The following is a 114899-nucleotide window of genomic DNA, read 5'->3' as shown; positions in this document are numbered from 1 at the left end:
AACCTGCGCGGTGAGTCCGTCGAGCACTTCGGCGCCGGCCCGCCCAGGGAGGGGTACGACGCGGAGTTCGACGAGTGGGAGACGGTACAGACCGTCGCCGGCGTCCTCGAAGGGCTCGGCTACCGGTGCGTGCTGATCGGTGCGCTGCCGGCGTTGATGGAGCGCCTGCTGCGCGGCGAACGCTGGGACGTCGTCTTCAACCTCGCCGAGGGGCACCACGGCTACGGGCGCGAAGCCCAGGTTCCCGCGCTGTTGGAGGAGTGGCGGATCCCCTTCACGTTCTCGGACTCCCTGTGCCTGTCGTTGTGCCTGCACAAGCCCACCACCCAGCTGCTGCTGCGGCAGGCGGGGGTGACGACGGCCCCGTTCGCCGTCGTCCGGGAGCCCCACGACATCGACGGGATCGACCTGCCGTACCCGTTGTTCGCCAAGCCGGTCGCCGAGGGCACCAGCAAGGGCATCGGCGCGGACTCCCGCGTGGACGACGCGCGGGAGTTGCGGTCGACCTGCACGCGGCTGCTGCAACGGCACGGCCAGCCGGTGATGGTCGAGCCGTACCTCCCCGGCCCGGAGTACACCGTCGGCATCCTCGGCGCCGGTGCGGACGCCCGGGCCATCGGCGTGTCGCAAACGCTCCACGACCGGCGGACGACGCCCTTCCTCACCGATCTGCGCAAGCGGGACGCGTCGGGTCAGCCGGTCCCCGTGCGGGCCCTCCAGGAAACCGGAGCCGTGCAGCGCCTCGCCGGTCTCGCCGTCCGGGCCTGGCGCACGCTCGGTTGCCGGGACGCCGGCCGGGTCGACCTGCGGTGTGACGCAGCGGGTGAGCCCCACGTCCTGGACGTCAACCCGCTTCCCGGCCTCAGCCCCACCTACTCCCCGTTGCCCCTCCAGTGGGCCGGCACCGGCCGGCCGTACCGCCAGCTCATCGCGCGCATCATGACCGCCGCGGAGCACCGCCTGCCGAGCGCTTCGGCCGCCGTGCCGGCGTCAACGGCCGCACGCCGGGTGGGGTGTTGAGGGTTCGCCGGCGCGGGCGGTCGGGCTAGCCGCCCTCGCCGGCTCGTCCCGGGGCCGGGCGCAGGATCAGCGGGAGGTAGACGTCGTCGACGATGTCGGTGATGGCGTCGTCCGAGACCGGGGCCCCGAACAGCAGGAACTCGTTGCGCAGCAGGTCGGTGGCGACCGTGGCGCGCCGGGAATCCAGGATCCGGGGTTCGATCTCACCGCGTTCGACGGCGCGTTCCAGGATGGCGCGGAGGCTGACCGGGCCGACGGTGTGCACGCTCTCCCGGACCAGCTTGGCGAAGTCGGGGTCCCGGGTCATTTCGGCCAGCAGACCGCGCAGGATGCCGCCGAGCGGGCTTGCGACCTTGGCGGCGATCTGCTGCATCAGATCGATCACGTCCGTGCGGAGCGCGCCGGTGTCGGGCGGGTCGATCTTGGCGACGCCGGCCAACCGGCAAGCTTCCACGACCAGTTCGGCGCGGTTGGACCAGCGGCGGTAGAGGGCGGCCTTGCCGGTGCGGGCCCGGGTGGCCACCCGCTCCATCGACAGTGCGGCGTAGCCGGTCTCGCTGAGCTCCTCCAGAGTCGCCATCAGGATGGCGTTCTCCAGCTCCGCACCGCGGCGGCGGGGGCCTTTGCGGTGGTCAGTGGCGGGGGCGGCGGTGGGATCGGCGTTGGCGGACAGGGTGACTCCTGAAGATGTCTGATAGAGGCCGTTGCGTTCTCTACGGGGGCAAGTCTATGCTCCAAAATAGAGAACATGGCGTTCTTTAAAGGTGAGAGTTCTTGAATCGGAGTGGACCGATGACCGATACCGCCACGACGCCCCAGACCGCGGACGCACCCGCCTTCCCGAGCAACCGGAGCTGCCCCTACCAGTTACCGGACGGCTACGCCCAGCTCCGGGACACCCCCGGCGCCCTGCACCGGGTCACGCTCTACGACGGTCGCCAGGTGTGGGTGGTGACCAAGCACGAGGCCGCGCGCAAACTGCTCGGCGACCCCCGGCTGTCCTCCAACCGGACGGACGACAACTTCCCCGCCACGTCACCGCGCTTCGAGGCCGTCCGGGAGAGCCGCCAGGCGTTCATCGGCCTGGACCCGCCCGAGCACGGCACCCGGCGGCGGATGACGATCAGCGAGTTCACCGTCAAGCGGATCAAGGGCATGCGCCCCGAGGTCGAGGAGATCGTGCACGGCTTCCTCGACGAGATGCTGGCCGCGGGCCCGACCGCCGACCTGGTCAGCCAGTTCGCGCTACCGGTGCCCTCCATGGTGATCTGCCGACTCCTCGGCGTGCCCTACGCCGACCATGAGTTCTTCCAGGACGCGAGCAAGCGACTGGTGCAGTCCACGGACGCGCAGAGCGCGATCACCGCGCGGACCGACCTCGCGGGCTACCTGGACGGCCTCATCACCCAGTTCCAGACCGAACCGGGCGAGGGCCTGGTGGGCGGCCTGGTCGCCGATCAGCTGGCCAACGGCGAGATCGACCGCGAGGAACTGATCTCCACCGCGATGCTGCTGCTCATCGCCGGCCACGAGACCACGGCCTCGATGACCTCCCTCAGCGTGATCACCCTGCTGGACCACCCCGAGCAGTACGCCGCCCTGCGCGCCGACCGCAGCCTCGTGCCCGGTGCCGTGGAGGAACTGCTCCGCTACCTCGCCATCGCCGACATCGCGGGCGGCCGCGTCGCCACCGCGGACATCGAGGTCGAGGGGCAGCTCATCCGGGCCGGCGAGGGCGTGATCGTCGTCAACTCGATAGCCAACCGGGACGGCACGGTGTACGAGGACCCGGACGCCCTCGACATCCACCGCTCCGCGCGCCACCACCTCGCCTTCGGCTTCGGCGTGCACCAGTGCCTGGGCCAGAACCTCGCCCGGCTGGAGCTGGAGGTCATCCTCAACGCCCTCATGGACCGCGTCCCGACGCTGCGACTGGCCGTCCCCGTCGAGCAGTTGGTGCTGCGACCGGGTACGACGATCCAGGGCGTCAACGAACTCCCGGTCACCTGGTGACGGGGGAGAGGGAGAAGGACATGACCATGCGGGTGAGTGCGGATCGGACGGTCTGCGTCGGTGCCGGGCTGTGTGCGCTGACGGCGCCGGGCGTCTTCGACCAGGACGACGACGGGATCGTCACGGTGCTGACGGCCGAACCCGCCACCGACGACCGGCGCACCGCGCGCGAGGCCGGCCATCTCTGTCCGTCCGGTGCGGTCCGCGTCGTCGAGGACGCCGAGGACGCCGAGGACGCCGAGGACACGGAATAGGCGAGCGGGGATTCCGGCTGTCGGCCGGGGCGGTCTCCGGCCGAACGGGCTGGGGCCGCCCGTGGCGGCCGTCAGATCCACCCCTTCCGCGCCGCGTACAGGGCGAGTTGGAAGCGGGTGGCGGCGTCGGCGGCGCGGTTGAGCTGCTCCAACTGGCGGGAGAGGGTGCGTCGACTGATGCCGAGCAGTTCGGCGATGGTCTCGTCCGTGACGCCGCTCCCGAGCAGCTCCAGGATCCTGCGCTGCACCGGGCGCAGTGCGGCCGGCACCCGTCCGCCGAAGTGCAGCGGATAGGCGGACCGCCAGGAGGTCTCGAACAGGCCGGTGAGTGCGCGCAGCAGGCTGGACGGGCGGACCAGCAGCATCGAGTCGTTCACCTCGGTGTCCCCGAACGCCAGCGACACGATGGCCAGCCGCTGGTCGAAGACGCCCAACTTCACCGGTAGGGACTGCAGCACCCTGGCCTGCTCGCCCGCCGCGATGCAGGGCCGGATGTTGCAGGCGTAGTAGTCGCCGTTCTCCACCGCGGACTTGGAGTACACGATGCGGTAGGAGACGCCGCGTTCCAGGTTGCGGATCTCGGTCGGGTTGGGCGTGCCGCCGGTGTGCCACGGGGGCGCGTCGAAGCGCAGCACCTCGGTGGCCACGGCGTCCTCCACCTGGAGGATGCGCTCCACGATCTGCGGTCCGGTGACGACTTCGACGAGGTCGTCGGTGGCGTGTGGGTGCACCTGACGCCGGTAGGTGCGATAGGCGTCCATGGCCACCAGATGTGCCTGTTGCAGTTCCGCGGTGCGGGCGTTGGCGAGCCGGCCCAGGCCGATGGACGGCTCGATCGGGGCGATGCCGGCACCGTCGGGACCGTGACTGGTGGCCAGCCCCAGGTGGATGAGGCGGGGGAGGGTGCGCTCCGTCTCCGCCGGCGCCCGGCCCAGGCGGCGGGAGAGCGCGGCGATGGTGGTGGGGCCGGTGTCGAGCATGGCCAGATAGGCGGTGGCCTCGGTCGGGGACAGGCCGAGTCGAACGAGGTGGGCCGACCGGTCGTCTTCGCTCATGAGGGGCTCCGGACGGTGAGCGGGGGGTGGGGGGCGGGCGCGCGGTCGCGGACGTGGGGGTGCGACGGGTGCGTGGTGCGGGGCGCGGTGTGACGTTCTCGTGCCGTGCCGTGTTCGGCGTCGATGTCTACCACAGGCCGATGGACGCGCAGGTCACGGCGCCGGGACCCGTGCCGGCCGAACCGCCCTCCGCAGGCGCCCGGTTCCGGGAATGCGTGGGGCCCGCCGACACCGGCGGGCCCCACGTCTGCCCGGAACCCGAGGTCCCGGGAATGCCGGAATCAGCTCAACTGGCCGTCATAATCGGGCAGTTTGAACCCCTTCTCGTAATGCCCGCCCTCGAAGTCGGTGCTGCGATTGCCGACGTTGGCGATGAGGGTGTAGCCCTGCGCCTCGTACTTCTTCCGGCAGCCGAGCTTGACCTGGGCCTTGCCGGGGCTGTCGCCGTGCGGCTTGAGGCAGAGGCCGTCGACGGTGTACCCGGCCGAGGTGAGTTCCCGGGTCGTGGAGTCCTCCTTGTCGGCGCCGCGGTAGGACGCGAACAGCACGGCGGCGCCGTGCTCGTGTGCGTAGTTCGTGGCCTTGAGGATCGCCTCGATCGGTTTGCCCCGGTCGTAGTGCGTGGCCAGCGAGGTGTTGTCGATGTCCAGGACCACCGCGGGCTTCTCGCCGCTCTTGCCGTCGGCCAGACGGTGTTCCAGGTAGTCCTGGAGGGATGCGGCGACCGGCGCGACGTCGCCCAGCCACTCGCTTTCACTCGGCAGGGACTCCGGCCGGGAAGCCGCCTGCGCCGCCGCAGGCGACAGCGCCGCGAACATGCTCACTCCCAGCACCGGTCCCAGCACAAGGGCGATCTTCTTCCCCTTGACCATGCTCTTCACCACTCCTTCGGGGGGCGTTCCGTTCGGTGGCAGGCACGGGATTCCCGCCGCGGAATCCACGTGGCCAGCCATGACATTGCTACCTGAACCCGCGGTCCCGCAGTGTCCACGTCGCGCCAGTGGCAACGTTGGGCAGCGTCGGTCCCAACTCCCGCACTGTGGCGGCCAATTGCACTTTTATGGGTGGGGTGGGTGTTTTGCGGGCCAGGAAAGTGCGGGTTTCGGGCGCGGTGACGGGGGTGCTCTCCGATGGTGTGAGGACCGCGGTCGGGCAAGGAATTGGCCGCACCGGAAGCGGGGATTTCCCGGGCGGTCGCTACGAGTTCACCGGGCCTCCCCGGATTCACCCGCCCCGGTGGCGAAATGTCCGGCCACCTCCCGTGACAGTGCCGGAACGTCGACCGGGATGCCGTCGGCGCGCAGCGAGGCGGTGGCGGCGCACCCCGCGGCGACCGCTTGGCGCGCCGCCACCGGCGAGGTGAGTGTGGGAATCCCGGCGCGCACGAAGTCCACGAATTCGGTGACGAGCCGCGGATCGGCCCCGCCGTGCCCGCCGTCCTGGGCGGGCACCTCCACCACCAGGTCGGCGTCCGCCCGGTACCCGCTGCGGCGGCCGTTCCACACCTTCACCACCGCACCTTCGGTGTCACCGAAGTTCTCCAGCCGGCCGTGGGTGCCGATCACGGTGTAGTTGCGCCAGTAGTCGGGAGTGAAGTGGCACTGCTGGTAGGTGGCGAAGACGCCGTTGTCCAGCCGCATGGTCATCATCGAGAGGTCCTCGACGTCGACCACGTCGTTGAGGCCGGTCAGGGTGGTGGGCGGCCAGTTGGCGTCCGGATCGAACCAGTCGGTCAGGGTCCGCCCGCCCTGGCCGCCCCGTGCGGTGATGTCGCCGTAGACGGTCAGTCCGCCCATCGCCTGTGCGCGCACGGTGTAGCCGCCGGCCAGCCAGTGGATCACGTCGAGGTCGTGCGCGCCCTTCTGGAGCAGCAGGCCGGTGGTGCGGCGCCGGTCCGCGTGCCAGTCCTTGAAGTAGAAGTCACCGCCGTGGCCCACGAAGTGGCGGCACCAGACCGCCTTGACCTCGCCGATGACGCCCTTGACGACCAGCTCGCGCAGGGTCCGGACCACCGGCATGTGCCGCATGTTGTGCCCGACGTAGAGCCGGGTGCCGGTCCGCCGCGCCGTTTCCAGGACGCGGTCGCAGCCCGCGGTGGTGATGGCCAACGGTTTGTCGACGAAGACCGCGACGCCGGCTTCCAGGAAGTCGACGGCCAACTGCTCGTGGGTGTCGTCCGGCGTCGTCAGGATCACGCCGTCCAATCCCTCGTCGAGCAGGGCGCGGTGATCGGCGTGGGGGGCGGCTCCCGGATACCGTTCCCGGCCGCGTTCGCGACGGGCCGCGACCGGATCGCACACCGCCACCACCCGCGCCGGGAGTTGCTGCTCGGCGACGTGCCGGCCGAGGGTTCCCCGCATGCCGAGGCCCACGACCGCGAGCCGCAGCTCTCGCCGGCCGTCGGCCGTCGGCCGGGCCGCGGGCGCGTGTGGGGTGTCGGACTCTTCCCTGGTGTGGGACAACGTCATCAGCCTGCCTTCGGGGACGACTCGTGGGCGTTTCGTTGCGAGGCGCAGGAGCACAGCACCACCAGGGCAACACACCGCGGCCCCGGCCCGCCACCGGGCCACGACGCCCCAAGGAGGACCATGCAGCCCACGCGCCGGAACGTCCCGGCACTGCCGCCCGAGGACCGCACGCTCTCCCCCTACACCGGATACGGTCGCGCTCACTGGCTGGCCCTCGCCGACCGGCTGCTGACGGACGTGCACCGGTTCGCCTCGCCGTCCGGCGCCCGCATCGCGCTGCCCGGACGCCCCTCCGTCTCGGGCACCGACTCCGACCAACTCGAAGGATTCGCACGGACGTTCCTGCTGTTGGCGTTCCGCACCGCGGGCTGTGGCGGTGCCGCGCCCGCCGGTCTGCTCCGGTCCTACGCCGAGGGCCTCGACGCCGGCACCGACCCCGGGCACCCCGAAGCCTGGCCGGCCCTCGCCCAGGAGTGCCGGCAGACGCTCGTCGAGGCGTGCTCCCTCGCGGTCGGTCTCCACCTCACCCGGCCGTGGCTGTGGGACCAGCTGCCCGACGCGGTCCGGGAACGGATCGTCGACTGGTTGCAGGGTGTCTGGGGACTGCGGATACCCGACAACAACTGGCATATGTTCCGGGTCATCGTGGGGGAGTTCCTGGCTGGCGTCGGGGCTCCCCACGACCGGGCCGTGATGGCAGGCGACCTCGCGCGCATCGAGGAGTTCTACGTCGGCGACGGCTGGTACCGCGACGGCGGGGACGCCCGCACCGCGGACAACTTCGACCACTACAACAGCTGGGCGCTGCACACCTACCCCCTCCTGTGGGCCCTGATGGCCGGGGAGGGCACCGGGCGGCGGGCCGGCCGGCTGGCGGTGTTCGCCGCGCGGCTGCGGCGGTTCCTCGCGGACTACGCGCTGTTCTTCGGCGCCGACGGGGCCCCCGTGCACCAAGGGCGGTCCCTGATCTACCGGTTCGCGGCGGCGACCGCTCCGTGGATGGGGGCACTGGTCGACGCCACTCCCCTCAGTCCGGGCCAGACCCGACGACTCGCCAGCGGTGCGCTACGGCACTTCGTCGACCGGGGCTTCCGCGACCGGAACGGGGTCGCCACCCTTGGTTGGTTCGGACCGTTCCCGCCCCTGGTGCAGGACTACTCCGGGCCGGCGTCCCCGTACTGGCTCGGCAAGGCATTCCTCGGCCTCCTCCTGCCCGCCGACCACCCCTGCTGGACCCGACCGGAGGAACCGCTGCCGGTGGAGCGGGCCGATCAGGTGCGGGCGCTGCCCGCCCCGGGCTTCGTGCTCTCGGCGACCCGCGCGGACGGCCTCGTCCGCCTCGTCAACCACGGCAGCGACAACCACGCGACGGTCGACCAGGCGAGCGGCGGTCGCGCACCGGGCGGGGCCGTGCGCGGCGGCTACGCTCCGGCGCGCGCGGACGGGGATCCCCACTACGCACGCTTCGCCTACTCCACCGCGACCGGCCCGCACCACGCCCAGGACGCCAGCCACCGCCTCCAGTCCGACAACCACGCCGCCCTCGTCCACCCCCAACTCGGCCTGTCCCGCCGCACCCGCATCCACCGCCTGCACGTCCAGGACCGCTACGCCGCGTCCTGGCACCGACCGGTCTGGCCGGGCCAGGCGGACACCGCTGCCCGGATCGAGACCGCGAGCGTGGTCTGGGGCGCGTACGAACTGCGCGTGCACCTGGTCGAGGCGACCCGCCGCCTGCCCTTGCACGACAGCGGCTGGCAGGTCGCGGGGGAGCGGCCACCCCGGTGCCGGACCGCCGGCCACCTGGCGGAAGCCACCACCGACGACGGTCTGACCAGCACGTTCGTCTCCCTGGCCGGTCATGACGAGCTGGCCGTGGCGACCGCGCAGGGGACCAGCGCGTTCGGCCGGCACGCGGCCGTCCCCTACGCGACCGGCCGGCGCGCGGCGGAGCGGACCGTGCACGTGGCCCTGATCGGCCTCACCGGCCGGGGCGGGGAGGCGGCACCACCGCGGATGCGGTGCGCGGTCGAAGGGGCCGCCGTCACCGCGGTCTTCCCCGACGGCACCCGGGTCTTCGTCGCCCTCGGCGGGCCCGTCCCGCAGTCACCGGTCGTCGACGGGGTGCCGTTGACCGGACCGGTGCGCTACGCCCGGCTCTCGCCGGGGGAGGAGCCCGTGCTCGTGCCTGGCCCGGGTCGGTGACAGGGCCGAGCCGAGCCGCCCATCAGGCACAGAATCTCCCAATAAATGACAAGTATCTGACAAGCTGGTTGAAAATGGGGTCCAGGTGGGTGAAGGTTCAGGACGAGGATGTTCCGGGATCGGAAACGGATGGGCCTGAGTGTCGGGTGCGTCTCGGAGTGCGGGCGGCGGGTTGCGCGGCCGGCCGACGCCCGTACGATGCCGGGACTCCGTCCCGTCCCCACCTCATCCGGAAGGCCACCGCGGAATGCCCGTCTTCAGACGCCGCAAAGGCAGCCGTCCCCGTTTGCTCCCCGAACTCGACGATGCCGCCCTGGGGCGGGTCCGGCGGCGCGTCCTGACGTGTTGGGACCGGGGCTCGCTCGACACGCCCGTCATGGCCCTGATGGCCGAGGTGCTCGACGAGGCCGGAGAGGACTGGGACCGCAAGTCACACCGCCTGCGCGTGCTCGCCGCGGCCGCGGGACGGGCCCTGCCCGGAATCTGGCGGCAGCACAACCCGCACAACCAGGCCGCCCTGCTGCTGGAAGCCTGGTCCAACGTGCTGCAAGCCAGCCAGCAGGGCGCCAGCATCGATCTCGACGCCACCCGGGAGACCTGCCGACGCGCGGCCGAGCTCCTGCCCGCCGACCCCACGCCCTGGACCGTCCACCTGGCCACGCTCCGCCTGGAACGGAGCCCGTCCGCCGAACTGGCGGCGATCTGGCGCGAGATCAAGGCCCGCGACCCCTGGAACCGGGAGGCCCACCTCCAGGCGCTGGGCTACCTCTCGCCGGACGAATGCGGTTCCAGCAGCCAGGTGTTGGACCTGCTCGACACCGTGCGCTCCGCGATGCCCCCGAACGCCCCCGCGGCCGGCCTGGAACTCACCGCCCTCGTCCGCAACCACCAGCGGAACATGGGCCCCGGAGGGGTGGCCGCCCTCGGCGCGGGCGAGTTCTGGCGCCGCCACGACGCGGTGGCCGCCCTCGACCACGCGGCGCACCACTGGCCCGACCCCGGGTACCTCGGCCACGCCCAGGCACTCGCCGACCTGAACCTGCTCGCCTACGCGCTCATCAAGGCCGCCCGCCCGAGCGAGGCCGCGCACACCCTGCGCGTCACCGGTGGCCAGGCCACCCCCTGGCCGTGGAACGCCGAGGGGGACCCGTTGGAACGGTTCTCCCACCACTACGCCCGCGCCCGCGAGGACGACTGAACGAGCGGCCCGGCCCACGCGGTGCACGGCAGCCTTGCGGAGAGCTCCCACAGGTGTGCGGCGGTCGCCGGGTAGGACGGGAGCGGACCCGTTCGCCGGCGGGCTAGGCTCCCGAGCCCCGGCCCGCCAGCAGCTCCGCGACGTGGGCGTCGACCTGCTGCCGGTCGTAGCCCCGGCGCGCCACGTCGAACGCGGGAGGTCCGACGGGCACCGCTGCCTGGGACAGGCCCTCGACGTACGCGTCGACCTGCGCACAGTCGTAGCCACGCCGCACCAGATCGAACCCGAGCCCGCGCTCCGAACTCCCCGCCTTGCGCGAGAACAGCATGCGCACCTCCGTTCCTTCCCCTCTCGTCTCCCGCCGGGCAGCAGGAGCAGGGGAAAGGTACCGCCGTGCTCCGCCGCTTCGCCACGACCGTCAGGCAGAGGGCTTTACCTCAAGCGCGATTGAGGTTCTAGGTTGTGGTCAACCGCCGCCGAACGGGCGGGCGTTGGCCAACCGAACGCGCCACCATGGCGAAGTTCGAGCGGACGCAGCACCTCGGCTCCAACTACCTCATCGGCCTCGACGGCGACCGGGCCGCCGTTCGGGTCCGCAACGCACCCGCGTACGCGCCCCGTCAGGCGACCACCGCTTCCACCACGGAGAGCACCGTGGGCGTCGGCACCACGCGGGACAGGCGCAGGCCCGTCGCTTCGAAGAGCGCGGCGAAGTCCGCCTCGCTGCGTTCGCGGCCGACGAGCGAGGCCATCATCATCAGGTCCAGTGCCTTGGCCTGGTGCGGCGCGTTGCCCGGCGGCACCACCGCGTCGACGATCAGGACCCGGCCCCCCGGCCGCAGCGCCCGCCGGCAGTTGGCGAGGATGGCCGCACTGCGCTCGTCGTCCCAGTCATGCAGGATCCGCTTGATCAGGTAGACGTCACCGGGCGGCACGTCGGTGAAGAAGTCGCCGTCCGCCAGCGCCCACCGCCCCGCCACCGCTTCCTCGGCGGCCAGCCGGTGTCCCGCCAGGACGTGCGACTGGTCGTAGAGGACGCCGTCCAACCCCCGGTGATGGCGCAGCACCTCCAGCAGCAGACCGCCGTGACCGCCGCCCACGTCGACGACCGTGCCGGAGGCCGGGAAGTCGTAGGAGGCGGCGATGGGCGCGTTCTCCGCGTCGGACATCGCGGCCATGCCGACGTGGAAGACGGCGGCGGTGCGCTCGTCCTGGGCGAAGTAGTCGAAGAACGGCATGCCGAAGATGCCGTCGAACGCGGAGGTGTCCTCGGTCAGGCAGCGGCTCATCTCGTTGCCCGGCAGCCACATGGTCCGGTCGGTCAGCATCAGGATGGCGGTGCGGGCGGAGTACGGGGCGTCGCTGCGGAGTGCCTGGCCGGCCTCCGTCAGCGCGAACCGGCCCTGGTCGTCCTCCGCCACCACGCCCCGGGTGGCCAGGAGTCGGAGGACCCGGTACAGGTTGGCGGCGTGGGTGCCGGTCGCGGCGGCGAGGTCGGCGGGCGAGCGGGGGCCGTCGACGAGGTGATCGGCGACCTTCACGTCGGCTGCCGCGCGGAGGGCGGCGGGGTAGAGGAAACCGAGGGCCTCGTCGATCAGGAAACCGGCGGAACGACGGGAACGGGCCTCGGCATCGGGGACCGCGGAGCCCGTCCCGCCGCTGCCCGCCCCGTCTCCGGTCCGGTCGGCCGCCGCCTCGCCTAACGCCCCGGCCGCGCCGTCCTCGCCGTGGTGGTTGCTCTCGTCCTGCCGCACGAAGTCCTCCTGCATGAACGGGGTCCGGTCGTAGCGCTGCTGCTGGGCGGTCCCGGTTGACTGCCCGCCCGACGGTGAGGATGCCCCTCGACGATCTCGCTGAAGCACCACGTCACCCGGGACCTTCCGAACACGGCGGACGACCGTCACCACCCCGCTGACCCGGCCGCCGGAGGCGGCAGGCGACGCAGCGCCGCGACTGGCCCGCCCCCGCGCCCTAGGCGGCGCAGAACTCGTTGCCCTCCGGGTCCCGCATGATCCACCAGTGCCCGGCCGGCCCCCGGTCCACCTCGCGGACCCGCGTCGCCCCCAGACCCTCCAGCCGTGCCACCAGCGCTTCGAGGCCGCCCGCTGCGCCATGGACGTCGAGGTGCAGACGGTTCTTGCCGACCTTGTCCTCGGGCACGTCCTGGAAGAGCAGCCGTCGCCCGCGGCCGATGCCGCTCGTCTCGTCGAACGGGTCGTCGGGGTGACGGACCGCGGCATAACCGCGGAAGGTCACGCGGCCGTGGTGCTCCGCGACCGCTTCCCTACCGATGCGGTCGGCGGCGAGCAGTTGCTCGATGAGCGCGCTGGGATCCTCCACTTCGTACTCCAGCGCGGCGGCCCAGAAGTCCGCGAGGGCGGCTGCGTTCCTGCTGTCGATGACCAGTTTCCAGCTCAATGCCATGGGAGTAGTTATATGACAGCCATGTCCGGTGCTCGCCCCGCGGGAGGGTGGCGGAGCCGGCACGGATCGCCCGCCGTTCGTCGACGCCGGGCACCCCGCCCACCCCCTTCATCGATCTTTCATCGGCATTTCAACGCCGTCCGCGACAGTGGTGCAGCGACCTGCGGGACACGCGGTCGCACAGCCGTGTCCGCGGCTCCTGTCCGGAGACGCGCGCGTAATGAAGGAACGAACGGGGCCCCGATGGACGATCTGTTGCACAAGCTGGTTTCCGGTGCCCTCGCCGGTGGACTCATCTTCCTGGCCGGTGCCCTCGGCACCGCCGCCCGCAGGCGCCGCGCGGCCCGGGAGGAAGCGGCCGCGCAGGCTCGCCGTGACGCGCGCCCGGACGCCGGCGGATCGGACCCGACCGGCCTTCGGCAGCAGTGACGGACGGTTGACGACGGCGGCGCGGACGACGGGAGTCGGCGCGCCGGTCGTCGCCGTACCCGTCCGTCGAGGGACAGCTTGTCGGCGGCCCGGGGCGGGGTGGGTCCGTAACAGTCTCGACCGCCCCGACCGCTGTCCTGCAACAGGCTGTTGAGTTCCGGTGGCGGCTTCAACGTCGCATCGACGAGGCGGGTTCTTCGTCGTCCGTGGGGTGGGCCCGTTGCGGGCCCCAAGGAAAGGTGTGTCCATGGCCAAGCTGATGGTTCTGCTCGTCGGCATCGCCGTGCTCTTCTCGGTGATCGCCTTCAAGGGCGGAAATCCCCTGGTGGGCCTGTTGTTCGTCGTGGTGGCGGCCGCCCCGGTGCTGTACGTCGGGTACGCCGTGGCGACCAGGCGCCGGGCCGGCGGCACGTCCGCCCGGGGCGCGGGGGCGCAGCAGCGCGGGCAGCGGACCCTGCTCCTGCGGGCGACCGCGGTGGTCACGGTGTTGGCCGTCGGCTACGGCGTCTACTGGGTGATGTGCGAACCGAAGGCCAACGACAAGGCGCTCAGCCGCGTCTCCGACCTGGACACGGGCTGCGGCAGCGGCATCGCCCGCAAGTACTTCCCCCAGACCGCCGAGCACACCGGTGCGGGTCCGCACCCCGTCGCGATGTTCACGATCAGTGAGTCCGGCTCTTCGCACCCGGCCTCCCCGACCTCCGGCACGGCGGACTACTGGAGTGGGAACGGCCTCGACCCGCACCGGGTGCAGCTCATCGCCTGTCTGGACGCTCCCGACGAGGGCGAGTTCCTGACCGACTGCAAGTTCACCACGGACACCATCAAGCTGTACCGCGGCGTGTACGACGTCACGGTGTACGAAGCCAGGACCGGCAAGAAGATCGGCAGCGAGAAGCTGCTGGGCAGCCGGCAACCCAACTGCCCGGGAATGGTCTATCTCAAGCGGGGCACCGACCAGCTCCACACCGAGCCCGAATTCGCCGACTACCAGTCCGTGTTGCGTAAGTACGTCGACAACTGAGTTCCGTCCGTCCGCCCGTCCTTCCTTCCAGTAGGACGTGCCCGAGCGTTCCTTGCGCAGTGGCTGTGCAACGGGTTCGGTGTCACGGCTGAGAAATCCGGCAGGTTCCACCGGAACCTGCCGATCAATTGTCCCCACTCATTTCGGCGGCGCATCGCGACGACGACATCAGATGCTTTCTCGGTCTGGGAATGCAATAAGGGGACGGTTGCAGCGATTCCGGTGTGAGGATTGTGTCCACGTCGTTGGATGGGCGTGGTCATCTACGATGGGGAAATCGCGCCCGGTTCGCTGTCGGACTGCTCGGAGTTGAAATTCTCGCAACGTTTCCGAGCCGACCGTCGGACCCTTCTTCCGCATGCTTTCTTCGCTGCGTGACGGCTGTGTCGATACCGGCGCCGCGTCTCGGAGTTCAGGGACGGGCAGCCGCGGTGCCGCACCTTCGCCTGCACGCCGCGCCGGGCTGCGCGGACTCGGCGACGCATACGACGACGTCGGCCTTCAAGACCCCATCGAGGTCTTGAAGGCCGACGCCGCATTGGGTCCCGAATTACCCCACATCACCTCGGGGTGGTCTCCGGGCCCGTCGGCTGAGTACCCAGCGAGAGTCGCATCTCAGCCGCAGGTGGTGAGTCAGCCGCCGATCGGGCCCAGGGGGATGTCCGAGACGGTGAGGCTGACCGACTTGATGGAGCCGCCGGTCAGGATCGGAATGCCGTTCGGGCCCGGGGCGAAGTTGGCGGTCAGGCCATTCAGGGAGCCGCTGACGGAGAGACCACCCGCGACGTTGTCGAGGTCGTCGTCGGCTATCTCGCGGGTCTCAATGCCGGAGGTGTTGCTCATGATGATGAGCGTCCTTCTTCCTTCATGGTGGCGTGCAATGCGTGCCGCACTGCGGCGGAACCCTTGAGCGACTCCCGCCACGCACTAGATTGCACGCTCGATCGTGGTATCGAGAACGAAATTCCAGAGCCTTCACGTATTGCACACGCCAGTTTTTTAAGCGGAAGGTCAAATTCAAGCAAGCTCTGGGATTGATCAACGATCGCCGCGCGTGCGGTAATTGCTCATATGCGGAGCTCACGCCACGACCGCGTCCTTTCGTAGAAATGCGGCGAGACGCGGCCCGGTCGTGCGACGGCTGGGGACCCCGGCACCGTGGTGCGGTTGCCGCCGCGTTCGAATGCCGGGGGCGGGCCGTTCCGGGAACGGGTGCCGGAAGGCGCCCGCGCAACTAGGGTCGGTCACATGACACTCGCACGGCAGGAACGGGAGCGGTTTCTGGCAGAACCCCACGTCGGGGCGCTCTCCGTGGTCGAACGGCCGGACCGCGCACCGCTGACGGTGCCGATCTGGTACCACTACACGCCGGGCGGCGAGCTGTGGGTGCGTACCGGGCCCGATTCGCGCAAGGCGCGGGCGATCCGGACCGCGGGACGCTTCAGCCTGATGGTGCAGCGGACCGAACCGACGGTGCGCTACGTGTCCGTGGAGGGCCCGCTGACCAGGACGGCCCCGGACAGCCCCCAGCGCTCGTGGGACATGGCGGCGCGATACCTCCCGCCGGACGAGGTCGGCGCGTTCGTCGAATACGACCGGACCCATCTCGGCGAGCACATCGCCCTCTACATGCAGCCGGAGCACTGGGTGTCGGCCGACCTGGGAGCCTTCTGAGCCGCCGGCAGCGTCACCCCGGCCGTGGCGCACCGACCGCGGCCTCCACCCCGCGCCGCCCCGCCTGAGCTGTCTGGGACTCCGCCGCGCCGTGACGGTGCACGTACCACAGGCCGCGGCGGAGGCCCGGACGGCGCGGTGCCGGCGCCGTCGCGAGCCGCGACGGTCGCTCCTCCCTCCCATGGTGCATCCGGCCGTGCGTCGCGGCGTCCAGGCGGGCTGCGCTGCCGTCTTGCGTGCCTGCGCCGGTGTCCGGAAACCACCCGATCCGATCGCGCCGTTCGGCGCGCGGGCGCCGTGCCGGCACCGGACGTCGCGGCAGTGCGGACGGCGCACCGCCCCGACCCGGTTCCGGTGCGGTCCCCTCGCCGTCGCCGACGTCGTTCGCACTGGTCCGGCGCGGGGCTGGCGTTCGCGGAGACACCGCCGTGGGCGCGGCGGACCGTCGAATCGTGCGATCCGGGCCCCAACCCGCCTCATTCCGCGGTAAATTCGGTGGCGATCACTTTCGGCCTGTGTGTTACTTCGCCGCATGACGATCTCGCTGACCACCGGACGTGTTTCGGACGATGGCGACGAGAGCGACTGCACGACGTGGGAGGTGGGGGTCGTCCCGGCCCGCGTCGTCAGCGAGTTCCCCCACCAGGCATGGCTCACGCCGGTGCCGGTGTTCGCCCGGTCATCTCTTCTGTCACCTCCCCCGTCATCCCCGCGGGCGGTCCGCGGTGTTGCCTGCGCATCGGCCTCCCCTCGACGGTTAGGCAGGCCGTCGACGCCTGCCTGGGGCACGTTGGCGTGGGGCCGGGTGACCGACCGGGAGTCCGCCGGGAGTTGGGTGACCTGGCGGCGGACGGCGCGACCGCCGCCGTCGGGGAGTGACGTGCTGCCTGCTCGTTACTCCCCGATCCCCAACCTCTCCGAGAGGATCCGCACATGTTGGACGCAAGCCCTCCCCAACGCAGTAGAGCGCTCCCTTCACTGACCGGTATGCGGTTCGTCGCAGCGCTGTTGGTCTTCATCGCCCATGTGTCAGCGGCCTGGATGTTCACCGACCAGAGCCTGAACAAGGGGCTCAGCACCTACCTCGGCATGTTCGGCAGCCTCGGGGTGTCCTTCTTCTTCCTCCTCAGCGGGTTCGTGCTCACCTGGTCCGCCCGGGACGGCGACCGCCCGGGCCGGTTCTGGCGCCGCCGGTTGACGAAGATCTACCCGATGCACTTCGTCACCTGGGTCGCCGCGCTGCTGCTGGGCCTGGCTGCCGGACAGGCCCTGACGGCCGGTCAGTTCCTGCCCGGGTTGTTCCTCGTCCAGACCTGGGTGCCGGATCCCCTCGTCCTCAACGGCGTCAACAGCCCGGCCTGGTCGCTCTCCGTCGAGCTCGTCTTCTACCTCTGCTTCCCCGTGCTGATAGGCCTGGTCAAGAGGATCCGCCCGGAGCGCCTGTGGTGGTGGGCCGGCGCCATGGTGCTCGGCGCACTGCTGGTCGCCACGGCCGCCGAGACGCTGCTTCCCCATATGGCCGTGCCGTCGCTGAAGTACGGCTGGCTCCAGTTCTGGATCGTCTACTTCGTCCCGGTCAGTCGCCTCTTCGAGTTCGGCCTGGGCATCCTGCTGGCGCGGATCGTCATGACGGGCCGCTGGATTCCCGTGAACCGGTGGGTCGCCGCTCTCACCCTGATCCCCGGCTACCTGCTGTCCCTGTGGATTCCCACCACCCACGGTGTGGTGCTGCCGGTGCTCGTCCCGCTCGGCCTGACCGTCGCGAGCTGGGCGTACGCCGACGCGGAGGGCAGAACCAGTCCGCTGGGCGGCCGCACAATGGTGTGGCTGGGAGAGATCTCGTTCGCCTTCTACATGCTGCAACTCGTCGTCGGGCCCGTCGGCCCCGCCAAGTACGGCAGCCGACAGCAGTGGGACACCGGTGAGGCGCTCCTGCGCGCCACCGGCTGGTTGGCCCTCACCCTCGTCCTCGCCTGGATCCTGTACCGGACCGTGGAGCTGCCGATGGTGAAGCGATGGTCCCGCCCGCGCCGCCGTCCGCAGCCCCAGGCAGTGCCGCTAGTCCCCGCTCCCGGCCCCGTGAGCGAGCGGAGCGACGTGGTCGACCGGCCGCCCACGCCGGCCAGTTGACGATCGCCGGTCAGCTGACCCGAGCCCGCTGACCGGCACCTGCGGGCACCGGCCGGCTGAGGGCAGGCACGCCGGCCACGGCGAAAAGGGGGGCGTGGTCACCCTGACCGCGCCCCCTCCGGTCCGGTTCCGACTGCCTCCGACCGCTTCCGACTCCCGAGAAGGGGAGGAGCCTGACGCCAACGGGGTCGGCGGCGGGATCCGCAAGACCGAGCAGCTGCTGCCGCTCTTCGAACAGATCGTGAACCTGATCCGCCGCCATGCACCCCAGGCCGCCATCGCGTTCAACACCGGAGGCGGGGACAGCTTCGAGGCGGCACAGCGGTGGCTGTGAGTGCCGTCCGCCCGGTCACGCCCTGATCCGCCCCGCACCTGGGCGAACGGGGTCAGCCCGGGGCGGGCGAGTTGCTCCTCCACAGAGGCTTCCGTCTCGGCCGCGCGGGGCACCAGCGTCAAGCCGTCGGACGAACGGTGCCCTTCGGCTTCCCGCGCCGATGGCTTCGGAGTTCATGCCGTTGGTTGCACGCGGGTGAGGTGGAGGCCGATGCCGTAGCCCTTGATGACGGTCAGGGTGTAGGCGTTGACGGGGACGTGGTCGGCGTCGTAGGCGATGCCGGTGATGGCCAGTGCGGGGTCGCCGGGGGATGCTCCGCATCGTTGGGCGTCCTCGGCGTCCAGCAGGGTGGGTTCGACGCGTTGCAGGCTCTCGGCGACCTGTCGTCGTGCCAGTGTCAGTGCGTCGACGAGGGTGGGGCTCGCCGCGAGTACGTCGGTGGTGATGCGGTCGGCGACGGCCTGGGGGACGATGTCCGTCGCGATGCCGTAGGGGATGTCGTCGCGGAGCCTGGTGGCGCGGTAGCGCACGACGGGTGCCCCCACCGGGATCTTCAAGCGTGCGGCCAGGGCGTGGTCGGCGTGGAGGGTGTCCTGGACGCGGGTGCGTTCGCGGACGTGGTGGGCTTCGTTGTCCAAGTCATCGAGGAAGCCGGTGTAGACCGGCCCCGACTGTGGGGACAGCGGTTCGATGGGCAGCGGGTCGGCGACGTAGCTGCCCGAGCCGCGACGGCTGACGACGTACCCCGCGTCGCGCAGTTCGGCCAGTGCCTGGCGAACGGTGCCGCGGCTGGCCGCCATGGCGCCGGCGAGATCGTCCTCGCTGGGCAGCCGCTTGCCGGGAGGGTAGTGCCCGGCCAGGATGCGGGCCTTGAGCGACATCGCGATGCGCACGTACAACGGGCGTTCTGGTCCTGGGGGGCGTGCCACGGTGGGTTCCTCTTTCTAGCCGGTGCTGACCGCGGTCGCGGCGAAGTCGCTCATGGGTGGGTCTGCTGGAGTTCGCGGGCCACGGCGGTTTTGATCCCGGCCGGTGCGTAGGAGGCGCGCAGTGCGGTGGTCTGGGCGTCCAGCAATGCCTGGCGGGAGAATGCGTGCACGTCGTGAGCGGTCCGCAGCTCGTCGTTGAGCGTGGTCTGGAAGTAGGCGGGGTCGTCGGTGTTGAGCGTCACCGCCAGTCCCGCGCGGGCCAGTTCGCCCAGGACGTGGCTCTCCGCGTCCTTCACCAGGCACAGGGCCACATTGGAGGTGGGTGCCACCTCCAGGGGGATCCGTTCCTCGGCGAGGTGGGCGACCAGGGCCGGGTCGTCCAGGCAGCGGATGCCGTGTCCGATGCGATCGGCCTTGAGCACCCGCAAGGCTCCCCAGATGCTGGAAGGGCCGGCGGTCTCTCCGGCGTGCGGGAGCGAAGCCAGTCCGCTGGCCTTGGCCTTGGCGAACGAGGAGGCGAACAGCTCGGGCGGGAAGCCGTGTTCGACGCCGCCCAGTCCCAGTCCGACGACTGCTGCGGGAGCGTCCGGGCCCAACAGGAAGTCGACGGTGTGGTGGGAGTCGGGGTCTTCCATGTTGCGGACGATGTCGCAGATCCAGCCGATCTCCACGCCATGGTCCGCACGGGCGCGTCGACGTCCTTCGTCGAGCCCCGCGGCGTACTCCGCCAGTGCGATGCCGCGGTGGTGGTGGCCCATCGGGGAGGTGGTGACCTCCGCGTAGCGGACGTTCTGCGCGGCGAGTTCCGCGGCGAGCGCGACCGTGGCGTCCGCGAAGTCCTCCGCACTGCGCAACACCTTCAGCCCCGTCATGAAGAGCCGGCCGAAGTCCTCGAAGCTGCCGAACTGGTACAGCTCGGTGAGCTCTTGCGCGCTGCGCGCCCGCAAGGGGACGCCGTTGCGCGCCGCCAACGCGAACAGCGTCGCGGGCCGCAGCGAACCCTCAAGATGCACGTGCAGCTCCACCTTCGGCAGCCGCTGGATCCATTCGTCGATTTCCATGATCCCCCAATCTGTATGGTTCACAGTACAGATGCTTTGTACTGTGAACCATACAGATTGACGAACGGAAGCCTTCACGCCCGTAACCATGTGGGCCCGAGGCCCATGGGATCGCTGCGGAGTCCGCCGGTCAGGAGGAGAGCGGCCGGGGCCGGGACGCTCGGAGCGTCATCGTGAGGGAGAGCATGAGCAGGGCGACTTCGGCGACGATGCTTTCGACTCCCGGGGGATCGGTCCAGTAGCTGTCGTCGGTGCCGTAATCGGGGATGTTGGGGATCCGCGCGAGGACGTTTCCCAGCAGCGGGCCGTTCGCGACCCATGAGGCGAGCAGCCACACGTCCGCGTACCGTCCGGTGCGCAATCCGGCAAGTAGCAGCCCGGCGCAGACGACGCTGCCACCTTCGAGAAGGTAGTAGGCGACGGCGATGTAGTGCGGCGTCTCGTCACCGGGGATTCCGCCCTGGTCCTCTACGTGTACCCAGGCGATGGCCAGGCACAGCGCCGCCGCCACCACCCGAGCGGCGCGGTCGATCGACGTACAACGGCGGCTCATACGGCATCACTCCCGGCGTGGTGGCCGACGACGAGGACTGTGGTTCGCAGCGCTGTCTGTCGCTGCGTCAGGTGCAGCGGCGGCGCACGCCACCGACCGGCAAGGTGCCGTGCTGTCCATGCGTCCGCGCTCACTGGTCGCCTACGGGTGGCTGGCGTCGCGAGAGCCGGTGATCGGCCCGTGGCGTGCGGGCTCACGTCCCGCTCTTCATCGTGTCGTCTCCTTGGTCGGGTCTCCGGCGTCCTCTCCACGACGGTGACGTGAGGTACCGCTGGTGGTCGTCAGGGACGTCGAGAGCAGGGCGAGTCCTCGGGCCGCACGAGCCAGTCCGTGACGGGGCCGGCGGCGATGCGCGAGGTGGGGTCAGGCCGTCAGGTCCGTGGCGAGTTCGTCGGGGTTGAGCACGTCCTCGCCGTACAGGTCGTGCAGCCAGTTGGTTTGGTAGATGGTGTCGAGGTAGCGCTCGCCGAGGTCCGGTGCGATGGCTACGGCGGTGAGGTCCTGGTCTTCGTGCCGGCTCAGCCACTGGGTGGCTCCGCTGACCACCGTGCCGGTGGAGCCGCCGAAGAGGAACCCGCGTCTGGCCAGGCGGTGGCAGGCTCTGATGGTGTCCGGTTCTTCGACGTGGACCACCTCGTGCACGTACGACTCGTCCAAGAGCGCGGGGCGGACGCTGGTGCCCAGACCGGGGATCATGCGTCGGCCCGGTCTGCCGCCGAACGTCACGGAGCCGGCGCTGTCGACCGCGACGATCCGCACCTGTCGGTGCAGTGTGCGGAAGTAGCGGGCGCAGCCCATGAGGGTTCCGGTGGTGCCGGCTCCGACGAACAGGACGTCCAGTTGGGGGAAGCGGCGCGCGATGGCCGGTGCGGTGGTGCGGTAGTGGGCCTTCCAGTTGTCGGTGTTGGTGTACTGGTTGAGCCACACGTATCGGTCGTCGGATGCGCAGAGTGCCTGGACGTGGGCGATGCGGGCGCCGAGCAGGCCGCCTTCGGCTGCCGGTTCGGAGATGATGTGCACGCGGCTGCCCATGGCCTCCATGAACCGTCGGGCGGACAGGTTGCATCGGGAGTCGGTCACGCACAGGAAGCCGTAGCCCTTGCTGGCGGCTATGAGGCTCAGGGCCGCGCCGAGGTTTCCGGAGGAGGACTCGACCAGGATGGATCCGGGTTTGAGGACTCCGATCCATTCTGCGGCCTCCACCATTTCGGTGGCCGCCTTGAGCTTGATCGACCCGGCGAAGTTGAACCCCTCGCACTTCAGGAAGAGGGAGTGCTGGACGATCGGTCGGAGATCGACGTACAGGTCCTCTTCGTTGAAGTCCGTGGGAACGGAGATGATGGTCATGATGCCCCTCTGATCGGTGGCAGTGCTGCTGTCCGTTCAGCCGTAGCGGCGTAGCTCGTGGAAGAAGTCGTCGACGACGTGCAACTGGCCCGAGCGGGCCGCCTCGTCGTAGACGTGCTTGCCCACCGCGAGGTCCAGCACCCCGAGTCCGAACGGTGAGAACACCACCGTCCGGTCGGCCGGTACCGTCACCCGTCCGGTCAGTACGTCGTCGAGTGTGCCGGTGAGGAAGTCCCGGCCGCCGGACTGCTGTTCGGCCAGGTGGGGCGAGGTGTCGGCCTTCAGGCAGTGTTCGACGTCGTCGACGATGTTGGTCGAGGTGAGGATGATCTCGGGGTCGAGGTCGCGCAGTGAGACGTGCAGGACCAGCGGGTGGTGGTCGAACCAGGAGGCGTCACTGACGTGGGGGCGTCCGGCGATGGTGGCGAAGACCACCAGCTCGCTGCGGCGGATGAGCTCCTCGGCGCTGTCGACCACGGTGATCGACGGCGTGTTGTCGGCGGACTGGTCGAGATAGGTGCGGAATCCGGCGGTGCTGTCGGGGGACAGGTCGTGCAGGGCGACCTGGTCGAACTCCCAGCCGGTGCCGGTCAGGAAGGTGTGGATGTAGCGGGCGATCAGGCCGGTGCCGAAGAAGCCGATGCTGCGGGGACGCGGTCGGCCGCGGCTGAGTCGGTCGGCGGCGAGCGCCGCGGACGCCGCGGTCCTGGTGGCGCTGATGATGGAGCTTTCCAGGCAGGCGAAGGGGTAGCCGGTCTCGTGGTCGTTGAGGATGAGGACCGCCGAAGCGCGGGGGATGCCGGCTGCCACGTTGGTGGGGAAGCTGGAGATCCATTTCAGGCCGTCGACCGGTGACTGGCCGCCGAGGGAGGCGGGCAGCGCGATGATGCGGGAGGTGGGCCGGTCGGGGAAGCGCAGGAAGTACGAGGGCGGGTTGACCGACTGGCCGGCGCCGTGCAGCCGGTAGGTGGCCTCGACCAGGTCGACGATCTCGCGCTGGCGGCCTGCCAGAGCGCGCTGGACCTGGGCTCCGGAGATCACCGCGAACGGGGGGACGGTAGGCGGCGCCGTCCTGTCGGTGGACGCCTGCTGCTGGGGAGTGGCGGGACGAGTGGTGGTCACTTGACGGTCACCTCGATGGTCGGCGAGCAGTCGGACAGGTGCACCGGGTCGGTCATCGCGACGACGATCTCGCGTGAGCCCTCGAAGGGCTCCCTGCTGTGCGCGGTGCGGATGTTGTCCACGAGCATCAGATCCCCGGCCTGCCACGGCTCGCGCACGGTGTGGTTCTCGTAGACGGTGTTGAGGAGTTGGACGACGTCGGCGTCGATCGGGTCGCCGTTGCCGAAGAAGGTGTTGAACGGCAGCCCCTCGGGGCCGTAGACGTCCACCAGGTATTCGTGGATCTCCGGCGCGATCGTCCACTCGTTGAGGAAGGCGATCTGGTTGAACCAGCAGCGCCGACCGGTGACGGGGTGGCGTACGACGGCACTGCGCCGTTGGCGCGTCCGCAGTCCGCCGTCGGGCTGCCACTCGAACGCGATGGCGTTGGCCCGGCAGTACCGTTCGACGGTGGCACGGTCGTCGGTGCCGAACGCCTCGGCGACGGAAGCACCGATCTCGTCGTTGTAGGTGCGGGTCAGCAGCCATCCCTGCCGCTCGAACCGCTTGACCAACCTGCGGGGGAGCGCGTCCAAGACGGCCGCGGCGTCCGCCAACCCGGTCACCCCGCCGCGGTCCGGCGCACTCAGGCAGGCGAAGAGCATCAGGCCCGGCAGTTCCAGGGCGTAGCTGAGTTCGTGGTGCATGCACATCGGCTGGTTCTGCGGCCACTTCGACGAGGAGTAGACCCCCACCGCGTACGTCTGGCGCGGAGCGAAACTCTCCTTGTCGGCCATCAGGTGCGGGGACAGCACCCGGAAGGCCGCGGCGGCCCCGGCCGCGTCGCGCAGGCCCAGGCCCCGCACCAGGACGGAGCCGTGCTCGGTGACGGTGGCACGCAGCGCCGCACGGTGCTGGACCACCCAGACCACCGGGTCGGTGGCGGACTCCGCCAGCAGCATCGGCGGCCTGCCGGGCCGGGCGGGCACCTCGTACGCGGCGGCTTGCGGCGGTGACGAAGACATCAGTGGTTCCTCTTCTCTCCCGGTGTTGCTTCCGGCTCGGTACGCGCCTTCACGCCGGCATGGGCGGGCGGACCGTACGCAGTACGGCCTGTGCCGTCTCGGCGGGGCGGGTGCGGGGGAAGTAGTGGCCCCCGTCGGAAAGTTGGTGCAGCTCGACGTGGTCGGCAAGGAGCCGCCACGCGTCGTGGCGGTGCGCGGCGTCCGCGGTGGTCGGGTCGTCGTCGGCGACGATCACGGTGAGGGGGGCGGTCAGCCGCTCCCTCGGGGGGTGGTCGAGGAGGTCGGCGAAGTAGTGGTGGGCGCAGAGCGCGTCGTGCCGGTAGGCGGCAGCGGCGCGGGCGGCGCGCTGCGGGTCCAAGTCGCCCAGTGCGCCGTGGCCGCCGTCCGCGCTCAGCTCCTTGGCGATCTCCGCGTCGGTCCGGGCGGTGAGCGCGTCGGCGGCGGCGCGTCGGCCGGCGGCGTCACCGGGCAACTGGGCGCTGAGGTAGACCTGTTGGACGGGTACCTGTCGGGCCTGGAGCAGTTGCGCGGCCGCCAGCGCGTACGCGGTGCCTGAGGAGTGGCCCCACAGCAGGATCTTGGTCAGCCCGCGCCGGGTGATCTCCGTGACGACCCGCTCGACCACGTCTTCCCGTGCTGCGAAGGGTTCGGGGTCGGTGGTCAGGTCGTGGCCGGGCAGTTCGACGGCGTGGACCGCCAGTCCGCTGGTCTGGAGCGCCCTGGCCACGGGTTGGAAGTTGACCGCGTTGCCGCCGGCGTAGGGGAAGCACACCAGGTGCCCGGTGGGGTCGCCTGCCGGTTCGGCGAGGGTGTGGAGCAGCCCGCGGTGGGGCTCACGGTAGCCGTCGAGCAGTTCGGCCAGGTCGGCGAGGACCGGATGGTGGGTGAGGTCTTTGAGGGAGACCGCACGGTCGAGGGCGATCGCCAGTTTGACGGCCGACAGGGAGGTTCCGCCGAGTTCGAAGAAGTGGTCGCGCCGCCCGATGCGGCCCGCTGGCACGCCGAGGACCCTCGCCCATGCCTGGGCCAGTCGCCGTTCCGTGGAGGTGCGCGGTGCGCGGTAGTTGTCGGCGGTCTCGGGGTGGGCGGCGAGCGCGGTGAGCGCCTTCTTGTCGATCTTGCCGTTGGCGGTCAACGGCAGGTGCTCACGCCAGTGGAAGGCATCGGGCACCATGTACGGGGGCAGTGACTGCGCCAGCTGCTGCCGTAGGGCCTCGGTCTCCAGGGGGCGTGGGCCGCTGTAGAAGGCCACCAGGCGCTTGCGTTGTTCGTCGCCGGCGACCGTGACGGCACCGTCACGGATGCCGGGCGCCCGCAGCAGGGCGTTCTCGATGTCGCCGATCTCGATCCGGAAGCCTCGGATCTTGACCTGGGCGTCGCGGCGTCCGAGGAATTCCAGCCGGGCACCGGGCAGCCAACGGCCGTAGTCGCCCCCCTTGTAGAGCCGTTGCCCCGGGTAGTGCGGATCGTCCAGGAAGGCCGATCGGGTGCGTTCGGGGTCGTTGACGTAGCCGCGGCCGACGCAGACACCGGAGAAGACGATCTGGCCCGGGGCGCCCAGTGGCACCGGTTCCAGGGTGTCGTCGACGACGTAGACGCGCACGTTGTTCACGCACGGCCCGAGCGGGACCCGACCGCCGTCCGGTGCCCGGTCCATGACCTCGTGGTTGGTGTCGTCGGAGGTCTCCGTCAGGCCGTAGGCGTTGACCAGCCTGATGTCCGGCAGCGCGGTGAACCAGCGCTGGGCGAGCTCCGTCTTGAGTTCCTCGCCGGTGACCGAGACGCACCGCAGGTCCGGAAGGCGGCGGGGGTGGAGTTCGAGGTGGGTCAGGAGGGCTTCGAGGTAGGAGGGGACGACTTGGAGGACGGTGATGCGTCCCGCGGCGAGGGTGTCGACGAAGCGGGGGACGTCGAGGATCACCTGCTGCTCGACCAGGTGGGTTCGTCCGCCGACCAGGAGCGCGCAGACCAGTTGCCACAGGGAGATGTCGAAGCACTGGGGTGCGGTTTGGGCGACGACGCCGCCTTCGGCGATCCCCACGTCACCGATCTTGGCGTAGAGGTGGTTGAGGAAGCCCGCGTGCTCGCACATCGCGCCCTTGGGCTCGCCGGTGGAGCCGCTGGTGAAGTAGATGTAGGCGAGTTGGTCCGCGGCGACCTCGACGCCCAGGTCGTCGACGTCGTCGATGCCGACGTCGTCAGCGCCCAGGACGGCGTCGATGCCGAGCGCGCGGGTGGCGGGCAGGTCGGTCAGTGCCTGGTCGAGGGTGGCCGTGCTCCCCGGTTCGGTCAGCACGAGGTCGCATGCGGCTCGGGTCAGCATGGCGGTGATGCGCTCGGGTGGGAAGTGCGGCTCGATGGGGAGGTAGACGCCGCCGGCCTTGAAGACGGCCAGCACGGCGGACATCCAGTCCAGATTGCGTTCGGTGACGACGGCCACCACGCCCTCGCGGGTCAGCCCCTCGGCCAGCAGGGCCCGCCCGAGGCGATTGGCGCGGGCGTTGAGCTCCTGGTAGGTCCACTGCCGGCCGTCGTGCACGGCGGCTACGGCATCCGGATGGCGGCGCACCCGCTCCTCGAACAGCTCGTGGAACCGGCGGTCCGGCAGGTCCAACTGGGGCCCGGCGAGCGCTTCGAGCTGGAAGTCACGTTCGGCCGTGGACAGCAGGCTCTGCGCCGCGTGCTCGGCGCCGGGATCCGCCGCGAAGCGTGCGAGCGCGGTGAGGTGGTAGCCCGCGATGCGGGCGGCGAACTTCGCGTCGAGCGCCTCGGTCCGGTAGCGCAGACGCAGCGTGATCCGTCCTTCGTGCCGCAGTACGGCCACCCTGAGCACGGTGCTCTCGGCCAGCTCTTCGGCGGTCCCGGAAAGGTCCAACTCGGTCTCGAACGCTGGTTGTTCCAGGCCGAGTTCGTCTCGGAGGGCGTCCAGCGGGAAACTTCGGTGGGACAGGAGCTCGGCGGCTGCCCAGGCGGAGTCCTGCATCAGCTCGTGCCAGGTGCTGCGGGCGGTGGAGACCCGGCAGGGCAGTGCCGTGCCGCCGTCGGCGGGGAGGTAGCCGGTGACCACCGCCTGCTCTCCGGAGAGCGCGGCGAGGACTTTGGCGTGGGCGGCCAGCAGTGCCGCATCCAGGCGTACGTCCAGGCCGACGGTCTGCTGCCGCAGCCGCGCCACCAGGCCGTCGGGGAGGGACAGTTCGTACGCGGCCTCGCCGACGGCCGGATCGGGTGTCCACCGCGGGATCGCGGTGTACCCGCCGGCGGTGAGCACTCTCAGCCAGTGCTCGCGGCCGGCATCCTTCGGATTTCCCATGGATCTTCCCTCGGGTTTCTCTGCTCGCCGGGATGACGGCGCTGATGGGCGTTGGCCGTGGCGGCCGGCGGTGGTGGGTGCGGCTGGCGGTCCGGTCGGTCGCAGGGGGTACCTCGTCCGCCCGGTGCGTGCCGGGGATCGGTCGTGCCGTGGTGTGCGGGGGCGCTGTGACGGGCCTGCGGTCGGCCTACGGCACGGGGGCCGCTGCGGTGTCCGTCCTGGGCGACCGTTGCCCGTGCCGGGAGGCGTCGGCGGCCGGGTTGCCCGCCCACCGGGCGTTGCGGGGCACCTCTTCCCCCTTCATCAGGAAGGAGTCGGCGGCGAGCACCGCGCCGCTGCCCAGCGTCACGCCGTAGTGGACGAGCGCGCCGACGCCGAGGGTGCACCCCGCGCCGAGCGTGCTGCGGTCGGACTTGAAGGTGCCGTCCTCCTGCGAGTGGCACTGGATCTTGCTGCCGGCGTTCAGGGCGCAGTCGTCGCCGATGGTGGTGAGCGTGCGTTCGGTGATGAAGCAGCCGTCGTCGAAGACCCGGCGGCCGAGCCGGACGCCCATCAGCCGCCACATGACGTTCTTGAACGGGGTCCCGTTGAAGGCGTTGAAGTGGGTGTCGGGGACCTTCCACAGTCGTTCGTGGTGCCAGAAGTAGGGGTCGTAGATGGAGCACACCTGCGGCCGCAGCGCCCGGAAGCGCGTGATGCACCGCTCCACCGACGCGTAGTAGACGACGGTGAACCCCAGGGAGAACACCAGCAGGACGGCGTCCAGGAGTTGTCCCCACGCGTCGTCGCGGTAGAACGTGGCCACGCTCAGCAGGGCCAGCGCGAAGAAGTGGAACCACCGCAGGAGGAGCAACAGGCCGATGGAGCGCAGGTTGTAGCGGTTCTTGGCCGTGAGCCGGCGGCGCAGTTCGTCGCCGCCGCGCAGGTGGTCGAAGCGGGCGTCGCGCTCCACCGTCCGTGGAATCTCGAAGCAGGGCGAGCCGAGCAGGCCCACGCCCGTCCGGATCTCCCCTTCGAGCGGGACCATCACCTTGGTCGCCAGGAGGCAGTTGTCGCCGGTCCGCCCCCCGGCCGGGTAGGCGATGAAGTTGCCGAGGAAGTTCTGCCTGCCGATCGCGGTGCGCGCCACGCTGAAGGAGGTGCTGGAGATCTCGGCGTTGATGATCGACAGTCCGTCGGCGACCATCGTTCCGCTGCCGACGAAGCTCAGGAACGGAGATTCGTGCTGGAGACCGCTGCCGAAGTTCGAGCCGGTCTGCTCGACGCGGGAGAGGTCGTACCCCAGACCTCGGAGGTAGTGGACGATGTAGGAGCTGTCACCGAACAGCCAGATGAAGAACTTGAGGTTCGTCATGCGCGCGACCGCGCGGTGCACGCCGTACCGGAAGCCGTACAGCGGATAGACCTTCCCCGGCTCGATCACCCGGTGCAGCAGACGCGGGACGGTGCACAGCACGGTCAGGCCCACGACGATGACGCCGAAGAACAACGCGAGGGAGAAGACCAGGGTGTCGAGGTAGAACGCCGCCGAGGTGACGGACTCCTCGCTCAGGGCCTTTCCGCCCACCGGCATGGACACCTTGGTCAACAGCACACAGGCACCACCGATGACCAAGGGCAGCCCGACGAGGAACGTCCTCAGCAAGCTGACCCACCCGAAAGCGGCCCGCCGGAACGTGCTGCACCGCGCCGGTGCGACCCGTACGTAGTTCAACTCCGTGCGCTGGACGGGGGATCCGTGCCACCGCTGACCGCTCGGTACGGCCTCGCCCCGTTGCAGGGTGGAGGTGTGGCCGAGCTGCGCCCCGTCCCCCATGGCGGTGTCGATGTCCAGGACGGTCCGCTCGCCGATGAACACGTCCCGGCCGAGGGCGACCGGGCCGGTCTGGATCCGCCCGGCCTGGGCCCGGTAGCAGAGGAAGAACGAGTCCTTGCGGATCACCGTCCCGGCGCCGACGGTGAGCAGGTCGGTGCAGACGGGGACGTGACGGGACAGGACCGTGACGTGCTTGCCGATCTTGGCGCCCAGGGCCCGCAGGTAGAGCACGTACACCGGACTGCCGACGAACAGCACCATGGGATTGGCCTGCACCAGCACCTTGACGATCCAGAAGCGCAGGTAGGTCAGCCCCCAGACCGGGAACTCACGCGGCGTCCAGCGGCCGATGAGCAGCCACTTGGCCACGATCGGGAAGAGGCTCAGGCCGATGCACTCGGCGCTGCCGAAGAGCACCGCCCGGCGGTAGATGCCGATCACCCCGGAGCCGTCGGACACCCAGTCGTAGCCCCTCGTGGTGCACAGAGCGGTGAGGTAGGAGTAACCGAGGAAGAACAGCAACTGTGCGGCCCCGCACAGGACGTAGCGGATGCTGCTGCCCCGCGGTGGCGGTTCGACCGGTGCCGGGGCCGTCGGGGCGGCGGGTTCGGACGCGGCCTGCTCCAGCGCCGCCGCGAGGCCGCGGACGGTGGGGTGCTGGTAGATGTCCTTCATCGATACCGGCGGCAGCTCCGGTCGTTTTCTGACCCGGGCACAAAAGTGCGCCATCACCATGGAGTCGGCGCCGAGGTCGTTGAAGAAGTGGCTGTCGACCGGCACTCGCTCGGCGCCCACCAGTGCGGCTAACAACTCGGCGAAGATCCCTTCCGTGCTGTGTGGCGCATTCTCCTCTTCGTGGGGGGCGGGAAAAATATCGGTCGGCTCGTCGGTCGAAATGTCGGTGGATTTGGTCAACTTGTGCACTCCGTAGGTTGCGCGCATCAGGGAGATCCCCGGTGCAGTTGTGTGGCGTGCCGACTTCCGAGGTGTGCCCGCCCGGCCTTTTGGGGCATGGCTATTGATACAGGTGTACGTTGCGGGATTTGTTCGGTGAACGGGGTGCCGAGATCCGGGTGTCTCGCCAGGGCGGAGGACATGTTGTGCCAGGAACAGGTCTGCGAATATCCAACGGCCGTGGGGAGGAGAGAGGGAGCGGCATGGATGGCGTGGCACATCCCGTATTCCCGACCCTACGTTCGAGAAGATCTGTCACGCGATATCAGTTCCATGGGCCGGTGACCAGGGTGAGACGCGAACTCGGCGGGTGAGGCGCGTTGGGCGGGGGAGGGAATCCAGGGACAGTCTTTGTCTTGGCCGAGGCCGACATCCTTTTCGGGCCGCGATCCGTCGCAGCCGGGGAGACCGACGAGCCCAGGCGAAGCCCCAGCCTTGAACGGACGCCGCGACCGCTCCGGACGTGGCCCTGGCCTGCGATCACGGGCGTCGGCCACCGTGCCACCTGGGGCTGGGCTGGTCGCTAAGCGCGGGGCGAAGCCCGCGACGGCGCATCGCAACCCCTGGTGTCGCCATGGCGACACCCACGGTGTTCAGGCGACGAGATCGAAGCCTGCACCACATGGCCTGTGGATTCACGCAGACCGGAACGGTGCGGGGAAGTCGGGGCGGCCGAGCCGGCTCCGCCGAGAAGCGCAGCAAAGCGCCGCGGCGCCCCCCGGTCGCCAGCGCCACACTCTGCCGATCCGCTCGTTCCCCGTCGGCGCACCGTCACGTCAGCCCGGTTTCCATCCCAGCCCCACGCCCTGGACGGGCGACTTCGCTTCGTCATCGAGAATCCTTGAGAGCCCAAAACCCCTTGGGCGAGCGGAAACCCACGCGCCACCAGAAGGCGGAACCCCCGAGTCCGCCTCCAGTAATAACCGCCACTCTACCGCGTGACTTTCACGTAACAACCTGGTGCGGTTCTAGTGGAAACCAAATCCACGTATACAGATCACCGTCCCCGGCCCCTTCTGGGCGTGAAACAAACGGGCGTATCGAGGGGTTCGATATGGCTGGTTGTCAACGTCTCGATATCAGGCCAACCGGCGCCTTCCGGCAACGTCGAAAGCCCTGGCCAATACGTAACGCAAGGGCCGGTAAGTATTCGCCATCTGCGGCTTTTCGCCGCTCTGGTCCGTCGCGTATGGGCCACACCCGTAAAACTCCGCAAGGAAGAAGCGAACTATTCGGTCAACCCTGAAGCGTCCACTGTTCACCGAGTCGCACATGGGGCGGGTGGGATGGCGCAAAGAGTGCCGAATTCGCCGATATCGCCTGCGCCTTGACGCGGGCCGCGGTGCTTCCCGTGCTGGTCTGGTCTCGGTCGCAGGCGTTCCCGGTCATCGAGTCTCCGTCGTCCCACGGCCGCCACACCGTTGGTGTGGCACGAAGCGTGGGGTGTCTGTCGTTGACGTCGGACGGAGCCGGATCGCAGGGTGGAGGGGTGGAGCAGCACCGCATCGTCTTTGTGATCTTCGAGGGGTTCCAGCCCCTTGACCTCTTCGGCCCGTACGAGGTCTTCCAAAACGCCCATCAACTCACCGGCAGATACTCCTGCCAGGTCACGGCACCACGCCCGGGACCGGTACGGTCCGGCAGCGGCCTTCCGGTCCACGTTCCCCACGCCGTGGCCGATCTGGACCCGGCGGGGATCGACACGCTGGTGGTGGCCGGCGGTGGAGGAGTCGACCAGGCCCGTCACGATCCGGTACTGACAGGCTGGATCGCCGACGCGGGGGCCGGCGCGCGACGCGTTGCCTCGGTGTGCAGCGGGGTGTTCCTCCTGGCCGCCGCCGGGCTGCTGCACGGGCGGCGGGCGACCACGCACTGGGCGCGCGAGCAACAGCTCGTCCGGGAGCATCCCGAACTGGCCGTCGACTGCGATCCGATCTTCCTCAGGGACGGGCGGGTGTGGACGTCGGCCGGGGTGACGGCGGGGATGGACCTCGCACTCGCCCTGGTGGAGGACGACGTGGGCCGGGAGGTCGCGCACGCCGTCGCACAGGAGATGGTGTTGTTCCTGCGCCGACCGGGCAACCAGTCGCAGTTCAGCGTGCCGCTGTGGTCGGGGCAGCCGTCCACCGATCCCCTCCGCGCCGTGGTCTCGGCGATCCACGCCGATCCCGGAGCCCGACACGGCATCACCGACCTCGCCGCACACGCCGGGCTGAGCCCCCGCCACCTCCAACGCAGGTTCACCGCCGAACTCGGCACCCCGCCCGCAACGTATGTCGAGGGCGTACGCGTCGAGGCGGCGAAACGGGCCCTCGCCGAGACCGGCCACCCCGTCGAGACCATCGCACGGCGGTGCGGCTTCGGCACCGCGGAGACGCTGCGCCGCGCGTTCCACCGCCGTCTGGGTGTTGCACCGTCCGACTACCGCGACCGATTCCGTTCCACCAGGGAGCACACATGACCACCTACGGACTGCTGGTCTTCGACGGAGCGGAGGAGCTGGACTTCACCGGGCCGTGGGAGGTGTTCACCGCCTCCTCCATGCTGCGCGAACACGTCGACACCGCGCTGCTCATCGCCGAACACCCCGACCCCGTCCGCTGCAACAAGGGCATGCGGGTCCTGCCGGACCACACCCTGGACGACCACCCTGCACTGGACGTCCTCCTGGTCCCCGGCGGCAACGGCACCCGCCGCGAAGTGTCCAACCCGGTGCTCATCGACTGGATCCGCAACACCTCCGCCGGCACTGCCTGGACCACCGGCGTGTGCACCGGGGCACTGCTGCTGCACGAGGCAGGACCGGCCCGCGGCCGCCGGGTCGCGACCCACCACCTGTTCGAGGACACCCTGCAAGCCCGGGGCGACGTCACCGTGGTCCGCGACGCCCGCTACGTCGTCGACGGCAACCTGGTCACCAGTCAGGGCGTATCCGCCGGTATCGACATGGCCCTGTGGCTCGTCGGCCGCCTCCACGGCCGCGACCACGCCCGCGCCGTCCGCCGCTACATCCAGTACGAGCCGGCTCCGCCGTACCTCGCCGACGAGCCGGCCCCCGCCTGGCGGCCCTGACAGCCTGTCTGCCGAGGCCGACCGGCACCGGCAGGACTGCGGACAGACACAACGGCCCGCATCGTCCCGCCCGCCGTCCGCTCAGCGACAGGGCGGTGGAAAGGCCGAAGTTCTCCTACGACCGCAACGTCTCCGACGGCGACTCACCGAACTGTCGGCGGTACGCGAGCGAGAAACGGCCCGGGTGCAGGAAGCCCCAGCGGGAGGCGACGGTGGTGACGGTCACGGTACCCGGGTCGGAGGCCAGGAGTTCCTTGCGCACGCGGTCCAGGCGGACCTCGCGCAGGTACGCGAGCGGCGTCGTGTCGAGGTGTCGGCGGAAGCCTTCCTGAAGGGCCCGTACGCCGACGCCGACGCATTCCGCGATCTCTGCGACCGTGAGCGGCTCGGCGGCGTGTCCCTCGATGACCTCCATGGCGCGGCGGACGGCGGGCGGAGCGACGCGCGGTTGCTCGCCGAGCAGTGCCGTCGTGTAGTTGTGGGGCTGGGCCAGCAAAAGCTGGGTCATGAGGAGTGATTCAAGCTGTTTCGTCACCAGGGGCTGGCTGGTCATGCCGCCCGCCCCCTCCGCCTCCCGGCGCATGAGGTCGACGATGTTGAGCCAGGATCGGGAGCCCGGCGTGGTGAGGTTCATGCCGAGGGAGAAGAAGATCGGGCGGCGCACGGTGCGCCCGAGCAGGCTGCCCAGGTGCGATTCCAGCGACGATCGGTCGAACCACACGATCAGCTGTGGATTGCCGTCGCCCCAGCGCATGTCCAACTTTCCGGTCGGAGAGGGGACGGAAGCGAGTTCGGGGGAGGAGATGATCTCCTCGCGGCCGCAGGTGATTTCGGCGTAACCGGCGAGCGGGATCTGGACGAGGAAGAAGCTCTCCAGATCGCCCGGTGTGATCCGCACTTCCGTCCCGTAATCGAGGTAGTACAGACCGGTCCGATCGAAGGGCGCGCCGTGCAGCCGGGCGTCCAGCGTCGCCGAGCGCCGCGTGATGCGCAGTTCGTGCGGACAGAAGGCGCGGGCGACCTCGGCCCGTGCCTCCCAGATGTCCGCTGTGTGGAACCTCTGGTGATTTGCGAGGGGGGACTCTTCAGCGGGCATGTGAACCTCCACCGCCGAGATGCGCGATCGGGACAGCGACCCGCGTGATCCGGATAGCGAAGATGATCTTCCCATACCAGCATTGCTCCCTGACCGCCGAGGACCCGAGAGAATCCAGGGATACAACAATGCAGGGAGTGCCGGGCCGGACCGCGCTCGTCAGGGACGAGGTCACGCCCAGCGGACGGCCCGTCGCACACGCGCTGCGCGCCTCACGTGCGACCGGCACGGCGAGAGCCGCCGAGGTGGCAACCCCACATGTTGCCGCCCCCTTGCCCCTGCCGCCCCTGCTCGCCCTTTCGGTCGGGCCCCGTTAGCCGGCCGGGTCACCCGGGACCCACCCCCCCGGGTCCTCAGGGTGACCCGGCCTCCTGCGGCTGCCCGCCACCCCCCTCGGGCGGGCAGCCGCATTCCACACCGGCGCCCCCTCTCGTGGGCGCCGCCACGCGCCGAAACGCTGCGCGGCGCACGGCATCGCCCGGCACCGCGCGGCACCGCTCGGAAAACCGCACACCCCAACCCCGGAGATCCTCCTCATGCGCAAGATCGCCATCGTCGGAGCCGGCCAGGCCGGTCTCCAGCTCGGCGTCGGCCTGGCCGACCACGGTTATGACGTCACCATCGTGTCGAACCGCACCGGAGACCAGATCCGCGAGGGCCGGGTCATGTCCAGCCAGGCCATGTTCGGCACCGCGCTGGCCCACGAGCGCAACCTCGGGCTCGACTTCTGGGGCGACGCCTGCCCGTCGATCGAGGGGCTCGGCGTGAGCATCGCCGACGGTCAGGGCGGCCGGGCGCTCTCCTTCGACGCCCGCCTGGAGGCCACCGCTCGCTCCATCGACCAACGCGTCAAAATGCCGCTCTGGATGGGCGAGTTCGCGCGCCGCGGCGGCCGTCTGGACCTCTGCGAGGCCGGCATCGAGGACCTGGAGCGGTACGCCGCCGAGTCCGACCTGGTGATCGTCGCGGCCGGCAAGGGCGAGATCGCCGGGTTGTTCGAGCGGGACGCCGCGCGTTCCCCGTACGGCGCTCCGCAGCGCGCGCTGGCCCTGGCGTACGTCACCGGCATGGCGGCGCTGCCCGACCGCCCCGGCGTCAGCTTCAACGTCATCCCCGGTGTGGGTGAGTACTTCACCATGCCCAGTCTCACCACCAGCGGCCCCTGCGACATCATGTTCTTCGAGGGCATCCCGGGCGGCCCGCTCGACTGCTTCGACGGGCTCGCCCCCGACCAGCAACTGGCGAAGTTCCAGGAGCTGTTGCGGACGTATGTTCCGTGGGAGGCCGAGCGCTGCACCGATGTCAAGCTCACCGACTGGAACGGCACCCTCACCGGTCGCTTCGCGCCGACCGTCCGCAAGCCCGTCGCCACGCTGCCCTCCGGCGCGCAGGTGCTCGGCCTCGCCGACGTCGTCGTCCTGAACGATCCGATCACCGGCCAGGGTTCCAACAACGCCTCGAAGTGCGCGGCCTCCTACCTCGCCACCATCCTGGACCACGGCGAGCGCCCCTACGATGCGGCGTTCATGGAGTTGGCCTTCGGCCGCTTCTGGGACAACGCGCAGTCCGCCACGGCGTGGACCAACGCGATGCTGGGTGTCCCGCCGCAGCACGTTCTGGAGATCTTCGGCGCGGCGAGCGCCAACTCCCGTATAGCCGCCCGCTTCGTCAACGGGTTCGACGACCCGCGCGACCTGCTCCACTGGTTCATGGACCCGGTAGCGGCGAAGAACTACCTGATGGAGACCAGTGCCTGAGAGGGCGTCGGGAGACGGTGGGAGCCAGCTGACGCTACGTCAGCAATAGGTGCGTTACGAGAGCAGGACAGCGGGACATGAGAAGGATCGCGGTGGTCGGAGCCGGGCCGGCGGGTACCCAACTCGCCCTGGGACTCCAGGCGCACGGCTATGACGTCACCTTGGTCACCGACCGCGACCCCGACGAGATGCGTCGCGGCCCGGTCATGTCCAGTCAGTGCACGTTCGACACCGCGACCGCGCTGCAGAGCGAGCGTGAACTCGGCCTGCACCACTGGGAGGGCCAGGCCCCGGACATCTCCGGCCTGGCGTTCTCGCTCGTCGGTCCGCACGGTACTCCGAACGTCTCCTGGCACGCGCCACTGGAGGGCCCCGCCCGCTGTGTAGACCAGCGGGTCAAGTGCGCTGCCTGGCTTGAGCAGTTCGCGGACGGTGGCCGCGGCGAGATCGTGCTGCACGAGGCGGGCGTCAACGACCTCGAATGGTACGCCCGCACGCACGATCTCGTCGTGGTCTCCACAGGCAAGGGCGAGCTGAGCCAACTCTTCCCACGCAACTGCGAACTCTCCCCGTACGACCTGCCGCGCCGCGCGCTGGCCCTGACGTACGTCACGGGAGCGGCACCGCGGGCGGGGGAGGGTGCCGTCCACTACCGGCTGGTCCCCGGTGTCGGCGAATACTTCTCCTTCCCGGCCCTCGCCGCCACCGGCCCCTGCGACGTCATGGTCTTCGAAGGCGTCCCCGGCGGCCCGATGGACTGCTGGGACGACGTCCGCACACCCGAAGACCACCTCACCCGCTCACTGGAAATCCTCCACCGGTTCTTCCCCGACGAGTACGAGCGCCACCGCCACGTCCGACTCACCGACAACGGCGGCGTGTTGCGCGACAGGCTCACTCCGACCGTCCGGCACCCCGTTGCCCGCCTGGCCTCCGGCCGCCACGTCCTCGGCATGGCCGACGCCGTCGTCGTCAACGAACCGATCACCGGCCAGGGTTCGCACAACGCGGCCCAGGCCGCGACCCACTACCTCGACAGCATCCTCCGCCACGGCACCGCCGAATTCACCCCGCACTGGATGCGGCGCACCTTCGACAACTTCTGGCGTGGCTGGGGCCAATGGGCCGTCGGCTGGACCAACTCCCACCTGACCGAACTGAGTCCCCACCAGCGCGACCTCTTGACCGCGGCGGCCGACCTCCCCTCGGTCGCCGGCGCCCTCGCCGCCGGGTTCGACGACCCGCGCACCCTCTACCGCTGGTGGTTCGAGGAGGCCGAGGCACTCCGCTTCCTCGCCGAGAAGCGGGCCCAGCACGCCGCCCGCTTCGACGGCCGCACGCTGCGCCGCGCGCTGGGCCAGTACGCCACCGGCGTGACCGTGGTGACGGCCCGCGCCCCCGACGGCCGCAACGTCGGCATGACCGCGAACTCCTTCACCTCCGTCTCGTTGAACCCGCCCCTCGTCCTGTGGTGCCCCGGCAAAAACAGCCCGAGCCTTCCGGACTTCACCGACGCCTCGCACTTCGCCGTCCACGTACTGGCCGCCGACCAACACCACCTCTCCCGCCAGTTCGCCACCCCGGCCGACGACAAGTTCCGCGGTACCCCCACCACCCCCGGCATCGCCGGCACCCCCCTCCTGGACGGTGCGGTCGCCCGCTTCCAATGCCGCACCGTCCAACGCCTCGACGCCGGCGACCACGTCATCTTCCTCGGCGAGGTCGAAGAGTACGAGGCCGACGGCGGTACGCCCCTGGTGTTCCACTCGGGGCACTACCAGAGGGCGACGAGGCATCCAGATCTGTGAACGCGCAGGTGGATCCCCTCTGCTCCCCCGTGCGGCGGAGAGGGATCCCGGCGTCGTCCGGTGACACCGGACTTCCCCCTGGAATGCCCCGGGCGCGATGGCGTCCTTCCAAGCCACGGCCGCCTCGCCGTGACGACAGCGCCCAGCGGCTCGGACGCGCCGCCATCGCGCTCCTGCCGGGAGATGAGCCGCGCCGCGCCGCTTTCCGGAGGCATGCGAATGGGCCAACACACCGCGCGGCCCCGCGGTCCGTTGGTGATCCTTTATTCCGGGCGCCGACGGCGCTCGTTCGCGTGCGTGGAGTGCGCCGAGGGACCGAACGCCCGGCTCGGACGGCTGCGCCGCCTGTCCGCAAGCATTCCGGAACTCCGAGGAAGGAAGCACTGCCATGGCGGCATCGGCACAGATCGGCGTGACGGGGCTGGCGGTCATGGGCCGCAACCTGGCGCGGAACTTCGCCCGCAACGGCTACACGGTCGCGGTGCACAACCGCACCCCCGAACGCACCACGGACCTGGTCGACCAGTTCGGTCACGAGGGCACGTTCGTCCCGGCGGAATCGCCGCAGGACTTCGTGGCCGCTCTGGAGCGGCCGCGCCGGCTGTTGATGATGGTCAAGGCCGGCCAGCCCACCGACGCGGTCATCGAGGAGTTCGCCCCGCTGCTGGAGCCGGGCGACATGATCATCGACGGCGGCAACGCGCACTTCGCCGACACCCGCCGCCGCGAGCAGTCGCTGCGCCGGCGCGGCATCCACTTCGTCGGCAGCGGCGTCTCCGGAGGCGAGGAGGGCGCGCTGCACGGCCCCTCGATCATGCCCGGCGGCTCCGCCGAGTCCTACGAGGTCCTCGGCCCCATGCTGGAGAAGATCAGTGCCCACGTGGACGGCGACCCCTGCTGCACCCACATCGGGACCGACGGCGCCGGCCACTTCGTGAAGATGGTGCACAACGGCATCGAGTACGCCGACATGCAGCTCATCGCCGAGGCGTACCACCTCCTGCGCGCGGTCGGCGGGTACGCCCCCGCCGAGATCGCCGAGATCTTCAAGCGCTGGAACCAGGGGCGCCTCGACTCCTACCTGATCGAGATCACCGCCGAGGTCCTCGCCCACACCGACGCCGACACCGGCCGGCCCTTCGTCGACGTCGTCCGGGACGCCGCGGAGCAGAAGGGCACCGGGCGGTGGACCGTGCAGACCGCCCTGGACCTGGGTTCCCCGGTCACCGCCATCGCCCAGGCCACCTTCGCCCGGGTCGCCTCCTCCCGGGCCGAACTGCGCGAGGCGTACCGGTCGCTGCCCGGCGGCACCCCGCACGAGATGAGCCCGCAGGAGGCGGACCGCTTCACCCGGGACGTCGAGCAGGCCCTCTACGCGTCGAAGGTCATCGCCTACGACCAGGGGTGGACCATGATCCGTGACGGCGCGGCCGAGTACGGCTGGGACATCGACCTCGGAGCGGTGGCGAAGATCTGGCGCGGCGGCTGCATCATCCGCGCCGCTTTCCTCGACCGGATCCGCGCGGCCCGCGCCGCCAACCCCGACCTGGTCAGTCTGCTCGACGAGGAGCAGTTCGCGGCGGAGGTCTCCGACGCCCAGACGGCCTGGCGCACGGTCGTGGCGAGCGCGGCCCGGCAGGGCATTCCCGTCCCGGCGTTCGCCGCGGCGCTCGCCTCCTACGACACCCTGCGCAGCGAGCACCTGCCCGCCGCCCTGGTCCAGGGGCAGCGCGACTTCTTCGGCGCACACACCTACCACCGCACCGACCGCCCCGGCACCTTCCACACACGCTGGGCCGAGCCGGGCCGTCCCGAGGTGCGGACGGACGGCGGGGCCGCGTAGCAGCGGCCCCGCTGGGATCTACGCCGACGGCCTCGACGCCCTCAGCGCGCCCCTCGCCGGCTGGCACCGCCGCGGCATCGCCCTCCGTCCTGCGGCGGTGCTCGTCCACTGGACCCGTGTCACGTCCGCGTCGAGATCTCGCCGCAGGCCGGGCTGCGCCACCAGCAGCACGGTCCCGTTCAGCGCGACGAGCATCGCACCGGCCGCGCCGACCAGCAGCGCGACGTGCCGCCGCGGGGGAGTGGTCACGGGCCCGCCGGGCCCAGGTGTGCGTCGAGCACCCGCGCGACGAGTCGGTCGAGTGCGTCGGGCCGGTCGGGCTGTTCCGGCCGGGCGTCGTGCTGCGCGGCGCCGGGCGGTTCGGCTTCGAGCACGAGGGGCAGGCTGCCCCACGCCCACAGTTGTGCGACGCCATGCAGGTTGGACCACAGGGCGGCGGCCGTGACGGTGGGCGGCTCCCCGTCCGCCGCCTGGTCCGGTTCCGCTCGGCATCGGGCGACGAGGGCGACGACCCGTGCGAAGAGCGGCAGGGTCGACTCCCGCAGCCCGGGCGGGGCGGACGCGTGCTGCGTGCTGTCGAGCAGGTCGTGGCGGAACATCAGCTCGAACATGCCGCGCCGCTCCAGTGCGTACCTGACGTAGGCCAGGCCCACGGCCTGCATCTGGGCGCGGGGCGTCGTCGCGGCGGCGAGCGCGGCGGTGAACTCGGCGTCGAGGTCCGCGAAGCCGCGGTGGGCGATCGCGGAGAGCAGCGCGTGGTGCGTCGGGAAGTACCGCCGGGGTGCCCCGTGCGACACGCCTGCCCGGCGGGCGATCTCGCGCAGTCCGAGCGACCCGGAACCCTCGGTCAGGACGAGCTCCACCCCGACGTCGACCAAGCGCTCCCGAAGGGATTTCTCACGGTGCATAGACGCTGTCTACCAGCGCTCGGTAGACAGTGTCTATGCGGTGCGGGCGCGACGTGGCTCGGCCGTCGTCGGACGTGGCATGATCGGGGGATGTCCGATCGCATCATCGCTGCCTGTGACGGGGCCAGCAAAGGCAATCCCGGCCGAGCCGCCTGGGCCTGGGTCACCGCCGACACCGAGGGGAACCCCACGCGCTGGGAGGCCGGTCCCTTGGGCACGGCGACCAACAACGTCGCCGAACTGACCGCCCTGGCCGAGCTGTTGGAAGCCACCGACTCCGCACTGCCGCTGGAGGTCCGCATGGACTCCCAGTACGCGATGAACGCGGTGACCAAATGGATCGCCGGTTGGAAGCGGAACGGCTGGCTGACGGCGTCCAAGAAGCCGGTCGCCAACCGTGAGCTCGTCGTGCGGATCGACGCCCTGCTGGACGGCCGCGCCGTGGAGTTCCGCTACGTGCCGGCGCACCAGGTCGATGGCGACCCGTTGAACGCCATCGCCGACCAGGCGGCCAGCACCGCCGCCGTGACCCAGCAGGCCGCCGGCACCTCCCGGGGGGACCTGACGGTTCCGGAACCTCGGACCGAAGCGCTGCAACGGCCCGGCGGCGGTGCGGGCGCACCGGCCAAGGCCACCCGGCGCACGGGGAAGGGCGCCACCATCAAGGCCAAGTTCCCCGGCCACTGCGGCGCGTGCCGCGGAGCCTACGAGGCCGGCACGAAGGTGGCCAAGGGGCCGCGTGGTTGGGGCCACCCGGACTGCCTCTGACGGCCCGTGGGCGCGTACGGGGCGCGGGTGGTGAACGGCGGGTGCGGGGCGGCGCCGGTCAGTCCCGGCCAATCGGGCAGTTCTCGGGACAACTGCCGTTGAGGCGTCCCGCGCGGTCGCGGACGCAGGCTTCGTACGTCTCGCACCCCGCGGGCCCGTCGGGATCCTCGGCGGCGGCGTCGGCGCAGCGGGGGAACGGCGCCGTCGTGGGGCACTCGCCGTCCGCGGCGCCGGCCGACCCGGCGTCGCCGTGCTCCGAGGCCGGGGTCATCAGGACCTCGATGCCGGCCCGCAGGTACCGCTCCAGGGTGGTGTCCGAGACCGCTGCCAGGGCGGGTGAACGGATCTCCGTGCGCATCAGACTGGTGCCGAGCATCCAGGCCGCCAGGAGTTCCGCGCGCAGGTCCGCGTCGGCGCCGCCCAGACGCGCGGCCAGCCGCTTGGAGAACACGTCCGTGAAGTCGGCGCGCAACCGCCCCACCGCCTCGTCGCGGCCGTTGGACCGCAACACGGACAGCACGGGGTGCGGGAAGTCGCCCTCCGTCGGCGCGCCCATGAGCAGTGCGCAGAACCAGTCGGGGATCGCTTCGACCGGCTCCTGCAGCAGCGGCTCGAACATCTTGCCCGTGCAGGCCACGTCGTTGAACAGTGCTTCCTTCGAGCCGAAGTAGCGGTAGACGAGCGCGGCGTCCACCCCCACGTCGCCCGCGATGTCGCGCACGCTGGTGCCCTCGTAGCCGTACTTGCCGAAGCGGAAGGACGCGGCGGCCCTGAGTGCGGTGCGCGTGGCCGAGGCCGAGCGCCTACGGGCCACCACCTTTGCCGTCCCGCCGTTCTGCACTCCCGTCACGTCACTGCACCTCCGTCGTCCGCGCCCCGTGCGTCATGCGCCCATGTTCCAGTCTGCGGCGACTGTCTCAAAGTCACCGGCCAATGTCATCAATCGTTGACTTCTATTCGGGCCACATGACATACCTGAACCAGTTCAACGATTGATGACTTGAGTGCTTGCCATGCCGGGGGCGGCGACGACGGGTTCGGCCCGTGCCAGGTCCGCCCGCACGGCGCGGCGGCGCGCGTCGACCCGCGCACCGCCACAGCCGCCGCACGCGTGCACCCCCCACGATCGGAAGTGGTGATCTGCTGTGCCTGCTCGACGCGTTGCCGTGATCGGAACCGGATACGTCGGACTGACCACCGGCGCCTGCCTGGCCTCGCTCGGCCACCGGGTGGTGTGCGCGGACGCCGACCCGCACAAGGTCGAGCGGTTGCGCCAGGCCCGGGTCGACATCCTCGAACCCGACCTGCCCGGGACCGTCCGGGAGGCCCTGGACGCGGACCTGTTGGAGTTCACCGGCGACACGGCCGCCGCCGTCGCCGAGGCCGAGGTGGTCTTTCTGTGCCTGCCCACGCCCATGGGCGCGGGCGGCGCGGCCGACCTCGCCGCCGTGGAGGCCGTCGCCGGCCAGATCCGCGACGTGCTGCCGACCGGCTGCGTCGTCGTCAACAAGTCCACGGTGCCGGTCGGCACCGGCGAGCGCGTCGCCGCGCTGCTCGGCCGGGCGGACGTTGCGGTGGTCAGCAACCCCGAGTTCCTGCGCGAGGGCCGCGCCGTCCACGACTTCCTGCACCCCGACCGCATCGTGATCGGCGCCGCCGACCAGGACGCCGCCCGGCGGGTGGCCGACCTGTACGCCGGACTCGACGCCCCCTTGGTGCTCACCGATCCGGCCAGTGCCGAACTGACCAAGTACGCGGCGAACTTCTTCCTCGCGATGAAGCTGTCCTTCGCCAACAACCTCGCCACCGTCTGCGAGCGCTTCGGCGCGGACATCAGCGACGTCACGGAGGGCATCGGGCGCGATCCGCGGATCGGCTCCGCGTTCCTGCGGCCCGGGCCCGGTTGGGGCGGCTCCTGCCTGCCCAAGGACACCCACGCCCTGCTGACCGCGTGCGACCAGGCCGGCGTCGACTTCCCCCTGTTGAGCGCCACCATCGAGACCAACGTCACCCACCAGCGCCAGCTCGTCGAGCGCGTCACCGCCGCGTGCGGCAGCGCCGACGGCTCCCTGCGCGGCGTACGGATCGCCCTGTACGGCCTGACGTTCAAGGCCGGCACCTCCGACCTGCGCGACTCGCCCGCGCTCGCCGTCGCCCGGCTGCTGCGCGAGCGCGGCGCCGAACTCACCGGCTACGACCCGGCGTTGCGCGAGGAGCGGCCCGACCTGAGCGATCTGGTCGACCTCGTCGGCGATCCGGTGCGGGCGGCAGACGGGGCCGCGGTCTGCGTCGTCCTCACCGAGTGGCCGGAACTGCGCGACCTCGACTGGGCCGCGATCGCCGCCCGGATGGCCGGCCACGAGGTCCACGACTTCCGCAACCTGCTCGACGCCGACCGGCTCGCCCGGGCCGGGCTGAGCTGGCAGGGCATCGGACGCACGGCGGCGCCGGCCCGGGTGGCGTGAAACGTGGGGCGGCCGGCGTTCCGCTCGCGCCCGGGCGGGTCCGCTGACCGTTCCCGTCCGCCGGCCGCCCCCTTTCCCCGTCCCCAGCATCGAAGAAATCCCTAGAGAAAGGCTCCCGCCATGCGGGTTCTGTGCACCACGCTCGGCAGCCCCTCCCACGGGCGTGCCCAGCTGCCCCTCCTGCGCGCCCTCGCCGAGGCCGGACATCAGGTGGTGGTGGTCACCACCGAGGCCCTCGCCCCCGTCTTCCGCGACGACGACGTCCAAGTGCAGGCCGTCCTACCGGAGTTCGACCCGACCGCCGGGCTGGCGCCCTACCTCGCCGACCTCCAGGCCACCACCGACGAGGCGGAGCGGATGGCGGAGCTGAGCCGGCTGATGCTGCGCAGCGTGGCCGGTCCCGGCGTCAAACCGCACCTGGACGTCCTGCTGCCCCTCGCCCGTGACTTCCGCCCCGATCTGATCCTGCGGGACGGCATGGACATGGGTGCCGTGCTCACCGCGGAACTGCTGGGCGTCCCGCAGTTGCCGACGCCCTCCGGCTTCAGCAACATCCTGGACCCCGTCCAGGTGCTGCCCCAGCTCAACGAGCGGCGCGCGGAGCTGGACCTGCCCGTGCACGACGACCCGCTGTCCGTCGTCCCGCACGGCCGCGTCGACTACGTACCGTCCGCCTTCTCCTTCGCCCAGCACCTGCCCCAGACGTGGGCCTACCGGCAGACGGTGGACGTCGAACGCCGCGGTGTGCTGCCCGAGTGGGCGGCCCAACTGCCCACGGACCGGCCGCTGGTGTACGCCGCCATCGGCACCGCCCTCCCGGTCCTGCACGCACGCACCGGGGGCCGGTCCGTGCCGCTGCCCATCGAGATGCCGGACGGCAGCGAGAGCCTGCGCACGATAGCGGAGGCGTTGACGGAGTTCGACGACTGCACGGTCGTCGTGTCGACGTCCGGGATGGCGCTGGACACCACGGGGCTGCCCGACCACGTGCGCGTCGTCGAACGGGTCCCGCAGCCGCTGCTGCTGGAGTCCGTCGACCTCTTCCTCACCCACGGCGGCTTCAACAGCATCCGCGAGGCGATGCGCACCGCCACGCCGCTGGCGGTCCTGCCACACTTCGGGGACCAGTACGCCAACGCGGACCGCGTGGAGGAACTCGGCCTGGGCCGCCACCTCACCGACCGCAGCGCGGCCGGCATCGCCGACTCCTGCCGCAAGCTCCTCGCCGACCCCGCACCCCGGGCGCGCGCCCGGTCGGCGCAACTGGCGATGCTGACGCTGCCGGGCGTCGAGCACGCCGTCGGTGACCTGGAAGGGCTCGCCGGTAGCCGGTAGCCGGTAGCCGGTAGCCGGTAGCCGGTAGCCGGTAGTCCCATGGGCCGGGTGACGGGAGGCACGCCCCGTCACCCGGCCCCTTCGAAACCCCAACCGCCCACCCAAGGACCACACGTGACCTTCTCCGACGCCCGACAACAGGGCACGGCCGGGGACGCACCCGCGCGCCTCAGCCACCGGCAGATCACCGCCGTCATGTCCGGGTTGGTGCTCAGCATGTTCCTCGGGGCACTGGACCAGACGGTGGTCTCCTCCGCGCTGCGGACCATCGCCGACGACCTGCACGGACTGACGTCCCAGGCATGGGTGACCACCGCGTACCTCATCACCGCCACCCTCGCGACCCCGCTCTACGGCAAGCTCTCCGACATCCACGGCCGTCGGCCCGTGTACCTCGCCGCGATCGCGCTGTTCACGGCCGGCTCACTGCTGTGCGGCACGGCCGGATCGATCTACCAACTCGCCGCGTTCCGCGCGGTCCAGGGCATCGGCGGCGGGGGCTTGATATCCCTGGCGATGACGATAGTCGCCGACATCACCACCCCGCGCGAACGGGGCCGCTACCAGGGCTACTTCATGGCCGTCTTCGGCGGCGCCAGCATCGTCGGCCCGCTGGTGGGCGGCGCCTTCGCGGACCGGGCCACGCTGCTGGGCATCGCCGGCTGGCGCTGGATCTTCCTGATCAACGTGCCACTCGCCGTCGCGGCCGCCGTCGCGATCGTCCGCGTGCTGCGCTTCCCCCACCGACCCGTGCGGCACCGGCTCGACTACCCCGGCGCGCTCGCCCTCGCCGTCGGCCTGGTGCCGCTGCTGACCGTCGCCGAGCAGGGACGCACCTGGGGGTGGGACGCGCCCCCGGCGCTGCTGGCCTACGTGATAGGCGGATTGGGCCTCGCCGCGTTCGTCGTGGTGGAGCGACGGATGGGGGATGCCGCGCTGATACCGCTGCGCCTGTTCCGCATCCGCACCTTCCGGCTCGGCGTCGGGCTGCACTTCGTCGTCGGCATCGGCATGTTCGGCGCGATGACGACGCTGCCGCTCTACCTCCAGCTCGTCCGTGGCATGACGCCCATGGCGGCCGGTCTGGCCACCCTCCCCACGGTCGCCGCCAACCTCGCGATCACGCTGCTGGTGGGGCGGCTGATCGCCCGCACCGGCCGGTTCAAGGTCCATCTCGTCGCGGGTGCCGGCTCGTTGACTGCCGCGATGCTCGTCTTCGCCACCCTGCGGGAGGACAGTCCGCTGTGGCACGCGATGGTCGGCATGGCCCTGATGGGCGCGGGGCTCGGCGCGTCGATGCAGACGCTCACCACGCTGGCGCAGTGCGAGATACCCCGCACCGACATGGGCGCGGCCACGGCGTCGGTGAACTTCTTCCGCTCCAACGGCGGCACGATCGGCACCGCGGCCTTCCTGTCGATCCTGTTCAGCACGGCGGCCGGCCACATCGCCGACCGGCTCGCCGCGGCCCGGCACGACCCCGCCTACGGCCGACTGCTCGCCCGGCCCGACAACGCGCACGCCCTGGCGGGGGTCCTGCGCCCGGGCGGCGGCGTCGAACTCCAGGACTCCGCCTTCCTGCGCGCCCTCGACCCCGGTGCGGCGCTGCCCTTCCTCCAGGGGTACGTGTCCTCGATGCGCCTGGTCTTCCTCACCGGCGCCGCGGTGACGCTGGTCGCCTTCCTGATCGCGGCCTGGCGGGTCCCGAAACTCACGCTCTCCGACGAGTAGCGACGGCCGGCCGACCGCGGGGGCGGCGTGCCCGTCGCGTCGGGCTACAAGTTGACGCCACCCGTGACGTCGAGCTTGGTGCCGGTGACCCAGCGCGCGTCGTCGGAGGCCAGGAAGGCGACCGCGTCGGCGATGTCCCGGACCTGGCCGATCCGGCCGAGGGCGGTCAGGCCGATGTTGCGCTCCTGGTTGGCCGGGTCGGCCAGCACCTCGGCGGTCATGTCGGTGTGCGTGAAGCCGACGGAGACGGCGTTGACGGTGATCCTGCGCGGTCCGAGGTACTTCGCCAGGGTCTGGCTGAAGACTTCCAACGCCCCTTTGGTGAGCGGGTAGCCGATGCCGTGGGCCGAGGCGATGCGGGTGGAGACGGACGAGATGTTGATGATCCGGCCGCCGTCGCGGAGGCGGGGCAGCAGCCGCTGGGTGAGGAAGAACGGCGCCTTGACGTTGACCGCGACCATCTGGTCGAACTCCTCGGGGGTGAGGACCTCGATCGGCCGCCCCATGAAGTTGATCCCCGCGTTGTGCACCAGGATGTCGATCGCCGCTTCCCCGTGCGCGTGCAGTCCGGCCTCCAGCCCGGCCACGAGCGTGTCCACGTCGCCGGGGACGCCCAGTTCGGCCCCCACGACGAACGCCCGGCCCCCGGCCTCGGCGATGGCCGCCGCGGTCTCCGTGGCCGCCGTCTCGTTGCGGCCGTAGTGCACGGCGACCAGCGCGCCGTCCCTGGCCAGGCGCTCGGCGATGCCCCGCCCGATGCCCCGACTGCTGCCGGTGACCAAGGCGACCTTTCCGCTGAGGTTTCCCATCGTGTGCTCCTCGATCGTGTTCCGTAGAGCCTTCCCTCAAAGTCAAGTGAAGTTAGCCTAGCCTAAGTTCGGGTTCGTGGTCCGGTCGCGAGCGAGCGGGCGGGCGGGAACTCGGCGGGGCGATGCGGGTGGGGCCCTGGAGAGGACGGCCCGCCATCTGGTTCGATCGGCTCGATGCCCACCGGATCGCACTGTGAGGAGGTGCTGCACACGTGGTGTCCACGGAAAACGTGCTCGTGTTCGCGGCCATGTCGCTGCTGGTGATCGTGATTCCGGGGCCGAGCGTGCTGTTCGTGGTCGGTCGGGCCCTCGCGCACGGCCGCCGCACGGCGCTCGCGACGGTCCTCGGCAACCTGATCGGCTCCTACGCCCTCGTATGCGCCGTGGCCTGGGGGCTCGGTGCGCTGGTGGAACGTTCGGCGGCGGTGTTCACGGCCGTGAAGCTGGCCGGCGCGGCCTACCTCATCTACCTGGGCGTGCACACGTTCCGGCACCGCGGCGACCTGCGCGCGGCCAACCCGGACGCCCCGGTGGGGGAGCGGCGCGGCGATCTCCGGACGGTCCTGGACGGCATCCTCGTGGGCGCCACCAACCCGAAGGGCATGGTGTTCTTCGCCGCGGTGCTGCCGCAGTTCGTGAACCACGCGGCCGGCCACCTCCCCGTCCAGATGATGGCGTTGGGCCTGGTCCCGGTCGTCATCGGCCTGATCACGGACACCCTGTGGGGCTTGGGCGCCGCGGCGGCCCGCTCCTGGCTCACCCGCTCGGAGCGCCGCCTGTCCGGGGTCGGCGGGGCGGGCGGCCTCGCGTTGATCGGCCTGGGCGTGACGGTGGCGGCCACGGGGCGCGCGGACTGACACGCACCCGCACCGCTCGCGGTCGGCCCACGGTACTCCGCGGCCAGTCGCCGTTGCCAACCGTGCGGCCCAGGAGGCGCGTTCGTCATCGGCGCCCGCGACGACGGGCGTCGGGCCCCGGATGTGGTGCCGCCGTTGTCCGGGTGACCGCGAGCAGCGCCATGTCGTCGGTGATGCGGCCGCCGGTGTGCCGGTTGACCCGTGCGAGCAGGTCGTCGAGCAGCGCCTCGGGCCCGGGGAAGTCCGTCCCGGACAGCCCGGTCGCGGGGTCGTAGAAGTCTCCCGTGCGGTTGCGGGCCTCGTTCAGGCCGTCGGTGAACAGCAGCAGGGTGGCTCCCGCGGGGAAGGGCACCGTGTCGGCCCGCTCCTGGACGGTGCCCAGCTCCGCCAGGCCCAGCGGCGGGGCGGGCTCGGGCGGCTCGGCGCTCCGCACCTCGCCGGCGTGCAGCAGCAGCGGCGCCGGGTGGCCGCGGTTGACCAGCCGCAGTTCACCGTCGCGGTACGGGATCTCGACGAGGATTCCGGTCACGAACCCCTCGATGCGCTCGGGGCCGGTGCGCCGCCCCCGTTCCCGCAGCAACGCCCGCTCCACCCGCGTCGCCACCCCGACGAGCGTGGCCTCCTCCTCGGCGGCCTCCCGGAACGCCCCCATGGCGACGGCCACCACCTTGACGGCCTCCAGGCCCTTGCCCCGCACGTCGCCGACCAGACAGCGCACGCCGTACGGGGTGTCCTGCGCGCTGTACAGGTCGCCGCCGATCTGGGCGTCCTTCACCGCCGCCTGGTAGCGCACCGCGATCCGCAACGGCCCGATCGCGGACGGCGGCTGCGGCAGCACGGCGCGCTGCGCGGCGAGGGCGATCCGGCGCGCGGACTGGAGCCGCACGTGGCTGTAGTACATGAGGCGGTTGACGACCACGGCGAGGGCCGAGACCGTCACCACGGCCGCCAGCTCGCTCCACCCACCGGAGTCCGTGATGAGTCCGAAGTGCGTGAGCAGCGCGATGTCGGTGGCGCAGGCTCCGATGCCGGCGAGGACGGTCGCGCGGAGCGACAGCAGGGCGGCGGCCGTCATCGGGGCTGCCGTGTAGAAGGCTTCCGCGCTGATGTGCGGAGACGTGGCGTAGTCGAAGAGGGCGCCGACCACGAGCAGGACGACGGGCAGCAACTGGAGGTGGCGCAGGCACCAGCGCCCGAGGGCCGGGCGCCCCGCGCGCGAGCCCCTCACGCCCCGGCTCCCGCTCCGTCGCGCTGTCGCACACCACAAGCATCCCCGCGCCCGAGGGGGCCTGCCAGTCGTGGCCGGGCCGGCGGTCGACGCGTGCACGGGACGGCGGACGAAGCCGGCACGCGGCCGCCCGCCGCGTTGCGCGTACGGTCCGTAGCCGACCGGTGACCGGGGTGCGGCCCGAGGAAGCCGTGGAACCGACCCACCGCGCCACCGTGCGGGACCTCGGGACGGGATCAGGCACAGTCGGGGCACACGCCCCGGTACGTCATCTCGACGCCGGAGACGGCGAAGCCGAACCGCTCGGAAGCGGGCAGGTCGGCCAGCGGGTCGCCGGCGGGGTGGACGTCGCGGATCGCGCCGCAGCGCGAGCAGACCAAGTGGTGGTGCGGACGGTGGGCGTTCGGGTCGTAGCGCTTGGCGCGGCCGTCGGTGGTCACCTCGGTCACCTCACCGAGCGACACGAGTTCGCCGAGGGTGTTGTAGACGGTCGCGCGGGAGATCTCCGGCAGCCGGGTGGTGGCGCGCGCGAGCACCTCGTCCGCAGTGAGGTGGATGTGTTCGCCGTCGAGCACCTCGGCGACGACCCGGCGCTGGGCGGTCATCCGCCAGCCGCGTCCGCGAAGCCGTTCCAGCAGGTCGCTCATGGTCACCGGCCTCACAATGCAGTGTCTGGCTCATGAACTCGTATGGATCTGGTTGCTGTATTGACTTGGACCTGGTCCATCGTAGGATCTGTTCCTGCGATAGCCAAGGGACGAGACAATCGCAGGGAAAAGCACGTGACGGTTCACCAGACGGCTCCGCTCACCACCGAATCCCGTCGTGTCGGTCGCGGACAGCCACCGCAGCCCGTGGGCGGGCGTCAGCCCGAGTGCGTCGTCCACGCGTGCGGCGCCGGAGCCTGGACGGTGACCACGTCGGCGTCGCGGCGCTCACCCCCGGGGCGTGCGGTCGGGTGGGCCGCGTCTCCCCGCACACCGTGACCGGGCCCGCCCCGCTCCGTTCACCATGGCGGGAGCCCCACGCAGCATCCAGCCGGCCGGCGGTGGCGACCGCACGGCCGGTGGGGCCCCGGGCCCGATCGTGTCCGCCCACAACAGCTTCCCGGTCACCGAGGCCGAGGTCGTCCAACTGGGGCATGCGCCCCGAGTGTTCCACTGCTGGCGGTTGCTGAGCACGGTGATCCGCCTCATCCGGAAGGATTCCCATGTCTGAGATCCACGACGCACAGGCCGTAGACGGCGAAGGCGGCTGTCCGGTCGCGCACGGGCGCGCCGCCCACCCGACCCAGGGCGGTGGAAACCGTCAGTGGTGGCCGGAGCGGCTCAACCTGAAGATCCTCGCCAAGAACCCCGCGGTGGCGAACCCGATGGGTGAGGAGTTCGACTACGCCGAGGCGTTCGAGAGCCTGGACCTGCCGGCCGTGAAGCGGGACATCGCCGAGGTGCTGACCACCTCGCAGGACTGGTGGCCCGCCGACTTCGGCAACTACGGCCCGCTCATGATCCGGATGGCCTGGCACAGCGCCGGCACGTACCGGATCAGCGACGGCCGCGGTGGCGCCGGTGCCGGCCAGCAGCGGTTCGCGCCGCTCAACAGCTGGCCGGACAACGCCAGCCTCGACAAGGCCCGCCGTCTGCTGTGGCCGGTCAAGAAGAAGTACGGCAAGAGCATCTCGTGGGCCGACCTGCTGGTCCTCACCGGCAACGTCGCGCTGGAGACGATGGGCTTCACGACCTTCGGCTTCGCCGGCGGGCGCGAGGACGTCTGGGAGGCCGAGGAGGACGTCTACTGGGGCCCCGAGACCACCTGGCTCGGTGACGAGCGCTACACCGGCGACCGGGAGCTGGAGAACCCGCTCGGCGCGGTCCAGATGGGCCTCATCTACGTGAACCCCGAGGGCCCCAACGGCAACCCGGACCCGCTCGCCGCGGCCCGCGACATCCGTGAGACGTTCCGCCGGATGGCGATGAACGACGAGGAGACCGTCGCCCTGATCGCCGGTGGCCACACCTTCGGCAAGACCCACGGCGCCGGCCCGGCGGACAACGTCGGCGCCGACCCCGAGGGCGCCCCGATGGAGCAGATGGGCCTCGGCTGGAAGAGCTCGTACGGCACCGGCGCGGGCCCCGACGCGATCACCAGCGGTCTGGAGGTCACCTGGACCACCACCCCGACCCAGTGGGGCAACGGGTTCTTCACGAACCTCTTCGAGTACGAGTACGAGCTCACCCAGAGCCCGGCCGGCGCCAACCAGTGGGTGGCGAAGGACGCCGAGGCGGTCATCCCGGACGCGCACGACCCGTCGAAGAAGCACCTGCCGACGATGCTGACCACCGACCTGTCGCTGCGCTTCGACCCGATCTACGAGCCGATCTCGCGCCGCTTCTACGAGAACCCGCAGGAGTTCGCGGACGCCTTCGCCCGCGCCTGGTACAAGCTGACCCACCGCGACATGGGCCCGGTCGTGCGCTACCTCGGGCCGGAGGTCCCCTCCGAGGTGCTGCTGTGGCAGGACCCGCTCCCGGAGCGCACCGGTGAGCCGCTCGACGCGGCGGACGTCGCCGCCCTCAAGGAGCAGGTCCTCGGCTCCGGCCTCACGGTCGCCCAGTTGGTCTCGACCGCCTGGGCCTCCGCCTCCACCTTCCGCGGCGGCGACAAGCGCGGCGGTGCCAACGGCGCCCGCGTCCGGCTGGAGCCGCAGCGCAACTGGGAGGTCAACGACCCCGACGAGCTGGCACAGGTGCTGCGCACGCTTGAGGGCATCCAGGGATCCTTCAACTCCGCTGGCGGCAGGCAGGTTTCGCTGGCCGACCTGATCGTGCTGGCGGGCGGTGCGGCCGTCGAGAAGGCGGCCAAGGACGCCGGCTTCGACGTCGAGGTGCCCTTCGCGCCGGGCCGGGTGGACGCCGCCCAGGACCAGACGGACGTCGAGTCGTTCGACGCGCTGGAGCCGGCCGCCGACGGCTTCCGCAACTACGTCGGCAAGGGCAACCGCCTGCCGGCCGAGTACCTGCTGCTCGACCGGGCGAACCTGCTGATGCTGAGCGCCCCGGAGATGACCGCCCTCGTCGGCGGCCTGCGGGTCCTGGGCGCCAACCACGGCCAGTCGAAGCACGGCGTCCTCACCGACCGTCCGGGCACCCTGACGAACGACTTCTTCGTCAACCTGCTGGACCTGGACACCACGTGGACGTCGACGTCCTCGGCGCAGGACGCGTTCGAGGGCCGCGACGCCAGCGGCGCGGTCAAGTGGACCGGCACCCGTGCCGACCTGGTCTTCGGCTCGAACTCCGAACTGCGGGCCGTCGCCGAGGTCTACGCGAGCGACGACGCGCAGGAGAAGTTCGTGACCGACTTCGTCGCGGCGTGGGCCAAGGTCATGGACCTCGACCGGTTCGACCTCGCCTGATCTCCGACCGTCCGGTGACGTCCGGGTCGACCCGTCGGGGTCGGCCCGGACGTCCTCGTTCTGGCGTGCTCCGGTCGAGCCCCGCGTACCGGCTCGCCAGGAACGCGTCGAACGTCCGCGGTGCGTGCCCGGTCAGGTCCTGCACCGTCGACGTCACCTCGGACATCGCGTCGGCCGCCAGGTCGGGGTGGGCGTCCAAGCGGATGGCTGCCGTCGTTGCGGGGCTGTCGGGTCGGCAGCGCGGTGGCACAGGTGGCGACGGCGTAGGCGCCGACGACGCCACCCGTCCCGTGCCGCTCCGGAGTTCGCGGGAACTGGTGGTGGGTGATTGCCGGTTCGCATTCGCGTGGCCGCGTGGCCGCGCAGCACTGCAAGCATTCCGCGAGGCATTAGCCAAAGGTGGGGGAGGGGTGCGGAGAAGGGATGTGTCGTGCAGCGGAGGCGTGAAAGGCCGACGGGCGTCGGCGCAGCGGTTCAGTGCCTTCGTCGGGCGTGGTAGACGAGGCGGTGGGGGGAGCTGTCCCGGCCGTATCCGCGGTCGATTCCCAGGAGTTCGAAACCCGTGCGGGCGAGAACTTCGGCGAGGTCGAGGGCGCGGTGATAGACCCAGCGTTCCGTCACCTCGGTGAGGACCCGACCGGCCCGGCGGAATTGCTTCTCGATCGCCACGTGGTCGGCGTGCAGGCGGCTACGCTCCCATTCTTCCACCGGCCCGCCGGCCTCCGGGCAGGTCTCGGCGAGACTCAGCTGCCAGTCGGTTTCGGTACGGGAGTCAAAACTCTCGCTGACGTCGATGTGGACCGAACCGCCCGGCGCGAGGACGCGGGCGGTTTCCGTCAGGGCCCGTTCCCGGTCCTCGGGCGTCAAGAGTAACTGGAGCGTCGAATAGGGGATGACGGCGGCGGAGTGCGGTCCTTGGAGCGGGAGTCTGCGCATGTCCCCGCAGACCGGGTGCAGGCCCGGAGTGCGGGGAATGCGCGCGAGTCGTTCCCGGCTGAGGTCCACGGCGGTCACCCGGCGCTTCGCGCTCCGGGCCAGGGCGCCCGCCACGCGGCCGGTGCCGGCTCCGAGGACCAGCACGGAGTCGTGTGGCTCGGTCAGGCGGGTCCAGTAGGCCGTGTCGTCGCGTTGCCGGCGCAGTCGGTGGGCGTTGTGCCAGTCGTAGAGCAGGGCCTCCCACTGGGCGGGTGTCACGGTGCCGGGCTCCTCGTGGTGTGGGGCGGTCGGTGGGGGCGCCGTCCGGACGGGCGGACCGGTGCGCGGTCGAGAGCTCCCGCGACATCGGGTCGGGCGCGCGCCCGGTGGGTCGTCGTCGTCCGGTCCCGCGCCGGCCTGCTGCGGTGCCGGCGGCATGGGACGGGGGCCGGGAAAAGTCGGCGTCATGCTACCCACCGGCCTTTGCGCTACCCGCCGCCTTTTACGGCTCCGGCGTACGCCGAGGGAAATCAGCCAGTGCCGGGACGCCTTTTTGTTGGTCGCCGAGGTCGGTTTCCAAGCCCTTGGTGGGGCGCATCAAGGGGTGCCGTACGAACCTCCGAAATTTTTCCTCCGGTTGGGGAAGGCGCGATATCTCCGCCCTTCTCGTGAGCGTATGAATATCTCGTCATGGGTTTCCCTCGGGGGCATGCTGACCTGATTCGATCGTCCCGGCGCGCCGGAGGGGCGCCGTTGAGGCGGCCGCGACCGGCCGTGAATCCAGCTTCTCGACGAAGTGTCACGGCGGCTTTACGCGGGTGTCGTCCGGAGTTCTTCGGGCCGGTAATTCAAGGCGGAGGGCGCGCAGGGCGGCAACCCGCGGCGGTGGCACGGCATTGTTTCCGATGGTGTGATGAGTGGGGGTCCGGATGCCGGCGTTTCAGCCAAAACCCTTGGTGCGCACTGGACTTGGTTGACCGATTCCGAGAAATCATGCTTGGGTTTTCGGGAATCGCTGCATGCGTGTTTCTCCGTGCCGTGACCGAAGGGGTGTTGACGTCCTGGACGGCCTGCTGTCGTTAAGCGTCCCGCCGTGCAGTGCTGCGCATCGAAAAGAAATCGGAATTCGGGAGGTGGGTTGAGTGGGACACACGTCGGTGCGCACCCGTTCCCGATCCGAGATCTGGCAAGGGTTCGAACCCACCGAACGGCGCGAGGTGGGCACGGTCATCGTGTCGACGTTGCAGAGCCAGAGCACCTCCGCCCTGCTGCTCCTCCTGCTCTCCCTGCTCGCGCTGCGGGTGACGGGTTCGCCGGCGAGCGCGCCCCTGGTCGTGGCGGTCGGCGCGCTGCCCGCGCTGCTGCTCGTCCGGGCCGTCCGGTTCGTCAACCAACTCGTCGACCACCGCTGGGTGATGCTGCTGTCCGACGCCGGCGCCTTCGTGGTCGCCGTGACGCTCTGGCAGCTGGTGCGCGCCGGCGGCGTGCACGCCTGGCAGATCTACGTCGGCATGTTCCTCTTCGCCGCCTTCGGGGCCTTCTACCTGCCCGCGATGCGCGGCTGGGTCGCCGGCCAGACGACCGGCCTGGAGCAGCTGACCTGGCTCAACGCGATGCTGGCCGTCGCCACCCAGGCGGCCGTGGTGGTCGGTTGGGCCCTCGGCGGAGTGCTGGCGTCGTCGATCGGCATCGAGGGGTCGCTGGGGCTGTGCGCCCTGTCGTACGCGGTCGGCCTGGTGTTGCAGTTCGTGGTGTTCGTGGTGATCAACGGGGCGTCGTTCCGCAAGCCCGCGGGCGCGCCGGGGACGGTCGCGTCCGGGACGGCGGAGCCGCCCGCCGCCGCGGACCGGGCCTCCGCCACCACCGGCGTGTGGCGGGACGTGTTCTCACCGCGGCGCCTGGGGCTGTTCACCGCCGCACTGCTGCTGATGGAACTCACCCACACCCTCGGCTTCAGCATGTTCGTCCCGCTGTTGACCGGCGGTGCCGCCGACCGTTCCTGGATCGCCGGCACGGCGAACGCCTGCTTCGCCCTCGCGGCGATGATCAGCGGGGTGCTGGTCTCCGGCGGCGCGCTGGGCCAGTGGACCAGGGCCCGGGCACCGCAGGTCGTCCTCGTCGGCTTCTGCGTCCAGATCGTGTTCGGTCTGAGCGTCGCGCACCCGGTGTGGGCGATCGGGCTCTACGCCGTGGTGGGCCTGCTCAGCGGGGGCGACGCGGCGCTGCAGAGCGAAGTCCAGGACCGCTGGCGCCCGGCCGGCTCGGCCCAGGCGTTCGCCGTCTTCGGCGCGGTGCAGGGGCCCGCGCAACTGGTCGGGTCCCTCGCCGTCGCCGCACTGTTGACCTGCCTGTCCGTGGGGACGGTCTACCTCGGCACCGTGGTGGTGCTGGGCCTGGGCTCGGGGCTGGTGCTGATGCTGGCCCGATCCCGGGCCGAGGCACCGCCGCCCCGCGTCGAGGCCCCCGTTTGACGCCCCGGTGCCTCCCGTTCCCCCCGGACCGGCCTGCCGAAACCCGATGGAATTCACGAAAGGAACCACGACGTGGCCAACCTTGCCTTGTACGGTCTCGGCGAAATGGGCGCGGACATCGCGCGGTGCCTGGTGTCCCGCGGTGTCGCACTGCACGCGTACGACCCGGTGTCCGACGTGACGTTGGCGGCGGGGAACTTCCACCGCTGCTCGACGGCGGCGGAGGCGGCCCGTGCGGCCGCGGTCCACCTCGTCGTCGTGAAGCGGCCGGACGACGTGCGCGCCCTGCTCTTCGGTGCCGACGGGCTGTGCGCCGCGGCGCCCGCCGGCTCCCACGTGGTGCTGCACACCACCCTCACCCCGCAGACCGTCCGCGAACTGGCCGAGGAGGTGCGGCGGCAGGGGCACGTCCTGCTGGACGCCGCCCTCAGCCGGCGCAACGGTCTGATCCGCGAGGGTTCGCTGTCCCTGTTCGTGGGCGGGACGGCCGAGGAGGTCGCCGCCGTGGGGCCCGTCCTGGACCGCTACGCCGACAACGTGGTGCACGCCGGGCCCACCGGCGCCGGGATGACCGTCAAGCTCTGCAACAACTGGCTGCTCTACAGCAACCGGCACGCCGCGCTCCAGGCGCTCGGCACCGGACGGGCGCTCGGCGTCGACCCCGACGTCCTGCGCGGCGCGCTGGCCTCGTCGACCGGTTCCAGTTGGGCCCTCGCGCACTACTCGGACCTCGACGAGGCGATCGTCACCGGCCGGGGCGCCCCGGCCGTGGTGCGCGACCGGACCACGTCCGAACTGCACATGGCCCGGGACATGGCCGCCGCCAACGGCCAGGTGCCCACCAGCCTCCAGGAGACCTTCGCGCTGCTCGACGCGATGTGAGCCCCCGTCCCGCCGGCGCCGGGAAGCCGGCCCCGCCCGTCCGGAAGGGCGCCCATGCACACTGACACCGTTTCCCCCGACGAGCTCGACAAGGCCGCCGCCGGCCTGCCCGTGCAGGTGTGGAACGCGCCGACGGCGGCCGAGCTCTACGGACAGACCCTCAACCTCGTCTGCCGGACCCGCGGCGGTCGCACGGCGGGCGCCTGGGTGGTCCCCCTGGACGACGACGGAACGGCCGCCCGCCGTCCCTTCCGACTCCTGCCCTACGCCTCACCGTGGGTGGACCCGGAACTGCACCCCGTCGACCGCCACCGGGCGGTCCTGTCGATGACCCAGGCACTCATGGACCGGGTGGAGTCGGCGGAGATCCCGATGGACCCGCGCTTCGGAGAGGCGGCCGCCCTGGCCGAGGCGGGGGCCGAACTCCTCTGCCGGCACACCCGCGTCCTGGAACTGCACGCCGACCGCGACCCCCGCACGGGGTACGTGGCCACCGCCCGGAACCACATCCGGGCCGCGGCCCGGGAGCACACCGTGCGGACCGCCCCGCTCGACGCGTTCGACTTCTCCCGCGCGGTCGTCGGCCAACCGCCGGACGCCGTCGCCGCGCGGCGCAGGTCCGGGCTGCGCGTCGGCGGTGTCGAACCGGCGCTGTGCCTCGCCGCGACGGACCCCGAAGGGACCTGCCGGGGCCAGGTGTTCGTCCTGCTCTGCGACGGCGCCGCGGTCCTCATGCACTCGTGGTTCGACCGGGCGGGCGCCCGCGGGGTGCCGAGCCTGCTGGTGGACGAGGCGATCGCGTGGGCGGGCCGACAGCCCGGCACCGACGTGTTCGACTTTGAGGGCAGTGTGCTGCCCGGCGTCGACCGCTTCATGACCGGGTTCGGCGCCCGTGCCTGCGCCTACCCGCAACTGCGCTGGCGCCGCTCGACCGAACCGGGCGCGGGAGCGGGGGAGTTCGGATGACCGCCACCGACCGGCCGACCGAACCCTACCCCGGCACCGACCCGCCCGGGGCGGCCCCCGCGGCACGGCACCGCCCCACGCCGGCCCGGGCCGCACCGCCCCCCGGGCCGGTCCACGACCTCAGGATCGTCGACCTCGACGCCCTCACCCCGGCCCAGGAAGGCGCCTGGACGACGGCGTACCGGCGGCACGGCACACGGTTGCAGCAGTCCCCGGGGTACGCCCGCGCGGTGCGCGCCGCCGGTCATCGGGTCGTCGTCGCCCTCGCGCCCGACGGCATCGCCGCCTTCACCGACGAGGGCGCGGTGCTCACGGCGGTCTGCGACGACGAGCCCGTGCTGACCGAGCACGGCCAGGCGGAGCGCCTCGCCCGTCTGGTGACGGCCGTCCACCGGGCCACCGGAGCGTCCGTCTACCTGCCCCTGGTGGCCGCGGACCACGCCGAGTCCTGCGCCCGCGCCGGGTGCACGGTCTGGCCCCGCCCGCCCAACTCCCTGATCGACTGGTCCCGCGACGGCGCCGACCTGTGGGAACGCGCCCTGGCGCGTGGCTCCTCCCAACTGCGCCGGAAACGACGCCTGGTGGAGCGCGACGGCCTGACGCTACGGCCCGGGACGTCCGGGGCGGGAGCCTTCGCGCACGTCCTCGCGGTCGACGACCGCTCGTGGAAGGCCCGTCAGGGACAGAGCATGCGGCTGCGCGGCGGACAGGACGCGCTCTACGGACGCCTGGTCGACACCGGCGAGGTCACGGCCGCCCTGCTCCTCGACGGCGAGCGGCCGGTCGCCTTCCGCCTGGACGCCCGGGTCGGGGACCGGCTGACGAGCCTGAAGTGGTCCTACGACGAGGATTACCGGCGCTACTCGCCCGGGCTGTACCTGCTGACGGAGGGACTGCGGCAGGAGTGGGCGGACCGCGGGGTGCGCACGGTGGACCTGCACGGCAGCCCCGACGCGCTGAAGGACCTGCTCCACAGCGAACGCGTGCCGCGGGCCGACGTGTGGTGCGGCGCCGCGGACCGGGCCGCCCTCCGGGCACGTGAGCGCGCGGACCTGGACGCCCGGGTGGCCCGCGCCCACGAGACGGGGAAGGGGCTGCGCCATGCCTTCGACTGACCCGGTGGTGGACGCCGCGGTCCGGGACCTGCTGGACCGTTGGGGGCAGCCCGCCGCGGCGTTCTGCGCCTCCGGCGGCACGGCGCTGGAAGCGGCCCTGGAAGTGCTGGAGGTGGGCGCGGGCGCCGAGGTCGTGGTGCCCGACGTCGGCTGCCACTCCGTCGCCGCGGCCGTCGTCCGTGTCGGCGCGGTGCCGGTGTTCGTCGGCGTCGGCGAGGGCTTGACCCTGCACCCGCCGGACGTGGCGGCGGCGTGCTCCGCACGGACCCGCGCGGTCATCGCGGTGCACCAGTACGGGCTGCCGTGCGACGTGCCCGGCATCGTCGCGGCCGTCCCGCGCGGCGTGGCGGTCATCGAGGACGTGGCCCAGACCTGGGGCTCGACGATCCGGGGCGTGCCGGCCGGCTCCACCGGCACGCTCACCGTCACCTCGTTCGGGCCGTCCAAACCGGTGGCGCTGGGGGCCGGCGGTGCGCTCCTCGGCCCGGCCGACCTGGTGTCCGGTGCCGTCGCGCGGGGCGACACGTCGGACCGGCACCGGCCGCGTCCCCCGTCCCCCGCGCGCTTCCCGACGCCCCTGTACCCCCTGCTCCCGGCCGCCGTCGCCGAGGCGGACCGCCAACTCGCCAGTCGTAGGGCGGCGGTTGAGCGCTTCACCGGTGGTGACTTGGCCAGGCACTTCCGCCTTCCCGGCCTGCTGCCCGGCTCCAGCGCCGCTTGGACCCGCGTGCCGCTCTACCCGGCGCGGTCGGCGACGCCCCACCACCTCGCGCAGCTGACGGACGCCCTGGGGGACGCCCAACGGATGCATCCGCGCCCGCCGTCCGCCCTGCCGATGTTCCGGGGCCGGGACACCCGCGTGGTGACCGGCACCCGGCGCCCCGTGGAACCCCTTCTCGTCAAGATTGGACGACCCTCATGACGGTGATCAATCCGCACCAGTTCTTCGACCTGTCGCGGGAGGACCAGCAGTCCCTCACCCACTTCCGGGCCACCCTCGCCGACGGCCAGCTCTTCCGCTACGTCGAGGGGGACCGCGAGTCCGCGAACACGCTCGTCGAACGCCACTTCGCCGGGTACTTCCGCAAGGAGGCCGCCACCGCGGTGTCCAACGGCACCGTCGGACTGCGCCTGGCGCTGCGGGCCCTGGGCATCGGCCCCGGCGACCGCGTCCTGGTCAGCGCCTACTCCTTCATCGCCTGCGCGATGGCGGTCTCCGCGGTGGGGGCGGTGCCCGTCCCCCTGGACATGGACACCGCCCTCACCCTCGACACGACCGCACTGGAATCGCCGGACGAACCGGTCGCCGCGGTGATGGTCGTCCACGTGCAGGGGCACGCCGTGCCGGCGGGGCGGCTGCGGGAACTCTGCGACCGGTTGGGCGTCCCGCTGATCGAGGACGTCTGCCAGGCACTCGGGGCGTCGTCCGCGGACGGTCGGGCCGGCGAGCTCGCCGACGTCGCCGTCACCAGCTTCCAACAGTCCAAGCAGATCTCCTCAGGCGAGGGCGGACTGGTCGCCGGTGGCGCCGAGGTCGTGGAGCGGGTGTACCGGATGGCGGACCTGGGCGCCGTCCGGCACGACGGCGGCCTGCCCGACTGGGACGACGAACGGGCCCTGGTCGGGGACAACCTGCGGATGACCGAACTCCAGGCGGCCCTGGTGATGGACCAGGCCCTGACGCTCCATCAGACGCTGGCCCGGCAGCGGGGCCTGCGCAGCAGCCTGCGGGAGCAACTCGGCTCCGACACACCGGTCCTGGACAGTTCGCGCCCGGAAGCGGACGCGGCGTCACACACCCTGTTCGTGGCCCGCAGCACCGCCGACGCCGCGGAGTTCTGCACCGGGCTCGCGGCCCGCGGCGTCCTCGCCCGCGTGGTCTGGAAGAAGACCTACCCTGAGTACGGATTGTTCCGGCGCGTGCTGCCGAGCGCACCACACCCGTGGCCGAAGAAGGCAGAGGCGCTGGCGCCCAGGATCCTCAGCGTTCCGACCTCGAAATACCTGACGGATGCAGCCGTTTCCCAGGTGGCCGAGGCCGTCGTGGCGCACCGACACCATCTCGTCCAGGAAAGGTAACCACCCCATGAACCGCATCGCGCTGCTGCTGCGCGGTCTGCCCGGCTCCGGCAAGACCACCACCGCCGCCCTGCTGCGGGACTCCCTGGTCCCCGCCGTCCGGATCTCCAACGACTCCGTCCGGTACATGGCCCGGCCCCGGGACTTCAGCGACTTCACCCTCGTGGCCTCCGAACTCGGCTGCCTCGACCTGGCCCTGTCCTACCTCGACAGCGGCTTCACCCCCGTGATCGACGGCGTCTTCGAGGACGTGGACTTCCTGGCCGCCCAGGAACTGCGCTTCCAACGGAAGGGCATGCGCCTGGTGACGATCACCCTGGACGGCACGCTGACCGACCTGCTGGACCGCAACAACGCCCGCGACCCGCTGGCGCGCATGGACGAGGACCGGGTCCGCGAGCTGCACCAGCAGTTCCGCCCCGCCGGCCTGCTGCTCGGCATCCACGACAAGCAACCAGAGGAGGTCGCGGACGACGTCCTGGACCTCCTCGAACTCACCGCGCAGGAAGCCGGGACCGAGCCCGAGCCCACCGAGGACGTGGACGTGCTGTTCCTTCGGCACGGCGCCCCGGACTACCCGAGCGACACCTACCCCGACCCGTACGCGATGGGACTGTCCGCCCGCGGACGCGACGAGGCGCGGTCGGCCCGGGGAGCCGTCGAACGGTTCGCACCCGACGCGGTGTACGCCTCCGACTTCCTGCGCGCCCGGGAAACGGCCGCGCTGGTCACCGCCGCACTCGACGTCGAGGTGCAGCAGGAAGCCGCCCTGCGCGAACGCGTCTTCCACGGCTTCGCCGGCGTCGACCTGGACGACGTGCGACGACGCCTCGGCCCCGAAGCCGACCGGGCCCTGACCGGCAACAGCGACCTGTGCACGGTCGACGGCGAGGAGAGCTACGAACAGGCCCGCGACCGGGTCCTGGAGTTCTTCGCCACCCTGGCCACCCGCCACCCCGGCCGGCGCGTGCTGGTGGTGGGGCACGGTGGACCGCACCACTGGCTGCTGGAGCGGGCCTTGGGCGCGGACCTGCGCGGAGTGCGCGCGCTGCGCTGGGAAACCGGTCACTTCTCGCGCTTCCGGATCGGCCCGGACGGGGTCTCGGTGGACTTCGTCAACCGCTCGCCCGAGGACGTCGCCCGCAGCCCGCAGCCCGCCAAGGAGGCCCCATGACCCTGCGCTCACCGCTCGTCGGCGGGCGGGCCCGGGTGGCGGTGGTGGCCACGCCCTTCGGCTTCGGGCCCTCCTCGAAGGCGTACAGCATCGGCCAGGTGCTGGCCCGGGACCACCATCTGGACGTGGCGTACTACGGCACCGACTCCGCGCTCGACTTCTTCGCCGCGCAACCGGACGCCCCCGCCCGCCCGTTGGACGACCCACCGCCGGGACAGGACCCAGCGGCCCTGCGGTCCGCGGACGCCGTGGTCAACGTGCTGGCCCCCGAGCTGATCGGCACGGACCGCCTGGCCGCCCGCACGTACTACGTGGACAGCCTCGGCTTCATGTGGACGGCGGCCGACGTGCCGCCGGACAGCCCGCTCCACCGGGTCCGCGCCTACCTCGCGCAGGACCTCTTCGGCAGCGTCGCCCACCTGGCCCGGCTCGGCCTGCGCGACGTGATCCCGGTCTCCGGGATCGTCGCCCGGCCCCCCGCCGCGCCGCCGACGGTCCCCGCCCCGGCGGGCCCGCCCGGAGGCACCGCCGCCCGGGCCCCGGGCCGCCCCCGGATGCTGGTGCAGCTCGGCGGCCTCGGCAACCCGGCCGGACACACCTCCGGCCGGGTGTACCTGGCACTGGTGGAGCGGCTGCTGGCCGCCGTGCGGAACGACTCGGCCGTCGAGATGACCGCCGCCATGAACCACGCCAACGGTGCGTTCACCCTGCGGGCCGGGGTGCCGGTGCGGCAGCTGTCCGCCGCGGACTTCCACACGGCCCTGGGGCGGTGCGACGTGGTACTCAGTTCCCCCGGGATGACCACCCTCGTAGAGGTCTCCCGAGCCGGCCGGCCCTACGTCCCGCTGCCCCCACAGAACTGGAGCCAAGTCCTCATCTGCCGACACCTGTCCGCCCGCTCGGCCCACGACCTGTGGCCGTTCCTCACCGCGCCCTACGACGGCATCGCCGAGGGGGCACCCGAGGCGGCGAAGGCCGTCGCCGTCCAAGAGGTCAACCGACGGCTCGGCCGCGACGACGGATACGCGGCGCGTTACGCACGACTGGCCCGGCACGCGGTGGGAAACCCCGAGACGCCGGACCTGGGAGCCCCCTTCGACGGGGCGCACGAGGTGGCCGCGGTCGTGGCCGCAGACCTGGCCGCTCGCCGCAGCGCGGTCGAGCCGACGACGGAGGCAACAGCGTCATGACCGAACCGACCACGGCACGCACCCGATCCGCCCTCCTCACCACTCTGCACTCGCTCGCCGACGAGGTCGACGGGGCACGGAAGTGGAGCCAGACCTCCCGGGCCATGGCACCGGCGCGCGTCGCCACGGTGTTCGGCTCGGCCCGCGCCGAACGGGACGAGCCGGCCTACCAGATGGCCAGGGAACTGGGCGCCGCCCTCGCCGCCCGGCGCTGGACGACCGTGACCGGCGGCGGCCCCGGGATCATGCAGGCCGTCCGGGACGGCAGCGGCACCACGCTGTCCCGTGCGGTGCGCATCGAGATCCCCGGCGAAGTGCCCGACACGGTGCTCGACGAGGACCGTTCGCTCACCGTCGGCACCTTCGCGCTGCGCAAGCTGCTCCTCACCCACGACATCGACGCGCTGTTCGTCTTCCCCGGCGGGGTGGGCACGTTCGACGAGCTCTTCGAGGTCCTGGTCCACCACGACACCGACCGTCTCGGCCGCTTCCCCGTGGTGCTCGTCCAACCCGAAGGCACCGGCCTGTGGCAGGCGTTCGTGCAGTTCGTCCAGGCACACCTGGTGGACGCCGGGCTCGCCAGTCCCACGGTGGTCAAGGAACTCGTCGTCGCCGAGTCGGTGGAGGCGGCGCTGGCGGCCGTGGGGGCGCACCCACCGGCCACCGTCCCGCAGCCCGGGACCGCCACCGCGCCGGACGCCACCGCAGCCCTCGGCACGGAACGGCGGACGGCATGACCGAGCACGCCCGGCCGCCGGCCACCGAGCACCGCCCCGTCGACGTCAGCGTCATCATCCCCGCCTACAACGCGCGCGCCACGCTGGAGGCGTGCCTGCTGTCACTGACGCACCAACGACCGCAAGGAAACGGGTCGTTCGAGGTGCTCGTCATCGACGACGGCTCCACGGACGGCACCGGCCCGATGGTCGACTCCTTCGCCTCCCGCCTGGACCTGCGCTACGTCCACGAGCCCCGCACCCCGGCATCGGGACGTGCCCGGGCGCGCAACATCGGACTGGCCCTGGCCACCGGCAGCCTGGTCGTGACGCTCGACGCCGACCAGGTCGTGGGCCCCGACTTCCTGGCGGAGCACGTCCGCGCGCACGGCACCGCCGACGACCTGCTGGTCGTCGGCCGGCGCCACCAACTGGGGGAGGGCACGTTCGACCTGGCGTGCCTGGCCCGCGGGTTCAGCCTCGGAGCGCTGCCGGAGGTGGTGCGCGGCGACGAACGCGAACCGGTCTTCGCGGCGCTGGGCGGCGAGCTGAGCGACCTGCGCACCGCCTGGCACTACCTGTGGACCTGCAACGCCTCGGTGCGGCGCGACCGACTGGCCGCGGTCGGGGGCTTCGACGAGGAGTTCCACGGCTGGGGCCTGGAGGACGCCGAGTTGGGGTACCGGCTCGTTCAGGACGGCGTCCGGATGCGCTACAGCACCCGTGCCGCCGTCTACCACGAACACCGCTCCCCGGTCTCCGCGTCCATGTACCGCGAATGGCGTGCGAACCTCGCCCACTTCGCCCGCAAGCACCCCGACCCCGTGGTCCGGCTCCAGGAGATGTTCGCGCCCGCCATCGATCCGGCCGCACCGGCGGCGGAGGCGTGGGTGGACACCGCCGTGCGGTTCGAGCACCGCGCCCGGGCGCTGGCCGGCGTCCCGCAGCCGGCCCACCACGGGTGAGCCACCCGCGCCCCTTCCCGCCGACGTCCTGAGAGGCTGCGTCACCCACCATGCACACCCCACCGGAACCGAGGGCCGGGAGCGGCGCGCCGCGCTCCGTGCGACGGCTCGTGTACCTGCCCACCAACCGCCCCTTCGAGGCGGCTTTCCGCTCCGTCGCCGCCGAGGTCGCGGCGCTACCCGAGGCGGCGCGCCAGCAGGTGACGATGCTGGTGGTGGACGACTGCCCGCCGGCGGTCTCCCGGGCCAACCGCCAGGTCGCCGAGGAGGCCGCCGCGACCGCCGGCATCCCGGTGCACGTGTTGGGCGCGGACGGTTGGACCCGCTTCGTCCACGACCTCCTCGCGACCGCCGCGCTCCCGCCGGCCGAACGCACCGTGGCGGAAGGCGCCCTGTGCAAGCCGACCGGTTCCTACGGCGCCGGCCCCAACAAGGCCGCACTGGTCGCCGCGTACCTGGGCGCGCGGACCCTGCACCGGCGCGACAGCGACCAGGTGACCCACGTCGACCCCGCTTCCGGCGCCTCCCCGCTGCGGATCGAGGCGGAACTGCTCGACGGGGGCGCCGCGGCCGGCAGCAAGGGCGCGTACTGCGTCGGCTCGTCCCTCACCGGCCGCCCCACCCGCGACCGCCGCGACCTGCTGGACCGCTCCGAGGAGTTCGTCGACCGCATCGACGCCCTGAGCCGGCTCTCCCCGGCCGAGACCCGGGTGGCCCGGGCCGCGGCCCCGGTCCGGCCCGAAGAGGTCGTCGCGCACGGCGGGGTGCCGGCCCGCCGCGACCACACCGGCGTCGTGGAGATGGGCATCGCCGCCCTGCGCCGCGTCCACGAGTGGATCCCGGAGATGCCCGCGGTCGGGGTGCTGGGCAGCGACTACTTCCAAAAGGGACTGCTCTACCAGCTCGAACTGCCCGTCTGGCACCACGACCTGACCGCCGACCACCACTACGAGCCATGGCGGGCGGAGCAGAGCAGCGCCGCACACCTCGGCTGGTACGCCCGCGCCGAACTGCGCTACGCCGTCCTGCGCAAGCACTGGAACGCCTTCAACGAGGCCCTGATGACCCAGCGCGACCTGCTGCTGCCCGACGGGCAGCACTTCGACTCGGCGGCGTACGCGGAGTTCCTCCTCGACACCGTGGAGCGCGGCGCGGAGCGCACGGCGGCCATCCCGTCCGCGTTCGTCGAGATCTACCGCGAGGCGGCCGCCGCCGCGTCGGGCGACGTCCGGAGCCGCCTCGACGTCCGCGTCGCGGCCCTGGAGGAGGCGGCGGACACGACCGGGCAGTACGTGGCCGACGCCGTGCGGGAGTTCGCGGCGCTGACCCGCAGTTGGCCCGCACTGGTGGCGGCGGCGGGCCGGCTCGGCGTCGACGGCGACCTCGGACGGTATGCCTGACCCGCGGGGTCCGCCCGTCCGCCCCACCCCGAAAACGTTGTGGAAGAGCGCTGCGGCCCGCCAAGGAAGCCGCACTCACGGACTGACAAGGAGATCACCATGTGCGGCATCGGCGGCATCCTGCTGAAACGACGCCCTTCCGTCGACCACCGGGCCATGGCCGTGCCGCTCGGTGCATCCCTGGCCCACCGGGGCCGGGACGGAACGGGAGCCTTCAGCGACGACTGGATCTCCCTGCACTCCGCCCGGCACGCCGTCATCGCCGTCGACGACGCCTGCCAGCCGCTCTTCGACTGCGAGCGCGCGCTGGTGATGGTGGGCAACGGCGAGGTGCTCAACTACCGGGAGCTCAGCCACCGGCTGCCCGCCGACCGGCGCCGCCGGATGCCCCCCGGCGACCTCCAGGTGGCCCTGGAACTCTGCGCCGAGCGCGGCACCGCGGCCTTCGAGGACCTGCGCGGGCCGTTCGCGCTGGCCGTGTGGGACTCCACCGCCCACGAACTGACCCTGGTCCGCGACCGGCTCGGCGAACGCCCCCTCTACTACTACGACTCGCCCGACCTGTTCGCCTTCGCCTCGGAGCTGCGCTGCCTCACCGCGTGCCTACGCGGCGAAACCCTCCGCCTCGACCCGGCCAACGCCCTGGCATTCCTGGGCCTGGGCCGCCTCCCGGGGGACCGGACGCTGTACCAGGACATCCGGTCCGTGCCGGCGGGCGGCGTGCTCCGGATCGTCCCCGGCGCCGCCGGCCCGCGCGCGGCGGCCCCGCTCACCCCGGTGTCCGGCCTGCGGGCCGCCCCCGCCGACGAGACCGAGATCGGCCGACTCATCGACCAGGCGCACCGCCGCGCCCTGGTCGCGGACCGCCCGGTCGCGGTGGGGTTCTCCGGGGGCATCGACTCCTCCGCGGTGCTCAAGGCCGCACTGGAGCACGCGGAGCCCGCGGCGGCCGTCACGGTGTTCTCGGCCCGCTGCCCCGACGAGGACGAGAACCTGCGTCGGGCCCGCGCCCTGGCGCGGAAGTTCGGCGTCGACCTGCACGAGGTGCCGTTCCGCATCCCGTCGCTCGACGCCACCGTGGACCTGCTGAACGACACCCTCGACGCACCCGCCGCGGAGCCGCTGGTGCTGCACAACGACGCCCTGCACCGCGCCGCGCGGGAGCACTCCGCCGTGCTCCTGGGCGGCCACGGCGCGGACGAGGTGTTCGGAGGCTATGTCCGCTACGCCGCGCTGCGCGCGGACGCGGTGGGCGCCACCACCGAGGAGTGGATGGCCATGTCGCTGTGGGAACGCTGGAACCGCACCGCCGGCTGGCACAAGTTCGTGACGGACTTCGGCAGCGACGCCGTCGCACCCCGCACCGCGGCGCTCGGCGACGTCCTGGACCGCCCGTTCCCCTACTCGACGGCCGAGCACCGCGACCCGGTGCTGTTCGGGCAGGCCCTCGACCTGTTCCGGCTGATGACCTACGACAACTTCCGCGCGACGGACGAGAACGGGATCGCCCGCGGCGTGGAGGTCCGCTCGCCGTTCTTCGACATCGACCTGGTGGCGGGCGTCTTCAGTCTGCCGGCGGAGCGGCGCATCCGCCCGGACGCGCCCAAGCACCTGCTCCGCGGCGTCTTCCGCGGCACGCCGCTGGCCGGGGAGTTCACCGAGCGCAAGGTCGGCTTCGACGACCACTTCTCGTACTCGGACTGGATGACGGACAATTGGGCCGACTTCTCCGCCGTCATCGTCGACGGCCCGCTGACCGACCTCGGGATCCTGCGCGACGGGGCCCTCGCCGACCTGGAGAAGTTCGACTGGCGGCTGCTGTGGCGCCTGTTCAGCCTCTCCACGTGGCTGGAGCGGGAGGGCCGCCCGCCGGTCGCCGGGCGTTGAGGGAGCGCCGGGACCCTCCCGCCGCGGACGGTCAGCCGTTCGGCAGGATCACCGCACGACCGTCGATCAGCCCGGCGTGCAGCCGCTCGTAGGCCAGCGGCGCGTCGTCCAGGGAGAAGGTCTCGGTGTGGACGGAGACCGCACCGGAGCGGGCCAGCGCCAACACCTCCAGCAACTCGCCCCGGCTTCCCCAGTACGGTGCGCTGACCGACACCTCGAAGGGCAGGTGACCGAAGCCGACCGGCAGGGCGGCGCCGCCGATGCCGACCAGGCTGACGTCGGCCTCGATGGCGGCTACCGCCGCGGCCGTGGCCACGGTGGGCGCCGCCCCGACGAAGTCGAACACGGCCTGCGCGCCGATCCCGCCGGTGAGTTCGCGCACCGCGTCCGCGGCCCCGGAGTCGGACCGGACCGCCTCGTGGGCGCCCATCTCGCGAGCCAGCCGCAGCTTGTCGTCGCTCACGTCGAGGGCGACGACGCGGGCCGGGGTCAGGGCGCGCAGCAGTTGGATCGCGACGTGCCCGAGGCCACCGGCGCCGATGACCACCGCCGTGGAGCCGGGCGTCAGCTTGGGCAGCGACCGCTTGATCGCGTGGTACGGGGTCAGCCCCGCGTCCGTGAGCGGTACGGCGGCGACCGGATCGAGTCCGTCGAGCGGCACCAGGTGCCGAGAGTCGTCCACCACCAGGTACTCGGCGATGGCTCCGGGCGCGCCCAGGCCGGGCGGACGGATGCCGAGTGCGTCGGCGCGCAGGCAGTAGTTCTCCTTGCCCTCCGCGCACTTGGCGCAGGTTCCGCACCCCCACGGGCCGTACACGGCGACGGCGTCGCCCTCCTGCACCGCGGTGACGCCCGGGCCGAGCGCGGCGACCGTGCCGACGCCCTCGTGGCCCAGGGTGAGCGGGAGCGGGTAGGGGAAGCCCTCGGCGGGGCGGTTCATGACGGCGAAGTCGGAGTGGCACACGCCGGCGGCGGTGACCTTGAGCAGCACCTGGCCGGGGCCGGGCGTCGGATCGGGAACGTGCACGACCTCGGGCGGAGCGCCGATGGTGCGGTACTGGAGGGCCTTCATGGCGGGGTTCTCTCCTGCGTGGTGGTGTGGGGGAGGGGCGGGGCGGAACGGGCGCTCGCCCAGGGGTGCCCGCACCGCTACGGGAAGTCGGCCGGCCGGCCGCCGCCGGCGGCCTCGTGGGCCAGGGCGTCGTAGGCGCGCTCCACCAGGGCGGCGAGGTCGTTCGCGGGCGGCTCGCCGGCGTCCGCGGCATGGGCCCAGATGCGCAGGGCGGCGCTGAGGACGCCGGCGGACGCCTCGACGACCACGGCCGGGCGCACGTCGTGCTCGTCGGTGCCGAGGCGGGCCGCGAGGATCCGGATCGATTCCCGGTGCGCGTCGACCCGGATACGTTCGTACGCGGCGAAGAGCGCCGGCTCGCGGTCCACCAGGGCGAGCAGGCGCCGCGTCTTGGGCTGGAGGTGCCAGCCGGGGCTCTGCTCGTCGGCGAGCCAGGCGCCGACGGCCCTGCGGTAGGCCAGTAGCGGCGGTTCGGCGGCGGGGCGGATGCGCAGCAGGGCGTTGATGCGGTCGCCGTCGCCCCGGACGAAGTCGAGGGCGGCGTCCTCCTTGCCGGCGAAGTGCCGGCTGAAGGTGCGCCGCGTGACGTCGGCGCGCTCCGCGATCGCCTCGACCGTCGTGTCGGCGAGGCCGCGCTGAAGGATCAGGTCGAGTGCCGCGGTGGCCAGTGCCCTGCGGGTCCGTCGTTCCCTGCGCCGCCGGCGGTCCTCGGCGGGGGCGCCGGCGGCGTCCGGGGAAGGTTCCGGCACCGTCACGTTTGCCACGGTACACCCGTTGTGTCCCATCGGGACATGTGTCCCATCGGGACACTCTGGGATGAGGCGGCGCGGCACCCGGCGCCGCGCTACGCCTGCGTCCGCCGGGCCCGGGCTTCCAGGTAGCGCTGTTCGGCGAGGCTGGCGGTGGACTTCGCGGCGCGCCGGTAGTGCGCGTGCGCGCCGGCCGTGTCGCCGGTCTTCTCCAGCAGGTGGGCCCGCACGGACAGCAGCCGGTGGTGCCCGGCCATCCGCGCGTCGTCGTCCAACGTGGCCAGCAGGGCCAGACCGGCCCGCGGGCCCTCGGTTTCGGCGAGTGCGATCGCGCGGTTGAGGGTGACCATGGGGTTGGGCGCGATCCGTTCCAGGATCAGGTAGAGCGCGTGTACCTGCGGCCAGTTGGTCTCGTCGGCGGTCGCCGCGGCGGCGTGCGTGGCGGCGATGGCGGCCTGGAGTTGGTACGGCCCGAGTGCCGGGCCGGCGAGCGACGCCTTGACCAGCTCCAGCCCCTCGTCGATCAACGCCCGGTCCCAGGCCCCGCGGTCCTGCTCGTCCAGCGGCACCAGGTCACCGGCCGGCGTCGTCCGGGCCTCCCGGCGGGCGTGGGTCAGCAGCATCAGCGCGAGCAGCCCGGTCACCTCGCCGTCGTCGGGCAGCTGCGCGTGCACCGTCCTGACCAGGCGGATCGCCTCGTGCGCGAGGTCGGCGCGGTGCAGCTCGCTGCCCGAGGAGGCCGTGTAGCCCTCGTTGAAGATCAGGTAGAGCACGTGCAGGACGACCCGCAGCCGCTCCTCGCGCTCCGCGCCCTCCGGCAGGACGAACGCGCTGCCGGCCGCCTTGATGCGCTGCTTGGCCCGGCTGATCCTGGCCGCCATCGTGGCCTCCGGCACCAGGAAGGCCCGGGCGATCTCGGCGGTGGTCAGGCCGCCGACCGCGCGCAGCGTCAGGGCGGTCTGGGAGGCGGCGGTCAGCGTCGGGTGGCAGCACAGGAACAGCAGCACCAGCGAGTCGTCGGTGTCCGGCACGTCCTCGGGCACCACTTCGGTGGCCGTCGCCGACTCGCGCTCGCGACGGGCGCGGTCGCTGCGCAACTGGTCGATGAGGCGCCGGGAGGCGACGGTCACCAGCCAGCCGCGCGGGTGGGCCGGCACGCCGTCGGCCGGCCACTGCACGGTGGCGGCGAGCACCGCCTCCTGCACGGCGTCCTCGCACCCCTCGAACTGGCCGTACCGACGTACCAACGTGCCGAGGACCTGCGGCGCGAGCGCACGCAGCAGGTCCTCGAAGTCGTGTGCTGTCATGCCTCCAATTGTCCGTCGGCGAACATCACCTGCCGCACCTCGACCCCCAGCCCCGCGACCGCGGTGTCCGGGATCTGCGCGGCCAGCTCGATCGCCCGCTCCTTGTCCTCGCAGTCGATCAGGTAGAAGCCACCCAGGTACTCCTTGGACTCCAGGAAGGGGCCGTCGGTCACCACCGGCTGGCCGTTGCGCACGGACACCACCACCGCCTGCGAGGGGTCGACCAGCGCCTGCGTGGTGATCAGTTCGCCGGACTCCTTCAGGGCCGCGATGAACCGGCCGTGGCCTTCGCCGATCGCCGCCTTCTCCTCGTCGGTCAACGCGTCCAGCACGGCCGGGTTGATGTGCATGCTGATCAGGAACTGCATGTCGTACTCCTCGTACTCCTGGTGGGTCGCGAGCCCCGTGCGGGGCCTGCCACCGGTCGGTCGGAGCCGCCGTCGCCTTCTTGACGTCCCCCGCCGGAACTTTTGCACGGGATTTCGCAGCGGCCCCGCACACACCGCCCGCACCACCCGCATGGCGCGCAGCCACACCGCCGCTCCGAGGCCCGCCCCCGCCCCGACAGGCGCGGCGGAAAGTCCCGTCCGCGGCGATGTCAAGAAGCCGCCAACCGCTCCGACCGACCGGCGGAACCACGAGAGAACAGGGAGTTTCGAACATGCGAGTCAACCGGGCGTGGCTGGGACTGGTCGTCCTCATGCTGCCGACACTGCTCGTCTCCATGGACATGACGGCGCTGCTCCTCGCGCTCCCACAGCTGAGCGCCGACCTGGGCGCCACCAACATCCAGCAGCTGTGGATCAGCGACAGCTACGGACTCATGGTGGGCGGTCTGGTCATCACGATGGGGACGCTCGGCGACCGGATCGGCCGCCGCCGGTTGCTGCTGAGCGGCGGAGCGGCGTTCGCGGTGCTGTCGGTCGTGGCCGCCTGCGCGACCAGCCCGCTGACGCTGATCGTGGCACGGGCCCTGCTGGGCGTCGCCGGCGCGACCCTGACGCCGTCCACCCTCGCCCTGCTCACGAACATGTTCCGGGACGGACGGGAGCGCGGGCGGGCCATCGCGATCTGGGCGACCTGCCAGTTCACCGGCGGTGCGCTCGGGCCGGTGCTCGCCGGATTCCTGCTCCAGCACTTCTGGTGGGGATCGGTGTTCCTGGCCGCCGTGCCGGCGATGGCCCTGCTGCTGCTCGCCGGGCCGGTCCTGCTGCCGGAGTTCCGCGACGACCGGGCCGGTCGGCTGGACCTGCCCAGCGTCGCGCTGTCGCTCGTGGCCGCGCTGCTGGTGGTCTACGGCGCCAAGCAGCTCACCGTCGAGACCCGGCCGGTCGTGCCGGCGCTCGTCCTCCTCGTCGGCGCGGCCGTCGGAGCGCTGTTCGTGCGCCGGCAACTGCGGCTCCGGACGCCGCTGTTGGACCTGCGACTGTTCCGCAACCGTCCGGTGGCGGCCGTCCTCGTCGCGCTGGTCCTCGCCGGCGTCGCCATGGCGGGCACGGGCCTGCTGGTGACCCAGTACCTGCAGAGCGTGCTGGGTTTCTCGCCGATGGCGTCGGCGTTGCTGTTCGCGCCGATGGGCCTGGGGGTGGCGGTCGGCACCACGCTCGCACCCGCACTGGCCCGGCGGATGCCACAGACGACCGCGATCGCCGGCGGGTTGGCGGTGTCGGCGCTGGGCGGCCTGCTGCTGGTCGGCGTCGACGGGGCGCGCGCCCTGCCGGTGGTGATGACCGCCATCGCCGTCCTGGCGTTGGGCACCGGTCCGCTCTTCGCGCTGGGCACCGGGCGGATCGTCGGCTCCGTACCGCCGGAGCGCGCCGGCTCGGCGGCGTCGCTGTCGGAGACCGGGAACTACTTCGGCGGATCGCTCGGCTTCGTGCTGCTCGGGCTGGTGGCCGCGGGCGTCTACCGCAGCCGGACGCACGGGAACTCCGACTCGCTGGCCGGCGCGGTCGCCGCCAGCCGGCACCTGCCCGCCGACCAGGGCGCGGACCTGCTGCACACCGCACGGGCGGCGTTCACGGCCGGCCTGCACGTCACCGGCGTCATCGCCGCGGTCCTCTTCGCCGGGCTGGCCGTGCTCATCGTGGCCATGCGCCCGATGTCCTCGCCGGCCACGGTCGCGCCGGTCGACGTCCCCGAGCACGAGGTGAACCACGTGTAGGGCCGTCGGGGGCCGGCCCTCCTGCCGGCCGGGTCGAAGCCCGGCCGGCAGGAGGGAAATCGCGCGGCTCAGGCCGTGCCGGAACTCTTGTGGAAGTCCGCGTCGAATGCCTTCTCGATTCCGCTGATCACCGCGGAGTCGCTGACGATGAGGCCGAGTTCGCGATTGTTGTTGAGTGAGTTGTTGGAGAAGTTCTCCGACCCGGCGAACACCTTCGCGGCGGCCGTCCCGTAATCGGTGACGATCGCCTTGGCGTGGATGTAGTAACCCGTGGAACTCGTGTAGGTGGTCACCTTGCCGCCCGCGGCGGTGACCTTCTTCAGCTGCTTGCTGTACTTCGAGGACTGGTTCTCGGCGACGACGCGCACGGCGACGCCGCGCTTCGCGTCCGCCACGACGGCATTCACCAGGGTGGCGTCGCCGAATTCCTCCTGCTGGACGTCGAGGGTGCGCTTCGCGCCCTTGATCAGGGCCAGGAGGTGGCTTTGCGAGTCGGTCGGCGACCAGACCAGGTCGGTGCCGTCGGACGGAGTGACGGAGGACTTCCGGAAGTCGGCGTCGAAGACCTTCTCGATCGCCGCGACATCGGCCTTGTCGGCGTCGAAGACCCCGTAGTCACGCGAGGTCGCGTAGTACTTCGTGTCGAAGTTGCCGGTACTGACGTACGACCTGGTGCCGTCGACGGTGATCGTCTTCTGGTGCGTGTACACGTACGCCGAGGACGAATACGTCACCCCGGCGCCGGCCGCGGACAGCGCCTTGTAGGCGGCGCCGTCGATGGACTTGTGCTGGGAGTCGAAGACCACCCTGACCTTCACGCCGGCCTTTTCCTTCTTGACCAGGGCGTTGACGAGGGTGGTGTCACGCAGTTCGTAGATCGTCACGTCGACCGACTTCTTGGCCGAGTTGACGAAGTCGTAGATCGGGCCCTCCTTCTGGTCCGGCAGGATCACCAGGGAGAAGGGGCTGGCCGCATGAGCGGTGGCGGGCACGAAGGCACCTACCGCGGCCAAAGCGCCTGCGGTCAGGGCGGGCACGAGACGGCGAGTGGGGCGCACCGGGACTCTCCTGACGTGGTGGGGGAAACGCGCAACGCGCGTAGTGCACCCCAGTAAGGCACAGCCCCGAAGTCCGCTGAAGCCCAGTTGAGTGAATAGCAGGGCAGCTTTGTGCAAAGCCGCGCCATACCTGATGCCAAGTCAAATGAGGTGAAAATTCTGGTGGTTATCTCCCCTCAATTCGGCGAGGGTGGGAGAGCGGGGCGTTCGGTTGTATCGGGGGTGCGCACCCTTTGCCGGGCCGCCGCGGTCGGCCGGTGGGCGTGCGACGTGCCGGAGCGGCGCCGCGACAGCTGACGGGGCGTCCGGTGCCGCACGAAAATTGCGTTGTCGGCTCGCGGGCGCAGCCGTAGCGTCACCGGCATGTCCCTGCGTCTGCGTCTGCGTCAAGCCCTCCCCGAAGCGATGCGTGCCCGCGACAAGGTCGCCCTCAGCGCGCTCCGCGCCACGCTCTCCGCGCTGGACAACGCCGAGGCCGTGCCCGTGGCGGAAGCCGAGCTGCGCGGCGTGGCCCTCGAAGCGGCACCGGTCGGCGCCGGTGCCACCGAGGCGCTGCGGCGCGAGCTGAGTGACCGCGAGGTGCTGGACATCGTGCGGGCGGAGGCCGACGAACGCCTCGACATGGCCGCCCAGTTGGCCGGCCCTGCGCACGCCGACCGGGCCGCGCGGCTGCGCGCGGAGGCCGTGGTGCTGCTCCGGATGGTCGACGGTCCCGACGCCGTTTAGGTACCGCGCCCTGCGCCGAGGAAATTGCCGCCGGGTGCGGTGCGCTCGTGCCGCGCCCGGCGGTTATGTGAAATTCGGGTCAGTCGGTAAATGGGTCATGCCAGTTCGTGACCATCATGGGATGCGGCGCGTCATTCGATGAGTGTGCAGTATTTTGCATTAATCTCCCTTCACCGTATGAAGTCGATCAATCGCTGATCGTATCCGCGCGAATTTCGGAGATGACATGCGCAAGCTTCGCAAGGCTTCCGTGGTGGTGGCCCTAATCGGCAGCATCAGCCTCCTCGGTGCCGGCACCGCCCAGGCCAATGCGGGCCCCGACCACGGCGGCCCCCAGGTGAGCCAGAAGACCACCTTCCAGCAACAGTCGAGCGGCCGGCACCACGGCAAGCGAGGTGGCCGAAAGGTCATCATCCGGCAGAGCACCCGCTGCCGGACGTTCGAGAACAACATCGATGTCCTCGGCGGGTTCGGATTCCTCCACCACTGGGGCCACGAGCACCGGGGCTGGGAGCGTCGGGGCGTGCGGGTCAACAGGATCGGATCGACCGTGGGGTGCAACAACGTCATCCGCCTCTGACGGGTCGGCATTGCGGTGGCGCGGGCGGCACACGGGTAATTCCCCGGCCGTTCGGTGACCACGCACTCACGGTGGCCGCCGCGGCACCGTCCACTTCCCGGACGGTGCCCCGGCGGCATTTTCGTGCGCCCGTCGCGGCCCACCGGATCCAAGGGGAAGCGCACGTCCGGCGTCGGCGGCGGGGTGCCCGTCGGTGTGTATCGGGCGGCGCGGCTGTCCGCTCGGGCCACCTTGGAATCCTTCGAGATTTTGGGTGATTACGAGTTCATGCCCAGGGGAAGTGGCGCATTTCCCGCTGTTTATGACGGACCAGCAGGTCGACGGGGAGTGATCCACGATTCGTTGACATTCGCTCGGCGGGGATGGTTGAGTCGAATGCGCCGGGGAGACCACCCCGGGTTGCCGAACAGTGCGGACGCCGGTGTCGTCACACGATTCCACCGTGTCCACGTGTGTCCAGCCCCCCTTCCGGAAGGGGGTTTCTCCTCTCCTCATTCGGCGACCGCTTCGGAGTGCTGGGTGCGCACAGCGCAGGTGTGAATCGACGCGAGGCACCGTGCGGTCGACTGCCCGGGGCCGTAAGGGCCCAGGAAAAGGAGCTTGGTGTGCCTGAAACCGGGAAGGGCGTGCGCGAAGCGCCCCAGGAAACCGTCTACGACGGTCCCGGGGAATTCGACAGACCGGCCACCAATGCCGCGCACCTCGTGGTCGACGGCGGCCGTGCGTCACGCCACTCCAGTCCATGGACCGTCACGGTGCCGGGCGACAAATCGGTGAGCCACCGGGCGCTACTGGCCGCCCTGTTGCCCGGTGCACCCGCCCATCTGACCGTTCGCAACGCCAACTTGGGCGGTGCCGTCCGGGCGCTGCTGCCAGCGCTGCGCGCGCTGGGACTGCGCGTGGACGACGACGGCGGTGGCACGCTCGTCGTGCGTCGGGGTGCCGCACCCGTCCCGCAGGAGGTGCGCGACCACCCCCACCGCATCTCCTGGCCCGCGGACGTGCCGTATCTGGAGACCGGCGGATCGAGCGCCGCGGCGCGGCTGCTGATCGGGATGCTGGCCGGGACCGGAACCCGGGCGGTGGTGGACGGCGACGACGTGCTGCGCCACCGGCCGATGGCGTGGATCGTCGATCCGCTGCGCCAACTCGGCGCGGAAATAGACTACTTGGGAGAGCGCGGGCGATTACCCGTGGTGGTGCGCGGACCGGTGTGCCGGCCCGGGGCGGTCGAGCTGACCGTGGGCAGCGCGCAGGCCCGGTCCGCGGTGCTGCTCGCGGTGGCCGCAGCGGGCCTGGCGGCCACCGTGCGCCATCCCGTCCGCTCGCGCGACCACACCGAACGGATGCTCGCCGCCTTCGGCGGGGGGCTGCACGAACACGGGCCAACCCTCACCTGGGACGGCGGACCGTTCACCGTCCCGCCCGTCATCGACGTCCCCGCCGACCCCTCCCTCGCGGCGTACCCCGTGGCGGCCCATCTGCTGTGGGGTGACGGCAGCGAGTTGCGGGTGCCGGGTGTCGGCCTCAACCCGACCCGGTTGGGTTTCTTCGAGGTGCTGCGGCGGGCCGGTGCCGGCATCTCCTACGAGGACGAACGCAGCACCAGCGGCGGTGAACCGACCGGCACGGTGGTCGCCGGGGGCGGCCTGGACGGTCTGGAGTCGGTGCGGGTCGACGAGCCCGCCGTGCTGCACGCGCTGATCGACGAGGTCCCCCTGCTCGCCGCGGTCGCCGCCCGCCTGCCCGGCACGTCATGGATCGGGTGCGCCGAGGAGCTGCGCTTCAAGGAGACCGACCGGCTGACGACGACCGCCCGCATGGTCGCCGCGTTCGGGGCCCGGGTCGAGGTGGCGGCGGACGGGCTGACCGTGACCGGCGGCGCGCCGCTGCGCGCCGGGACCGTGCCCAGCTTCGAGGACCACCGCATCGCCATGGCCGCCGCGACCCTCGCGACGAGCCTGCCCGGGCGCACCACGGTGCACGGCGGCGCCTGCCACCACACGTCATTTCCCGACTTCGCCGATGTGCAACGGGCCGTCGGCGCACGGATCGTGGAGGACAGCCAGCAATGACCGACTTAGCGTCCGACGCGGCGACCGGCTCACCCCAGAGGGCGGACGGCCGCCCCGGCGCCGTGGAGGCGCGGTCCACCGGCAGCACCCTCGGCCCGGACTTCAGCACCGGCAGCGGCCCCTGGCTGCGCACCGAGGACGGCACCGCCTGGTTCGACGGCACCTCCGGCAGCGGCGCGGCGACCCTCGGCCACCAGCACCCGGACGTCACGGCCGCCGCGATCGCCCAGCTCAACCGCCTGACCCACACCGGCTGCAAGGTCGGCTCCGACGCCCGTACGCGGCTGGTCGAGCGGATCGGAGCGCTGTCCCCGTACCGGGAACCGGCTGTCCTGCCCACCGCGACCGGGGCCGAGGCGGTGGAATCCGCGTTGAAGATCGCCCGGGCCGCCACCGGGCACCAGGCGGTGGTGACGTTCCGGCACGGCTACCACGGCAAGACCGCCGGCGCGCTGGCCCTGACCTGGCGTTCGGAGTTCAAGACCTACAGCGCACCGCAACCGGACCAGGTCGTCACCGCCGCACTGCCCGATCCGCGCACGGGCGAGCCGGCCGACGGCCCGGCCCGCTTCGCCGCCGACCTCGCCGCCGCACTGGACGCCGCCGACGCGCACGGGGGCACCGCGGCGGTGGTGCTGGAGCCCGTCCAGGTGACCGAGGGCGTGCTCCCGGTGGCCGCCGGGATCCTCGACGAGATCGCCCGCCAGACGCACGCCCGGGGCGCACTGCTCGTGCTGGACGAGATCTACACGGGCCTGGGGCGGGCCGGGCGGCTGTTCACCGCCGAGCTGATGACCGAGTGCCCGGACCTGACGCTGCTCGGCAAGACCCTCGGCAACGGCTTCCCGATCGCCGCGGTGGTGGGGGAGCGGGCGGTGCTGGACGCGCTGCCGCCGAGCGTGCAGACCTCCACCTTCTCCGGCCACCCGCTCTCCTGCGCCGCGGCCGCGGCCGTGGTGGACGTCGTCGTGCGACAGGACGTGGCGGGCCGGGCGCAGGCGCTCGGGGAACGGCTGCGGGCCGACCTCGCGGCGCTGGCCGCCGACCATCCGTGGATGAGTGCCGTCCGGGCCGTGGGGGCGCTGGCCGCCTTCGACTGCGTGCGCGACGGGCGGTTCGACCCGGCACTGGCCAAGGCCGTCACCGGTGCCGCGCTGCGGGAACGGCTGCTGCTATTCGGCGGCGGCCCGGAGGGCGCCACAGTCAAGATCGTGCCGCCGGCCCTGCTGGACGAGGCGGAACACCGCTGGCTGACCGAGCGGATCGGCGTGGCCGTGGCGCAGGCCGGGCGGCACGACGGGAGCGGGCGAATATGACGTTCCAACAGCTTGCGCAGGACGTGCTGGAGCCGGGACTGTGCACCGTGTGCGGGGCCTGTCAACTGGCCTGCCCGGCCGCGGTGATCGGGTTCGACGGGCTGGACCCCGTGCTCACCGCCGATTCCTGGACCGCCACCGACTGTGCGGACTGCTCCGACTGCCTGGACGTCTGCCCGGGCGCCGACCCCGGGACCCCGGAGAGCGAGGAGCGACTGTTCGGCCGCACCCGCACCCCGGGCGAACGCTGGGTCGGGGTCTTCTCCGAGGTGGTCGCCGGCCACGCCGTGGATGCCGACGTCTACGAGGCGTCCGCCAGCGGGGGCAGCCTCACGGCCTTGTTGCAGACCGCGATGCACCGGCTGGGCGTCTCGGCGGTGCTCTCGATGGGGCGGGACGAGAAGGAACCCTGGCGGGCCGCACCGGCCGTCCTGCGCGATCCGGCCGAGCTGGTGGAAACCGCCCAGTCCACCTATCAACTCGCCCCGTATCTCGGGGCGTTGCGTCCGCTCATGCTGGAGGAGCCCGAGACCCGGATCGCCATGTCCGGGGTGGCCTGCCACATCCAGGCGATGCGCAAGCTCCAGGCGCTGGACACCGAGGCGGGGCGGTGGGCGCGCGCGAAAGTGGTGCTACTCGTCGAACCCGCCTGTTCCTCCAGCACCCGCCCCGAAGGCACCGCCGACGTGATCCGCGAACGGGCGGGCGTCCCGCTGGACTCCGTGGTCCGGCTGCGTTACCGCGAGGGCGCGTACCCCGGCGACATCGCCATCCGCACCGACGACGGTGCCGACCACCGGGTGGAGTTCTGGCGCGCGGTGCGGGACTTCGCGGGGAACAAGACGCACCGCTGCCTGTCCTGCGGCGACTGGATGTCCGGGCTGGCCGACGTCAGCGTCAGCGACGGCGACCCGAACATCTTCGCCGCGAGCGTGACCGGCGCCGAACAGCCCAAGCACGGAAGGGTGTTCATCCGCACGGCGGCCGGCGCCGAAGCGGTCGCCGAAGCGCGGGAACACGGACTGCTCAGCCACACGCCGGTGGACCTGGCCGGGCTCAACCTCGGCCTGGAGCGCAAGCGCAACCGGCGGGCGACCTACGAACGCTCCGGCAAGCCGGTTCCGCTGGGGCCGATACCGGGGTATCAGGAGGAGCTGGAGATCGTGCCGGACGAGAAGTGGATCGCGGCTCCGGAAGGGGAGGGGGACAGGTGACGGCGGTGCGGGGAACCCCGGCGGGCAGCGCGGCATCGAATCCGCAGGCCGCCCCAGGACCCGGGGAACGTCCCTTATTCGTAAGGCAGTTGGTGGCGGACGGCTCCGCCCAACCCGTCATGGAGCGGGTGCGGCGGGAGCCGCCGGGGCGCGGGGAACTGCGCGTGCGCGCCGAGTGGAGCCTGGTCAGTCCGGGCACCGAACTGCACTACCTGGACCGCAGCGCGCGGACCGGCGAACGGTTCCCGCTCGGCTACTGCTCGGCCGGTGTGGTCGACGCGGTCGGCCCGCAGGCACCCGGCTTCGCCCCCGGGGACCGGGTCATCGCGATGGGCTGGGGCGAGGCCGTGCACAGTGAGGCGGTCACCGTGCCCTACCGGTTGTGCCGGCGCGTCCCGCACGACCTGGACCTGGCGGACGCCGTCGTGGCGGGCCTGGCGGCCACCGCCGTGCACGCGGTGGACCGGTCGGTGCTGGAACCGGACGACGAGGTGGTCGTGGTCGGCGCGGGCATGGTCGGGCAGTTGGTCGCCCAGACCGCGGCGGCCCGCGGCGTACCGGTCACCCTGATCGACCTCCGGCCCGAGCGGCTGCGCACCGCGGCGGCACTCGGCCTGGCCGCCGCCGACGGCGACCACTTCCTCGCGGCGGAGCCGCACCCCACGCCTACGACGGGCGGCCGGTGCGTGTTCCTCTGCGGGACCGGCGACGCGGGCGGGGTGATCGCCGCGGCGGCCCGCTGGGCGGACCGGGCGCCGGGCCGGCCGCGACTGGTCGGCGTGGGCCGCTTCGCCGCCCACATCGACTTCAGCGTGGAACTCGGCAACCTCGACATCCGCTACGCCGCCCGCTGCGGCGCCGGCTACCGGGACGCCGCGTACGCCCGCGGGCTGCGCGACGTGACCGCCCCACCCGGCGAGGGCACGGTCACCGAGAACCTCCAACGGGCCCTGGACCTGATCGACATCGGAGCCGTCCGCCCCCGTGCGATGAACCTGCCGCGACTGCCGCTGGAGCGCGCGGCGGAGGCGTACGCGGGACTGCGCGAGCGGCCCGCGCACCCCGCCGTCCTCCTCCACTACGGCCCGCACGAGGGGAGCGCGACGTCGTGACGCCCGCCGCCCTGGTGCCCGAAGCGGGCACGGGACACCGGCCGTTCCCCGCCGCCGAGCAGGCGGGCACCCTCGTCCACCGTTTCCTGGAGCAGGTCGCGGCGCACCCCGCGCGCGAGGCCGTGGTCACCCCCGAGGCCCGTTGGACCTACCGCGAGACCGCCTGGCGCGCCGCCCGGATCGCCACCGCGCTGCGCACGGCGGGCCTGCGGCCCGGTGACCGGATCGGCCTGCTGTTCTCGCACGGCGCCGAGATGATCGCGGCCCTGCTCGGCGTGCTGAGGGCCGGCATGTCCTACGTCCCGCTGGACGCCTCCTACCCCGAGGACCGGCTCCGTTTCATGGCCGACGACGCCGACGCGCGGGCGCTGGTCGCCCTCGCGGACAACGCACCGCTCGCCGGTCGACTGGCCGGGCAGCGGCCGGTGTTGGCGTACGAGGACCTGGTCCCGACGGACGCGGACGCCCGGGCGCGGGCGGACGGAGCCGGCGCGGCCCCCACGCACGGGGCAGCGGAGGTCCCGGTACGGCCGGACGGCGAGGCGTACGTCCTCTACACCTCCGGTTCCACCGGGCGGCCCAAGCCCGTCGCGCAGCTCCACCGCAACGTCCTGCACCACACCCGGGTCTGGACCGACGGCCTGGGCATCGGCCCGCTGGACCGGGTCACCCTGCAGTCCGCCTACAGCTGGGACTCCGCGGTCCAGGACACCTTCGCCGCCCTGCTCAACGGGGCCGCGCTGTACCCGGTCGACCTGAAGTCCCTCGGCATCACCGGGCTGCTGGACTGGATGGCCGCCGAACGCGTCACGGTCTACCACTCCACGCTCCCCGTCTTCCGCGCCCTGGTGCGGGCCATGGAGTCGCGTGCCACCGAACTCCCCGCCATGCGGATGCTCGCCCTCGGCGGCGACACCCTGCACCTCGCCGACCTCGACGCCGCCCGACGGTCCTTCGGGGCGCACTGCCGGGTCGCCGGGGCCTACGGCTCCACCGAGTGCTCCTGCGCCCTGCTGCGCGTCGCCGACCGGAACTACCGCCCGCCCACCGGGGTGTTCCCGCTCGGGCACCCGGTCCCGGAGACGGAGGTGCGCCTGGAGGACGCCGAGGGGCGCACGGTGCCGGGACCGGGTGAGGGCGAGATCGTCGTCGCGAGCCGGTACCTCGCGCCGGGCGCCGTCGCGGACGGCCGGACCTACCGCACCGGCGACCTCGCCCGGCGGCTCGACGACGGCACGCTGCTGCTGATCGGGCGGCGCGACTTCCAGGTGAAGATCTCCGGGATCCGGGTGGAGACCGGGGAGGTGGAGAGCGCGCTGAAGGACCTCCCGCAGGTGCGCGAGGCGGTCGTGATGCCGTTCGACGACCGGCTGGGCGAACGGCAGCTCGCCGCCTACCTGGTGACCACCGACACCACCCGCCCCGAGCCGTCCGCGCTGCGCGCCGCACTGCGGGGCGTGCTGCCCGCCCACGCCGTCCCCACCGCGTACGTCTTCCTGACGGCCCTGCCGCTGACGCCCAATCACAAGATCGACCGCGCCGCGCTGCCGCATCCGCACCGTGCGACGGACCCGGGCCGGCCCACCGGTGCGGGCGACGGTCCCGCACCGGCGGGCGCCGGTCCGCTGACCCGGGCGGTGGCCGCGGCCTGGTGCGAGGCACTGGACGTCGGCACCGTCGGCCCGGACGACAACTTCTTCGACCTGGGCGGCACCTCGCTGCGGATGGCCACCGTGCACGAACGCCTCACCCGCACCGTCGCCCCCGACCTGCGGATGACCGACCTCTACCGGGCGCCCACCCTCCGCAGCCTGGTCGCGCTCCTCGGCGGCGCCGAACGGTCGGACTCCCGGGCGGGCGCCGCCCGCGGGGCCCGCCGCCGTACCGCCCACGGCGGCCGTCGCGCCGCCGCCCGTACCCGCACGGCCCCACCGACCCCGAACGACCGGCAAACAGGAGGCACTTGTGACTGACCGTCCCCGCGGTGCGACGGCCGCCACGGCGACCCCCGCCGACACCGTGCCCGACGGCCGGATCGCCATCGTCGGCCTGGACTGCCGGCTGCCCGGAGCGCGGAACCACGACGAGTTCTGGCGCAACCTGGTGGCGGGCACCGACCACCTCACCGACGTCGACGAGGAGCGGCTGCGCGCCTCCGGAGTGGCTCCGGAGACGTTCACCAACCCCCGTTACGTCCCGCGCGCTTCGGTCCTGGACGACGTCGACCTCTTCGACGCCTCGTTCTTCTACCTCAGCGCCCGCGAGGCCGAACGGATGGACCCGCAACTGCGGCTCTTCCTCCAGTCCGCCTGGTCCGCGCTGGAGCACAGCGGCCACGACTCCGAGCAGTACCCCGGCCGCGTCGGCGTCTTCGCCGGCGCGCTGACCAGCACCTACCTCCTGCACAACGTGCTGACCGGCGAACGCGGCTTCAACGGCTCGCTGCCGAAGATGCGCGAGGACCTCGCCACCCTCATGGGCAACGACCCCAACTACCTCGCCACCAGGGCCTCGTACCACCTCAACCTCACCGGGCCGAGCATCTCGGTGCAGACCGCCTGCTCGACCTCGCTGGTCGCCGTCCACCTGGCCGTGCAGAGCCTGCTGGCGCAGGAATGCGACGCGGCACTGGCCGGCGGGGTGGCGCTGCGCTTCCCGCAGGACGCCGGCTACCTCCACGAGACCGACGGGATCACCTCGGCGACCGGCAGCGTCCGCCCCTTCGACGCGGCGGCCGACGGCACGCTGTTCGGCAACGGCCTCGGCGTCGTCGTCCTCAAGCGCCTGGAGGACGCGCTCGCCGAGGGCGACACCGTCTGGGCGGTGCTGCGCGGCTCCGCGGTCGGCAACGACGGCGCCGACCGGGTCGGCTACCCCGCACCGGGCGTCGCCGGGCAGGCCGCCGTCCTGGCCGAGGCGCTCGCGGTGGCCGACGTGGACCCCGCGACCGTCAGCTACCTGGAGGCCCACGGCACCGGCACGGCGATGGGCGACCCCATCGAACTGGCCGCCGCGGCACAGTCCTACGACGTGGCCGACGCGCCACCGCTGACCATCGGGTCGGTCAAGGCCAACCTCGGCCACCTCAGCACCGCGGCCGGCGTCACCGCGCTGATCAAGTGCGTCCTGATGCTGCACCACCGCACACTGGTCCCCACCCCGCACTTCACCGAGTGGAACCCGCAGTGCGCCGTGGCGGGCACCCGCTTCCGCGTCGGCACGCGCACCGAGCCGTGGCGGTCCGTGGACGGCGGACCGCTGCGCTGCGCCCTCACCTCCACCGGCATGGGCGGCACCACCGCGCACGTCGTCCTGGAGGAGGCCCCCGCGGCGGACCCCGCCGCCCGGGACGCCCAGCCCGCACCGCCGGTGGTGCTGCTGCCGGTCTCCGCCAAGTCCCCGGCCGCGCTGGAGACCGCACGCCAGGCATTGGCCGACCACCTGGAAGCGCTCGCCCCGCAGCCCGGTCCCGCGGCCGACGACGCCGCGCCGGACGACACCGCCCTCGACGACACCGCGCACACCCTCGCCACCGGCCGCCGCACCTTCAACTACCGCGCCGTGGTCACCGCCCCCGACCGGGCGACCGCCGTACGCGCCCTGCGCACCGCCGATCCGCGCCACACCCACCAGGATTCCGGCCAGCCCGCCGACCGCCCGGTGGTCCTGCTCTTCCCGGGCCAGGGCGCCCAACACCCCGGCATGGGCGAGGGCTGGTACGCGCACCTGCCGGTCTTCCGCGCCGAACTGGACGCCTGCGCCGAACTCCTCGCCCCGCACCTCGGCCTGGACCTGCGGGACGCCCTCTACCCCCGCCTGCGCGGCTACCGCGGCGCACCGCACGACCTGGGCCGCACCCGCCTGACCCAGCCCGCCCTGTTCGCGGTCGAGTACGCGCTCGCCCGGCAGTGGTCGGCGTGGGGCGTGCGCCCGAGCGCCCTGATCGGCCACAGCGTCGGCGAGTACGTGGCCGCCACCCTCGCCGGGGTGTTCCGGCTGCCCGACGCGCTCCGGGTCGTCGCCGAGCGCGGCCGGCTGATGGACGAACTGCCCGGCGGGGTGATGGCCGCGGTGATGCTCTCGCCCGCGGAACTGACCCCGTACCTCGAAGGCGGCGACGTCGCACTCGCCGCGGTCAACGAACCGGCCGTGTGCACCGTCGCCGGCACCAAGGACGCCGTCCGCGAGCTGACCACCCGGCTGACCGCCGACGGCGTCGCCCACCGCAAGGTCGTCACCTCGCACGCCTTCCACTCGGCGATGATGGACCCCGCGGTCGGCCCGTTCACCGAGGTGCTGCGCGGCGTCGAACTCCACCGCCCGCAGATCCCGTTCCTCTCCAACCGCACCGGGACCTGGATCCGCGACGAGGAGGCACAGGACCCCGAGTACTGGGGCGGGCACCTGCGTGCGACGGTGCAGTTCGCCGACTGCCTCGGCACGGTCCTGGCCGCCGACGACGGGCACGTCTTCGTCGAGGTCGGTCCCGGCCAGACGCTGGCCACCTTCACCCGCCGGCACCCGGACCGCGAGACCGGCGTGCCGGTCCTCACCTCCGCGGCCCGCGGCCGGGACGCGGGCGCCGACCTGACGGCCGTGACCGCCGCGCTCGGCCGGTTGTGGGCCGCCGGCCTCACCGTGGACTGGCAGGGCTACTACGCCGACCGCGGCCGGGCCCGGGTACCGCTGCCCACCTACCCGTTCGAGGGGACCCGCTACTGGGTCGAGCCCGGCAGCGGCCCGCTCACCGGAACCGGCGGCACTCCCGGGGCGGTGCGCAAACTGCCGCTCGACGAGTGGTTCTCCACGCCCGTGTGGCGGCAGGCCGTCGGCACCCTCGACGCGACCCCCGAACCGCTCGCCGACCCGGTCCTGCTGTTCGCCGACGCCGGCGGCACCGCCGCGCGGCTGGCCCGGCACGCCTTCGCGGGCGAGGTGCTCACCGTCACCGCCGGCACCGACTACGCCCGCGACGGCGACACCTGGACGATCCGGCCGGACTCCGAGGAGGACCACACCCGGCTCGTCGGCGACCTCCTCGCCGAAGAACGGCTCCCGGACCGCATCGTGCACGCCTGGTCCACCGCCCCGCTGCCCGCGGAACGCGGCAAGGAACGCTTCGAACAGGCCCAACGGCACGGTGTCTACAGCCTGATAGCCCTGGTCAAGGCGGTCAGCGCGCACGGCGTCACGCACCCCCTGCAACTCGACCTGATCAGCGCCGGCGCCTACGCCCTCAGCCCGGCCGAGCCCGAACCGGCCGCCGAACTGGCCCCGCTCGCCGTCGCCGCCCGGGTCATCGGCCAGGAACACGGCAACATCGGCTCCCGCCACTTCGACCTCCCCGGCACCCCCGACGACCGGTCGCTGCGCACCCTCGCCGCCGAACTGGCCGGACGGCGCCGCCCCGAGGTCGCCACCACCCTGCGCGGCGCCACCCGCTGGATCGCCGACCTGGAACCCGTACGCGCCGACTGGACCGCCAAGGCCACCTCCCGGCTGCGCGACGGCGGCGTCTACCTGATCACCGGCGGGCTCGGCGAGATCGGCTCCACCCTCGCGCACTGGCTGCGCCGCGAGTGCCCCGGCGCCCGCCTCGCGCTGCTCACCCGCGATCCGCTGCCGCCGCGCGAGACGTGGGACGCCTGGCTCGCCGAGCACGAGGCGGACGACCCGACGGCCCTGCGGATGACCCGGCTGCGGGCGCTGGCCGCCGAGGGCCCCGAACCGTTGCTGGTCCACGCCGACGTGGCCGACGAGGACGCGCTGCGCACCGCCGTCGAGCAGGTCACCGGTCACTTCGGCGCGCTGGACGGGGTGGTGCACGCGGCCGGCCTGCCCAGCGAGCAGTGGGACCGGGCGATCACCGCGGCCAGCGTCGAGCAGTGCCAATGGCACTTCGCGCCCAAGGCACACGGCCAGATCGCCCTGGAGAAGGTTCTCGCCGACCACCCGGTCGACTTCTGCCTGCTGCTGTCCTCACTGGCCGGCGTGCTCGGCGGGCTGCGGCTGCTCGGCTACGGCGCCGCCAACCACTTCATGGACGTCGCCGCGGAGCGCGCCAACCGCGGTCTGGACCGCACGGTGTGGATCAGCGCAGCCTGGGACGTCTGGCAGCACCACCAGGACGAGAAGCGGGCGATCTCCGCGATCGGCCGCAGCATGGACGACAAGGCGATCCAGCCCGAGGAGGGACTGGAGGCCGTACGCCGGCTGTTGACGCTGCGCGACGTCTCCCACGTCGCCGTCTCGACCTGGGACGTCGCCCACCGGCTGGACCAGTGGGTGCGCGACGAGCGGATCGCCCGGCCCACCACCGGCGGCACGGCGGCCGCGGCCGCGGCCGGCGACGGACCCGATGGCGACGCGGACGATCTGACCGAACAGGTCGCACGGTTGGTGCGCGGCGCGCTGGGCCGCGAGGACATGCCGCTGGACGGCGACATCTTCGAGTTCGGCGGCGATTCGCTGCTGATCGTGCGGTTGCTGTCGGACGTCCGGGACCAGTTCTCGGCCGAGGTGCCGCTCGCCGACGTGCTCGGCGAGCCGACACCCAGGGCGCTGGCCCGCTTCGTGCAGGAGCGGATCGACGCCCGCACCCAGGGAGCGGCGGCGGCCGACGACGACGTCGAGGCGTTGGCCGCGGAGCTGGCCGCGCTCGATCCGGACGAGGTCGAACGCCTGCTGGCCGAGGCCCAACAGGCAACCGCCCAGCAGGAACAGGAGCACTGACCGTGGACTTCAGTCTGATCTTCTTCTCCGGTGACGAGAAGAACAAGTACCGCTTCGTGCTCGACGCGGCCCGCTACGCGGACGAGAACGGCTTCACCGCGATCTGGACCCCGGAGCGGCACTTCCACCGCTTCGGCGGCCTCTACCCCAACCCCTCGGTGCTCGGCGCCGGCCTGGCGATGACCACCCAGCGGTTGCAGATCCGCGCCGGCAGCGTCATCCTGCCGCTGCACAGCCCGATCCGGGTCGCCGAGGAGTGGTCGGTGGTCGACAACCTCTCCCGCGGCCGCGCCGGCATCGCCCTGGCCACCGGCTTCAGCCCGCTGGACTTCGCCATCAAACCGGACGGCTGGCAGGACCGCAGGCAGCGCACCTTCGAAGCGGTCACCACCCTGCGCGAACTGTGGGAGGGGGCACCGGTCTACGTCCAGGACGGCCTGGGCAACCACGTCGAGGTGGAACTGCACCCGCAGCCCGTACAGCCCGAACTGCCCATCTGGCTGACCTGCACCAAGAGCGCCGAGACCTTCGAGACCGCGGGCCGGCTCGGCTGCAACGTGCTGACCGCGCTCATCGACATGACCAACGAGGAGCTGGAGGAGAAGCTCGCCCTCTACTACGCGACCCTCGAACAGTACGGACACGACCCCGAGGGCACCACGGTCACGCTGATGCTGCACACCTTCATCGGCACCGACCTGGAGGAGGTGCGGGAGACGGTCTGGCCGCCGTTCAGCGACTACCTGCGGTCGTTCTTCACCGTCATCGACTCCCAGAAGAAGAACCTCGCCCCGGGCGCGGGCGTCCGCGACATCTCGGCCGGCGACCAGGACGAACTGATCAAGTTCGCCTTCGACAAGTACTTCGAGAAGGGCGCGCTGCTCGGCACGCCGGACTCCTGCACGAAGGTCGTCGACCGCTTCCAGGGCATGGGCGTGAACGAGATCGCCTGCCTGATCGACTTCGGCGTCGACGAATCCCTCGTCGTGGAGAGCCTCAGCCACCTCAACGAACTCCGGAGGCGCTACGCATGACCGCCGACCTCACGGCCCGCCTCGCCGCCCTCACCCCCGAACAACGGGCCCTGCTCCGCAGCCGACTGCCCGAAGCCCGCCGCGCCGCACAGCAGTTGACACCCAGTCAGCTGCGCCTGTGGCGCACCAGGCAGTGGGTGGGCGAACGCCCGGTGGACGTGGTCTGCCAGGCCGTCCACCTCACCGGCGCGCCCGTCGACCTCGACCTGCTCGCCGAGCGGGTGCGCGGCTTCGCGGCCGCCCACGAGGCGCTGCGCACCACCTTCGACGGCACCGCGGCGGACGGGACCGGCGTCCGTCCCGTCGTGCGGGAGGAACTGCCGCCGCGACTGGTCCGCACCCGCTGTGCGGGGGCCGACGCCGCCCACGCGCTCGCCCGCGAGCTGGCCGCCGAACCGTTCGACCTGGCGCACGGCCCGCTGTTGCGAGTGGCCCTCGCCGAAGGGGCGACGGCCGACGAGGCATGGCTGCTGGTCGTGGTGCCCAACCTCGTCTTCGACGCCTGGTCCTTCGAACTGCTGCTGGACGAACTGGCCCGGCCCGCGGACACCGACCCGGCGGCGGCACCGCCCTTCCGCGACGCCGCCCGCGACCAACGCGGCTGGCTGGCCAGCGCCGCGGGCCGGGCGGCCGCCGCGCACTGGGCGTCCGAGGTCGCCGACGCCCCGCCGCCGCTGCCGGCCGACCGACCGCGCTCCGAGGGCACCGGCCGGGCGGGCGCCCGGGTGGACTTCGCGCTCTCCCGCACGGTCGCCGACGGCATCCTGACGGCGGCCCAGCGTGCGGCGACCACCGCCTACGCCGGCTGGCTCGCCGTCGCCTGGGCCGCGCTCGCCGAGCACGGCGGTCGCGACGACGTGCTGCTCGGCACGTTCACCGCCGGCCGGGACCGGCCCGGCAGCACCGACGTCGTCGGCTACCTGCTCAACGTGCTGCCGGTGCGACTGCGCGACGCCGGGGACGGCTCGCACGCCGCGCGCACCCGGGCGGCCGGCGCGGCCACCAGGGCCCAACTCGCCCACGCCGCCTACCCCGGTGAGCTGATCACCGAGCGGCGCCGGGTGCCGGGCACCCACCCGCTCCTGGACGCCGTCTTCGTCTTCGACAACCTGGGGGAGGCCACCCGCGAGATCCAGGGCGCCCGCGTGACCACCGCCGACCTGGACAAGGGCACCGCCCGCTACGACCTCACGCTCGCCGTCTACCCCGGCCCGGACGGGGCACAGGGCTGGCTGGAGTACGACACCGAGCTGTACGAGGAGGGCACCGCGCGGCGCATCGTCGAGCGGTTCACCGCGCTCGCCCAGCAGGCCGCCGAGGAAGCCGCCCGGGCCGAACCCGGCAAGGGGGAACCCGCATGATCACCCCACGGCTCTGTGCCCCGGCGTACGAGCTGGGCGAGTACGCCGAGCCCGTGGCCGACCTCCCCGAGCTCCAGGCGGATCCCGCGATCGCCGCCGAACTGACCGCCCCCGCGGCCGGGTTCGACACCTACCGCTGGTCGGACGCGCCCGTCGTGGAGCTGATGGCCGCCGCCGTCCAACGCACCCTGGGCGAGGCCGGCGTCCCGGGCGACGAGGTCGACCTCGTGCTGCTCGCCACCGACTCGCTGCCGCACGGCCGCGCGGCACAGCGCGACGTCGCCGAACTCCTCACCGAGACCGGACTGACCCGGGCCACGGCGAGCACCCTCGGCCTGATGGACTGCGCCACCGCCATGGCCGCCCTCGGCACCGCGGCGTCCCTCGTCCGGGACGGCAGCGCCCGGCACGTCCTGGTCGTCTCCGGAGACCTGGCCGACCTCGCCGCCGGCGGCGACCGGGTGGTGGCCGGCGGCGTGGCCATCGCCAGCGACGCGGCCGCCTCGGCACTGGTGTCGGCCACCGCCGCCGGCCTGCCGGTGCTGGGAATGGCCCATCACACCTCGCCCCCGACGGCTTCCGGCGGCGGGGCGCGGCAGGAGCTGACCGCGAAGGTCACCGCCCACCGGGAACTGTTCGCCCGCCTGGCGGCGCACCACCCGCACCGGCCCGAGGACGTCCGCGCCGTACTGCCCAGCCACTTCGCCCGCATGGTGCTGGAGATCTACCTCTCCGACGTCGGCCACGGCGGCGACAAGCTGGTGCTCGACAACGTCGGACGGATCGCGCACTGCCTGGGCAGCGATCCGCTGATCGACCTCGCAGACCGGCTCGCCGGCACGGACCCGGCCGGCGCGCGGACCGCGCACGGCACCGACGACGGCCACCTGGTGCTGCTCGGCGCGGGCATCTCGCACCTGGCCGCCGTACTGCTGGGCGGGCGGCCCCTGCCGGACGCCTCGGAGGGAGCGCCCTGAACGGCCACGGCCCGGCCGGCCGCGCCTACCTGAACGGTTGCGCCGCCGCACTGGGCGAGGAGCGCCGCAAGGTGGCCGACCTGCCGGAGTACGCGGCCGAACCACCGCGCCGCGCCTCCGCGTTCGACGAGTACCGGCTCGCCCGGGGCGGCGTGCTGGACCTGCTGCGCCCGGCCCTGCGCGACGCGTTGGCCGCGGCGCGGACGCCCCCGGCGGCGGTGGACACCGTGCTGTTCGCCACCGAGTCGCTGCCCGGGGGCGACGCGTCCCAGACCGCCGTCGCCGCACTGCTGGACGAGCTGGGGATGCGCCACGCCTATCCGCTGGCGCTCGGTCTCGCCGACTGCTCCACCGCGACGGCGGCCCTCGCCGTCGCCGCGGCGCTGGTGACGTCGGGGGCGGCCCGGACCGTGGCGGTGGCCTCGGGTGACCTGGTGCGCACGGCGGAGCCGGGCAGCCGGGTCCTGCTCGGCGGTGCGGCGGTGGGGAGCGACGGGGCCGCCGCGGCCGTCGTCTCCGGCCGGCGGTACGGGTGGGAGTTCGTCGGCGGCGCCCGCCAGGTCTGCTACGACCTCGTCGGACCGGGACCGGCCGCCCAACGCCTGCAAGCTCAACTGATGACCTATCAGGAGCTTTTTCGGGAGCTCTGGTCGGCCACCGGGGTGACGCCGGGCGACGTCTCCGCGGTCCTGGCGAGCAACCTCGCAGCGGACGTCCTCCAGGCGTTCCTGGGCGAGGCCGGCTTCGCACCCCGCCAGCTCTACCAGGACAACGTGGGCCGGATCGCGCACTGCCTGGGCAGCGATCCGCTGATCAATCTCACCGATCGTACGGAGGCGGGCACCACGAGGTCGGCGTACCCCGTGGTCGCCCTGCTGGGCTCAAGTGCGGCACACCTGGCCGCCGTTCTGCTACGCGCCGTGGAGGAATGAAACAGCATGTCACCTGTCGAGGAGAGGATCGCCGCGATCTGGCGGGAGATCCTGGGACCGGACCTGGCGCCTGACACGGCGATCGGCGTCGAGGACGATTTCTTCGCCCTGGGCGGCACGTCCCTCCAGGCCATGGCCCTGGTGCAGCGACTGCGCGAGGAGTTCGGGATCCCCCTGGGGCTGAGTGCGGTCGTGGCGGACGCCACCCTGGGCGGGGTCGGCGCCGCGGTCATCGACGGCGGGGGAGCCGTTCGGTCATGAAGTGGGAGTCTGTGGCCGCCCTGGGCACACTGCCGCCCCGCACGCGGGTGGTGATGGGCGCCAACCTGATCAGCTCGGTGGGCACCGGACTCGTACAGCCCTTCCTCGTCCTGTACCTGACCCGGGTGCGCGGACTGTCGGTGGGCACCGCCACCGCCGTCATCTCGGTCATCGCGCTCGCGTCGCTGGTCGGCGGCCCGCTCGCGGGCCGCCTCGCCGACGGCTCCGGCATCCGCCGCACGGCGGCCCTGGCCATGGCCACCGCAGCCGTCGGCACCGGCGGCTTCGCACTGGTGACGACGGTGTGGGGCGCCGTCCTCGCCGGCTCGCTCTACGGGCTGGCCTACGGCGCGATGCTCTCCGTGTGGAACGTCGTCATCGCCGGCAGCACCGAGGGCCGGACCCGCGCCGCCGCCTTCGGCCTGCAGTTCGTCGCGCTCAACGCCGGCGTCGGACTCGGCGGCGTGCTGGGCGGCCTCTTCGCCTCGACCGCCGACCCCGGCCGTTTCCAGTGGCTGTACGTGACCGACGGGCTGTCGTTCCTGATGGCCGGGGCGTTGCTGGTGGCCGCCGTCGGCAGGCCGCGGTCGGCGGGGCCGACCCGCCCGGTCCCCGGCCGCACGGCCGACGTCGCCGGGCGGGGCTACGGTGCGGTGCTGCGTGACCGCCAGCTGCTCAAGGTCCTGGCACTGACCCTCGCGCTCATGGTGGTCGGCTACGGCCAACTGGAGTCCAGCATCCCGGGACTGGTCGCGGTCCAGGGCCTGGACGCCCGCGTCATGGCCTGGGCGTTCGTGGCCAACACCTGCTGCATCGTGCTCATCCAGGCCCTGGCCGTCACCCGGATCTCCCGGACCGGGCCCGCCGCACTGCTCGCCGCCACGGCCACCAGCTGGGCCGGCTGCTGGCTGCTGCTCCTCCTGGCGATGACCAGCGGACGGCCGGCCCTCGAAGCCGCCCTGGTCGTCGGCGCGCTGGCGGTCTTCGCCGTCGGCGAGGCGCTGCTGGCCGTCGCACTGCCCACGCTCGTCAACGGCCTGGCCCCCGAAGCGCTGCGCGGCCGGTACAACGGCGCCTACTCGGCGGCGATGTCCGCGGGCCTGGTGCTCGGCCCGCTGCTGGGCGGACGGCTGCTGACCGGCACTCACGCCTGGCTGCTGCCGGTCGTCCTGGGACTGGGCTGTCTGGCGTGCGTCGGGGGCGCGCTGCGACTGGGCCGGAAGGCGTCGACGGTGCCCGTGGCGCCCCGGGCGGCCCCCGACGCGCGCACCGAGGAGACGCCCGGGGCACCGGACCGACTGGAGCACGTGAAAGGTGGAGGGGTGCGATGACGGACCGACCGGGCAGCGGACACCACGGGGGTACGATCCACGGCGTGTTCCGGCAGCGCGCCGCCGAACGACCGGACGCCCCCGCGCTGATCCACCGGGACACCACCGTCAGCTACCGGACGCTGGAACGGGCCTCGGACGCCTTCGCGGCCGAACTCGCCCGCGCCGGCGTGGGCCCCGGTGACGTGGTGCCGGTACTGATGCCGCGGTCACCGCGGTTCGTCGCGACCGTGCTCGCGGTGCTCAAACGCGGTGCCGCCTACGCGGCCCTGGACCCGCGCTGGCCCCGCTCCCGGGTGGCGCAGCTGGTGGCGCGGACCGACGCTCCGCTGCTCGCCGCGGCCCCGTCCCACGCGCAGGGCTGGTCACGCCCGGTGTGGGTCCCCGAAGCCGATCTGGGAGCGGTGGCCGCCGGTCCCGCCGTGGACCTCGACGTGCCGCCGGTCCGGGAGTCGGACACCGCGTGCCTCTTCTTCACCTCGGGCAGCACCGGCCGTCCCAAGGGGGTGTTGTCCCCGCACGCCGGCACGGTCCGGCTGTTCGCCCCGGCCCGCTTCATGAGCGTCGGCCCCGGCACGGTCATGCCGCAGGCCGCCCCGCTGCCCTGGGACGCCGCCTCGCTGGAACTCTGGTCGATGCTGCTGGGCGGCGGCACCAGCGTGCTGGTCGACGAGCCCTACCTGACCGCGGACGCGCTCCGCACCCTCGTCCGCAACGCCGGACTCAACACCCTCTGGCTCACCGCCTCGATCTTCCACATGCTCGTCGAGGAGGACCTCGGCTGCTTCGACGGCGTGCGGCAGTTGTTGGTGGGCGGCGAACGGCTCTCGCCCGCGCACGTCCACCGCTTCGTCGCCGCGCACCCCGACACCGCGCTGGTGAACGGGTACGGGCCCGTCGAGTCCACCGTCTTCACCACGACCCACCGGATCACGCCCGCCGACTGCACCGCGGGTGGTGAGATCCCCGTGGGCCGCCCGGTGGCCCGTACCGAGGTGTTCGTCCTGGACGAGCGGTCGCGGCCGTGCCCGCCGGGCAGCACCGGCGAGATCTGCGTGGCCGGCGCCGGCCTCGCCAACGGCTACCTGGCCGATCCCGCCCAGACCGCGAAGAGCTTCACCGACATCGAGATCGCCCCCGACGGCCCGCGCCGGATCTACCGCACCGGGGACCTCGGCCACTTCTCGGCCGACGGCGTGCTGCACTACGCCGGCCGGGCCGACCGGCAGGTCAAGGTGCGCGGGCACCGCATCGAACCCGGTGAGGTGGAGGCCCGGATCGCCGCGCTCCCGGGCGTCGGCCGCTGCGTCGTCGTCCCCCTCATGGAACGGGGCGTCTGCGTGGGGCTGGCCGCCGCGTACACCCCGGCGGCGGGAGCGCCGGTGCCGGCGGACACGGTCCGCGACGCCCTGGCCGCCTGGCTGCCGGAGTACCTGGTGCCCCGGGCCCTCGCCGCCGTGGACACGTTCCCGTTGACCCGCAACGGCAAGTTGGACACCGACGCGCTCCTGGAACTGGTGACGCGGCCCACCGGCCCCCGAACCCCGACCGCCCCTGGCCCCCGCCCCGACGACACCTCGGTCACCGGCCAGGTGGCGCACGCCTTCGCCGAAACCCTGGGAACCGGGGGAGCCGTTCCGCACGACGCCTCCTTCTTCGCACTGGGCGGGGACTCACTGGACGGCGCCCGCCTGTGCGTGCGGATCGGCGCGCGCACCGGCGTCCCGGTACCGGCCTCCGTGCTCATCGCCGGCCCGACCGTAAGGGAGTTGGCGCACTGGATCGAGGCCCGGGCGGGCGCCCCGGAGGATCCCGACCGGCCGGCCCCCGGGGAGCCGCTGCCGCTGTTGCCCGCGCAGAACGGCTTCCTCTACGCACAACAGCTGGACCCGACCGACACCTCGTCCCACTGCGAGCTGATCTGGCGGGCGAGCGGGGGCTTCGTCCCCGGCGCGTTCCGGGCCGCGCTGGCGGACGTGCACCGGCGCCACCAGGCCCTGCACGCCCGCTACGTCTTCGACCGACGGCCCGTCGCGCTCCTCGACGGGCCGCTCACGCCGGTGCCGACGATCCAACTGGCCCCGGCCCCGGACCAGGAAACGGGTCTGCTGGCGATCCGCAGGGAACTCGGGCGCCCCCTGGACATCGCCGCCGGCGAGAACTGGCGCTGCGCCGTCGCACCTCTGGCGTCCGGCCGCGAATGGCTGCTGGGACTCGTCCTCCACCACATCGCCTTCGACGGCGGTTCCGTCCGCCCCTTGGCCGACGACCTGTCGGCGGCCTACGCCGCCCGCCTGCGGCACCGCGCACCGGACACCGCGCCGCCGCCCGCGCTGGCGGCCGTCCTCGCCGGTGCCCGGGCCCAGGTGAACGGGGCCGCGCTGGCCGAGCAGCGCGCCTTCTGGCGCGCGGAGTTGACCGGCGTACCGCCGCTCACCGTCCCGGGACCGGCCGCCGGCGACGCACCACCCGGGCCCACCTTCCGGATTCCGGCCGCCGACTGGGCCGCGCTGGAGGCCCGCGCCCACGGCTGGGGCAGCACCCGCTTCGCGGTCGCGCTGGCCGCCTACGCCGAGGCGCTCGCCGCCGTCTCCGGCGACCGCGACCTGGCGATCGGCGCCCCGCTCGCCAAGCGCTACCACCCCGACACCGCCGACGCCGTCGGCTGCCTCATCGACGTCGTCTGCTTCCGGATGCGCCCGGCCGGCGACGGCACGGCGGACCGGGTGCCCGCCCTCCTGGCGGGCGTGCACGCGGCGCTGGCCGCGCAGGACGTGCCGTTCGAGGAGGTCGTGCGGCTGGCCGCCGACCCGGCCCGGGACCGCTCCCGACACCCGCTGTTCCAGACCCTGTTCGCGGTGCAGAGCGCCCCGCCCCAGCCCCTCGTGCTCGACGGCTGCCGGACGGCCTTCGTCGGGCCCCGGTCCGACCGCGCCCTGCACGAACTGGAGGTGGAGGTGTGGCCGGAGGACGACGGCGGCGCGGAAGTGCTGCTCGGACACCAACCGGGCACCCCCGCCCGGTTCGTCGCCGAGGTGGCCGCGGTCTACCGGCGACTGCTCCGGGAACTGGCCGGCGGGGCGGACCCCACATGAGCGAGCGCCCCGCCCCCGCGCGCCGCGAAGCCGCCGACCAGGACCCCGAGCGGCACGGCGAGCGCCTGCGCGAGTTGGACCGCGACATCATCAGGCTGATCCAGCTGCGCGTCCGCGAGGATCGGCTGCTCCAGGGCGCCCGCCGCGCGGCCGGCCTCCCGCGCACCGACCTGGCACGGGAGAACGCCGTGCTGCGCGGCTACCGCGAGGCACTGGGGCCGGCCGGCGCCCAACTGGCCCTGCTTCTGATCGGCATGACCCGCCGCCCGGACCAGGCCGCGGGCGGCCGGGAGGAACGAACGTCACACGAACCCTGACGCCACATGGAGGAGCACGCATGGCAGAGTCCCGCACCGGATTCGCGGACTACCAGTTCGAGATCTACCTGAGGGGGCTTCAGGACCAGGTCCCGCCGTTCACCACGGACCTGTCGGCCCTGGAGGAGGTGGCCCGCGACCGGATGGGCCCCCAGCCCTACGGGTACGTCGCCGGCGCGGCCGGCACCGGGGCCACCGCCCGCGCCAACCGCGCCGCGTTCGACGGCCACCGCCTCGTCCCGCGCATGCTCCGCGACGCCACCGAACGCGACCTGCGCACCACCGTGCTCGGCAGCGAACTGGCCGCCCCGGTACTGCTGGCCCCCATCGGGGTGCAGACCGTCGTGCACCCGGACGGCGAGTTGGCCACCGCCCGGGCGGCGCAGGCCACGGGCGTCCCGATGGTGTTGAGCACCGCCTCCTCGCACACCATCGAGGAGGCCGCCCGGGCCAACGGAGACGGCCAGCGCTGGTTCCAGCTGTACTGGCCGCACGACGACGAGGTGACCGCCAGCATCCTGGCGCGGGCCCGCGCCGCGGGCTACACCACCCTCGTCGTCACGCTGGACACCTGGCAGTTGGCGTGGCGCCCGCGCGACCTGGACCAGGCGTACCTGCCGTTCATCCGCGGCAACGGCGTGGCCATCCCGTTGTCCGACCCGGTCTTCCGCTCCCGGCTCGACCGCCCGGCCGAGGAGGACCCGCAGGCGGCGGCCCTGCAATGGCTGCCGATCTTCAGCGGCAAGGCGCACACCTGGGACGAACTGGGCTTCCTCCGCGAGCACTGGGACGGCCCGATCGTCCTCAAGGGCATCGTGCACCCGCAGGACGCCCGCCGGGCCGTGGCTGCGGGCATGGACGGCGTGCTGGTCTCCAACCACGGCGGCCGCCAGGTCGACGGCGCGGTCGCCGCCCTCGACGCGCTCGTCGACGTGGTGGCCGAGGTCGGCGACGAGACGGAGGTGCTCTTCGACTCCGGCGTCCGCAGCGGCGCGGACGTCGTCAAGGCACTGGCGCTCGGCGCCCGGGCGGTCCTGCTCGGCCGCCCCTACGTCTACGGGCTGGCCCTCGGCGGGGCCGACGGCGTCCAGCACGTCGTGCGCAGCCTGCTCGCCGACCTCGACCTGACGATGGGCCTCGTCGGCTGCACCCGGGTGGCGGAGATCGGCCCGGACCTGCTGCACCGGCCCGCCCCGGCGACCGGGGGGAGCCGACGGTGAAGCGCCACTTAACCCGCTCCCGCCGGCCGGCGGCGACCGCCACCGCCGCCCTCGCGCTGGCCCTGACCCCGCTGCTCCTCGCCGGCCCCGCCGCCCCGGCCGACGCCGCCCGCTCCGCGAGCCGCACCACCACCGGCGCGCCCGCCGCCACCACGACCGGCCAGTGGCCCCCGTCCACCGGCCGGGGCCCGTGCCCGGTCCGCAAGACCGCCGACGTCGGCGCCACCATGCGGGACGGCACCGTCCTGCGTGCGGACGTCTACCGGCCGGTCACCGGCGACAAGGTCCCGGTCATCCTGATGCGGACCCAGTACGGCAAGGCCGAAGCCGAGGTGCAGCCGTCGAGTTACCAGTCGCCGGAGTGGTTCGCCTCGCACTGCTACCTCGTGGTGATCCAGGACGTCCGCGGCCAGTACGCCTCGGACGGCGACTTCTACGAGTTCGCCAACGAGGGCCACGACGGCTACGACAGCGTGGAGTGGGCCGCCCGGCTGCCCGGCTCCAACGGGCGGGTGGGCATGTACGGCTCCTCCTACGTCGGAGCCACCCAGTGGCTCGCCGCCCAGGAGCGCCCGCCGCACCTGAAGACCATCGTGCCGGCCCTGACCTCCGACGACTACTACGAGGGCTGGAACTACGAGGGCGGCGCGTTCCGGCTGAACTTCGTCATCCCGTGGGCCATGCGCAAGATCGTCCCGTCGGCCGCCGCCAACCGGGGCGACCGGGCCACCTACGACCAGGTCAACCGGGACTACCAGGACGTGAGCAAGTGGCTGGCCACCGCCCCGTACGACGCCTTCCGGCCCTTCCACCCCGGTGACCCGAAGGTCGCCCCGTACTTCTTCGACTGGATCAAGCACCCCACGTACGACGACTACTGGCGCCGGTGGGCCCCCAAGGAGCACTACGGCAAGGTCGACATCCCCGTCCTGAACTACGCGGGCTGGTACGACGCCTTCCTGGACGGCTCGGTGAAGAACTACCAGGGGATGGTGGCGCGGGCCGGCTCGCCCGGGGCCCGGGACAACCAGCGGCTGGTCATCGGCCCCTGGGACCACACCGGCTGGGGCCGCCCCACCAGCGCCCCCGCACCCCTGCTCAAGGCGATCGGGCCGGCCGGGAACAGCCCGATCGACGAGATGATGCTCGCCTGGTGGGACCACCACCTCAAGGGCAAGGACAACGGCGTCGGACAGCGCGGCGTCGACTACTTCGTGATGGGCGCCAACCGGTGGCGCACGTCCCCCACCTGGCCGCTGCCGCAGACCCGGTGGCAGGACTACTACCTGGGCAGCACCGGCCACGCGGCCGGCAACACCCAGGACGGCACGCTCTCCACCGCGCCACCGAACTCCGACGCGCCGGCCGACCACTACACCTACGACCCGCGCAACCCGGTGCCGAGCGTCGGCGGCCACTCCTGCTGCACCGCGGCGATCAGCACCCAGGGCCCGTACGACCAACAGCAGATCGAGCAGCGCCCGGACGTCGCCGTCTACACGGGCGCGCCGTTGACGCGGGACACCGAGGTCACCGGACCGATCACCGTCACGCTGTACGCCGCGACGTCGGCCCCGGACACCGACTGGACCGCCAAACTCGTCGACGTGCACCCCGACGGCACCGCCGTCAACCTCAACAGCGGCATCGTGCGCGCCAGTTACCGCGCCTCGACGAGCGACCCGCACCCCGTCGTCCCGGGCAAGGTGTACGCGTACACGATCAAGGTGTGGCCGACCAGCAACCTGTTCCGGAAGGGCCACCGCATCCGGCTCGACATCTCCTCCAGCGACTACCCGCAGTTCGACCCGAACCCCAACACCGGCAGTTGGTTGGGCCGGTCCACGGCCCGCCGGACCGCGCACCAGACGGTGCTGCACGACGCGGCGCACCCGTCCAAGGTCACGCTGCCGGTGATCCCGGACGGCGGCGCGGCCGTGGGCAGCACCACGCCGCCGCAAAAGTAGAGTCGGCGCCGACCGCGCCGCCGCAGACGGAACCCACGACGACGACCGCACCGACGGAAAGGCAGGGCATGTACCACGTACGCCGGGCCCGCACGGCCGACCACTCCACGCTCGTGGAGTGCGTCCAGAAGTGGTGGGGCGATTCCCGCACCCCCGAACAGGCGCGGGAGCTGTCGCTCCTGCTCCCGCGGCTGTTCCTCCAGCACTTCGCCGGGACCAGTCTGATCCTGGAGGACGAGACCGGGATCCGGGCGTTCCTGGTCGGCTTCCACTCCGCCGACGACGGGCACCGGGCGTACGTCCACTTCGTCGGCGTGGACCCGCAGTTGCGCCAGCGGGGCATCGCCCGCCGGCTCTACACCCGCTTCTTCGAGCGGGCCGCCGCGGCCGGCCGCACCGAGGTGTCCGCCATCACCTCACCGCACAACACCGGCTCCATCGCCTTCCACAAGGCCATGGGGTTCGAGCTGGACCCTGGTGACCACGAGGTCGACGGTGTGCCCGTGCACCGCGACTACGACGGGCCCGAGCAGCACCGGGTGGTCTTCCGCAAGAAGCTCGGCGCACCGACCGCGGCGGTCCTGGAGCCGTTCACGACCCGTGCGGCGAAGCCGGAGGACTTCGACGCCCTCGTCGGTGTGGTCGACGACTGGTGGGGCCGCCCCGCCTCCCGCGACCTGACGCGGGTCTTCGTCAGCCACTTCTTCGAGACCAGCCTGATCGCCGAGCGGGACGGCGAACTGGCCGGATTCGTCATCGGATTCCTCTCCCCGTCCAAGCCCGAGGAGGCGTACATCCACTTCACCGGCGTCGCCCCCGCATGGCGCCGCACCGGCCTCGGCCGTCACCTCTACGAACGCTTCTTCGAGCGGGCGCGTGCCGACGGCCGCACCCTCGTCAAGGCGATCACGTCGCCCCAGAACGCCCGCTCCATCGCCTTCCACAACGCGATGGGCTTCACCAACTCCGCCCCGATCGCGGACTACGACGGCCCCCAACTGGACCGGGTCACCTTCACCCGTCCGCTCTGAACGAGCGTTCCGGGCCCGCCGGGCCCCGCCGAGCAGCACCTGTAACGTGCCGCTCCGCGGGGCCCGGCGGCGCGTTCCGGACGGGAGTGCAGTGGCAGTCCCCTCCCGCCGACATGGGATCACACATACGACCCATAGCCGGAACGAGTGGAATAACGGATACTTTCCACTCTCTCCCGAATGTCCCGATCTCTCCCAGGGGATCCCTTCCCTGGAAGAGCGTTGGGAGATCCGCATGCGTGACACCGCCAGCACCGGCCGCTCAGCGGCGACCGGCGGCCGCCGCATGCTCCTCCTCCTGGCGCTGCTGGCCCTGCTGTTCACCGCCCTGACCGCCGGCTACGCCGACGCCACGGCGTCCGGAACCGGCGCCTGTCCCACGCGGATCAGCGCCCCGGCTCCCGAGGACGCCGCGGAGCGGACCTGCGACACCACGGGCCACGTCCTGGCGCCGTCGCGGGGCGACGCGCACCACCCGCCGGGCAACGGCTTCCGGCGGTTGTGCCACGCCACCGCCTGCCACCTGCGCCCGCACGTCCCGACCGGAGCGAACGGCAAGGCCCTGCGGGAATCGCCGGCCGCGGAGTGTCTGGACGCGCCGGGCCAGGCCGGCCCTTGGGCCGTGCTCCCGGCCGCCGCCACCGGCCTGCCCACGCGGATGACCGTGCTGCGCTGCTGAGCGGACCTGGTCGCGCACCCCACCCCGTCCTCCCCGCAATGCGGCGGACGGGGCACGCGCGGCCCGTCGCACCAGCATCCACGCCATCCGCACCGCAGGAGTTCCGCCATGCCCGTCGACGTCTTCGCCGCCCTCAGCGCGCTCGTGCGCGCCGAGGCCCGCCGCAACGCACCCCGACCCCAGCCCCACCCGCCGACGCCGTCCGCACCGGCCGACGAGCCGGAGCCGCCGGGCCCGGCGGCCCCCGTCCCCCCGCAACACACCACCCCGCCCGCCCGGCCGCACCCCGAGCCCAGCGCCCCCACCCCGCTCCGCGCGGCCTCGTCCTCCGCACCCGAAGCCGACCTGTCCGCGGCCGGGCCACCGCGCCGCGGGCTGCTGCGCAAGCTGTTGGCCCTCGTCGCCGCGTGGGTCCGCCGTCGCCGGAACGGTTCCGCCGAGCGTCGCCCGGCGCCCGAATCCTGACGGACCGGCGCGCCCGCCCCACGGGCGCGCACCGCACCGGATGACGGCCGGCGCGGCAGGACGGACGACCGGTGTCCCGGTCGCCGAACCGCCGCGCCCCCGGCCCGCCCCCGTCACCGTGAGACGGTGCGGACATAGCCGAGTGGAGTGAATCCCCTGCGATCAGGGGGAGTTGTCCGATCCGCTCGCTGCTCCGTCCCGGCCGGACCTCCCCGTGGGGCGTGCCGTGACCGGGGGCGTTCCGTCGCTCCGTCGTTCGATAGCCTTCCGGGCATGACCAACAAGGGGGAGGGGTTCGACCTCGACGGCAGCGGCGCGGAGCCGCTGGGCGAGGCGGACCCGCAACGGATCGGCACCATCCGACTGGTCGGCAAGCTCGGCTCCGGCGGGATGGGCCGGGTGTACCTGGGGTTGCTGGACGGGCGCTACGCGGCCGTCAAGCAGGTCCTGCCGCTGCTCGCCGAAGACGAGGCGTTCCTGCGGCACTTCGGGCACGAGTTGGACAACCTCTCGCGGCTGCCGGCGGAGGCGACGGCGCCCCTGCTCGCGAGTGACCGCGACGCCCGACCGCCGTGGTTCGCCACCGCGTACGTCCCGGGGCTGACCCTGAACGAGGCGGTCGAGCGGCACGGGGGCCGGTTGCCCGCCGACGCCCTGTGGCGACTGCTGCGTGCGGCGGCCGCCGGCCTGAAGAGCGTCCAGACCCACGAGATGGTGCACCGGGACCTCAAGCCGTCGAACGTCATGCTGACCCTCGACGGGGTCACGCTCATCGACTTCGGGGTCGCCCGGGCCGTCGACCAGAGCCGGTTGACGCAGACCGGCATGATCGTGGGCACGCCCGCCTACATGTCACCCGAACAAGCCTCGGGCAAGCGGAGGTTGACCGGTGCGACGGATGTGTTCGCGCTCGGGTCGCTGCTCGCGTTCGCGGCCAGCGGCAACCCGCCCTTCGGGGACGGGGCCGGTCTGGGCACGCTGTACCGCATCGTGCACGACGAGCCGGACCTCGATCCGGTGCGGGACCTGGACCCGGAACTGGCCCGCGTCGTCGCCTCCTGCCTGGACAAGGATCCCGAGGGACGCCCCACGGCGGCCGAGCTCCACCAACTGGCCGAGGAACGGCAGGTGTCCGGGGCCGCCTGGCCGTCGTCGGTCGCGGAACGACTGGCCGAACGTGCCGCCTTCGCGGCCGCGGTGCCCCGGATCGAGGACGCCGCGACCCCGGCCGAGGACACCCGGACCACCGTCCTCGCGGCACCTGACAGGCCCGCGGGGACCGTGCCCGCCGCGCCGCCGGAGCCGGTGGTGCAGGGCCCGCACACCCCGCCGGCGGCGTCCGCCCCGCCCCGACACGTCCGCGAGCGGCGCCGCAAACGCCTCCTGCTCGCCGTCGTTCCGGTCATCGTCGTGGGCGGCGGGACCACCCTCGCCCTGCAACTCCTGCCGAACGCGTTGACGCTGCACGACGACGGCCGGCCGGCGCCGTCCCCGTCGGTCTCCGCCCAGCTCCACCCGACGGGCCCCTCCTCAGGGGCCGGCCGAGCCGGCAGCCCTTCGGGTCGGCCCACGCCGGGGCGGTCTCCGCAACCCGGCGGATCGGACGGGACCACCGGGGCCGCCGGACCGGGAGGCGACCAGGGCGCCTCGTCCGGCGCCCGGCAGGACCCGGGTGGCGGCGGTGGTGCGACGGGCGGTGCCGGGGAATCGACCGGTGCCGGCGGCACGACGATCGGGCAGCCGTCGCAGGCCCCCACGCCGGGCGGGTACCAGCGGCTCAAGAACGGCGGCAACGGCCGGTGCCTGATCGAGACGGTCTACGGCAACACCCCGGCCATCGGCGACTGCACGGGCGACCCGTCCGCCTCATGGACGTACCACCGGGCATCGGGCGGCACGTTCACCGTGGTCAACCGGCGCACCGGCGACTGCCTGACGGCGGGGATGCCCGGCAACAACGCCCTGTCGGTGACCTGCGGCGGAGCCGGCCAGGTGTGGCGCACCGGCGCCGGAGGGTCGCTGTACAGCGTGTCCAACAGCCAGTGCCTCGACATCGCCTTCGGCGGCGGCGTGGCAACAGCGGCCTGCGAGCCCGGGAAGACGTCGCAGCGTTGGGGCGCTGCGTAGGGCGGTCGTCGGGCTCGGCCTCCGACGGGCCGCCGGGTGGCGTCACGCGCTGGGGCGCCGGACCGCGACGGCCCCTTGGCCCCTGCTCGCGCGCACGAAGAATCCGCTGGACAGGGGCCCGGGACTGACCGAGAGTCCGCCGCATGGCATCTCTCGTGCGACACCTCACCATCGACTGCTCCGACCCCTACCGCCTGGGACGGTTCTGGGCCGCGGTCCTCGACGGCTCGCTGGCCGACGACGACTTTCCGGGAGACCCCGAGGGCAACGAGTTCTGCGTCGAACGCAGCGCCGCCGAACGGGCCTGACGCGGCGACGCCCGTCGTGCGACCGACGCCGTCGGCCGGGCCGCCGGCCGCGCCGTTCGGATTCCGTTAGGGAACGGGCGCCGGCCTGCACACCGGGCGGCGCCGACCGCCACCGTGGAGCGGACCGCATCGGACGAACGCACGAGGAGACCCGTGGTGGAGAGCCGTCGTGGGACCGGGCCGGGGGTGGCGTGGTGAGCGCGGAGCGGATCGTGGGGGTGTTGGTGGCAGTGGCACTGGTGGGGTTGTTGGTGGTCGGCGTCAAGTTCCCGGACCGGTTCTGAGGTTCTCCCCGTTCGAGCGGTTCAGTCCTCGCCGAGTCCGGCCTCTTCGAGGTCCAGGCTCCGTTGCAGCCGACGCCGGGTGGTGTCGCTGATCTGGTGGTCCGCGTACAACCGCTGGAGCTGCGCGGATTCCGCGGCTATCACCGTGCGGCGCAGCGCCCGATAGGTGCTGGCCGAGGCCCAGGAGGACGGCGCGGCCCCGTCGTCCTGGCCGGCGTCGGCCTGGTCCAGGCGGGCCAGCAGCCCGCGGCGCAACTGGTCGACGAGCACGGCGGGTGCCGCCTCGGCCGCGTCGAGGCCGTCCAGGCACTCCAGTCCGGCCTTGGCGAGGCCGGCGCGGGCCCGGGCCTCTTCCCGGGCGGTGTGTTCCGGCTCCAGCGCGATCCCGGACCGGCGCACCACCGGCGCGAGGGTGAAGCCCTGCAGCACGAGGGTGAACACGACCACGCCGGTGGTCAGGACGAGCACCAGCGGGCGGTGCGGCAGCGGGCTGCCGTCATCGGCGGCCAACGGGATGGACAGCGCCGCCGCCAGGGGCATCACACCGCGGGTGCCGGCCCAGGAGACCACCGCGGGAATGCGCCAGGTGACGGTGCCGTCGCCGCGACGGCGCTGCATGACGGCGGAGAGCGGCAGCACCCCCAGTATCCGCACGGCGATCACGGTGCCGGCCACCGCGAGCACGCCCAACGGCCAACCGCGGTCTTCGGCACTCAACTGCCGTACCAGCGCTGGGAGTTCCAGACCGATCAGGGCGAACACCACACTCTCCAGAAGGAAGACCACCGTGCCGTATACGGCGTGCACCTGGAGGCGGACGGCGGCAGTGGTCAGTTTGTGTCCGGTGCTGCCGAGGACCACCCCGGCGACCACGACCGCGGTGACGCCGGAGGCATGGACGTCCTCGGCGAGGACGTACGCGGCGTACGGCGTGACGAGGGCCACCACCGTCTCCAGCACCGGGTCCGCGGTCCGGCGCCGGATCAGCGCCACCACGGTGGCCACGGCGCCGCCGACCAGTGCCCCGCCGCCGCCCAGGACCAGGAACTGGCCGCCGGCAGCGCTCCAGGAGACGGCGTGCGCCGCCACGGCGGTGCCCACCGCCACCTTGAACAGCACCAGGCTGGTGGCGTCGTTGAACAGGCTCTCGGACTGGACCAGTGCCTGTATCCGCGGCGGCAGTGCGATCTTGCGTCCGAGCGCCGTGACGGCGACCGGATCGGTGCTGGCCAGCACCGCGCCGAGGACGAACGCCATGGTGGGGGAGAGCGGTGTGACCACGGCGGCCACCACCCCCACGGCCGCTGCGGTGACCAGCACCAGACCGAAGGCGAGCACCGTCACCGGCCGCCACACCCGCCGCAGTTCGCGCCACGGCACCTCCTCGGCGGACGCGTGGAGCAGCGGCGGCAGCACCACCACGCTGATCACTTCCGGCGGGACCTGAACGCCCCGGAGCCAGGGCAGCAGCCCGACGAGGAGCCCGCCGACGACCAGCAACGAGGGGGCGGGGATCCGCCAGTGGCGGGCGCCGGTGGCCACCAGCGTGGCGAACGCGACGAGGAGGAGGATGGCAGTCAGGTCGGTCACGCGGTCGTCCCTCGTTGGCTCCGGCTGTCCTTGCACCGTCGCCGACCAGACTTCCCGGCACTCCGCGAGGCAACTTACCCGGTCGGGTCGGGTCCTGCCACCGCCCGTACGCACCCCGTTGACGATTCCGCCGGCGGGGCGGCCGCGCGCACCGGCCGCGCGGGCGCCCCTCACCCCCGAGTGGCAGCGACCGCGACCAACGTCATCGACAGCAGCAGGACGACCGCCCCGCCGGCGATGAAGGCGCGTTCCAGCCCCAGGCCCTCCCGGCCCTGCACGACGACGGAGCGCGGGTCTTCGGGGTCGTAGCGCACGAGCACCCGGTCACCGTCGTCGAGCCGGTGGCGGGCGGTCGGCGGCACGGGGCAGACGACCTCCACGACCCGGTCGTCCTCGGTCACGAACTGGAGCAGCGGGCGCGGCCGGGGCGGCTCGACGGCACCCCGGCCCGGGGGCCGTTTGACCAGCGCCGCCACGCACGCCCCGGTCCGCTGCACCCGTCGCACCTGCCGCAGCCCGTGGACGCCGGCGAGCATCCCCAACAGACCGCCGAACGCGGCGATTCCCGCCAGCACGGCCACGGCGCCCGTACCCATCGACCCGCCTCCTGTGGTCGGCCTTCCGTCTGGTGTTCCGTCGTGCGCCCGGCCGGCGCGCCCGCCGGCCGGGCTAGTCGGCCTCGACCGCTTCCATCGCGTCCCCCGCCGTCGCGGCGCGCAGCGAGAGGACCATGGTCAGTCCGCCGCCCGGAGTGTCTTCGGGGCTCAGGGTGCCGCCCATCGCCTCGGCCAGGCCGCGGGAGAGCGCCAGGCCCAGTCCCAGGCCGCTGGTGTTGTCGCGGTCGCCCAGCCGTTGGAAGGGCACGAAGATCCGGTCGCGGTCCTCCGGGCGCAGTCCGGGTCCCCGGTCGATGACCCGCAGCTCCACCCGCGGGCCCATCGCACTGGCGGTGATCAGCACCGACTCCGCCGCACCGGAGTGGCGCACCGCGTTGGTCACGAGGTTGGCGATGACCCGTTCCAGCAGCGGCGGATCGGCGAGGACGTCGCAGACCTCCGCCAGGCCGCGGGAGGCGATCCGCACCGGCGCGGCGGCCAGGGTGGCCAGGGACAGCGGCAGTACGTCGGCGAAGGCGGTGGGCTGGAGGTGCAGGGAGAGGGCGCCGGCCCGGAGCCGGCTCATGTCGAGCAGGTTGTCCACCAGGCGGTTGAGTTCGATGAGAGAGTCCTCGGCGGTGGCCAGCAGTTCGCTGCGCTCCGCGGCGGTGAAGTCCACGTCGGTGCTGCGCAGCGAGCTGATCGCGGCCCGGCCGCTGGCCAGCGGAGTGCGCAGGTCGTGGCTGACCGCGGCCAGCAGCGCGGTGCGCAGGCGGTCCGCCGCCTTGACGGGTTCGACCTCGGCGGCGGCCTCCATCAGGCGTGCGTGGTCGAGGGCGGCGGCGAGGTGGGCGGCGAAGGCGGTCAGCACGCGGTGTTCGGAGGCCGGCAGGCGGCGGCCGCGCAGGACGAGGAGGCGGTCCGGTCCCGCGGGCACCTTCACCAGCCCTTCGGCCTCCTCTTCGGCCTCGGTTCCGGGCTCCTGTTCGGCGCGCGGCACGAGTTCGGCCGACGCCATGCCGAACGTCTCCCGGGTGCGTTCCAGCAGTACCGAGACCCCCTGGTCGCCGCGGAGGATGGTGCCGGCCATGGAGGACAGCGTCTCGGCCTCCGCGGTGGCGCTGGCGGCGCGCCGGGACAGCCGCAGGGAGCGGTCCACCAGGGCCGCCACGGTGACGGCCACCAGCGCGAAGACCGCGAGCGCCAGCGCGTTGTTGGCCTCGGTGATGGTGAATTCGCGGCTGGGCGGGATGAAGTAGTAGTTGAGCAGCAGGGAGGCGGTGAGGGAGGCGAGCAGCGCGGAGACCACACCGCCCAGACAGGCCACGCCGACGACCGTGGCCAGGAAGAGCAGGGCCTCGCTGGTCAGGTTGAGCGGGCCCCGGATGTGGGTGAGGACGGCGGTCAGCAGGAAGGGCAGGACCAGGCCGGCGACCGGGCCGGCGATGCGGCGGGCGTGCGGGAGCTGGCGGCCGGGGATCGACAGGCGCTGGCCGCGGCCGGCCCGCTCGTGGGTGACCATGTGGACGTCGATGTCGCCGGACAGTTCGACGGTGTCCTCTCCGATGCCGCGCGGCGCCACCAGCCGGGAGAACCAGCTGCGGCGGCTGGTGCCCAGTACGAGTTGGGTGGCGTTCTCGGCGCGTGCGAAGTCCAGCAGCGCGGTGGGCACGTGGTCGCCGACCACCGAGTGGTAGCTGCCGCCCAGGCTCTCGACCAGGGCGCGTTGTCTGGCGAGTGCGGCGGGGGAGGCGTAGGCCAGGCCGTCGCTGCGGGCGACGTGCACGGCGAGCAGGTCGCCGCCGGACGAGCGGTCCGCGATCCGCTCCGCGCGGCGGATCAGGGTCTCGCCCTCGGGGCCGCCGGTCAGCGCCACCACGACGCGTTCGCGGGTCTCCCAGACGGTGCCGATGCCGTGCTCGGAACGGTACTTCTGGAGGGTCTCGTCGACCCGGCCCGCGACCCACAGCAGGGCGAGTTCCCTCAGGGCCGTCAGGTTGCCGATGCGGAAGTAGTGCGCGAGCGCGGCGTCCACCTTCTCCGGTTGGTAGATGTTGCCGTGCGCCATCCGCCGGCGGAGCGCCTCGGCGGGCATGTCCACCAGCTCGATCTGATCGGCGCGGCGGACCACCTCGTCGGGCACCGTCTCCCGCTGCGGGACGCCGGTGATCTTCTCGACCACGTCGTTGAGCGATTCCAGGTGCTGCACGTTGACGGTGGTGACCACGTCGATGCCGGCGGCCAGCAGTTCGTCGATGTCCTGCCAGCGCTTGGCGTTGCGGCCGCCGGGCACGTTGGTGTGCGGCAGTTCGTCGACGAGGGCGACCGCGGGGCCGCGGGCGAGGACGGCGTCCAGGTCCAGTTCGCTGAAGGTGGTGCCGCGGTACGCACGGTGCAGTCTGGGCACCACCTCCAGCCCGTCGAGCATCTCCTCGGTGTGCTGCCGGCCGTGGCACTCGGCGTAGGCGACCACCACGTCGGTGCCGCGCCGGAGACGGCGGCGCCCCTCGTCCAACATCCGGTACGTCTTGCCGACCCCGGGGGCGGCGCCGAGGAAGACCTTGAGCTTCCCCTGTCGTTCGCCCGCTGCCTCGGCCGTTACTCTCGGCGCCACTGAAGGCCCCTCCCTCACCCTGCCTGCACGGCCCCACGACGCCTGGTTCGGCGAGGGGGACCTCGGGCGGCCCAGCGGACATGGGTTGTCCGACATGGTCACACCGTGCCGGACGGAGCACGGTGGAACGCGGCGATGTTGACGTTTTCCTGATTCGGCCGCGTGGGCGAGCCGGTTGGGCAGGCTCCGGGTGACGGACCGTCAACGCCGGTTGCGGCGCGCCACGTCGAGCAGCAGGACGGCGCCGAAGCCGGCCATCAGCAGCAGACCGAGCAGGACGGCCAGCCATCCGTCGAGCACGGCGCCGGCGCACAGCGCCACGGCACCGACGAGGAGCACCGCCACCACGGACGCGGCGATCTTCCAGTCGTCACCGATGAGGAAGGCGTACCAGAAGCGGGCGAAGCCCTTGACGAGCCGCAGGACGGTCACGGTGCCTCCTCGATGCCGTTCGGCCCGGTGCGGTCGGGGCGGCGGGCGAGGGCGGGCGCGATCCGGATCAGCAGCCGGGTGACGGCGAACCAGGCCGCGATCAGGACGGGGATCGCCCAGTCCCGGCCGAACCACGCGAGGCTCGTCCCGCCGGCCGTGAAGACGCCGAGCCCCGCCACCGCCCAGTAGGTGCCGAAGCTCGCCAGTAGCAGCCCGACGCCGTACTTGAGGGTGTTCTCCGGCACCCGGGAGAGCGGGCGGTGGGCGAAGAACCCGGCGACCGCCACGCAGACCGCGGCGGCGGCAGCGGTGCCGGCCGCCACCGGCACGTCGTGGGCGCTGGTCCCGAAGGTGATCACGATGAAGACGATCTCCACGCCCTCCAGGAAGACGCCCTTGAGCGAGACCGTGAACGCGAACCAGTCCAGCCCGAGGCGGGTGGCCGGCCCGGCGCCGCGGGCCGCGGAGGTCTGCTCGGCGAAGGCGGCCTCCTCGTCGTGCCGCGGCTTGAGCCCGGCGCCGCGCAGGACCGCCTTGCGCAGCCACTGCAGGCCGAAGACCAGCAGCAGGGTGCCGACGGTCAGTTGCAGGGCGGCCTTGGGCAGCCAGGTGGCGAGTGCGTAGCCCGCCGCCGCGGTGAAGGCCGCGAGCGCCAATGCGGCCGCGGCGGTACCGGCCCAGGCGGACCGCCAGCCCCGGGTCATACCCATCGCCATGACGATGGTCAGCGCCTCCACCGCCTCGACCACCGAGGCCAGGAAGACCGCCACCACCAGTCCGTACGTCGCGCCCATCCAGACACCTCCTCCCACGGGACGTGCCCGCCCAGAATGCCGGAATGCGGCCGGGCCGCGCAGCGGTCCGCGCCGCCCAGCGTGGCGCGGCGGCCGAAGTGCACCGCGCCGCCCGTCACGGGGCCCGTCAAGGCCGCGTCAAAGCCGGACCGCGACCGGTCCGGAACCGGCGGCCGGCGCTTACACCTGAGGTGGAGGTGAGCTTCCGTGGTGCGCTACCTCCGCCGGGGTGTGGTTCGACTCCTTCCTGACCCGGCCCTACGAACGGTTCGCGATCATCAAGCCCGCCGACCTCGCCACCGTGGTTCTGCTCCTCGTGGTCGGCGTCGCGGTCTCCCAGCTGGCCGCCCGCACCCGGGAACTGACGGTGATCGCGATCACCGACGACGACTACCTGGCGCAGATCCACCACACCGCTCGGCTCGTGGAGAGCGCCGCCGGCCAGGACGCCGTCGTCGACCACGTGCGGCACCAGTTGGTGGGACTGCTGGGGCTGAGCGGCTGCCGGTTCGAGTACGGCACGCTCATCGGGCATCCACCGCGGCTCCTGGAGGACGGTTCGCTCACGTGGGGCCGCCGCCACTGGGACGCGGACCGGGACGGCCTGCCGGCGGAGGAGGTGGAGTTGTGGGTGAGCCGCGGGGGACGCTTCCACGGCCGGTTCATGCTGCGGGGCGCCCCGGGCAGCGTGCCGCCGCTGGCCGCGCGGCTGGTCGCGGTCACGTTGGCCAACCAGGTCGGGGCGGCCTTCGACGCCGTCACCCCCGCACGCTCCTGAGTCCGGCGCCCCCCGACCGGCCGCGTCGGCCAGCGCCTGGTTGAGCGACACGACGTTGACGTACGGCTGCCCCAGGAATCCCAGGTCGCGCCCGTGCAGGTGACGGGCGACCAGGCGCCGTACCAGAGCCGGGGAGAGCTGCCTGGCTCGGGCCACCCGCGGGACCTGCTGGTACGCGTACGCCGGGGAGATCGCCGGGTCCAGGCCGGAGCCGCTGCCCGTGACGGCGTCCGCGGGGACGGCCGCCGGGGGCACCCCGTCGAGGACGGAGACCGCGGCGCGGCGGGCCCGGACCCTCGCGGTCAGCACGGGGTTGGTCGGGCCGAGGCTGGTGGCGCCCGAGTTGCCGGCGTCGTAGCCGCCGGCGGAGGGCCGGGGCTGGAACCAGCGGGGGTCGGGCAGCGGGCCCCGCCGCCCCGTGCTGGGGGTGCGCTGGCGCAGCGAGAAGCCCTGGCCAAGCAGGCGCGAGCCCACCACCGTGCCGTGCGCCGTCAACAGCGACCCGTTGGCCCGGTCGGCCAGCCCGGCCTGTGCGATGCCGGTGACGAGGAGGGGTAGCCGATGCCGGTGAGCAGGGTGAACACCAGCAGCATCCGCAGCGCCAGCCGGGTCAGGTCCGCCCAGAAGTTCCCCACCTGCTGCGTCCGTTGCCAGGTGAAGCCGCGGAGCAACGCCGCCACCACGGCGATGCCCACCGCCGAGGAGACGAGGTTCTGCACGGCCAGCTCCGCCATCTGCACGAGGTGCCCCATCGCCGACTCGCCCGCGTACGCCTGCCAGTTGGTGTTGGTGACGAACGACGCCGCGGTGTTGAACGCCAGCTCCGCCGGCACCGGCTCGTGCCCCAGCGAGAGCAGCAGGTGGTCCTGCAGCCGCAGGAACGCGTAGAGGAACAGCACCGAGACCAGGCCGAAGGCGAGCAGTCCGCGCAACCGGCCGCCGTGTCACCCATGCCGGCCGCTGCCTAGTAGTGCTTGGTCAGGTTGGTATCGGTTCTGGCATGTCGCGGTGGCAGGTGGGGCAGGCGCCGGTCCAGAGCGCGAGGAGTAACTGCAGTTCGCGTGCGACCTGGTAGAGGCTCAGGCCGGCGCCGTCTCTTTTGGGGATCGGGTGATGCGCTGGAGGGTGCAGAAGGCGTGCGCGACGGAGACGAGGGTGACGTGGTGGTGCCAGCCTCTGTAGGTGCGGCCTTCGAAGTGGGCCAGTCCCAGGGCCTGTTTCATCTCGCGGTAGTCGTGCTCGATGCGCCAGCGTAGTTTCGCGGTGCGCACGAGGGTGGCCAGCGCCGTGTCGGCGGGCAGGTTGGACAGCCAGAACTGGACGGGTTCGGGTTCGGTGGCGGGCCATTCGGCCAGCAGCCAGTGCACGGGCAGCTCCGGTCCGGCGGTGTTTTTGCGGATCTCGCGTCCGGCGGGCCGGATCCGC

Annotated in this window: 92 protein-coding genes and 4 pseudogenes (1 of these 96 running past the window's edge); 59 read left to right on the top strand and 37 right to left on the bottom strand. The window is 72.4% G+C overall.

Annotated elements, in window-relative coordinates:
* On the top strand, nucleotides 1–1020 hold the 3' portion of the coding sequence (locus tag ACLJT4_RS13010; protein ID WP_411122458.1) for a hypothetical protein. 39 nt of this gene lie to the left of the window's left edge; only the last 1020 of its 1059 coding nucleotides appear in the window; the start codon falls outside the window, past its left edge; the stop codon is at nucleotides 1018–1020.
* Between the two features lie 25 nt (nucleotides 1021–1045).
* Here ACLJT4_RS13010 and ACLJT4_RS13005 read toward each other — a convergent pair whose 3' ends face one another.
* Nucleotides 1046–1600, bottom strand: a complete 555-nt coding sequence (locus ACLJT4_RS13005; RefSeq protein ID WP_411122457.1) for a TetR/AcrR family transcriptional regulator — start codon at nucleotides 1598–1600, stop codon at nucleotides 1046–1048.
* Between the two features lie 212 nt (nucleotides 1601–1812).
* Here ACLJT4_RS13005 and ACLJT4_RS13000 point away from each other — a divergent pair, with 212 nt between their 5' ends.
* Both ACLJT4_RS13000 and ACLJT4_RS12995 read left to right on the top strand, forming a co-directional pair.
* Nucleotides 1813–3033 carry a cytochrome P450 gene (locus ACLJT4_RS13000; RefSeq protein ID WP_411122456.1) on the top strand — a complete coding sequence of 407 codons (1221 nt, stop codon included), beginning with the start codon at nucleotides 1813–1815 and terminating at the stop codon, nucleotides 3031–3033.
* Nucleotides 3034–3059: 26 nt separating this feature from the next.
* Nucleotides 3060–3287, top strand: a complete 228-nt coding sequence (locus ACLJT4_RS12995; RefSeq protein ID WP_411122803.1) for a ferredoxin — start codon at nucleotides 3060–3062, stop codon at nucleotides 3285–3287.
* 71 nt (nucleotides 3288–3358) lie between these two features.
* Here ACLJT4_RS12995 and ACLJT4_RS12990 read toward each other — a convergent pair whose 3' ends face one another.
* The 3 genes from ACLJT4_RS12990 to ACLJT4_RS12980 form a co-directional block, all read right to left on the bottom strand.
* Nucleotides 3359–4342 (bottom strand): helix-turn-helix domain-containing protein, encoded by a 984-nt coding sequence (locus ACLJT4_RS12990; protein ID WP_411122455.1) that lies wholly within the window; start codon nucleotides 4340–4342, stop codon nucleotides 3359–3361.
* A gap of 281 nt (nucleotides 4343–4623) precedes the next feature.
* Entirely contained in the window at nucleotides 4624–5214 is a 591-nt protein-coding gene (locus ACLJT4_RS12985; protein ID WP_411122454.1) for an HAD family acid phosphatase, read from the bottom strand.
* Between the two features lie 333 nt (nucleotides 5215–5547).
* Entirely contained in the window at nucleotides 5548–6810 is a 1263-nt protein-coding gene (locus ACLJT4_RS12980; protein ID WP_411122453.1) for a Gfo/Idh/MocA family protein, read from the bottom strand.
* A gap of 120 nt (nucleotides 6811–6930) precedes the next feature.
* Between ACLJT4_RS12980 and ACLJT4_RS12975 the strand changes: the two genes are divergently transcribed.
* Nucleotides 6931–9015 carry a DUF2264 domain-containing protein gene (locus ACLJT4_RS12975; RefSeq protein WP_411122452.1) on the top strand — a complete coding sequence of 695 codons (2085 nt, stop codon included), beginning with the start codon at nucleotides 6931–6933 and terminating at the stop codon, nucleotides 9013–9015.
* A 247-nt stretch (nucleotides 9016–9262) separates the two neighbouring features.
* Nucleotides 9263–10213 carry a hypothetical protein gene (locus ACLJT4_RS12970; RefSeq protein WP_411122451.1) on the top strand — a complete coding sequence of 317 codons (951 nt, stop codon included), beginning with the start codon at nucleotides 9263–9265 and terminating at the stop codon, nucleotides 10211–10213.
* A 103-nt stretch (nucleotides 10214–10316) separates the two neighbouring features.
* Here ACLJT4_RS12970 and ACLJT4_RS12965 read toward each other — a convergent pair whose 3' ends face one another.
* From ACLJT4_RS12965 to ACLJT4_RS12955, 3 genes are all read right to left on the bottom strand, one after another.
* Nucleotides 10317–10541, bottom strand: a complete 225-nt coding sequence (locus ACLJT4_RS12965) for a hypothetical protein (RefSeq protein ID WP_020931191.1) — start codon at nucleotides 10539–10541, stop codon at nucleotides 10317–10319.
* A 292-nt stretch (nucleotides 10542–10833) separates the two neighbouring features.
* Nucleotides 10834–11982 (bottom strand): methyltransferase, encoded by a 1149-nt coding sequence (locus tag ACLJT4_RS12960; RefSeq protein WP_411122450.1) that lies wholly within the window; start codon nucleotides 11980–11982, stop codon nucleotides 10834–10836.
* 202 nt (nucleotides 11983–12184) lie between these two features.
* Nucleotides 12185–12637, bottom strand: a complete 453-nt coding sequence (locus tag ACLJT4_RS12955) for a VOC family protein (protein WP_411122449.1) — start codon at nucleotides 12635–12637, stop codon at nucleotides 12185–12187.
* Nucleotides 12638–12880: 243 nt separating this feature from the next.
* On the opposite strand from ACLJT4_RS12955, the gene ACLJT4_RS12950 reads away from it, so the two are divergent.
* A complete protein-coding gene (locus tag ACLJT4_RS12950) occupies nucleotides 12881–13066 on the top strand; it encodes a hypothetical protein (protein WP_411122448.1) in 186 nt (61 codons plus the stop codon).
* 247 nt (nucleotides 13067–13313) lie between these two features.
* Complete coding sequence (locus ACLJT4_RS12945; RefSeq protein WP_411122447.1) at nucleotides 13314–14090, top strand: hypothetical protein; 777 nt, start codon at nucleotides 13314–13316, stop codon at nucleotides 14088–14090.
* A 633-nt stretch (nucleotides 14091–14723) separates the two neighbouring features.
* Here the strand turns inward: ACLJT4_RS12945 and ACLJT4_RS12940 are convergent.
* Complete coding sequence (locus ACLJT4_RS12940) at nucleotides 14724–14933, bottom strand: hypothetical protein (RefSeq protein WP_016573557.1); 210 nt, start codon at nucleotides 14931–14933, stop codon at nucleotides 14724–14726.
* 405 nt (nucleotides 14934–15338) lie between these two features.
* On the opposite strand from ACLJT4_RS12940, the gene ACLJT4_RS12935 reads away from it, so the two are divergent.
* From ACLJT4_RS12935 to ACLJT4_RS12925, 3 genes are all read left to right on the top strand, one after another.
* A complete protein-coding gene (locus ACLJT4_RS12935) occupies nucleotides 15339–15764 on the top strand; it encodes a pyridoxamine 5'-phosphate oxidase family protein (RefSeq protein WP_411122446.1) in 426 nt (141 codons plus the stop codon).
* A gap of 987 nt (nucleotides 15765–16751) precedes the next feature.
* On the top strand, nucleotides 16752–17894 hold the full coding sequence (locus ACLJT4_RS12930) for an acyltransferase family protein (RefSeq protein WP_411122445.1): 1143 nt from the start codon (nucleotides 16752–16754) through the stop codon (nucleotides 17892–17894).
* 94 nt (nucleotides 17895–17988) lie between these two features.
* Nucleotides 17989–18228 (top strand): hypothetical protein, encoded by a 240-nt coding sequence (locus tag ACLJT4_RS12925; RefSeq protein WP_411122821.1) that lies wholly within the window; start codon nucleotides 17989–17991, stop codon nucleotides 18226–18228.
* A gap of 173 nt (nucleotides 18229–18401) precedes the next feature.
* Here ACLJT4_RS12925 and ACLJT4_RS12920 read toward each other — a convergent pair whose 3' ends face one another.
* The 8 genes from ACLJT4_RS12920 to ACLJT4_RS12885 all read right to left on the bottom strand — a co-directional run bounded on the left by ACLJT4_RS12920 (nucleotide 18402) and on the right by ACLJT4_RS12885 (nucleotide 30312).
* Nucleotides 18402–19157, bottom strand: a complete 756-nt coding sequence (locus tag ACLJT4_RS12920) for a GntR family transcriptional regulator (protein WP_411122444.1) — start codon at nucleotides 19155–19157, stop codon at nucleotides 18402–18404.
* Nucleotides 19158–19207: 50 nt separating this feature from the next.
* On the bottom strand, nucleotides 19208–20218 hold the full coding sequence (gene add, locus ACLJT4_RS12915) for an adenosine deaminase (protein ID WP_411122443.1): 1011 nt from the start codon (nucleotides 20216–20218) through the stop codon (nucleotides 19208–19210).
* Nucleotides 20219–20348: 130 nt separating this feature from the next.
* Nucleotides 20349–20771: a hypothetical protein gene (locus ACLJT4_RS12910; RefSeq protein ID WP_411122442.1), complete on the bottom strand. Its 423-nt coding sequence runs from the start codon at nucleotides 20769–20771 to the stop codon at nucleotides 20349–20351.
* Nucleotides 20772–21134: 363 nt separating this feature from the next.
* Nucleotides 21135–22118 (bottom strand): 2,3-diaminopropionate biosynthesis protein SbnA, encoded by a 984-nt coding sequence (sbnA, locus tag ACLJT4_RS12905; protein WP_411122441.1) that lies wholly within the window; start codon nucleotides 22116–22118, stop codon nucleotides 21135–21137.
* Nucleotides 22119–22154: 36 nt separating this feature from the next.
* A complete protein-coding gene (gene sbnB, locus ACLJT4_RS12900) occupies nucleotides 22155–23240 on the bottom strand; it encodes a 2,3-diaminopropionate biosynthesis protein SbnB (protein ID WP_411122440.1) in 1086 nt (361 codons plus the stop codon).
* Nucleotides 23237–24244: a TauD/TfdA family dioxygenase gene (locus ACLJT4_RS12895; RefSeq protein WP_411122439.1), complete on the bottom strand. Its 1008-nt coding sequence runs from the start codon at nucleotides 24242–24244 to the stop codon at nucleotides 23237–23239. The genes sbnB and ACLJT4_RS12895 overlap by 4 nt, the downstream gene beginning before the upstream one ends.
* A gap of 49 nt (nucleotides 24245–24293) precedes the next feature.
* The gene (locus ACLJT4_RS12890; protein WP_411122438.1) at nucleotides 24294–27554 is read right to left on the bottom strand and encodes a non-ribosomal peptide synthetase; all 3261 of its coding nucleotides are present in this window, start codon (nucleotides 27552–27554) and stop codon (nucleotides 24294–24296) included.
* A 187-nt stretch (nucleotides 27555–27741) separates the two neighbouring features.
* Nucleotides 27742–30312: a Pls/PosA family non-ribosomal peptide synthetase gene (locus ACLJT4_RS12885; protein ID WP_411122437.1), complete on the bottom strand. Its 2571-nt coding sequence runs from the start codon at nucleotides 30310–30312 to the stop codon at nucleotides 27742–27744.
* 1501 nt (nucleotides 30313–31813) lie between these two features.
* On the opposite strand from ACLJT4_RS12885, the gene ACLJT4_RS12880 reads away from it, so the two are divergent.
* Both ACLJT4_RS12880 and ACLJT4_RS12875 read left to right on the top strand, forming a co-directional pair.
* Nucleotides 31814–32785, top strand: a complete 972-nt coding sequence (locus ACLJT4_RS12880) for a GlxA family transcriptional regulator (protein ID WP_411122436.1) — start codon at nucleotides 31814–31816, stop codon at nucleotides 32783–32785.
* On the top strand, nucleotides 32782–33396 hold the full coding sequence (locus tag ACLJT4_RS12875) for a DJ-1/PfpI family protein (protein ID WP_411122435.1): 615 nt from the start codon (nucleotides 32782–32784) through the stop codon (nucleotides 33394–33396). The genes ACLJT4_RS12880 and ACLJT4_RS12875 overlap by 4 nt, the downstream gene beginning before the upstream one ends.
* A gap of 115 nt (nucleotides 33397–33511) precedes the next feature.
* On the opposite strand, the gene ACLJT4_RS12870 is transcribed toward ACLJT4_RS12875, so the two are convergent.
* A complete protein-coding gene (locus ACLJT4_RS12870) occupies nucleotides 33512–34492 on the bottom strand; it encodes an AraC family transcriptional regulator (RefSeq protein WP_411122434.1) in 981 nt (326 codons plus the stop codon).
* A gap of 536 nt (nucleotides 34493–35028) precedes the next feature.
* Between ACLJT4_RS12870 and ACLJT4_RS12865 the strand changes: the two genes are divergently transcribed.
* The 3 genes from ACLJT4_RS12865 (at nucleotide 35029) to gndA (ending at nucleotide 39900) form a co-directional block, all read left to right on the top strand.
* Nucleotides 35029–36249 carry a styrene monooxygenase/indole monooxygenase family protein gene (locus ACLJT4_RS12865; RefSeq protein ID WP_411122433.1) on the top strand — a complete coding sequence of 407 codons (1221 nt, stop codon included), beginning with the start codon at nucleotides 35029–35031 and terminating at the stop codon, nucleotides 36247–36249.
* Nucleotides 36250–36326: 77 nt separating this feature from the next.
* Nucleotides 36327–38057, top strand: a complete 1731-nt coding sequence (locus ACLJT4_RS12860) for a flavin reductase (protein ID WP_411122432.1) — start codon at nucleotides 36327–36329, stop codon at nucleotides 38055–38057.
* Nucleotides 38058–38445: 388 nt separating this feature from the next.
* Nucleotides 38446–39900: an NADP-dependent phosphogluconate dehydrogenase gene (gene gndA / locus ACLJT4_RS12855; protein ID WP_411122431.1), complete on the top strand. Its 1455-nt coding sequence runs from the start codon at nucleotides 38446–38448 to the stop codon at nucleotides 39898–39900.
* A 93-nt stretch (nucleotides 39901–39993) separates the two neighbouring features.
* Here gndA and ACLJT4_RS12850 read toward each other — a convergent pair.
* Together ACLJT4_RS12850 and ACLJT4_RS12845 are read right to left on the bottom strand one after the other, a co-directional pair.
* Nucleotides 39994–40149 (bottom strand): annotated as a pseudogene (locus tag ACLJT4_RS12850) (MFS transporter); the annotation flags it as partial.
* Entirely contained in the window at nucleotides 40146–40808 is a 663-nt protein-coding gene (locus ACLJT4_RS12845; RefSeq protein ID WP_411122430.1) for a TetR/AcrR family transcriptional regulator, read from the bottom strand. The pseudogene ACLJT4_RS12850 and the gene ACLJT4_RS12845, both read right to left, overlap by 4 nt.
* Before the next feature lie 90 nt (nucleotides 40809–40898).
* On the opposite strand from ACLJT4_RS12845, the gene ACLJT4_RS12840 reads away from it, so the two are divergent.
* Complete coding sequence (locus ACLJT4_RS12840; protein WP_411122429.1) at nucleotides 40899–41576, top strand: ribonuclease H; 678 nt, start codon at nucleotides 40899–40901, stop codon at nucleotides 41574–41576.
* Nucleotides 41577–41634: 58 nt separating this feature from the next.
* On the opposite strand, the gene ACLJT4_RS12835 is transcribed toward ACLJT4_RS12840, so the two are convergent.
* On the bottom strand, nucleotides 41635–42426 hold the full coding sequence (locus ACLJT4_RS12835; protein ID WP_411122428.1) for a TetR family transcriptional regulator: 792 nt from the start codon (nucleotides 42424–42426) through the stop codon (nucleotides 41635–41637).
* Between the two features lie 316 nt (nucleotides 42427–42742).
* Here ACLJT4_RS12835 and ACLJT4_RS12830 point away from each other — a divergent pair, with 316 nt between their 5' ends.
* The 3 genes from ACLJT4_RS12830 (at nucleotide 42743) to ACLJT4_RS12820 (ending at nucleotide 47107) form a co-directional block, all read left to right on the top strand.
* Nucleotides 42743–44041 (top strand): UDP-glucose dehydrogenase family protein, encoded by a 1299-nt coding sequence (locus ACLJT4_RS12830; RefSeq protein WP_411122427.1) that lies wholly within the window; start codon nucleotides 42743–42745, stop codon nucleotides 44039–44041.
* Between the two features lie 120 nt (nucleotides 44042–44161).
* Nucleotides 44162–45376 (top strand): glycosyltransferase, encoded by a 1215-nt coding sequence (locus ACLJT4_RS12825; RefSeq protein WP_411122426.1) that lies wholly within the window; start codon nucleotides 44162–44164, stop codon nucleotides 45374–45376.
* A gap of 114 nt (nucleotides 45377–45490) precedes the next feature.
* Entirely contained in the window at nucleotides 45491–47107 is a 1617-nt protein-coding gene (locus tag ACLJT4_RS12820; RefSeq protein ID WP_411122425.1) for an MDR family MFS transporter, read from the top strand.
* A 44-nt stretch (nucleotides 47108–47151) separates the two neighbouring features.
* Here ACLJT4_RS12820 and ACLJT4_RS12815 read toward each other — a convergent pair whose 3' ends face one another.
* On the bottom strand, nucleotides 47152–47916 hold the full coding sequence (locus ACLJT4_RS12815) for an SDR family NAD(P)-dependent oxidoreductase (protein ID WP_411122424.1): 765 nt from the start codon (nucleotides 47914–47916) through the stop codon (nucleotides 47152–47154).
* Between the two features lie 212 nt (nucleotides 47917–48128).
* Here ACLJT4_RS12815 and ACLJT4_RS12810 point away from each other — a divergent pair, with 212 nt between their 5' ends.
* Entirely contained in the window at nucleotides 48129–48773 is a 645-nt protein-coding gene (locus ACLJT4_RS12810) for a LysE family translocator (RefSeq protein WP_331248722.1), read from the top strand.
* An 85-nt stretch (nucleotides 48774–48858) separates the two neighbouring features.
* Here the strand turns inward: ACLJT4_RS12810 and ACLJT4_RS12805 are convergent, their stop codons facing one another.
* Together ACLJT4_RS12805 and ACLJT4_RS12800 are read right to left on the bottom strand one after the other, a co-directional pair.
* Entirely contained in the window at nucleotides 48859–50001 is a 1143-nt protein-coding gene (locus ACLJT4_RS12805; RefSeq protein WP_411122423.1) for a PP2C family protein-serine/threonine phosphatase, read from the bottom strand.
* 236 nt (nucleotides 50002–50237) lie between these two features.
* Complete coding sequence (locus ACLJT4_RS12800) at nucleotides 50238–50648, bottom strand: Fur family transcriptional regulator (RefSeq protein WP_411122802.1); 411 nt, start codon at nucleotides 50646–50648, stop codon at nucleotides 50238–50240.
* Between the two features lie 563 nt (nucleotides 50649–51211).
* Between ACLJT4_RS12800 and katG the strand changes: the two genes are divergently transcribed.
* On the top strand, nucleotides 51212–53416 hold the full coding sequence (gene katG / locus ACLJT4_RS12795; RefSeq protein ID WP_411122422.1) for a catalase/peroxidase HPI: 2205 nt from the start codon (nucleotides 51212–51214) through the stop codon (nucleotides 53414–53416).
* A gap of 474 nt (nucleotides 53417–53890) precedes the next feature.
* On the opposite strand, the gene ACLJT4_RS12790 is transcribed toward katG, so the two are convergent.
* Nucleotides 53891–54610: a class I SAM-dependent methyltransferase gene (locus tag ACLJT4_RS12790; protein ID WP_411122421.1), complete on the bottom strand. Its 720-nt coding sequence runs from the start codon at nucleotides 54608–54610 to the stop codon at nucleotides 53891–53893.
* A gap of 863 nt (nucleotides 54611–55473) precedes the next feature.
* Here ACLJT4_RS12790 and ACLJT4_RS12785 point away from each other — a divergent pair.
* The 12 genes from ACLJT4_RS12785 to ACLJT4_RS12730 all read left to right on the top strand — a co-directional run bounded on the left by ACLJT4_RS12785 (nucleotide 55474) and on the right by ACLJT4_RS12730 (nucleotide 69176).
* Complete coding sequence (locus ACLJT4_RS12785; protein WP_411122420.1) at nucleotides 55474–56802, top strand: MFS transporter; 1329 nt, start codon at nucleotides 55474–55476, stop codon at nucleotides 56800–56802.
* A 72-nt stretch (nucleotides 56803–56874) separates the two neighbouring features.
* On the top strand, nucleotides 56875–57684 hold the full coding sequence (locus ACLJT4_RS12780; RefSeq protein ID WP_411122419.1) for an NAD(P)-dependent oxidoreductase: 810 nt from the start codon (nucleotides 56875–56877) through the stop codon (nucleotides 57682–57684).
* A 54-nt stretch (nucleotides 57685–57738) separates the two neighbouring features.
* The gene (locus ACLJT4_RS12775; RefSeq protein WP_411122418.1) at nucleotides 57739–58650 is read left to right on the top strand and encodes a hypothetical protein; all 912 of its coding nucleotides are present in this window, start codon (nucleotides 57739–57741) and stop codon (nucleotides 58648–58650) included.
* Nucleotides 58647–59765 carry a GNAT family N-acetyltransferase gene (locus ACLJT4_RS12770; RefSeq protein WP_411122417.1) on the top strand — a complete coding sequence of 373 codons (1119 nt, stop codon included), beginning with the start codon at nucleotides 58647–58649 and terminating at the stop codon, nucleotides 59763–59765. Before ACLJT4_RS12775 ends, ACLJT4_RS12770 begins: the two co-directional genes overlap by 4 nt.
* Nucleotides 59752–60687, top strand: a complete 936-nt coding sequence (locus ACLJT4_RS12765) for a DegT/DnrJ/EryC1/StrS family aminotransferase (protein ID WP_411122416.1) — start codon at nucleotides 59752–59754, stop codon at nucleotides 60685–60687. Before ACLJT4_RS12770 ends, ACLJT4_RS12765 begins: the two co-directional genes overlap by 14 nt.
* Entirely contained in the window at nucleotides 60684–61844 is a 1161-nt protein-coding gene (locus tag ACLJT4_RS12760; RefSeq protein WP_411122415.1) for an aminotransferase class I/II-fold pyridoxal phosphate-dependent enzyme, read from the top strand. Before ACLJT4_RS12765 ends, ACLJT4_RS12760 begins: the two co-directional genes overlap by 4 nt.
* 7 nt (nucleotides 61845–61851) lie before the next feature.
* Nucleotides 61852–63018, top strand: coding sequence for a histidine phosphatase family protein (locus ACLJT4_RS12755; protein WP_411122414.1), 1167 nt, complete (start codon nucleotides 61852–61854; stop codon nucleotides 63016–63018).
* Complete coding sequence (locus ACLJT4_RS12750) at nucleotides 63015–64208, top strand: hypothetical protein (RefSeq protein ID WP_411122413.1); 1194 nt, start codon at nucleotides 63015–63017, stop codon at nucleotides 64206–64208. Before ACLJT4_RS12755 ends, ACLJT4_RS12750 begins: the two co-directional genes overlap by 4 nt.
* Nucleotides 64205–64945, top strand: a complete 741-nt coding sequence (locus ACLJT4_RS12745) for a TIGR00730 family Rossman fold protein (RefSeq protein WP_411122412.1) — start codon at nucleotides 64205–64207, stop codon at nucleotides 64943–64945. The genes ACLJT4_RS12750 and ACLJT4_RS12745 overlap by 4 nt, the downstream gene beginning before the upstream one ends.
* Nucleotides 64942–65889, top strand: coding sequence for a glycosyltransferase family 2 protein (locus ACLJT4_RS12740; protein ID WP_411122411.1), 948 nt, complete (start codon nucleotides 64942–64944; stop codon nucleotides 65887–65889). The genes ACLJT4_RS12745 and ACLJT4_RS12740 overlap by 4 nt, the downstream gene beginning before the upstream one ends.
* A 98-nt stretch (nucleotides 65890–65987) precedes the next feature.
* Nucleotides 65988–67289, top strand: coding sequence for a DUF6271 family protein (locus tag ACLJT4_RS12735; protein WP_411122410.1), 1302 nt, complete (start codon nucleotides 65988–65990; stop codon nucleotides 67287–67289).
* 99 nt (nucleotides 67290–67388) lie between these two features.
* A complete protein-coding gene (locus tag ACLJT4_RS12730) occupies nucleotides 67389–69176 on the top strand; it encodes an asparagine synthetase B family protein (protein WP_411122409.1) in 1788 nt (595 codons plus the stop codon).
* 31 nt (nucleotides 69177–69207) lie between these two features.
* Here the strand turns inward: ACLJT4_RS12730 and ACLJT4_RS12725 are convergent, their stop codons facing one another.
* From ACLJT4_RS12725 to ACLJT4_RS12710, 4 genes are all read right to left on the bottom strand, one after another.
* Nucleotides 69208–70248 (bottom strand): NAD(P)-dependent alcohol dehydrogenase, encoded by a 1041-nt coding sequence (locus ACLJT4_RS12725; RefSeq protein ID WP_411122408.1) that lies wholly within the window; start codon nucleotides 70246–70248, stop codon nucleotides 69208–69210.
* 77 nt (nucleotides 70249–70325) lie between these two features.
* Nucleotides 70326–71003: a TetR/AcrR family transcriptional regulator gene (locus ACLJT4_RS12720; RefSeq protein ID WP_411122407.1), complete on the bottom strand. Its 678-nt coding sequence runs from the start codon at nucleotides 71001–71003 to the stop codon at nucleotides 70326–70328.
* A gap of 89 nt (nucleotides 71004–71092) precedes the next feature.
* Nucleotides 71093–72304, bottom strand: coding sequence for an RNA polymerase sigma factor (locus tag ACLJT4_RS12715; RefSeq protein ID WP_411122406.1), 1212 nt, complete (start codon nucleotides 72302–72304; stop codon nucleotides 71093–71095).
* The gene (locus ACLJT4_RS12710) at nucleotides 72301–72672 is read right to left on the bottom strand and encodes a YciI family protein (protein ID WP_411122405.1); all 372 of its coding nucleotides are present in this window, start codon (nucleotides 72670–72672) and stop codon (nucleotides 72301–72303) included. Before ACLJT4_RS12710 ends, ACLJT4_RS12715 begins: the two co-directional genes overlap by 4 nt.
* A gap of 293 nt (nucleotides 72673–72965) precedes the next feature.
* Here ACLJT4_RS12710 and ACLJT4_RS12705 point away from each other — a divergent pair, with 293 nt between their 5' ends.
* On the top strand, nucleotides 72966–74468 hold the full coding sequence (locus ACLJT4_RS12705; RefSeq protein WP_411122404.1) for an MFS transporter: 1503 nt from the start codon (nucleotides 72966–72968) through the stop codon (nucleotides 74466–74468).
* A gap of 68 nt (nucleotides 74469–74536) precedes the next feature.
* Here the strand turns inward: ACLJT4_RS12705 and ACLJT4_RS12700 are convergent, their stop codons facing one another.
* Complete coding sequence (locus ACLJT4_RS12700) at nucleotides 74537–75460, bottom strand: phospholipase D-like domain-containing protein (RefSeq protein WP_411122403.1); 924 nt, start codon at nucleotides 75458–75460, stop codon at nucleotides 74537–74539.
* Nucleotides 75461–75931: 471 nt separating this feature from the next.
* On the opposite strand from ACLJT4_RS12700, the gene ACLJT4_RS12695 reads away from it, so the two are divergent.
* From ACLJT4_RS12695 to ACLJT4_RS12580, 24 genes and pseudogenes are all read left to right on the top strand, one after another.
* Nucleotides 75932–76252 carry a hypothetical protein gene (locus ACLJT4_RS12695; RefSeq protein WP_411122801.1) on the top strand — a complete coding sequence of 107 codons (321 nt, stop codon included), beginning with the start codon at nucleotides 75932–75934 and terminating at the stop codon, nucleotides 76250–76252.
* A 226-nt stretch (nucleotides 76253–76478) separates the two neighbouring features.
* Nucleotides 76479–76832 carry a hypothetical protein gene (locus tag ACLJT4_RS12690; RefSeq protein ID WP_411122402.1) on the top strand — a complete coding sequence of 118 codons (354 nt, stop codon included), beginning with the start codon at nucleotides 76479–76481 and terminating at the stop codon, nucleotides 76830–76832.
* 605 nt (nucleotides 76833–77437) lie between these two features.
* Nucleotides 77438–78907, top strand: coding sequence for a 3-phosphoshikimate 1-carboxyvinyltransferase (locus tag ACLJT4_RS12685; RefSeq protein WP_411122401.1), 1470 nt, complete (start codon nucleotides 77438–77440; stop codon nucleotides 78905–78907).
* On the top strand, nucleotides 78904–80223 hold the full coding sequence (locus ACLJT4_RS12680; protein WP_411122400.1) for an aminotransferase class III-fold pyridoxal phosphate-dependent enzyme: 1320 nt from the start codon (nucleotides 78904–78906) through the stop codon (nucleotides 80221–80223). Before ACLJT4_RS12685 ends, ACLJT4_RS12680 begins: the two co-directional genes overlap by 4 nt.
* Nucleotides 80220–81437, top strand: coding sequence for a Coenzyme F420 hydrogenase/dehydrogenase, beta subunit C-terminal domain (locus tag ACLJT4_RS12675; protein ID WP_411122399.1), 1218 nt, complete (start codon nucleotides 80220–80222; stop codon nucleotides 81435–81437). Before ACLJT4_RS12680 ends, ACLJT4_RS12675 begins: the two co-directional genes overlap by 4 nt.
* Nucleotides 81438–81529: 92 nt before the next feature.
* Nucleotides 81530–82549 (top strand): 3-hydroxyacyl-CoA dehydrogenase NAD-binding domain-containing protein, encoded by a 1020-nt coding sequence (locus tag ACLJT4_RS12670; protein ID WP_411122398.1) that lies wholly within the window; start codon nucleotides 81530–81532, stop codon nucleotides 82547–82549.
* On the top strand, nucleotides 82546–84522 hold the full coding sequence (locus ACLJT4_RS12665) for a non-ribosomal peptide synthetase (protein WP_411122397.1): 1977 nt from the start codon (nucleotides 82546–82548) through the stop codon (nucleotides 84520–84522). Before ACLJT4_RS12670 ends, ACLJT4_RS12665 begins: the two co-directional genes overlap by 4 nt.
* Nucleotides 84515–89281, top strand: coding sequence for an SDR family oxidoreductase (locus ACLJT4_RS12660; protein ID WP_411122396.1), 4767 nt, complete (start codon nucleotides 84515–84517; stop codon nucleotides 89279–89281). Before ACLJT4_RS12665 ends, ACLJT4_RS12660 begins: the two co-directional genes overlap by 8 nt.
* Before the next feature lie 2 nt (nucleotides 89282–89283).
* Nucleotides 89284–90315, top strand: coding sequence for a MupA/Atu3671 family FMN-dependent luciferase-like monooxygenase (locus ACLJT4_RS12655; RefSeq protein WP_411122395.1), 1032 nt, complete (start codon nucleotides 89284–89286; stop codon nucleotides 90313–90315).
* Nucleotides 90312–91676, top strand: coding sequence for a condensation domain-containing protein (locus ACLJT4_RS12650; protein WP_411122394.1), 1365 nt, complete (start codon nucleotides 90312–90314; stop codon nucleotides 91674–91676). The genes ACLJT4_RS12655 and ACLJT4_RS12650 overlap by 4 nt, the downstream gene beginning before the upstream one ends.
* Entirely contained in the window at nucleotides 91673–92653 is a 981-nt protein-coding gene (locus ACLJT4_RS12645) for an acyl carrier protein (RefSeq protein ID WP_411122393.1), read from the top strand. The genes ACLJT4_RS12650 and ACLJT4_RS12645 overlap by 4 nt, the downstream gene beginning before the upstream one ends.
* 71 nt (nucleotides 92654–92724) lie before the next feature.
* A complete protein-coding gene (locus ACLJT4_RS12640) occupies nucleotides 92725–93585 on the top strand; it encodes an acyl carrier protein (protein WP_411122392.1) in 861 nt (286 codons plus the stop codon).
* Nucleotides 93586–93591: 6 nt separating this feature from the next.
* Complete coding sequence (locus ACLJT4_RS12635) at nucleotides 93592–93846, top strand: phosphopantetheine-binding protein (RefSeq protein WP_411122391.1); 255 nt, start codon at nucleotides 93592–93594, stop codon at nucleotides 93844–93846.
* The gene (locus ACLJT4_RS12630; RefSeq protein ID WP_411122390.1) at nucleotides 93843–95177 is read left to right on the top strand and encodes an MFS transporter; all 1335 of its coding nucleotides are present in this window, start codon (nucleotides 93843–93845) and stop codon (nucleotides 95175–95177) included. The genes ACLJT4_RS12635 and ACLJT4_RS12630 overlap by 4 nt, the downstream gene beginning before the upstream one ends.
* A gap of 44 nt (nucleotides 95178–95221) precedes the next feature.
* Complete coding sequence (locus ACLJT4_RS12625) at nucleotides 95222–98272, top strand: amino acid adenylation domain-containing protein (RefSeq protein WP_411122389.1); 3051 nt, start codon at nucleotides 95222–95224, stop codon at nucleotides 98270–98272.
* The gene (locus tag ACLJT4_RS12620; protein ID WP_411122388.1) at nucleotides 98269–98589 is read left to right on the top strand and encodes a hypothetical protein; all 321 of its coding nucleotides are present in this window, start codon (nucleotides 98269–98271) and stop codon (nucleotides 98587–98589) included. Before ACLJT4_RS12625 ends, ACLJT4_RS12620 begins: the two co-directional genes overlap by 4 nt.
* A gap of 20 nt (nucleotides 98590–98609) precedes the next feature.
* Nucleotides 98610–99809, top strand: coding sequence for a lactate 2-monooxygenase (locus ACLJT4_RS12615; protein WP_411122387.1), 1200 nt, complete (start codon nucleotides 98610–98612; stop codon nucleotides 99807–99809).
* Complete coding sequence (locus ACLJT4_RS12610) at nucleotides 99806–101776, top strand: CocE/NonD family hydrolase (protein WP_411122386.1); 1971 nt, start codon at nucleotides 99806–99808, stop codon at nucleotides 101774–101776. The genes ACLJT4_RS12615 and ACLJT4_RS12610 overlap by 4 nt, the downstream gene beginning before the upstream one ends.
* 68 nt (nucleotides 101777–101844) lie before the next feature.
* Nucleotides 101845–102807 (top strand): GNAT family N-acetyltransferase, encoded by a 963-nt coding sequence (locus ACLJT4_RS12605; RefSeq protein WP_411122385.1) that lies wholly within the window; start codon nucleotides 101845–101847, stop codon nucleotides 102805–102807.
* 235 nt (nucleotides 102808–103042) lie between these two features.
* On the top strand, nucleotides 103043–103486 hold the full coding sequence (locus tag ACLJT4_RS12600; protein ID WP_411122384.1) for a hypothetical protein: 444 nt from the start codon (nucleotides 103043–103045) through the stop codon (nucleotides 103484–103486).
* A 108-nt stretch (nucleotides 103487–103594) separates the two neighbouring features.
* Nucleotides 103595–103951 carry a hypothetical protein gene (locus ACLJT4_RS12595; protein WP_411122383.1) on the top strand — a complete coding sequence of 119 codons (357 nt, stop codon included), beginning with the start codon at nucleotides 103595–103597 and terminating at the stop codon, nucleotides 103949–103951.
* A gap of 273 nt (nucleotides 103952–104224) precedes the next feature.
* Nucleotides 104225–106078, top strand: a complete 1854-nt coding sequence (locus ACLJT4_RS12590; RefSeq protein WP_411122382.1) for a protein kinase domain-containing protein — start codon at nucleotides 104225–104227, stop codon at nucleotides 106076–106078.
* Between the two features lie 143 nt (nucleotides 106079–106221).
* Nucleotides 106222–106341 (top strand): annotated as a pseudogene (locus ACLJT4_RS12585) (VOC family protein); the annotation flags it as partial.
* Nucleotides 106342–106580: 239 nt separating this feature from the next.
* Nucleotides 106581–106670: a potassium-transporting ATPase subunit F gene (locus tag ACLJT4_RS12580; protein ID WP_078948519.1), complete on the top strand. Its 90-nt coding sequence runs from the start codon at nucleotides 106581–106583 to the stop codon at nucleotides 106668–106670.
* A 21-nt stretch (nucleotides 106671–106691) separates the two neighbouring features.
* Here ACLJT4_RS12580 and ACLJT4_RS12575 read toward each other — a convergent pair whose 3' ends face one another.
* From ACLJT4_RS12575 to ACLJT4_RS12555, 5 genes are all read right to left on the bottom strand, one after another.
* A complete protein-coding gene (locus ACLJT4_RS12575) occupies nucleotides 106692–108260 on the bottom strand; it encodes a Na+/H+ antiporter (RefSeq protein ID WP_411122381.1) in 1569 nt (522 codons plus the stop codon).
* A gap of 170 nt (nucleotides 108261–108430) precedes the next feature.
* On the bottom strand, nucleotides 108431–108856 hold the full coding sequence (locus ACLJT4_RS12570) for a DUF3592 domain-containing protein (protein ID WP_411122380.1): 426 nt from the start codon (nucleotides 108854–108856) through the stop codon (nucleotides 108431–108433).
* A 73-nt stretch (nucleotides 108857–108929) separates the two neighbouring features.
* Entirely contained in the window at nucleotides 108930–111470 is a 2541-nt protein-coding gene (locus ACLJT4_RS12565; protein WP_411122379.1) for an ATP-binding protein, read from the bottom strand.
* A gap of 201 nt (nucleotides 111471–111671) precedes the next feature.
* The gene (locus tag ACLJT4_RS12560; RefSeq protein ID WP_411122378.1) at nucleotides 111672–111902 is read right to left on the bottom strand and encodes a hypothetical protein; all 231 of its coding nucleotides are present in this window, start codon (nucleotides 111900–111902) and stop codon (nucleotides 111672–111674) included.
* Complete coding sequence (locus tag ACLJT4_RS12555) at nucleotides 111899–112696, bottom strand: hypothetical protein (RefSeq protein WP_411122377.1); 798 nt, start codon at nucleotides 112694–112696, stop codon at nucleotides 111899–111901. Before ACLJT4_RS12555 ends, ACLJT4_RS12560 begins: the two co-directional genes overlap by 4 nt.
* Nucleotides 112697–112922: 226 nt before the next feature.
* Here ACLJT4_RS12555 and ACLJT4_RS12550 point away from each other — a divergent pair.
* A pseudogene (locus ACLJT4_RS12550) lies at nucleotides 112923–113474 on the top strand (DUF4118 domain-containing protein); the annotation flags it as partial.
* 87 nt (nucleotides 113475–113561) lie between these two features.
* Here the strand turns inward: ACLJT4_RS12550 and ACLJT4_RS12545 are convergent.
* From ACLJT4_RS12545 to ACLJT4_RS12535, 3 genes and pseudogenes are all read right to left on the bottom strand, one after another.
* Nucleotides 113562–113969, bottom strand: a pseudogene (locus tag ACLJT4_RS12545) (potassium-transporting ATPase subunit C); the annotation flags it as partial.
* The gene (locus ACLJT4_RS12540; RefSeq protein ID WP_411122376.1) at nucleotides 113966–114406 is read right to left on the bottom strand and encodes a potassium-transporting ATPase subunit KdpA; all 441 of its coding nucleotides are present in this window, start codon (nucleotides 114404–114406) and stop codon (nucleotides 113966–113968) included. The pseudogene ACLJT4_RS12545 and the gene ACLJT4_RS12540, both read right to left, overlap by 4 nt.
* A gap of 147 nt (nucleotides 114407–114553) precedes the next feature.
* Nucleotides 114554–114899 (bottom strand): transposase (locus ACLJT4_RS12535; RefSeq protein ID WP_411122375.1); only part of this gene is annotated, 346 nt, incomplete at its 5' end.

Origin of the sequence: Streptomyces sp. x-19, from assembly GCF_046549115.1 — a bacterium.
Taxonomy (GTDB): domain Bacteria; phylum Actinomycetota; class Actinomycetes; order Streptomycetales; family Streptomycetaceae; genus Streptomyces; species Streptomyces albulus_C.
Note: the sequence above shows the minus strand (reverse complement) of the source record. Positions and strands in the feature narration are given on the sequence as shown.

Excerpts from the sequence above, each read along its gene's own strand:
- ACLJT4_RS12645 (WP_411122393.1), top strand. The coding sequence starts at position 91,673 with ATGATCACCCCACGGCTCTGTGCCCCGGCGTACGAGCTGGGCGAGTAC.
- ACLJT4_RS12600 (WP_411122384.1), top strand. The coding sequence starts at position 103,043 with ATGCGTGACACCGCCAGCACCGGCCGCTCAGCGGCGACCGGCGGCCGC.
- ACLJT4_RS12620 (WP_411122388.1), top strand. The coding sequence starts at position 98,269 with ATGAGCGAGCGCCCCGCCCCCGCGCGCCGCGAAGCCGCCGACCAGGAC.
- ACLJT4_RS12680 (WP_411122400.1), top strand. The coding sequence starts at position 78,904 with ATGACCGACTTAGCGTCCGACGCGGCGACCGGCTCACCCCAGAGGGCG.
- ACLJT4_RS12865 (WP_411122433.1), top strand. The coding sequence starts at position 35,029 with ATGCGCAAGATCGCCATCGTCGGAGCCGGCCAGGCCGGTCTCCAGCTC.
- ACLJT4_RS12815 (WP_411122424.1), bottom strand. The coding sequence starts at position 47,916 with ATGGGAAACCTCAGCGGAAAGGTCGCCTTGGTCACCGGCAGCAGTCGG.
- ACLJT4_RS12635 (WP_411122391.1), top strand. The coding sequence starts at position 93,592 with ATGTCACCTGTCGAGGAGAGGATCGCCGCGATCTGGCGGGAGATCCTG.
- ACLJT4_RS12690 (WP_411122402.1), top strand. The coding sequence starts at position 76,479 with ATGCGCAAGCTTCGCAAGGCTTCCGTGGTGGTGGCCCTAATCGGCAGC.
- ACLJT4_RS12710 (WP_411122405.1), bottom strand. The coding sequence starts at position 72,672 with ATGCAGTTCCTGATCAGCATGCACATCAACCCGGCCGTGCTGGACGCG.
- ACLJT4_RS12825 (WP_411122426.1), top strand. The coding sequence starts at position 44,162 with ATGCGGGTTCTGTGCACCACGCTCGGCAGCCCCTCCCACGGGCGTGCC.
- ACLJT4_RS12860 (WP_411122432.1), top strand. The coding sequence starts at position 36,327 with ATGAGAAGGATCGCGGTGGTCGGAGCCGGGCCGGCGGGTACCCAACTC.
- ACLJT4_RS12935 (WP_411122446.1), top strand. The coding sequence starts at position 15,339 with ATGACACTCGCACGGCAGGAACGGGAGCGGTTTCTGGCAGAACCCCAC.
- katG (WP_411122422.1), top strand. The coding sequence starts at position 51,212 with ATGTCTGAGATCCACGACGCACAGGCCGTAGACGGCGAAGGCGGCTGT.
- ACLJT4_RS12705 (WP_411122404.1), top strand. The coding sequence starts at position 72,966 with ATGCGAGTCAACCGGGCGTGGCTGGGACTGGTCGTCCTCATGCTGCCG.
- ACLJT4_RS12945 (WP_411122447.1), top strand. The coding sequence starts at position 13,314 with ATGGCCAAGCTGATGGTTCTGCTCGTCGGCATCGCCGTGCTCTTCTCG.
- ACLJT4_RS12990 (WP_411122455.1), bottom strand. The coding sequence starts at position 4,342 with ATGAGCGAAGACGACCGGTCGGCCCACCTCGTTCGACTCGGCCTGTCC.
- ACLJT4_RS12615 (WP_411122387.1), top strand. The coding sequence starts at position 98,610 with ATGGCAGAGTCCCGCACCGGATTCGCGGACTACCAGTTCGAGATCTAC.
- ACLJT4_RS12870 (WP_411122434.1), bottom strand. The coding sequence starts at position 34,492 with ATGCCCGCTGAAGAGTCCCCCCTCGCAAATCACCAGAGGTTCCACACA.
- ACLJT4_RS12930 (WP_411122445.1), top strand. The coding sequence starts at position 16,752 with ATGCGGTTCGTCGCAGCGCTGTTGGTCTTCATCGCCCATGTGTCAGCG.
- add (WP_411122443.1), bottom strand. The coding sequence starts at position 20,218 with ATGGAAATCGACGAATGGATCCAGCGGCTGCCGAAGGTGGAGCTGCAC.
- ACLJT4_RS12745 (WP_411122412.1), top strand. The coding sequence starts at position 64,205 with ATGACCGAACCGACCACGGCACGCACCCGATCCGCCCTCCTCACCACT.
- ACLJT4_RS12715 (WP_411122406.1), bottom strand. The coding sequence starts at position 72,304 with ATGACAGCACACGACTTCGAGGACCTGCTGCGTGCGCTCGCGCCGCAG.
- ACLJT4_RS12775 (WP_411122418.1), top strand. The coding sequence starts at position 57,739 with ATGCACACTGACACCGTTTCCCCCGACGAGCTCGACAAGGCCGCCGCC.
- ACLJT4_RS12590 (WP_411122382.1), top strand. The coding sequence starts at position 104,225 with ATGACCAACAAGGGGGAGGGGTTCGACCTCGACGGCAGCGGCGCGGAG.
- ACLJT4_RS12595 (WP_411122383.1), top strand. The coding sequence starts at position 103,595 with ATGCCCGTCGACGTCTTCGCCGCCCTCAGCGCGCTCGTGCGCGCCGAG.
- ACLJT4_RS13005 (WP_411122457.1), bottom strand. The coding sequence starts at position 1,600 with ATGGCGACTCTGGAGGAGCTCAGCGAGACCGGCTACGCCGCACTGTCG.
- ACLJT4_RS12770 (WP_411122417.1), top strand. The coding sequence starts at position 58,647 with ATGACCGCCACCGACCGGCCGACCGAACCCTACCCCGGCACCGACCCG.
- ACLJT4_RS12885 (WP_411122437.1), bottom strand. The coding sequence starts at position 30,312 with ATGCGCGCAACCTACGGAGTGCACAAGTTGACCAAATCCACCGACATT.
- ACLJT4_RS12875 (WP_411122435.1), top strand. The coding sequence starts at position 32,782 with ATGACCACCTACGGACTGCTGGTCTTCGACGGAGCGGAGGAGCTGGAC.
- ACLJT4_RS12975 (WP_411122452.1), top strand. The coding sequence starts at position 6,931 with ATGCAGCCCACGCGCCGGAACGTCCCGGCACTGCCGCCCGAGGACCGC.
- ACLJT4_RS12725 (WP_411122408.1), bottom strand. The coding sequence starts at position 70,248 with ATGAAGGCCCTCCAGTACCGCACCATCGGCGCTCCGCCCGAGGTCGTG.
- gndA (WP_411122431.1), top strand. The coding sequence starts at position 38,446 with ATGGCGGCATCGGCACAGATCGGCGTGACGGGGCTGGCGGTCATGGGC.
- ACLJT4_RS12750 (WP_411122413.1), top strand. The coding sequence starts at position 63,015 with ATGACCCTGCGCTCACCGCTCGTCGGCGGGCGGGCCCGGGTGGCGGTG.
- ACLJT4_RS12950 (WP_411122448.1), top strand. The coding sequence starts at position 12,881 with ATGGACGATCTGTTGCACAAGCTGGTTTCCGGTGCCCTCGCCGGTGGA.
- ACLJT4_RS12765 (WP_411122416.1), top strand. The coding sequence starts at position 59,752 with ATGCCTTCGACTGACCCGGTGGTGGACGCCGCGGTCCGGGACCTGCTG.
- ACLJT4_RS12555 (WP_411122377.1), bottom strand. The coding sequence starts at position 112,696 with ATGGGCGCGACGTACGGACTGGTGGTGGCGGTCTTCCTGGCCTCGGTG.
- ACLJT4_RS12605 (WP_411122385.1), top strand. The coding sequence starts at position 101,845 with ATGTACCACGTACGCCGGGCCCGCACGGCCGACCACTCCACGCTCGTG.
- ACLJT4_RS12955 (WP_411122449.1), bottom strand. The coding sequence starts at position 12,637 with ATGGCATTGAGCTGGAAACTGGTCATCGACAGCAGGAACGCAGCCGCC.
- ACLJT4_RS12740 (WP_411122411.1), top strand. The coding sequence starts at position 64,942 with ATGACCGAGCACGCCCGGCCGCCGGCCACCGAGCACCGCCCCGTCGAC.
- ACLJT4_RS12800 (WP_411122802.1), bottom strand. The coding sequence starts at position 50,648 with ATGAGCGACCTGCTGGAACGGCTTCGCGGACGCGGCTGGCGGATGACC.
- ACLJT4_RS12970 (WP_411122451.1), top strand. The coding sequence starts at position 9,263 with ATGCCCGTCTTCAGACGCCGCAAAGGCAGCCGTCCCCGTTTGCTCCCC.
- ACLJT4_RS12755 (WP_411122414.1), top strand. The coding sequence starts at position 61,852 with ATGAACCGCATCGCGCTGCTGCTGCGCGGTCTGCCCGGCTCCGGCAAG.
- ACLJT4_RS12730 (WP_411122409.1), top strand. The coding sequence starts at position 67,389 with ATGTGCGGCATCGGCGGCATCCTGCTGAAACGACGCCCTTCCGTCGAC.
- ACLJT4_RS12760 (WP_411122415.1), top strand. The coding sequence starts at position 60,684 with ATGACGGTGATCAATCCGCACCAGTTCTTCGACCTGTCGCGGGAGGAC.
- ACLJT4_RS12940 (WP_016573557.1), bottom strand. The coding sequence starts at position 14,933 with ATGAGCAACACCTCCGGCATTGAGACCCGCGAGATAGCCGACGACGAC.
- ACLJT4_RS12570 (WP_411122380.1), bottom strand. The coding sequence starts at position 108,856 with ATGGGTACGGGCGCCGTGGCCGTGCTGGCGGGAATCGCCGCGTTCGGC.
- ACLJT4_RS12895 (WP_411122439.1), bottom strand. The coding sequence starts at position 24,244 with ATGTCTTCGTCACCGCCGCAAGCCGCCGCGTACGAGGTGCCCGCCCGG.
- ACLJT4_RS12910 (WP_411122442.1), bottom strand. The coding sequence starts at position 20,771 with ATGAGCCGCCGTTGTACGTCGATCGACCGCGCCGCTCGGGTGGTGGCG.
- ACLJT4_RS12630 (WP_411122390.1), top strand. The coding sequence starts at position 93,843 with ATGAAGTGGGAGTCTGTGGCCGCCCTGGGCACACTGCCGCCCCGCACG.
- ACLJT4_RS12995 (WP_411122803.1), top strand. The coding sequence starts at position 3,060 with ATGCGGGTGAGTGCGGATCGGACGGTCTGCGTCGGTGCCGGGCTGTGT.
- ACLJT4_RS12960 (WP_411122450.1), bottom strand. The coding sequence starts at position 11,982 with ATGCAGGAGGACTTCGTGCGGCAGGACGAGAGCAACCACCACGGCGAG.
- ACLJT4_RS12985 (WP_411122454.1), bottom strand. The coding sequence starts at position 5,214 with ATGGTCAAGGGGAAGAAGATCGCCCTTGTGCTGGGACCGGTGCTGGGA.
- ACLJT4_RS13000 (WP_411122456.1), top strand. The coding sequence starts at position 1,813 with ATGACCGATACCGCCACGACGCCCCAGACCGCGGACGCACCCGCCTTC.
- ACLJT4_RS12980 (WP_411122453.1), bottom strand. The coding sequence starts at position 6,810 with ATGACGTTGTCCCACACCAGGGAAGAGTCCGACACCCCACACGCGCCC.
- ACLJT4_RS12845 (WP_411122430.1), bottom strand. The coding sequence starts at position 40,808 with ATGCACCGTGAGAAATCCCTTCGGGAGCGCTTGGTCGACGTCGGGGTG.
- sbnA (WP_411122441.1), bottom strand. The coding sequence starts at position 22,118 with ATGACCATCATCTCCGTTCCCACGGACTTCAACGAAGAGGACCTGTAC.
- ACLJT4_RS12695 (WP_411122801.1), top strand. The coding sequence starts at position 75,932 with ATGCGTGCCCGCGACAAGGTCGCCCTCAGCGCGCTCCGCGCCACGCTC.
- ACLJT4_RS12965 (WP_020931191.1), bottom strand. The coding sequence starts at position 10,541 with ATGCTGTTCTCGCGCAAGGCGGGGAGTTCGGAGCGCGGGCTCGGGTTC.
- ACLJT4_RS12675 (WP_411122399.1), top strand. The coding sequence starts at position 80,220 with ATGACGTTCCAACAGCTTGCGCAGGACGTGCTGGAGCCGGGACTGTGC.
- ACLJT4_RS12890 (WP_411122438.1), bottom strand. The coding sequence starts at position 27,554 with ATGGGAAATCCGAAGGATGCCGGCCGCGAGCACTGGCTGAGAGTGCTC.
- ACLJT4_RS12840 (WP_411122429.1), top strand. The coding sequence starts at position 40,899 with ATGTCCGATCGCATCATCGCTGCCTGTGACGGGGCCAGCAAAGGCAAT.
- ACLJT4_RS12650 (WP_411122394.1), top strand. The coding sequence starts at position 90,312 with ATGACCGCCGACCTCACGGCCCGCCTCGCCGCCCTCACCCCCGAACAA.